Origin of the sequence: Pelagerythrobacter marinus (assembly GCF_009827515.1) — a bacterium.
GTDB lineage: Bacteria > Pseudomonadota > Alphaproteobacteria > Sphingomonadales > Sphingomonadaceae > Pelagerythrobacter > Pelagerythrobacter marinus.
Genome location: NZ_WTYO01000001.1, coordinates 392,305 through 502,522, shown reverse-complemented (window position 1 = coordinate 502,522; position 110,218 = coordinate 392,305). Strand labels below are relative to the sequence as shown.

Here is a 110,218-nt window from a genome sequence, read left to right as displayed (position 1 = left end):
CCCGCTTCGAGGAAGATCTTGACCGCCTCCTGGCCGAAGCGGACATCGTCTCCCTGCACTGCCCGGCAACCCCGCAGACGCAGGGGCTGGTCGATGCCCGCCGCATCGCGCTGATGAAACCGGGCGCGGCCCTGATCAATACGGCGCGCGCCTCGCTGGTCGATTACGAGGCCATGATCGACGCCCTGGAAAGCGGCCACCTCGGCGGGGCCGGCCTCGACGTCTTCCCGCACGAACCGAAAGTCGATGCCCGGCTGGTCGCCCTGCCCAACGTTATCGCCCAGCCGCATATCGGCAGCGCGACGGTGGAGGGGCGGGAGGCTTCGGGCGAGAAAGTCATCGCCAATATCCGCTTCTGGGCCGACGGGCACCGACCGCCCGACCAGGTACTCGAAGCATTGGTATGACGCCGGGAGGGTATCGATGCGCGCAGGCGTGACCGCCAAGGCCCTGGCCCTCCTCGTCGTCGCCCTCGCGGCCGCGCCGGCAAGCGCGCAGGAACTGGTGCAGCTCGCCGCCAACGACGGGGGCGACACGGCCTGGATCCTGGCCGCGGCAGCGATCGCCCTGCTCGCCGCATTGCCCGGCCTTGCACTCTATTACGCCGGCCGTACGCCGCCCCATGCCGCCGCCTCGATCGCGCTCCAGGTCGGCGCGATCGCGGCCATGGTATCGCTCGCCTGGGTCACGATCGGCTACACGCTCGCCTTCGGCCCGGTGACGCTGGGCTGGCTGGGCAACCACGCGCACTGGATGCTGGCCAACCTGGGCAACGTGCGGCCGGGCACGCTGCTGCCGGAAAGCGCCTTCGTCCTGTTCCAGATGCTTTTCCCGGTCATCGCGGCCTGCCTGATGGCGGGCAGCTGGGCCGGACGCGCACGGCTGGGATGGGTGATCGCCTTTGCCGGCCTCTGGTCGCTGCTGGTCCAGGCGCCGGTGACGCACTGGCTCTGGGGTGGCGGCTGGATCGCCAGTACGCTGGGAACGCTCGATTTCGCCGGCGGCCTGACGATGCACGTGACCGCGGGCGTCTCCGCGCTGGTCGTGGCGCTCCTGCTCGGCCGGCGCGCCGGCCTGCAGGCGGGGGACGCGTTCGACGCGCGCCCCGAACTCGTCGCCGCCGGGGCCGGCACGATGTGGATCGCGTGGCTCGTCCTCAACGGAGGGAGCGCGCTGGCCGCAACCGACGATGCGTCGAGCGCGATGCTCAACGCGCACCTCGCCGCCTGCGCCGGCGCGCTCGCCTGGCTGGGGCAGGAACGGCTGGCGACCGGCCGCACGACCGTTTCGGGATGGGCGAAGGGCGTGCTTGCCGGCCTGGCGGCCGCTACGCCGGCTTCGGGTTTCGTATCGCCGGGCGCAGCGATCGTCCTGGGCGCCCTTGCCGCCGTCGCGGGCCGCGGTGTCGCGATCCTCGTGCGCGACCGGCTGGCGATCGACGATACGCTGGGCGTCTTCGCCGTCCACGGCGCAGGGGCCGCGATCGGCTCGGTACTGCTGGGCCTGTTTCTTTCCGAATCGCTGGGGGGCGTCGGTTATGCCGAGGGCATGACCATGGGCTCGCAACTGCTCGCCCAGGTCCTGGGAACCGCGGTTGTCGCGGGCTGGAGCGCGGTGGCGACCGCGATCGCGGCGCTCATGGTCAGCCTGGTCGTGCCCATGCGGGTGAGCGAGGAGGAAGAGCGGGCGGGGCTCGATGCGTCGCGCCATCGCGACCCCGCCGCCTGATCGCTCGCCCGCCGATCAATCCCCGGTCAGGATGCGATCGACTAGCTGCTTCACCGTCGGGGTGAAGTTGTTCGAATAGAACGGGTCCTGCTTGAAGCGGTAGGCCGCGTGCCCGGCGAAGGCGAGATTCTGCTGCACGTCGCCGCCGTGCGCGATGTCCTGCAGCGTCTTCTGGATGCAGAAACTGCGCGGATCGGCCAGGCGCCCGGTGGTATAGTCGTCGTGGTCCTTCCACGACGAGAACCCGCAGTGCGACAGGCAGCCCATGCAGTCGGCCTGGTCCTTGCGGATCTCGGCACGGCTTTCGGGCGTCACGAAGACGACCGTGTCGTCGGGGGTCTTCAACGCCTCGGTATAGCCTTCCGCCGCCCAGCCGCGGGCCCGGTCGCGATCCTTGGGCGTCACCCAGAAGTTCTTGCCCTTCACCCCGACATCGAGCTGGACCGTGTGTTCGCCGGCCTCGACCTTCGAATAGGGGACCTGCCGTTCGCTGCGGTGGATGAGATCCCACAGGAACGGGTTCTTGACCGCGGAGGAATAGAAACCGGTGGGCGAGAACTTGTGCAGCAGCACGTCGCCCGGCTCCAGCGTGCGCAGCATGTCCTTCCACTGCTGCGGGATCGGGCTTTCTTCCGTCAGCAGCGGACGGGTGCCGAACTGGAAGGCGATCTTGCCCAGTTCGGGGTTGTCGATCCAGTTCTCCCACTCGCGCAGGAACCAGACACCGCCGGCCATGACGATCGGCACGTCTTCCGACACGCCTTCCTTGCGCATCGTCTCGCGCAGCGCCTTGACGCGGGGATAGGGATCTTCGGGCCGGGTCGGGTCTTCGGCGTTGGAAAGGCCGTTGTGCCCGCCGGCGAGCCAGGGGTCTTCGTAGACCACGGCGGCCATCAGCTCGCTCACCTTGTGATAGCTGCGCTTCCACAGCGCGCGAAAGGCCCGGGCGGAACTGATGATCGGCAGGTAACTGACGTTGAAACGCGCCGCGATCTCGGCCAGCTTGTAGGGCATGCCCGCCCCGCAGGTGACGCCGGTGACGAGGCCGCGGGTCCGCTCCAGCACGCCTTCCAGCACCTGTTGCGCGCCGCCCATTTCCCACAGGACGTTGATGTTGATCGCGCCCTTGCCGCCGGCGACGTCGTAGGCGCGGCGCACCTGTTCCGTCGCGCCGTCGATGGCGTAGCGGATCAGCTGCTCGTGGCGCTCCTTGCGCGTAAGCTGGTCATAGACCTGCGGCACGATCTTGCCTTCGGCATCGTAGCTGTCGGCGTTGACCGCGCTGACGGTGCCGATGCCGCCGGCCGCAGCCCAGGCCCCCGAACTCATGTGATTGGTCGCCGAAACGCCCTTGCCGCCTTCGATCAGCGGCCAGACCTCGCGTCCGCCGTAAACTATCGGGCTGAGCCCCTTGAATGCCATTGAACCTGTTATCCTCGTAGCGGCCTACCGGGCCGCGTTTCCATTACCCTGCCCCGCCGATCCGCGGCACGGCTTGATCTCTTCCGGTTCGGGCCTCTTAGCGGCCCGCTTGAACTGTGCATAGTACCCGGCCAGCTCCGGCGCGTCGTGAAACGTGTCGAGCTCGAACCCTACGGCCTTGAATTCGCAGGCAAGCAGCAGGGGCTCTATCCCGTGCTGGTCGGCCGGACGGTTGACGTCGACCACGATCACCCGCCCGCCTTCGCGCAGCGCCGGCCACAACCGCCACAGGAAGGCGTAGGGTTCGCGCACCTCGTGATACATGTGCACCATGAAGACGCGATCGAAGCTCGCCGGCGGCAGCTTGGGATCGTCCCCCGCCCCCAGCTTGATCGACACATTGTCGAGCCGCTGCCGCTCGACCCGCAGCGCCAGCCGGTCGAGCGCCTCGCGGTCGATATCCTGGGCGAGGACGCGCCCGTCCTCCCCAACGCGGCCCGCCAGGCGCACCGTGTAATAGCCTTCGCCCGCGCCGATGTCGGCCACGCTCATCCCCGGCGATATCTCCGCCAGGTCCATGACCTTGCGCGCTTCGCCGACGCTGTCGCGCGCCGTCTCGGTGGAAAACTGGTTGCCGCCCAGTTCGGACACCGGCCGGTCGGGCGTGGGGAACGGCTGCGCCGTTTCCGGCCGGTCGGAATCGACGGGCTCGCAGCCTGCCAGGGCCAGCAGCGTGGCGCCGCACAGAAGAGGCAGGAGCTTCCGCATGATCCCGGGACCTAGCGCGCCGCGGCGCGGGTGGCAAAAACCTTCGGCATGGCGGACTGTCAGTCGACGTCCTCGACCTCGACCGCCTCGCCGGTGACCCGCTGGGCCAGCGCGGCCGAGATGAACGGGTCGAGCGCCCCGTCGAGCACGTCGTCGGGCGAGGTGGAGGTCACGCCCGTGCGCAGGTCCTTGACCATCTGGTAGGGCTGGAGGACGTAGCTGCGGATCTGGTGGCCCCAGCCGATGTCGCTCTTGCTCGCGTGTTCGGCGCTGGCGGCCTCCTCGCGCTTGCGCAGCTCCTCCTCGTAAAGGCGGGCGCGCAGCATGTTCATCGCCGTGTCGCGGTTCTTGTGCTGGCTGCGGTCGTTCTGGCTCGCGACCACGATGCCGCTCGGCACGTGGGTGATCCGCACGGCCGAGTCGGTCGTATTGACGTGCTGCCCGCCGGCGCCGCTGGCGCGGTAGGTGTCGATCTTGAGGTCGGCGGGATTGATCTCGATCGCGATATTGTCGTCGATCACCGGATAGACCCAGACCGAGCTGAAGCTGGTGTGCCGCCGCGCCGCGCTGTCGTAGGGGCTGATGCGGACCAGCCGGTGGACCCCGCTCTCGGTCTTCGCATAGCCATAGGCGTTCTCGCCCTTCAGCAGCAGGGTCGCGCTCTTGATCCCGGCCTGCTCGCCCGCCTGGTATTCGACGGTCTCGACCTTGAACCCGCGCCGCTCGGCCCAGCGGGCATACATGCGCAGCAGCATTTCCGCCCAGTCCTGGCTCTCGGTGCCGCCGGCCCCGGCGTGGATTTCCAGATAGGTGTCGTTGGCATCGGCCTCGCCCGCCAGCAGGGCCTGGACCTTGTCGGCATCTGCCCTTTCGGCCAGCTTCTCGAGGCTCGCCAGGCCGTCGGCAACGACGTCGTCGTCGCCTTCCGCCTCGCCCATCTCGACGAATTCGATCGCATCGCTCTTCTCGCTCTCGATCTCGCGCACGGTGCGCACGGCGTCCTCGAGGCGCTTCTGTTCGCGCGTGATCGCCTGCGCTTCCTTCGGGTCGTCCCACAAGGTCGGGTCCTGCACGCGCGCGCTCAGTTCGTCGAGCCGGCGCAGGGCGCGGTCCCAGTCGAGCGACTGGCGGACGAGCGCGAGCGCGGCATCGATACGGTCGATATGGGCCTGCCCCTCGGCACGCATGAATTTCTTCTCCGATCAGGAATTTGGCCGCCCGCTTAGCCGAGCGCGCCCGATTGGGAAAGGGTGCCGCCTCAATCGCCGGCGGCCAGCCTGCGCACCGCGGAGAGGGTCAGGCGAACGTGATCGCGGTAATCGGCATCCGAGTGGACGAAGGCGATACGGCCGCTGCGATCGATGACGTAGCTGACGCGCTGCGTCAGCCCGGTGTCGCGGCCCTCGCGCTGCAGCGCAACGTCGTATGCGCGCACGATCTGCGGGGTGGCGACGCCGACGGCAAAGCGATCGCGGCATTCCTCGGTCGAAAACCGCTTCAGCGTTTCCAGGTCGTCGGCCGACATGCCGATCACCGTCGCGCCGGCGGCGGAGAAAGCTTCGGACGCCTCGGCAAACTGGCGCGCTTCGAGCGTGCACCCCCTGGTGAAGGCCTTGGGGTAGAAATAGAGGACGACCGGCCCCCGGGCGAGCGCGGCGCGCAGGCTGAACGCCATCGCCTCGCCGCCGAGCGCGGCCCGCGTCGTGAATGCCGGCGCCTTCGCACCGACCGGAAGCTCGGCCGCCGCCGGCGCCGCGCAGAAAACCGCCAGGATTGCGGCGATCAGCACCTTGCGCATGTCGTCTCTCCCTGCCGGCCGGGCGCGGATCGGCGCGGCCTCAATAGATGCCGCCCTGGTCCTCGACGAAATCGGACGGCTCGTTGTGATCGCCCGCCCCGGGGCCGGCGGATTGCCCGGCCGACTGCCCGCGCCGGATCAGTTCCAGGATCTCGCGCCGCTTGGCCTCGATCGCGTCGGCCCGGGTGCGCCGCGGCGGCTCGGTATCGGGCTTGAACGCCTCCCAGATGATCGCCGCGCGCGGATCGTCGCTCGGCCAGCCGTCGAGCACGCGCTTGCCGGAACGGCGATCGATCCGCACCATGCGTATCCCCGCGGGCGCGACGAAGGGATCGTCGGACCACCGCGCCCGCGTTTTGCGGACGAAATCCTTGAACATCGGGGCCGCCGTGTTGCCGCCCTGGACCCACCCGCCCATGTTGCGCGGCTGGTCGAAGCCGAGATAGACGCCCGCCACGACCTCGGGCGAGCCGCCCACGAACCAGGCATTGGTGGGGCCCGTCGTCGTGCCCGTCTTCCCGAACAGCGGCAGGCCGAGATCGCGCAGCCGCACCGCGGTGCCGCGGGTGACGACGCCCTGCAGCATGTGAACGACCTGGTAGGCGGTGCGCGGGTCCATCACCTGCTTGCCGCTCAGCCCCGCGCGCGGCATCGGCTTCCCGTCCCATTCGGGCATGTTGCACCGGTCGCAGGGCCGGCGATCCGCCCGCCAGATGACCTTGCCGCGCCGGTCCTGCACGTAATCGATCACCGTCGGCGCGTTCTGGCGCCCGTGGTTGGCCAGCGCCGCATAGGCGTTGACCATCTTGAGGACAGTCGTGTCCCCCGCCCCCAGCGCGAAGGCGGGATAAGGTTCGTAACTGCCGATGCCGACCCGCTCGAAGGTCCTGATGACCTGCGGCATGCCCGCGTCCATCGCGATATGCACCGTCATCAGGTTGCGGCTCTGCTCCAGCCCCCAGCGCATCGTGTGGACGCCGCCCCCGCCGCCGCCAAAGTTGCGGAAGCACTTTTCACCCAGGCGTGCGCCCTGGTAATAGCAGAACGTCTGGTCCGGCACCTGCGAGGCCGGCGTCATCCCGTGGTCGAGGCCAGTCGCATAGACGAAGGGCTTGATCGTCGAGCCCGGCTGGCGTTCGGCCTGGGTGGCGCGGTTGAAATCGCCCAGCCGGCTGTCGAACCCGCCCTGCATTGCCAGAACACGCCCGGTCAGGGGGTCCATCGCCACGAAGCCGCCGGAAACTTCCGGCACCGAGCGCAGGCGATAACCGGCCCCGGCCTTCTCCACCGCCACGACGTCGCCGACCTTCAGCGCGTCGGGAAAGCCGGACAGCGGGTGGCTCTCGCCATTGGTCAGGCCGATCGTGGCCGACGATCCGCTGCGCGCCGTGACGACGCCGATCCGCCAGCCGCGGTAATTGATGCCGAGGTTGGAGGAGCGCAGCTGCGCGATCAGCTCGCCGTTGTCCGGATCGATCGTGGCCACCGGTCCGGGCCAGCCCCGGTTGCCGTGATAGCGGATCATGCCGCCGCGCAGCGCGTCGCGCGCCGCCGCCTGCATTTCCGGATCGAGCGAGGTGCGCACCCACAGGCCGCCGGCATAGACGCTGTTCGGCCCGTCTTCGGCGTTCTCGCCGAAATCCTCGATCAGCTGGCGGCGCACTTCCTCGAAGAAATAGCCGGCATCGGCGGAACTGTACTGCGCCCGGCTGGGCTGCAGGCCCAGCGGCTGCGCCTGCGCCTCGGCCGCCTGCGCCTCGGTAATGAAGTCGTTGGCCGCCATCTGGTCGAGCACGAAGTTGCGCCGCGCCAGCGCCAGGTCGTGATGCTGGCTGCGCCCGTAACGCTCGGGCGCCTTGGGCAGGATCGCCAGGAACGCCATCTCGTGCAGCGCCAGCTCGCCCACGTCCTTGTCGAAATAGGCCCGCGACGCTGCCTGGACGCCGAAGCTGCGCCGCCCCAGCGGGATCTCGTTCAGGTAGAGCTCGAGGATCTGCTCCTTGGTCAGCGCGCCCTCGATCCGCCGGGCCAGGATCATTTCCTTGAGCTTGCGAGTGATCGAATACTCGTTCGACAGCAGGATGTTCTTCGCCACCTGCTGGGTGATGGTGGAACCGCCCACCGCGCGTTCGCCGGATCCCAGCTTGCTGACATAGTCGATCACGGCCCCGGTCAGGCCGCCGATGTCGATGCCGCCGTGGCTGAAGAAGGTCTTGTCCTCGGCCGCAAGGTAGGCCTCGATCAGGGTCTCGGGGAAATCGGCATATTGCAACTGCACCCGCCGTTCGCGTGCGTAGGAATGGACGATCTCCCCGTCGGCCGCGCGCACCATCGTCGGCAGCGGCGGTTCGTATTCAAGCAGCATCTCCGCATCGGGCAGCCCGCGCGCCAGCAGGGCCCAGACAGCCAGCCACAGCACCAGCAGCGCGCCCAGCGCGACCGCTCCCCAGCGGAACCAGCGCCTTTCGCGCCAGCTCGTCGCGAGCCAGTTCAGCGCGCCCGAGGCGTCGCGACGAATGCGGTAGCGAAAGTATTCGGTTGTAGAGGGTTCGGCCATGGTCGAGGCGTCTCTAGCACGCAGCTTCGGCGGAATGCCATATGGTTTAGGTGCCGGCCTGGCGGGCGAAGTAGATCCGGATCGCACGCGCCATGACGCCGGCAAAACGCTCGCGCGCCTCGGGGCTGGCGAGGCGCCGCGCGTCTTCCGGATTGGTGATGAAGCCGGCTTCGTAAAGCACGGCCGGCACGTCGGGCGCGCGCAGCACGGCCAGCGCCGCCGACCGGCGCGGGCGCGGGTGGAAGACCAGTTCCCCTTCCCCCTCGCGCACGATCAGCCCGGCGAACTCGGCCGATGCCTCCTGCACCCGGCGCTGCGACAGTTCGACCAGGATCGCGCTGACATCGGCATCCTGCCCTTCGATCCGCACGCCGTTGACCCGGTCGGCCTCGTTCTCCCGTTCGGCGAAGCGCGCCGCGGCCTCGCTCGAGGCCCGGGCCGAAAGGGTATAGATGCTCGCCCCGCTCGCGCGGCTCGCTTCGCCGGCCGAATCCGCGTGGATCGACACGAACAGGTCGGCGTCGAGCCGGCGGGCGATCTCGGGCCGTTCGTCGAGCACGAGGAAACGATCGTCCTCGCGCGTCAGGGCGACCCTGACCCCGCCGTCCGCCACCAGCCTGTCGCGCAGGGCCATGGCGAGCGCCAGGGCGATGTCCTTTTCCCGGTACCCCTCGACGCTGGCGCCCGGGTCCTTCCCCCCGTGGCCGGGGTCGATCACCACCAGCGGCCGCGACCGGTCCGGCGGGCCGTGGATCGTGGGCAGGCCGACCGGGTCGCCCGCCTCGGGCAGGGCCACGCGCACCACGTAGTCGCGCCCCAGGTGCGGCACCGGGATCGACAGGCCGAGCAGGTACAGCGCCGCCAGGAAAACCGGCGGCGCCAGGAAGATCAGCCATATCTGAAGCCGCATGGACATTGCGCCCGGTTGTTAGGGTGTTGCGGGCAGGATGCGCAACATGGTTGCCGAACGAATGGCGGGATGCTAGCTCTGCAAGGCCGAAATTCCGGCCCGCCACAGCCCGACGCCGCTATCCGGCGCGGGAACCAAACGGGCCCCAGGCTCGCCGGCAGCTTCCTGCTCCGGCGCTCGCAACAGGTTGATGCAGTTCATGAGAAGCCTCTCCCCGAGCATGACCACCCCGCCACAGGCGGGCGTCGTCGCGCTGGCGGGCCGGGCGGCGCGACACAGGCGCATTCGCATGATTGCAGACACATCATTCCGGCACCGCGAAAAGGTTCGCGGCGTCCGGTTCGACATTGCCGCCCATCGCCAGGCGATCGGCGGATCCCACTTATTTGCGCAGACGATCCCGGCCGGCGACAGCCCGCCCGGACGCGCACGGAGATTTTTACATGGCAACGCGCATGCTTATCGATGCGCGCCACCCGGAAGAAACGCGGGTGGCGGTGCTCAAGGGCAACCGGATCGAGGAATTTGATTTCGAATCCGCCGAACATCGGCAAATCAAGGGCAATATCTACCTCGCCAAGGTAACCCGGGTCGAACCCAGCCTCCAGGCGGCCTTCGTCGATTTCGGCGGCAACCGGCACGGGTTCCTCGCCTTCAGCGAGATCCACCCCGACTACTACCAGATCCCGAAGGAAGACCGCGAACAGCTCCTGGCCGAAGAGGCCGAGGCTGCCGAGGAAGAAGCGCGCCTGCGCGCCGAGGAAGAGGAACGCGGCGACGTTCCGGGCGACGAGTACGACGCCGACGACGAGACCGGCGAATCGCTGGTCGAGGAATTCGCCGAGGACGGGGTCGAGGAAATCGACACGTCCGAGAAGGACAAGGTCGCCACGATCGAGGAAGGCCAGGTCGCGAACGGCGACGACGATGGCGACGACGACAGCGACGACGAGGAAGAAGGCAACGGTTCGCGCCGCGGCCGCCGGGGTCGCGGCCGCCGCCAGGGCAAGGGCCGCGCGCGGGCCAAGGAAGTGGACGAGGTCCGCGCCCGGCGCCAGGCGCTGCGCCGCCGCTACAAGATCCAGGACGTGATCCAGCGCCGGCAGGTCCTGCTGGTCCAGGTGGTCAAGGAAGAACGCGGCAACAAGGGTGCCGCGCTGACGACCTACCTCAGCCTCGCCGGCCGCTACACCGTGCTGATGCCCAACAGCAGCCACGGCGGCGGCATCTCGCGCAAGATTTCCAGCGCCAGCGATCGCAAGCGGCTGAAGCAGATCGTCGGCGATCTCAAGCTGCCGCGCACGATGGGCCTGATCGTCCGCACGGCCGGCCTCCAGCGCACCAAGACCGAGATCAAGCGCGACTTCGACTATCTCGCGCGCCTGTGGGACGAGATCCGCGAGAAGACGCTTTCCTCCAGCGCCCCCACGCTGATCCATTCGGACAGCGACCTGATCAAGCGGGCGATTCGCGACATCTACAACCGCGAGATCGAGGAAGTCGTGGTCGAGGGCGAAGCCGGCTACCGCTCGGCGAAGGAGTTCATGAAGCTCCTGATGCCCAGCCACGCCCGGCGGGTGAAGGCCTATTCCGACCCGGTCCCCCTGTTCCAGCGCTATGGCGCGGAGGACCAGCTGCGCGCGATGTACGACCCGGTCGTGCAGTTGAAGAGCGGCGGCTATCTGGTCATCAACCCGACCGAGGCGCTCGTCTCGATCGACATCAACTCCGGCCGTTCGACCAAGGAACACGGGATCGAGCAGACGGCCCTGTCCACCAACCTCGAAGCGGCCAAGGAAATCGCGCGCCAGCTGCGCCTGCGCGACATGGCCGGCCTGGTGGTGATCGACTTCATCGACATGGAGTACAACTCCAACAACCGGAAGGTCGAACGCGCGCTGAAAGACGCGCTGAAGAGCGACCGGGCGCGGATCCAGGTCGGCCGCATTTCCGGCTTCGGCCTGATGGAGATGAGCCGGCAGCGCCTGCGCACGGGCGTGCTGGAAGCGACCACCCGCGAATGCCCGCACTGCGACGGCACCGGCCTTGTCCGCACGGCATCGAGCGCGGGCCTTTCGGCCCTGCGCCTGATCGAGGACGAAGCGGCCAAGGGCAAGGGCACGGTCATCACGCTGGCCGCCAGCACCGAGGCGGCGGTCTACCTGCTCAATTCCAAGCGCGACGACCTGGTCGAGATCGAGCGCCGTTACGGCGTCACCGTCGAAGTCGTGCCCGAGGGTGAGGAAGAAGGCGCGAAGATGAGCGTCTCCAGCTCCGGGCCCAAGCCGGCGCAGGCACCGAAGTTCGAACCGATCGTCGACGACGAGGACGAGCCCGAGGCCGACGAACAGGCCGAGGACCGCGACGACGAGGACGACGACAACGGCAACCGCAAGCGCAAGCGCCGCCGCCGGGGTGGCCGCGGCCGCAACAAGGGCCGCAACGGCGACGAGGGCGGCGACGACAGGGACGACGACGAAACCGCCGGCGACGAATCCACCGGTAACGAGGACGGCGACAGCGACGGCGGCCCCGCCTCGGAAGAGGACGAGGGCAAGCCGCGCAAGCGCCGCCGCCGGGGCGGACGCCGGCGGCGCGGCGGCCGCGATCGCGAGGACGGCGATAACGCCGGCGAAAGCGAGATCGAGACGCCCGAAGCGGTCGCCGAACGCGTGAGCGAGGACATGGCCGTCGCCCCGGGCGCCGAAGCGACCGCGGACGCGCCGGACCAGCCGGCCGGGGCCGAGGAAGAACCCAAGCCGAAGAAGCGCACGCGCCGCAAGAAGGCCGAAGACGGGGAGGAGGCTGCTCCGCCGGCCAAGCGCAAGCCGCGTGCCAAGGCGAAGGCCAAGGACGCGGCGGCGGAAGAGCCGGCCGGCGACTCCCCCGCGGAAACCCCGGCGGCCGAAGCCGAGACCGAGGAGGCTCCGAAGCCCAAGCGGCGCACCCGGCGCAAGAAGGCCGAGGAGGCGCAGGCACCCGCAGCCGAAAGCGCTGGCCCCGCCAAGGCCGAAGCCGAAGCGGAGGCCGAGGCACCGGCTGAAAAGCCCAAGCGCACGCGCCGGCGCAAGAAGGCCGACGATGAACCGGCCCCGCAAGCCCCGCCTGCGGAAAGCCGCGAGGAGCCGGCCTCCGCGCCCCAGACCGCCGATGCCGCCGCACCGGCAGACGAGAGCGAGGCCGAGACCGCGCCCGCCGCGCAGGAGGAAGGCAAGACGTCCTCTCCGCGCCGCGGCTGGTGGCAGCGCACTTTCGGGCAGTAAGCCGCAACAGGCGCCGACGAAGGGGCGGAATGGCCCGCGTGTTGCGTGCACGCGGATCGTTCCGCCCCTTCTCGCTGTTCGCACCGCTGCCGCGATCCCTGCCCAGCGAGCCGGTGCAAGAGGGCTCTGGCGGCGCGCCGCGTTCGCGCCTAGATGGCGGGCCTGTCCCAACCGACGAGACCCCCCGATGCCCGATTCTCCCCAGCCCCTGCGCATTCCCGACGACGCCAAGGAGCGCGTCCGCCTGCTGTTCATGGCCAAGCACGTCCTGTGGGGGGGCGGGATGCATCCCGAAGACGGCAACCACGCGATCTATCACCACGAAGTGCGCACGACGCTGGAAAGCCTCGGCCTCAACCTCCGGTTCGCGGATACGTACAAGGCGCTGTTCGAGCGGCCGGAGGTCGATTTCGTCTTCCCGCTCCTCAACCGTGGCGGCTTCGTCAACAGCGAGATGCTGATCCCGCTGCTGTGCAACATGCACCGCATCCCCTATCTCGGCGCGATGCCGTTCCTGCGCGGGATGGGCGACGACAAGTCGGTGTCGAAGCTGGCGGCCGCCCACGCCGGCGTGCCCACTGCCCCGTGGTTCTGTTATCGCCGGGGCGGCCCCGTGCTGGAAAAGGACCTGCCGCCCGCGCCCGGGGGCCGGTGGGTGATCAAGCCCAATGCCTCCTCCGCCAGCTGGGGCATCTCGGATGCCTCCGACTGGAACGGGGTGGCCAATGCCATCGCCGACATCCACGGCCAGGGCCACGACGCGATCGTGGAGCCCTACCTCGACGGTTACGACATCCAGTGCGCGTTCATCACCATCCGCGACGAGCCGGTCGCCCTGCCCATGCTGTGGTACGAGCGCGAGGACACGCAGAAGCTGTGGACCTATTACGAGAAGCGCGATCTGGTCCAGAACACCGAGAAGGCGGCGCTGAAGCGTTTCGACCATGCCGAGTTCGCCCCGCGGATCGAGGCCATGGCCCGCAAGGTCGCGCAGGAATTCGTGCCCTTCGACTATGGCCGGATCGAGTTCCGGCTGGATCTCGCCACCGGCGACGTGAATTTCATCGAGATCAATCTCAACTGCAACCTGTGGTCGGAAAAGGTCATGGCCAAGGCGGCGGCCCAGGCCGGCTTCAGCCACGGCGACCTGATCGAGACGCTCCTGGCCGAATCCTGGCGGCGCAACGCGCTGATCGCGGGCTAGCCCGCGCCGCCTGTCAGGCGACGGCTTCGCACTGGCGCAGGGCCTCCGTCACGAGCTCGAAATGCGCGGCAAAGGCCGCTTCGCAGGCAGACTGCGACAGGGGCGCGAGAGCGGCGATCTGCGGCATCGACAGGCCGAGGCGCAAGGTCCCGCCCCAGCCCCCGCAGGGCAGGCGCACGCTCCTGACCGGCTGGCCCAGCCGGATGCCCCCACGCGCGAGCCGCGCGTGCAGCGATACGGCGCCATCGAAGCTCCGCGCCGCCGGCAGGGCCGAGACGTCGAGGGTCGCCAGCGTGGCGAGGAGATCGGCGTGCGGCGCGGCGCGCTGGCCGGTGTCGGTGTCGGTGTCGGGGTCGGGGTCGGCGGAGCGTTCGACTTCGCGCAAGTGCAGCGGCGCGACCAGGCCCTGCCGCAGGGCACGCTGGAAGGCATCGATCACGCGCGAGACCGCATCCGCCGGCAGGGCGCGGAACCGCTCCAGTTCGAACAGCGCCCCCTCCAGCCGCGTGGCCAGCCCCGGGTTGCCCCGATCGGGCAGCGCCTCGCGCCCGTTCCAGCCTTGTGGCCATTCGGCCCGGCGGAACAGGGCATCGAACCCGGCGGGCAGCGGCGGCGCGCGGCGCACGAGGGCGGCGGGCACGAGCGCCCAGCCGCTGAACGCGACGCCGCCGGCAAACTTGGAACCGGTCATCAGCACGATCGCCCCGCGGTCCAGATAGGCCGCGACATCGCCGGGCGACAGGCGGACCTGGCACGCATCGACCACGGGCGTCATCGCCTGTCCCCAGCGAGCCAGCAGGCGGTCCAGGTCGTCGAGCGCGGGCAGGATCAGGCCGGTCTTCGATCCGTGGACGACATGGACCAGCGCGTGGCGTCCGCCGGCGCGAGCGCGCGCGATCTCCCCCTCGATGCTGGCGGCGATCTGGCCGCTGGTGCGCGCCAGCCCCCGCCCGCAGCGCACCGGGATGTCGGTCAGCGACACGGCCTCCAGCCCGGGCACGCTTTCGCCGGGTACGACGGTGCGGCCGGGCGCGGTGCGATCGTTGAAATAACGCCCGGCCGCCGAATGAACGCACCCCCGCCCCACCTCGTCCGCGCCGAGCAGGACATTGTGGACGCCCCCGGGCGAGCGATCGATCGTCGCGGCCAGCGCCACATATTCGAGGTCGGTCCCCGACGGCGCGAAGACGACATCGACATCGCCGCCCAGCCCGAACGCGCCGCGCAGGCGCCCGCGCATGCCCTCCAGCAAGGCGCCATAGTCCCCGTCCGCCGGCCGACCCTGGCCGAGCAGGTGGCGGAAGGCATCGCGCGAGATGTCGTTGGCCGTGGAGGAAGCATAGGCGACGATGTCGCGCGGGTACGGACCCGACATGTAGCGGTTGAGGCCGGTTTGCGGATCGAGTGCCAGCCGCTCGTCGCCGCCGCTGCAAAGCCGGGCGACCAGTTCATGGGCGCGTGGATCGTCCGCGAACTCGCGCGACATCTGGCTGGTGGCTGTTCGCATCGACGACCCGGATGGCTTTTTCGCTTGCGTGCAGACCTAACAGACCTAGGGACGCATTCCAGCGAATTTGCTGCACCGCGACAAACGCCGCAGCGCAACAAGGGCAATCGTTCGTGACCGCACTGCGTCCCATGACCATCGATGCCGCGGCCCGGGAGCGGCTCCGCATCCTCTTCATCGCCAAGAACGCCCTGTGGGACGGCGAACTGCACCCCGAAGACGGCAATCACGCGCTCTATCACCGCGAGATGCGCCAGGTGCTCGAAGGCCTGGGCCTGAACCTCGTCATCGCCGACCGGTTCGAGGTTCTGTTCGAAAACCCCGAGATCGATTTCGTCTTCCCCCTGCTCAACCGGGCCGGTTTCTTCAATTCGGAAATGCTCTGTCCGCTGCTGTGCGAGCGCAAGGGCATACCCTACCTCGGGGCCAGCCCGATCCTGCGCGGGCTGGCGGACGACAAGCACCTGGCCAAGCGGGCGGCGCGCGCGGCCGACGTGCCGACCGCGCCCTGGGCGATCTTTCGCCGCGGCGCCCCGGTGGACCTGTCCGCCGTGCCGCCGGCCACCCGCTACGTGGTGAAGCCCAATGCCTCGTCGGCCAGCTGGGGCGTCAACGATGCGACCGACCTCGCCAGCGTGGAGCGCGCCGTCGCCGATGTCCACGCGCTGGGTCACGACGCGATCGTCGAACCGTTCCTGCAAGGCAGCGACGTCGAAGTGCCGGTTATCACCGTCAGGGGGGAGCCGACGATCCTGCCGATGATGATCTTCCGCCAGGCCGATCCCTCGCACCTGCGCACCTACCGGGAGAAGCGCGATCTCGTGGACCGGAGCCAGAAATACTCGCTCGACCCGTTCGAGAACGCGGACATGGCCGCGCGGATCGCCGACCTGACGCGCAAGGCGTGGAACGAGTATCGGCCGTTCGACTATGGCCGGTTCGAATTCCGCGTGAACGAGGACACCGGCGAGATCACGTTCCTCGAGCTCAACCTCAACTGCAACCTCTGGTCGCAGAAGGTCTTCGGCCGCGCGGCGGCGCTGGCAGGCTGGAGCCAGCCCGAACTGATCGAGACCATCCTCGCCGAAAGCCTCGCGCGGCACGGGCTCATGGCCCGGTGAAGTTTGCGCCGCGCCCTTGCCAGCGCAATGCGAAGCGCTAGAGAGACTGCCGAAGCAACAGGATCGAACTATGGCGACCTTCACCCTCCCGAAGAACTCGAAGATCTCGCGCAAGGGCAATGTCCACCGGGCCGAAGGCGCCGCGCGGGTGCAGAAGTTCCGGATCTACCGGTACGATCCCGATAGCGGCGAAAACCCGCGCTACGACACGTTCGAGATCGACCTCGACGATTGCGGGCCGATGGTCCTCGACGCGCTGATCAAGATCAAGAACGAAGTCGATCCCACGCTCACCTTCCGCCGTTCCTGCCGCGAGGGGATCTGCGGTTCGTGCTCGATGAACATGAACGGCAAGAACGGCCTCGCCTGCACCACCGCGATGGAGGACCTGAAGGGCGAAATCCGGATCACCCCCCTGCCCCACATGGACGTGGTGAAGGACCTGGTGCCCGATTTCTCGCACTTCTACGCCCAGTACGCGTCGATCCGCCCGTGGCTGCAGACCGTTTCGACCACGCCCAGCGGCAAGGAACGCCTGCAGAGCCCCGAACAGCGCGAGAAGCTGGACGGCCTCTACGAATGCATCCTGTGCGCCTGCTGCTCGACCGCCTGCCCCAGCTACTGGTGGAATTCGGACAAGTTCCTCGGCCCGGCGATCCTGCTCCAGGCCTATCGCTGGCTGGCCGACAGCCGCGACGAGATGACCGGTGAGCGGCTCGACGCGCTGGAGGACCCGTTCCGGCTCTACCGCTGCCACACGATCATGAACTGCGCCAACGTGTGCCCCAAGGGGCTGAACCCCGCCAAGGCGATCGCCGAGACCAAGAAGATGCTGGTCGAGCGCCAGATCTGAGCGTGAACAGCGAATCTTCGGCGTTCGAATACCGCGAGCACCCCGACCATCCGGGCTGGCACACCTGGCGCCTGCGCGACGAAACGCGCTTCAATCCGGTCGTCATGGGCGAGCTGCTGGTACGGACCGAAGGGGACAGGTGCCGCCTGCGGATGTTCCCCGAACGGCGGCACACCAACCTGCAGGACATGATCCACGGCGCGGTGACGCTGGCGCTGATCGATATCTCGCTGTTCGCGGCGATGCGCACGCTGACCGATGGCGATGCCGGGCCGGCGGTGACGCTGGAGCTGTCGACCCAGTTTATCGGTGCGGGGAAAGTCGACGAGCCGCTCGACGCGGTGGTCGAGGTTCTGCGCGAGACCGGGCGCCTGCTGTTCCTGCGCGGTGAGGTCGTCCAGAGCGATCACCTGGTGGCCGGTTTCACCGCCCTGGTGCGCAAGGCCAGCCGCAAGTGAGCGCAATGCTCGCGCGGTACGAGGCGCTGGTCGCCGCGGGCGAACTGCGCCCCGATCCGCAGCAGCGCGAGGCAGCCGAACGGCTGCAATCGCTCCAGGAAGCGCTCGAGCGGCACCGCGAGCCGGGCCTGCTCGACCGCCTGTTCACACGCGCGCCGGCGCGACCGCGCGGCATCTACATGTGGGGCGGCGTGGGCCGCGGCAAGTCGATGCTGATGGACCTGTTCGTCGAGACGCTCGACATCGAGCATAAGCGCCGCGTCCATTTCCACGCCTTCATGCTGGAGGTCGACGCGCTGATCCGCGAGGAACGGGCGAAGGAAACCGGCGATCCCGTCGCTCCGGCAGCGGCCCGGATCGCGCAAGGGGTCCGCTGCCTGGCGTTCGACGAGATGGTGGTCAACAACACCGCCGATGCCGCGATCATGAGCCGGCTGTTCACCGCCCTGATCCGCGACGAGGGGGTCACCGTCGTCACCACCAGCAACCGCCCCCCGCGCGATCTCTACAAGGACGGCCTCAACCGTTCGCTGTTCCTGCCCTTCATCGACCTGGTGGAGGACGAGCTCGACGTCCTCGCGCTCAACGGCCCGGTCGATTACCGGCTCGACCGGCTGGGGGAGATCGACACCTGGCACACGCCACTGGGGCCCGAAGCGACCGCCCAGGTGCGCGAGGCCTTCTTCCGCCTGACCGACTACAAGCCCGAAGACGCCGCCCACGTGCCGAGCGCCGAGCTCGATCTCGGCGGCGGGCGCGCGCTCCACGTTCCCAAGAGCCTGAAGGGCGTGGCCGTGTTCAGTTTCAAGCGGCTGTGCGGCGAGAATCGCGGGGCGGCGGACTACCTGGCGATCGCGCGCGCCTATCACACGGTGATCGTCGTCGGCATTCCCGTCATGGGGCCCGACCGCCGCAACGAGGCCATCCGCTTCACCAAGCTGGTCGATGCGCTCTACGAACTGAGGGTCAAGCTGTTCGCCACCGCCGACGCGGAGCCGGATGGCCTCTACCCCGCGGGCGACGGCAGTTTCGAATTCGCCCGCACCGTCAGCCGACTGGAGGAAATGCGCAGCGCCGATTACATGGCCCTGGGACACGGCGCGCAAGGGTAAGCCGCCCCGGGTGCGCGGGCGCTTTCAGGCGGCCCTGGCGAGGCGCGCCTGCGCCGCGACCAGGCGGCCCATGACCTTCAGGTCCTGTTCGCGCAGCTGCAGGGCGGAATCGGCCCAAAGCTCGGTAATACGATTCAGTTCCGCCAGTTCGAGATCCCAGGCGACCTTCATCGCCCGGCGCGCGTTGACCAGCCCGGCATGGCGCCGCTCCGACTTCTTGATGAAGTCGCGGCAGGCGGACAGCCCTTCCCCGTTCTCGGCCAGCTTGTGGACCAGCCCCATGTCGTACATCTGTTCCGCGGTATACGTCTCGTTCGAAACGATCAGCCGGTCGGCCATCGCCCCGCCGAGCTTGCGGCTCAACAGCGCGTGGGCACCCATTCCGGGAAACAGGCCGAACATGATCTCGGGCAGGCCGAACGTCGCCCCCCGCTCGGCAACGATGTAATCGAACGACAGCAACGCCTCGAACCCGCCGCCGAGAGCCGCGCCCTGGACCAGCCCGACGGTCAGCATCGGGAGATCGAGCGAGGCCATGTTGCGGTGCAGGATCTTGCAGCACCGGTGCCCGTAACGGACCAGCGCCTCGCGGTCGCGCTCGCGGATCAGCCGCTGGAACAGGTCGAGGTCGCCGCCGAAGCAGAAGACGCCCGGCGCCCGGCTGCCGAGCACGAGGAAGCGCAGCGGCACTTTCTCCGGCCCGAACCCCTGCTCGATATAGACCTGCCAGTTCTCGAAATCGCTCAGCATCCGGGGCGTGAAGCTGGGACGCCCCGCCGGGTTCATGTAAGTCCACAGCGTCTGCGTGTCGTCTTCGTAGAAAACGTCGAGCTCGTGCAGGTTGAACAGCCCTTCCGGGATCGCCGCGTGCCGCCTGCTCTCGGTAACCAGCGGTTCCTCGCCCTCCCCCAGGGGGATGGCCGGGGTTTCCGAAGCCTCCCCGGCTTGCGTGCTGTCCAGCCGTGAACTCAACCGATCCATGTGGATCCCCCCGCTCGTCAGGCGGCATCGCTCTCTCTACCGATGGCCCGAAGGGTAATCGAAGGCCGACTCGTCTGGCAAACGATTAATTAACCATCCTTCGCGCCAGTCCCGATCTGGGCCAGTCCCTGCCCCGCGGGTGACATCCCCGATGGGAGCGACAGCTGGCGGCTGGCGGCTGGCGGCGGTCAGCCCGAAATGCCGAGCCGGTCGAGCGACCGGTCGAGCATCAGCAATTGCCATAGCAGGCGCGAATTGTCGGCCCGGCCGGCGATATGGGCCTCGGCAATGCGCGAAAGCTGCGCGGCATCGAACCATCCGGTGCGGGCGAGGCGCGCGCCGGTGGCGATCGCCCGCGCCTCCCCCGCCAGGGGCCCGCGCAGCCACTGGGCGATCGGGGTAACGAAGCCCTGTTTGGGCCGGAACAGCACGTCGTCCGGCAGGTATCGGCGCATCGTATGCTTGAGCAGCCACTTGCCCTGTCGCCCCCTTATCCGCTGGCGGAGGGGCAACTGGGCGGCAAATTCGATCAGCCGGTGATCGAGCAGCGGCTCGCGCGCCTCCAGGCTCACGTCCATGCTGGTGCGATCGACCTTGGTCAGGATGTCGCCGGGCAACCAGAACTTGAGATCGGCATATTGCGCCCGGTCGAGGCCACTGCGCGCCGGGGCCGCGCGCATCGTGCGCACGAAGGCGTCTTCGGCGCGATAGCCGTCGAGCCTCCCGGCGAAGCTGTCGGCATAGAGGCGCGCGCGCATCTCCGCCGGCACGACGCCCACGGCACGCGCATATCCCTCTGCCCCGTCGCGGGCGAGCGAGAGCAGGGTCGCCTTGGCCCTGAGCGGGCGCGGCGCCCAGTCGGCCTTGGGCCAGGCGGCACCGAGCGCGCCGAACATCGGGCCGCGCAACGCGCCGGGCAGGACCGCGCGCGCCTGCTCCTCGCGGGCGTGAAAGACCTGCCGCCGATAGCCGGCAAACGCCTCGTCCGCCCCGTCGCCCGAGAGGGCGACCGTCACGTGCTCGCGCGCGAGCTGGCACACGCGCCAGGTCGGCAGGGCGGACGCATCGGCAAAGGGTTCGTCGAACATCGACGCGATCCGGTCCGCCGCCGCGAAATCGTCGGGATCGACCGAGCGGGCGTGGTGATCGGTCCCGAACAGCCGGGCGACCTTTTCCGCGTGTCGCGTCTCGTCCAGTTCGGCCACGTCGAACCCGATCGAACAGGTGCTGACCGGGTCGCGGCTCGATTCCGCCATCAGCGCGACGACCGAGGACGAATCGACCCCGCCGGAAAGAAACGCGCCCAGCGGCACGTCGGCCACCATGCGCGATCCCACCGCCTCGCGCATGTGGTGCAGCAGTTCGGCCGAAAGGTCGGCCGTGCTGCCGCTGCGCCGATGGCTGAAATCGACATCCCACCACTGCACCGGCGGCGGGGGCGGCGCCTCGTGGCGCAGGACCTGGTAGTGCCCGGCCGCGAGCTTGCCGACGCCCTTCAGGATCGAACGGTGATCGGGGACGTAGCCCCAGGCAAGATAATCGTCGATCGCCAGCGGATCGACCTCGCGCCGCAGGAGCGGATGGGCCAGCAGGCCCTTGAGCTCGGAAGCGAAAGCCACGCTGCCATCGCTGAGCTGCGCGGTGAAAAGCGGTTTCACCCCCAGGCGGTCGCGCGCCAGCACGAGTTCCCGGCGCCGGGCGTCGTAGAGCGCGAACGCGAACATGCCGTGCAGGCGCGCAAGGCACTCGACGCCCCAGCGCGACCAGGCGGCCAGGATCACCTCGGTATCGCCATCGGTGCGGAACTGGGCACCCCCGGCCTCCAGCTCGCGGCGAAGCTCCCGGAAATTGTAGATCTCGCCATTGAACACGATCGCCGCACGGCCATCGGCCGAATGCATCGGCTGGGGCGAGCCGGCGATGTCGATGATCGACAGCCGGCGGTGGCCCAGCCCGACCCCGGGGCCGGTCCAGACGCCCGACCCGTCTGGTCCGCGATGGGCGAGCGCGTCCGTCATGCGCGCGACGCGCTCGGGATCGACCGGCTTGGGGGTGCCGCAATGGAAAATCCCGGCGATGCCGCACATGGCCCGGCCCTTATCGCAGGCCGGCCGCGCGGTCCATCCACGCGTCGCGTCCGCCCATCGCCGCGACGAAGCGGTCGATCGCCGCCGCGCTTTCATCGGCGGGCCTCCCTTCCACGGACAGGATCAGGGTTGCCGTCGGCTGCCGCCGCAGCAGGAGCCGGCTGGCCATCGCCTCCAGCTTGAGCCGGGCGGCGCTGCCGGTCGTGAGATCGCCCGAGCGCCAGGTCGTTTCCGCCACGCGCCGCAGGTTGCCATGGGCGAGGAGGACCGCGCCCGCGGCCTGCGGCATGCTGCGCCCCGGTTCGACCCAGCGCCAGGGCGTGTCGGGAACCAGCGCCCCCTCGCCATAAGCCGAAGCGTCGCGGGCATCGTCCTGCGCGGCATAGAGCGCGTAGAACAGATCGACTTCCTCCCCCGCCTCGCTGCGATAGCGCGCGATCCGCCGGTGCGCCGCGCCGGTCGCGCGCGGCATCCAGGGCACCTGCGGGGCATAGTCGACCCGCTCCCATCCCGGCACCTCGGGCAAGGCGAGGCGTGCAGGCACCTCGGCCTCGACGCGCGCGGCAAGCCCGGCCCAGAGCGCGAAACCGCCGGCAAGCGCGAGGACGGCGGCCAGCGCCGCGCCGGCCGGCATTGTCGCGCGGCCCAGCCGGTCGAGCAGGCGCGAACGCTGCAGCCTTTCGACATCGACGCCCGGGTCCTCCGGATCGCGGTCGAACCAGCGCCAGGTAACGCCCAGCAGGACGGCGACGACCAGCGCGAAGAATATCCAGCCGTAGAAGATGTGATCGAAGCCCTCGGCAAATTCGATCCCCTGGAACTGGGCGATGTAGATCGTGCCCCAGGCGCGCACGCCGTTGGCGAGGATCGGCAGGGACAGCGCGAAAGCCAGGAAGGCGATACGCCGCCCCCAGCCCCGGAAACAGGTCTGCGCGATCAGAACCCCGAGCGCCAGCATGGCGACGAGGAACTGCACGCCCGAACAGGCTTCCGCCACCTCGAACAGGCCGACGGGCGTATCGATGAAGACGCCTTCTATATGCGCGGGAACGCCGCTGACGCGCGTCAGCCAGATCACGATGTCCGCCGTGATCATCTGCAGGGCCGGCACCAGCTCGTCGCCGAAAGGCACGAGGAAGAGCATGTAGGCCAGCGGAAACAGCAGCGCCGCCGCCACCCGCGGGCCCAGCAAGGCCGGAACCGCGGCCTGCAGGGCGAGGACGGCGCCCAGCTGGCTGGCGCTGTTGACGCCCGCCAGGCGGCCCAGCAGCCACAGGAACAGTGCGCCCGCCAGCGCGGCAAGGCCCGGCCACCAGGCGCGGGGCACCAGAGCGCCGACCTGCCGGCGGCGGACCCAGGCCAGCCAGCCCACGATCAGCGGCACGAACAGGACGTGGTTATACGTGGAAACGTTCCACCACTTGCCCGCCATCGTCGCCCAGTCGGCGGCGGCGACGACCGCCAGCGCCAGCCAGGCGAGCGCGATCCGCGCCAGCGGCTTGCGCCAGCCGGCAGGGATCGCCTCGACGAGAGCGTCCCTGCGCCAGGAGAGCGCGGCATCAGGCGGCATCGCGCTGCCTTCCGGCCGGTTCGCCGGCACCCAGGATCGCCGGCAGCGGGGAGAGCATCGCCGCCCATCCCTGCTCCGCCTGGACGAAAGCGCGCGCCGCCTCGCCCATCGCCCGCGCCGCGCAGGCGTCGCCAAGCAGGGCCAGCGCCCGGTGCGCGAGCGCCGCGTCGTCGCCTGCGACGGCAAAATGCGCGCCGTCCTCCGCCTCGATCCCGGTCGCCGCCTCGGGCGTCAGCACTACGGGGCGGGCCATGGCCATGGCTTCGAGTACCTTGTTCTGGATCCCGCGCGCGATCGCCAGGGGGACGAGCACCAGGTCCGCCGCGGCAAGGAAGGGGCGCACGTCGGGTACCTCGCCCCAGACGCGCACGCCGGCATTCCGGTCGAGCGCGCGGACCTCCGCCGTGGGGGCACGCCCGACGACGTGGAAGGTCGCGCCGGGATGGTGCCGCCGGATCGCCGGCAGGATATGCTGCGCCGCGCGTTCGACCGCGGCGACATTGGGGGCGTAATCCATCTGCCCGGTGAAGACGACGTGCGGTCCGGCCGCGTTCGCCAGCGCCGGATGCGGCCCGGTGCCTGCCGGATCGAAGGCCGCGGTATCGATTCCGTTGCGCAGCGCGCGGACATCGGCGGCCGCGCGATCGCCCAGCCGACTGCGGAAGAGGGCCGCTTCCGCCTCGCTGACGAGCAGCGTGGTGGCCGACCGGCGGGCGAGGCGCGCCTCCTCGCGCGACAGCAGCCGCGCCTCGCGCCGGTCGATCCAGGCGCGCGGCCCGCGCCCCTGCCGGCCGTATGCTTCGAACTTGGCCGAATCGACGTCGCACAAGTCGGTGACCACCCGCCCGCGGAAGTCGTCCGGGACGTATTGGCCCATCTGGCCGGAGAACACGAAGATCGTCGATACGGGCCGTTCCGCGATCGTGCGGGCGACCCAGCGGCGCAACCGGCGATCGTCGAAGGCCGCGAGGCTGACCGGGATGCCGCGCACCAGCGCCTCCGCCCCCGCCAGCGCCAGGCTGCGCCTGCGCCGCACGAGGCAATGGCTGGCGGCCAGCGCGGCCAGCGCGCCGCCCTGTGCCATGTCCTGCTCCGTCTCGCCGAGGCAGCCGACATGCACCGGGGCGATACGCGCAAGCGCGGCAAGAAGGTGGTGCGAACGGATCTTGTCCCCGCGATCGGGGGGGAACGGGACCCGGTGCGCGAGGAAGAGGATCTCTCCCTGCATCAGCCGAGTCCGCGCGCGATCGGCGGGCCGAGGCGGTTGGCGACCGACAGCGGAAGCCGTTTCCACAGCGCGATCTTGGCCGAATAGCTGTCGTTCGTCGGGTCGATGTCGCGCCGCGCGCTGCCGGGGGCCGACCAGTGGGCATATGTCAGCGGCTCGGGCGTGAAACCCCAGTTCTTCTTGTAGGCTGCCGGCCCGCTGCCCGTCTTCGACCGGCCGAAATCGAACCGCGTACAGCCGCGCCGCCGGGCGTGGAGCATCAGTTCGTAATACATCCGCTCGTTCGCGCGCAGATGCCGCGCAGCGAAAGTTCCGCCGCCCCAGTAGGGCATGACCGTGCCGCCGTGGTAGAACGAAAGCACGCTGGCGACCGGGCTTTCGCCGTCGAACACGGTCAGGATGTCCCCCTCCAGCACGTCGAGCGCGGCATCGAACAGGCTGCGCGGGAAAACCGGCGTGCCCAGGTTATGGACGCTTTGGCAGTAGACCGCGTAGTGCGCGGCGCGATCGCTCTCCCCCCGCCCCACCCGAACGGCGAGATCGCCGGCCAGGCTCTTGCGCACTTCGGCGCGCTGCTTGCGCGGAATGGCGAGCAACTGCGCCTCGTCATCGGCGACAAGCTCTGCCACGAAGCCGAGGTGGCGGTCGGAGCGGCTTTCCCACCCGGCGGGCACCGGTCCGCCCCGCAGCTCCACCGTCGGGCAAGAGCGGCGGCTCGCGAGTTCGCATGCAGCGGCCGCGAGACGTTGCGCCGTCTCGCCGTCTGCCGACAGGATTCCCCCGCCGACGCCGAAGCCGCTGGAAACCAGCGCCCGGCCGAAGATCGGCGAATGCACTTCGGTCAGCGGCAGCCATCCGGCGATCTGCCCCCGGCGGCGGGCGACAATGCCCAGCGCGCGCTGCCCGGTGCCGCGCTCCACCGCGCAGAGCCAGGCCGGCCGGTGGAAGGGCGTTGCGCCCCGCTCGGCCGCGAACCCCTCGATCCGCGCCGCCTGCGCCGGATCGTGCGGATCGGCCAGGGCCAGGCCGTCGCCGGTCATGACGAAGGGGGCGTTCATGCCGCCAGCGGGACCGCGGCCTGCGCCTCGCGGCTGGCGATCTCGTCCATCCGCCCCCAGGCGAACTCGTGCACCAGCTCGCGCAGCTTCGGGGCCATGCGGGCCAGGTTGGTGTAATGGCGCAGGCGCGACTTGATCGGGGCCCCGGCCACGCGCGGCTGTTCAGGATCGATCTCCCACGGGTGGAAGTAGAACACTGCCGGTCGTCCCTCGCGCCGGTTCACCTGGCGAATGGCCCAGCGCGAAAAGCCATAGGGCAGCACGCGGAAGAACCCGCCGCCGCCTGCCGCAACCCGCCGGCCGCCCAGGATCGCGGTGGTCACCGGGATCTCGACCATGTCGGCCCCGGCCACGGGGCGGAAGGCGAAGCGAGGCGCCTCGCGCCAGCCGTAGTGGTCGTGCGCCACCGGCGCCACGCTGGAGGAATAGCGATATCCCTGTTCGGCCAGCTCGGCATGGGCCCATGGCGTGCGGGCATCGATCGAGAAGCTCGGCGCGCGGTAGCCGGTCACCGCCTGTCCCGATGCATCCTCCAGGATCTTGCGCGCGCGCACGATATCCTCGGCGAACTGCCCCCGGTCGAAAGTGAACACGCGCGCGTGGTCGAACCCGTGGCTGGCCAGTTCGTGGCCGCCCTCGACGATCCGCCGCATCAGGCCGCCGTTGCGCTGCGCGACCCAGCCGAGCGTGAAGAACGTCGCCTTGACCCCAGCTTCCGCGAACAGGTCGAGGATGCGCGCGACATTGTCCTCCACCCGCAGGGCGAGCCCGTCCCAGTCGCCGCGATCGATCACGTTCTCGAACGCGCCGACCTGGAACCAGTCCTCGACATCGACGGAAAGGCCGTTGACGATGGGTTGTCCGGCCATGGGGCGCCTCCTCAGGCCGCGACGCGGGGCGGCTGTCCGGTCTCGATCCACTCGATCAGCATCGCGAGCACTTCGCGCACCGATCGTTCCTGCTCGTCCAGCCGGCGGCCGAAGCCTTCGATCCGCTCGACCAGTTCGGCATCGCGTTCGTCGCGGCCGCTGTCGACCGATTGCGACAGCTCGATCACCGCCTGTTGCAGCTCCGCGATCTGCGCGTCGCGTTCGGCCAGCATGGCGACCAGGTCCACCGGCGGCGTCGCCGGCTCGGCCGCGGGCTCGTCCCCCGCCTCGGGCCGCGCGGCATGCTTGACCGGGCCTGCTGCCGGGGCCGGCCCCAGCTTGGGCATCGGGCTCGGCGCGGCCTCGGGGAAGGCGTTGTCGCTCTGCATTTCGTTCAGCACGGCGCGCAGCATGGCGCTGTCGATCCGCGTACGCTGCTCGACCGCACCCAGCAGCAGGAGGCGCGTGGCCACCTGGTTGACCTTGCGCGGAATGCCGCCCGCCGCCTGGTGCAGCTCGGCAAAGACGCGCTGGTCGAACTCGGGGTTGCCGTCCCAGCCGACGCACTGGAGGCGATGCTTGAGATAGGGCTCGATCTCGTCCGCGCCCATCGGTTCGAGGTGGTGGGTCGCGATCACGCGTTGGCGCAGTTGCTCCAGATCCGGGTGTTCGGCCAGGACCTGGCGGAATTCCGGCTGGCCCAGCAGCAGGGTCTGGAGCAGGGGGTGCGAGCCGAGCTGGAAGTTCGACAGCATCCGCAGCTCTTCGAGCGCTTCGACGCTGAGGTTCTGCGATTCGTCGACCACCAGCATGCAGCGGCGGCCGCTGCGCGCCTCCTCGTGGAGGAAGGCCTCGATCGCGCCGAGCGCGCTGGCCTTGTCATGCCCCTCGATGTCGAGGCCGAAGCTCTGCGCGACGACGTGGACCAGTTCCTCCCCGTCGAGATTGCTGGTCACGACCTGGCCGACCGTCATCTGGCTGGGGTCGATCTTCTGCATCAGGTGCGCGACGAGGGTGGACTTGCCCGCCCCCACCTCGCCGGTGATGACGATGAAGCCTTCGCCCTGCGCCATGCCATATCCCAGGTAGGAGAGCGCCTTGCGATGGGTCGTGCTCTCGAAATAGAAATTGGGATCGGGCGTGAGCTGGAAGGGGCGCCCCGTCAGGCCGTAGAAATCTTCGAACATCGGTATTTTACCCCTCAGAAATCGTAACGCAGGCCGAGCAGCGCGGAGGCGGACGTGTAGTTTTCGATCGTCGCCTCGCTGTCCAGGTGGTCGATCGCCACGGCCGCGCGGGCCGACAGGCGATCGGTGATGGAGCGGCGATAGGCGGCCGAAGCGCCCAGCGCAAAGACGTCGCCCTCGGCGGAAAAGCCGCTCTTGATCCAGTTGGCATAGACGTTGCCGGCGAAGCTGGCGTTGCGGCCGAGCTGGGCGTCGAGATAGTAATTCACCCAGTATGCCTCGTCGACGACGCCGTCGGCATCGGCCAGGACCGTGCCCGGCGCGGCAATGAACTTGCGCCGCTGGTACCCGGCGCCGACCCCGGTGCCGATCCGGCCCATCTGCACGCCATAGCTGGCGGCGACCCCGCGCGAACGGAACACCGACGAGCGGACCGAGCCGAGAATGCCGCCGAGGCAATTGGCGCCTTCGTCGCTGCCGACGCAGCCGGTGAAATCGCCGCTCAGCGCGTTGCGCGCGGCGCTGAACTCGGTCGGCAGGTTGGCCAGGGCATTGTTCAGCAGCCCGCCGAAGCCCGAAACCGTGTCGTAGACGGCGACGTTCACGTTGCTGCGCGCATCGGGCGCCCAGGCGAACGTGCCGTAGTAAGTGGTCGAATCGTAACGCCGGCCGACGTGCGCCTCCAGCGCGGTGCGCGTGCTGGGGCGCCACATCACGCCGACATCCCAGATCAGGCCGGACACGTCGTAGGCGATCTGCCGCGGCGCGCTCTTGTCGGTAACCAGGCGCCCGTCGTCGCCGATCACCGGGTTGCCGTCGGCATCGCGCACCGCATCGCGGCTGGAAACCTCGACATCCTCGTAACCGACCCCGCCGACGAGGGCGAGGTTGCGGCCCACCGGCACCTGCACGTCGCCGCGCACGAAGCGGTCGCGAACGCGCTGGTCGAGGTTCGACACGTCTTCCTGCACCCAGCCGCCGCCGACGCCGAGGCCGACCGGCAGGGGCTCGCCGGGCTTGGTGCCGAGATGGAAACCGGCGCTCTGCACCAGGCTGTCGTCGAACACGTCGACCGGGTCCTGCCCGGGTTCGAGCGCGATCGCGTCGGGCGCTTCCACCCGGGTGTAACCGATGCGATAGTTCGCGTTCACTTCGACGTCGCCGGCGCGGGTGTGCAGGTTCGGCCCGGCATAGGCCGAATAGATCCGGCTCTCGCTGTCGTCGCCCACGCGCGGGTTGATCGTCGTGCCGCCGTTGCCGTCCACCCGGGTGCGCGCCGCCATCGCCCCGCCCTCGACCGTCAGCGCCCGCGGAACCACGGTGGCATAGCCGCGCGCGACCCCGCTGACCGTGTCGGAATCGAGCGCATCGTCGCCGTAGCCGAAATTGCGTTCGTAGCGCAGCGAGATGGAGCCGCCGTTGTTGCGCCCCGTCACGCTGGCATCGATCCCCGCGGCGACCTGGCTGTAGGTCACGACGTCGTCGCCGGGCGAGATCTCGGCCACGAGGACCTGCGACGCCTCGATATAGGGCGCGATCGTGGCGCGGCGATCGCCGCGCCCCTCGGCAGCGTCCTCGCTGGCCGTCTGCTGGGCCATTGCCGGCGTCGCGCAGGCGATCGCCGCCAAAGCGCTGGCCGAAAGGAAATGGCTGCGTTTCATCGGGTTACTCCCCGTACCCATAGTAGGTTCCGAACTTCCGGCCGCTCGGGCTGAAATGCGCGTCGTTGAGCATGAGCTTGACGTCGGGGCAGGCGGAAAGCAGCTCGACCGCGTCTTCCAGCGCGCTCTGCGCGGTCGAATCGGCGCGCGCGACAAGGACCGCCTGGCCGACGTGCTTGGCCAGCTCCGCCGCGGGCGATGCGGCCAGGGCGGGCGGGGAATCGAAGATCAGGATGCGATGCGGCGCGCCCATGCTCAGCCGGTCGAGCACTTCGGCCGTCCGGCGGCTGGCAAGGTATTCGCTGTCCGAATTGGTCTGGTTCCCGGCCGGCAGGACCCAGAGGCCGGGAATATCGGTCCCGATCACCAGGTCTTCCGGCGCGATCCCGTCGTTCGCCAGGCAATCCATGAAGCCCGGCCCCTTGGGCAGGCCGAACGTCGACAGGATCGACGGCTTGGCAAAGTCGGCATCGATCAGCAGCACCTCGCTGTCGCGCTCGGCCGCCAGGGCAATCGCGAGATTGCTCGCGCAGAAGGTCTTGCCTTCGCCCGGATGCGGCGAGCAGATCAGCACGCGGCGCGACCGGGCCGTGCCGGCCTGGCTGGCGCTTTCCAGCAGGCGCCGCTTGACGATGCGGAATTCCTCCACCAGCGCGTTCACCGCGCCATCCGGCACGATCAGCCCCTGATCGCGCAGCAGCTCGCGATCGACCGCGAACCGCTTGCCCTGCAGGGCGACGGCGCCGACCTGGCGCTCGATCGTCAGCTGCGACGGGGGCAGCGTCGCCGGCACGCCGGCCTGACGGGCCTCGCCCCCGGATTCGACTGGCCCGGGATCGGCCGGCGCGGGTACGGCCGACGCCTGCGGCGCTGACCCGGCCTCGTCGGCCGGGGGTGCGGGCGCCTCGGTCTTTTCCTCCGCGCGCCGGCGGACCTTCGCCCGCTTCATCTTGTCTTCGGCCAGGCGATGGGGAACCGGCGCGGGCATGAACGGATCGAAGCCGAACGCACCGCTGGCGCGTTCGAGCAGCGAGCTTTCCTTCGCCTCGTCGTCGGGAGAGGGGATCTTCTTGTGTTCGGTCATTGTCCTCTCCTCATCCCACCATGCCGCGCTGGACGAACTCGACCACCAGCAGGAGGACGCAGACGCCCGCCAGCGAAGCGCAACCGGCAGCGAACATCCGCATCCGCTTGCGCGCGAGCGCGCGCCCGGCGTCGGTCAGCGTGTGCGAGATCGTGCCGATCACCGGCAGGCCCAGCGACCGCTCGAGCTTCGCCCCGGTGGCGAACGTGGAACGGATCTGGCTGAACGCGAAGGCCGCCCCCACGCCGGCACCGACGCCGACGATTAGCACGCCGATCAGCAGGATCGGCCGGTTGGGCGCGGCCGGCGCGCGCGGCGTGGACGGCGGATCGATCACCTCGAAGCTGAATGAACTGCGCTCGCTTTCCACCTGTCCGCGCAGGCGCATTTCCTCGCGGTCCTGGAGAAGCTCGTCGTACTTGCGCTTGAGAACCTCGTAATCGCGGCTGATCCGGTTGGCCTCGGCCGCGACCGCGGGCTCGTCGGCCTGGCTCGCCATCATCGCGCTGAGGTCTGCCTGGAGCGCGGCCTTGCGCGCCATCAGCGCCTGGACGTTCGCATCGCGCTCCGCCCGGATCGCGACGAGCGAGCTGTAGGCAGGGTTGACCGTGCCGCCGGCACCGGGCCCCTCGTTCGCCGCCTGGCGTTCGAGCAGGTCGATCTGCCGCTGCAGCGCGGCCACGTCGGGATGGTTGGCGGTCAGGCCGCGCGCCTGCAGGGCGGCGAGCTGCGAGCGGGCCTGGATCAGCGCGCCGCGCGCACCGCCGCCTTCGCCGGCGGTCACGATGGTCCGCGGGGTGCCCGCAATCTGGCCGTTGACGGCTGCCAGCGCGCTCTGCGCCGCGGCGAGATCGGCATCGACGCCGCGCATTTCCGCCCGCAACTGCTGGAGCCGGGTCGAAAGCGTCGCGGTGCCGCCGATCAGTTCGGGATGCTCGGCCTCGAACGCCAGGCGCCGCTGTTCGGCCGCCTCCAGCTCGCGCTTGCGATCTTCCAGCTGCTGGTCGAGGAAGACGATCGTGTCGGCGACTTCGCCCCGGCTGCCGGCGATGTTCTCCTCGCGGAAGATGTCGATCATCTTCTGCACGACATCCTGCGCCAGGGCGGCGTTCTGCGCGTCCGACAGGCTCGATTCGCCGATCTGGGCGGTGATCTCGAACAGGTTGTCCTCGGTGCTGACGACCTTGACCTTCTCCGCCAGGCCGGCGACCGTGCGTTCCATCTGGGCGGGGGAGGTCACATCGGCGCCGAGGCGGGTGGACCGGACGACCTTTTCCAAGTTGACCGAACTCGCCAGCGTCTTGCGCACGCGTTCGATCTCGTCCTGGCCGGCGTTGGCGATGCCGATCTGTTCGGACAGCACGTCGTCGAGCTGCACGAAGACCCGCGCTTTCGATTCGTAGGTGTTCGGAATCATCGCGACCGCCAGCCAGCCCAGCAGGCACACGCCCCAGGCCACGCCGAGGACGAGCCAGCGCCGGTGCCATGCCGAATGGAGCGCGGCCTGCAGCTCTTCGAAAACCTCGTTCATCTGCGCGGGGCCTTCCTCAGAACATGCTTTCGGGGATGATGATCACGTCGCCCGGCCGCAGCATGACGTTGGCCCGGCTGTCGCCGTCCTTCAGCAGGTCGCCCAGCCGCAGCGCATATTCGCGCTGGCGCCCGGCCTGCTTGTCGAACCGGATCAGCTTGGCGCGGTTGCCCGCGGCGAATTCGCTGAGGCCGCCGACCGCGATCATCGCGTCGAGCACCGTCATGTTCGCGCGGTAGGGGATCGAGGCCGGCTGCTCGGTCGCGCCGATGACGCGGATCTGCTGGCTGAACGTGCCGGCGAAATTGGTCACGATGACCGAGACCAGCGGTTCCTCGATATATTGCGAAAGCTGCAGGCGGATGTCTTCTGCCAGCATCGCCGGCGTCTTGCCCACCGCCGGCATGTCGGCGACCAGCGGGGTGGTGATCCGCCCGTCGGGGCGGACCTGGATCTTCTCGGCCCCCAATTCGGGGTTGCGCCAGACGTGGATCGTCAGTTCGTCCAGCGGCCCGATGACATATTCCTCGCCCGGCCCTTCCTGCATGGCGACGAACGACGCGGGGGGCAGCTCGGTGCCGCCGCCACCGGCGCAGCCGGCCAGCGAGACAGCCGCCAGCGCGCTGCCGGCGAGACGAAGGGATAGTCGGTCGATGGGCATCGATGCACGTCCTTGCCTGTCGGGCGGGTATTGCGATCGACAGGCAAGGAGCGACCTCGCCTGCCGCACCCGCGGTTCACAGGCTCGCTTCCTCGCGAAAAAGGGTGAACATTACGTTAGCCTTTGTCGCCCGGCTTGCGGGCGGTCCCGGAACGGGACGGTCGTTGCGCAAAGGTTAAAACCGGTGCGCTAGACCATGACCTCGCGCGCCGGGCCCTGCCCCAGGAACTGCGCCGGGGAAGCCGTCGCGCCGTAGGCACCGGCGCAGAACACGGCCACGAGGTCGCCCACTTCGGCCCGCGGCAGGTGCGCCGCGTCGGCCAGGCGGTCGAGCGGGGTGCACAGGCACCCGACGACGCTCGCCTCCTCCTCCGGCGCGGCATCGAAGCGGGTGGCGATCGCCAGCGGGTAATTGCGGCGCACGACGGTGCCGAAATTGCCCGACGCGGCAAGCTGGTGGTGCAAGCCGCCATCGGTGACGAGGAAGACCTGCCCGTGGCTCACCTTCCGGTCCACGATCCGCGCCAGGTAGACGCCCGCTTCGCCGACCAGGTATCGCCCCAGCTCGATGCACAGCTCGGTCTGCGCGAGGCCGGGGGGCAGGTCCGCCAGACGCTGTTCGAGCGCGGCGCCGATCGCCTCGATGTCCAGCGGGGTGTCGCCGTGGAAATAGGGAATGCCGAAGCCGCCCCCCATGTTGAGCTTGGGCAGGTCCGCCCCGATGTCCGCGGCGAGCCGGGCGGCCAATTGCAGGACATTGGCCTGGGTCTCTATGATCGCCTCGGCATCGAGCGCCTGGCTGCCGGTGAAGATATGCAGGCCGCACCATTGCGCGCCTTCCGCGATCAGCTCGCGCCCGAGCGCGGCCACGCGGTCCTCGTCTATGCCGAACGGCTTGGCCCCGCCGCCCATCTTCATCCCCGAGCCGCGCAGCTCGAACGAAGGGTTCACGCGGATCGCCAGCTTCGGCGCGACCCCCAGGCGCGCGGCAATGTCGAGCGCGCGGCGGGCCTCCCCCTCGGATTCGAGGTTGATCGTGCAGCCGGCGGCGATCGCCTGTTCGAGTTCGCGATCGCGCTTGCCCGGCCCGGCGAAACTGACCCGGTCGGCCGCGACCCCGGCTTCCTGCAAGCGGGCCAGTTCCCCGCCCGAGGCGACATCGAACCCGTCGACCAGCCCGGCCATGAAGCCCAGCAGCGGCGCGAACGGGTTGGCCTTGATCGCGTAGTGCAGCCGCAGGCGCGGCGGCATGGCGGCGCGCAGTGTCTCCACGCGCCGGGACAGGCGGTCGCGCGAATAGACGAACAGCGGCGTGTCGCCGGCCTCGGCCACGATCTCGCCGGCCTTGCGGCCGCCGATCGCCAGTTCGCCGTCGATCGATTCGAAGACTGCGGGAATGGGGCCGAGCGGTTTCATGCCGCCACCTCCCGCGCGATGGCCGCGCGGTCAAGCTTGCCGTTGGGATTGACCGGCAGCCGCTCGCGCCAGTGGATCGCCTGCGGCTGCATGAAAGTGGGCAGCTGTTTCGCGAGCGCGGCCGGCAGGCGCGCTTCGGCATCCTGCGCGTCGGGCGCGGCGCGCGCGACCAGGTGGACCGCCTGCCCCAGGCGGTCGTCCGGCACGCCGAGGGCCACCGCCTCGGCCACGAGGCCGGTCGCGATCGCCGCGTCTTCCACTTCCTGCGGGCTGATGCGGTTGCCCGCGCTCTTGATCATGGCATCGCGCCGGCCGACGAAATAGAGCAGGCCGTCGGCGTCGCGCCGGACCCTGTCGCCCGACCAGACCGCGGTGCCGCCGTAGCGGGAGGACGCGGGCGCCGCGCGAAACCGCTCCGCGCTGCGTTCCGGGTCCTGCCAGTATCCCTGCGCGACCAGCGGGCCGCAGTGTACAAGCTCGCCCTCCTCGCCCGGCTGCGCGACCTCGCCAGCGTCGTCGATCACGATGATCTCGGCGAAAGGGATCGCGGTGCCCATCGAGGTCGGGTGGCTTTCCACCAGCGCCGGATCGAGATAGGTCGAACGGAAGGCCTCGGTCAGCCCGTACATCGGAAAAAGCATTGCCTGCGGGAAGATACGGCGCAAATCGCCCACCAGGTCGACGGTCAGCGCGCCGCCCGAATTGGTCAGGCGCCGCATCGACGCCACGGCTTCGGGCGGCCAGTCGATCTCTGCAAGCTGCACCCACAGCGGCGGCACGGCGGCCAGCGTCGTGATGCCATGGCGCGCGCAGGCCTTCGCCACGTCGCGCGGGAAGAGATAGTCGAGCGGAACCGCCGAGCCCCCGGCATACCAGGTGCAGAGCAGCTGGTTCTGGCCATAGTCGAAGGCCAGCGGCAGGACGGCCAGCGTCACGTCGTCGCTTGCCATCCCGAGGTAGTGCGCCACGCTGACCGCGCCCAGCCACATGTTCGCGTGGCTCAGCATAACCCCCTTGGGCCGGCCGGTCGAACCGCTGGTATAGAGGATCGCGGCGAGATCGCCGGGGTCGGCGGACGACGGCTGAAGGGCCTGCGTTACGGCGGAGACCGCGGCCAGGGCATCCCCTTCGGTCATGGTCGCGCAGGCGGCGGGCACATCGCCGTCCTCCAGCGTGCCCAGCCGCGCCGCCGTGCCGAGGAGCAGCTCGGCCCCGCTATCTGCAAGAATGTGCGCCACCTGCGCGCGCTTGAGCAGCGGGTTGACCGGAACGTGGACCAGCCCGGCCCGCGCGCAGGCCAGCGGCAGCAGGCAGGTCAGCTCCCCCTTCGCCGCCCAGCTCGCGACCCGCGCGCCCGGAGTCGGCACCTGGGCCTGCAGCCATGCCGCCATGCGGGCGACACGGGTTCTTAAGTCCTGGTAGCTAAGCGTCCCCTCGCGCAGGACGAGCGCCGGCGCATCGGCCGCGCCGCGTTCGGCGAGATGGTCGAGCGGCCTCGGGGTCGGATCGGGTGCGTCGGACATGGGTTCTTTCGAGGAGTACGTCGGGGGTGATCGCCGCCAGCTATCACGACAGGGTTAACGTCTTGCAAGGGACGATCGCGGACGCGACATGCCCGTTCGACCGGCCCGAGTGGTTCGCGCTGCTCGCCGAAAGCGGGCTCGTGCCAACAATCGCCGTGGCGGGCGACGGTGCCGCCCGGGCCGCCCTGCCGCTGACCCGGGCCAATGGCCGGCTGGAGGCGCTGCGCAACTGGTACAGCTTCACCTGGAGGCCGCTGGCCGATGGCGGGGCAGACGATACCGAACGCCTGCTGGCGGCGCTTGCGGCCGACCTGCGGGGCCGGACGCACCGCGTCACCGCCTGGCCCGTGCCGGACGAGGACGGGTCGGCCAGCCTGCTCGAACGCGCTTTCCGCGCGGCCGGGTGGCACGTGCTGCGCGAACAGTGCGACCATAACCACGTGTTCGAGGTGCGCGGCCGCAGTTTCGCCGAGTACTGGGCCGACCGGCCCGGCCGGATGCGGACCACGCTGAAACGCAAGGGCAGGAAGGTCGATGTCTCGATCCGCCAGCGCTTCGACGAGGACGACTGGGCCGCTTACGAGGCGATCTATGCCCGCAGCTGGAAGCCGGAGGAAGGATCGCCCGACCTCCTGCGACGTTTCGCCCGCCAGGAAGGCGCGGCGGGCCGGATCCGCCTGGCCATCGCCCGCCATGGTGATGTGCCCGTCGCGGCGCAGTTCTGGACCGTGGAAGGCGGCACGGCCTATATCCACAAGCTCGCCCATCTCGAGGAACACAAGGCGCTGTCGGCCGGTACGACGCTGACGGCCGCGCTGTTCGAACACGTGATCGACCGGGACAAGGTCGGCTGGGTCGATTTCGGCACCGGCAACGACCGGTACAAAGCGGACTGGATGGAGATCGTCCGCCCGCGGTTTCGCATCGACTGTCTCGACCCGCGCCAGCCGCGCGCCTGGCCGGCGCTCGCCCGGCGCCGGGCCCGCCGCCTTGCGTCGTCTGTCCGCCGGGGCTAAGGCGCCGGCCGAATTGCAGGGGAACCACGCCGGCATGAGCAGTCTCGCGCCTAGCCGCAGTGAAATCGACACCAAGCTGCGCGCCATCCTGTGCGACGTGCTTGGCCTCGACGCCACGCAAGTCGAAAGCTTCGATGCCGACACCGGCCTGTTCGGCCACCTGCCCGAACTCGATTCGATGGCGGTCGCCGGCCTCCTGACCGAGATCGAGGATCGTCTCGGCATCATCATCGAAGACGATGAAGTCGATGGCGAAATGCTGGAGACCTACGGCGGGCTGCTCGCCTTTGCCGAGGCGAAAGTCGTCGAGTCCTGACCAAACCCGTCGTCAAGACCTGGCCCTGCCCCACCGCGGGCGGCGGCACGCATGACGAGATCGCGCTGGCATTTCGCGGTGGCGACACGGCGCGCGTGCTCGTCCTGCCGGCGTTCTTCGACGAGGCGAACAAGCTGCGCCGCCTGACGGTCGAGGTCATGCGCCGCCTGGCCGACGCCGGGATCGCCACCGTTCTGCCCGACCTGCCCGGCTGCAACGAGAGCCGCCAGCCGCTGCAGGCGCAGACGCTCGACCACTGGCGACAGGCGGCCCGGGCCGCGGCGGACCATTTCGAGGCCAGCCATGTCCTGACCGTGCGCGCGGGCGCGCTCGTCGCGCCGCCGGAGATGGCCGGGTGGAACTATGCCCCGGTCGGCGGCCGGCAGGTCCTGCGCTCGATGCTGCGCGCCCGCACGATCGCCGCGCGCGAGGCGGGGATCGAGGAAACGATCGGCACGCTGGAGGAACAGGGGCGCAGCGAAGGGATCGAACTGGCCGGCTGGACGCTGGGCGCCGCGATGTTCCGCGCGCTGGAAGAGGCCGCCCCCGCGGCCGAAACCGCCCAGGCGAAGATCGCGCAAGACGCGCTGGAAGGCGGCGGCCTGTGGCTGCGGGCCGAACCGGGCGAATCGGCCGCACAGGCCGATGGCATCGCCGCCGCGGTCGCGGGCGCGCTGGGGGCGGCATGAACAGGCTCCCGCTCACCTTCGCCTGCGAAGACGCGACGCTGGCCGGCACGATCGACACGGCGCCGGCCTCGGTCGGCCTGCTGATCGTCAGCGGCGGAAACGAGGTGCGCGCCGGTGCCTTCTCCGGGCAGGCGCAGCTCGCCGCGCGCATTGCGCGGGCGGGTTTCCCGGTCTTCCGCTTCGACCGCCGCGGCGTCGGCGACAGCGAGGGGGCAAACCGCGGCTTCCGTTCGAGCGGCAAGGACATTGCCGCCGCGATCGACGCCTTTCGCGCGATGGCGCCGCAGATGAACCGGGTGGTCGCGTTCGGCAACTGCGACGCGGCCAGCGCCCTGATGCTCGCCGGCGGGGCCGGTTGCGATTCGCTGGTCCTGTCGAACCCGTGGACGATCGAGGACACGCAAGACGACCTGCCGCCGGCCGGCGCGGTCCGCTCGCGCTATGCCGAAAAGCTCGCCGACCCGCGCGAACTGGCTCGCCTCGTCACCGGCAAGGTGGATTTCCGCAAGCTCGCCCGCGGGCTCGCGCGCGCGGTCATGCCGCGCCAGGCGCCGAGTTCGCTGGCGCAGGACATGTCGGCCGGACTGGCGCGGTTCGAGGGGCCGGTCCGCATCCTGCTGGCCGAAACCGACCGGACGGCCCAGGCTTTCGCGGAACAGTGGGACGCTGGCGACGCGCGCATCGCCTATTGCAAGGGGGCAAGCCACGCCTTTGTCGAGCCGCACGCCCGCGACTGGCTCCACGAACAGCTGCTGCGCGCGCTCCGGGCCTGATCGCTCCCGGCGGTCTCAGGCCGGCTCGCGCACGAACAGGCTCGCCAGTTCGACATGGGTGGACCAGACGAACTGGCCGACGGGCCTGGCCGCTTCCATGCGATAGCCGGCGGCGACCAGCCGCGCGGCATCGCGCGCCCAGCTCGCCGGATTGCAGCTGACATAGACGATCCGCGGAACGGAGCTGTCCGCCAGGCGCGCGACCTGTTCGCGGGCACCGGCGCGAGGGGGATCGAGCAGGACGGCATCGAACCGGTCGAGTTCGTCGGGCTGGAAGGGGTTGCGAAACAGGTCCCGGTGCATCGCGTGGACCGGCCGCCCGGCCCGCCCCGCGGCCGCCTTGCAGGCCAGGTGCGCATCGCGCGCCGCCTCCACCGCGAGCACCTTGGAAGCAGGCGAAAGCGCGAAGGCGAACGTGCCCAGCCCGGCGAAAAGATCTGCCACGAAGCGCGATCCCGCCAGCCATTCGGCGGCAATGCGGGTCAGCGCCGCCTCGCCATCGGCGGTGGCCTGCAGGAAGGCGCCGCTGGGATAATCGACCGGCACGCCGGAAAGCGTGACGGTCAGCGGCTCCGGCTCCCACACCGGCTCGGGGCCGTAACCCTGGTCGATCGTCAGGCGCGCCAGGCCGTTGTCGCGCGCGAAAGCGAGCATGGCCTCGGTTTGCTCCAGGCCTTCCATAGCGAGGCCGGAGATCGCGCAGTCCACGCCCTGGTCCACCAGGGCCAGTTCCGCTTTCGCCGCCTGCCGCCCCTTTCGCCGCGCCACCAGCTCGCGCACGGCAGGCACCAGGGCGAACAGCTCCGGCCGCAGGATATGGCATTCGCGCATGTCCACGACGCGGTGCGATCCGGCCTCGCGGAAGCCCACGGCCGGCGGCCCGCGGCGCGTCTCGGCATGGAGCGCACAGCGCCTGCGGCTGGCCGGGGGCGAGAGATGGGGGGCAAGCAGGCGGCCCACGGCCACGCCCTGCCCTTGCGCCGCGTAAGTCACCCGCTCGCCGAGGTAGCGCGCGATCGATTCGGCGTCGCAGTGCTGCAACTGGCATCCGCCGCAGGTGCCGAAATGGCGGCAGGGCGGCTCGGCGTGATGGGGTCCGCGGGCGATTGCGCCGTCCGGCCCGACCCGGTCGCCCGGCGCCGCCAGGGGCACGTGGCGTCCATCGGCCGTCACGCCGTCGCCCTTCGCGGCGATGCGCAGAATTTCGTCTGTCTCGTTCACAGGAAGCGCGCGTAGGCGCCTTTTACCGCTTGCGCCAGTTGGTCGGCGGTAAAGGCCTGCCCGGCGATCAGCGCGGCCTCGTGATGCAGCCACACGGCCTGTTCCGCCGCGGCGAATGCGCTCTCGCCGCTGGCCATGCGGCTCGCGGCGATTCCCGCGAGGACGTCGCCCGTCCCGGCCGTGGCCAGCCAGCTCGGACCGGGCGGGAACAGCCGCAGCGTGCCGTCGGGCGCGCAGAGGCAGGTGTCGGGGCCCTTGGCAAGGACCACGGCCTGGCTCGCCCGGGCGAGCGCGCATGCCTTCTCGCGCTTGCTCGTCCCTTCCACCCCGAAGGCCCGGCACAGGCCATCGAGCTCGCCCTCGTGCGGGGTCAGCAGCGTCTCCTGCCCGAAGACATGGCGTTCGAGCAGCGCGAGCGCATCGGCGTCGAGAACCAGCGGCAGGCCCCTTGCGAGCGCGCAGGCCAGGCGCGCTTTCGCCGTCTCGTCGCGCCCCAGCCCCGGCCCGGTGAGCAGCGCGGTGAAGCGCGCATCGGCCAGCGCCTCTTCGAGCGGGCGCTCGTCCACCACGAGCGAGGGCGGGGCCGCCGGATGCGAGTGGGGGGAAAGAAGCTTCACATATCCCGCCCCGCCGTGCTGCGCCGCCACGGCGGCGAGCAAGGCCGCGCCGGGCATGGCCCCGCCCGCCACGGCCAGCAGGCCGCGCCGGTACTTGTGGGCATCGGCGGCAGGCGCGCGCAACCGCGGGCGCGAGGAAAGCCGCGCCGACGCCTGGCCGGCATCGATGCCCGGATCGATCCCGATATCGACCAGCCGCCGCGCGCCCATCATGGCGGCGGCGGGCATCGTCCAGTGCGCGAACTTCCACGCGCCGAGCGCGATGGTCAGATCGAACGCGGGCAGGCCGGCGTTGAGCGGGACGCCGCGGTCGCTGTCGACGCCGCTGGGCACGTCCACCGCGACCAGCAGGTCGTGCCGGCGCGCCATCTGGTCCAGGAGGCAGGTGAGGTCGGGCGAGAACGGACGGGTGAGCCCGCTGCCGAACAGGCAATCCACCAGCACGGTGCCGCGCCGGCCGCTATCCGCGCCGTCCACCCGGCCGGCGAAGGCGGCCCTCGCCCTGCCCGCGGCCCCGGTGGCAGGCGGCAGCGGCGCGACCACCGCGACGTCGAGCCCCCTTTCGTGCAGGGTCCGCGCGATGACATAGCCGTCGCCGCCATTGTTTCCCGGGCCGCACAGCAATGTCACCGGGCGCCCGGCGGCCAGGCGCCAGACCCATTCCGCCGCGCCGCGCCCGGCCACCTGCATCAGGCTGTCCACGTCCCGGCCGGCATCGACCAGCGCCTGTTCCGCCGCCCGCATCCCGGCGACCGTCAGGATCGGCTCAGTCGCCGGCATCCGGCCCGTCCACGGGCTGGACGGCGAAGCGATAGCGATCACCGCCAACCGCGACTTCCAGCTTGCCCTCGCGCAGTTCCTGATCGGCCGGGTCGGCGCCGTCGTAGGGTACCAGTCCGCGACCGTCGGGCAATTGTTCGAAGCGGCGGAAACCGCCATCGGCGTGGCGCACGGTAAGCACCGTCGCCCCGCCGATCTCCGCCCGTTCCACCAGGCAGTCGGGCCCGAACCCGGCCCCCGGGCCGATCGCGCACTCGATCCGCTCCGCGCCTTCTTCGGCCTGGGCCTGGACCGGGGCCTCGGCCGACGAGCAGGCGGCCGCCAGCGCCAGCCCGGCAGCTGCGAGGAAAACCCGTGGCCTCACTTGCGAACCAGTTGCGTCACGTCGCGAACAGCGCCGCGCGCGGCGCTGGTCGTCATCGCGGCATAGGCTTGCAACGCGGTGGAAACGCGGCGCTTTCGCTTCTCGACGGGTTTCCATGCCCCTTCCCCCTTCGCGTCCATCTCCGAACGCCTCGCGGCCAGTTCGGCTTCCGGCACGTCGAGATGGATGGTTCGGCCGGGAATGTCGATCACGATCGTGTCCCCGTCCCGGACGAGGCCGATCGTGCCCCCTTCCGCCGCTTCGGGCGAGGCATGGCCGATCGACAGGCCCGAGGTCCCGCCCGAGAAGCGGCCATCGGTCACCAGGGCGCAGGCCTTCCCCAGCCCCTTCGATTTCAGGTAGCTCGTCGGATAGAGCATTTCCTGCATGCCGGGCCCGCCTTTCGGCCCTTCGTACCGGATCACGACCACGTCGCCTTCGCGCACCTGGTCGGTCAGGATCGCGGTCACGGCAGCATCCTGGCTCTCGTAAACCTTGGCCGGGCCGGAGAACTTCAGGATGCTCTCGTCCACCCCGGCGGTCTTCACGATGCACCCGTCCTCGGCCAGGTTGCCGTAGAGAACGGCCAGCCCGCCATCCTGGCTGAAGGCATGTTCGGCCGAGCGGATGACCCCTTCGCGCCGGTCGAGGTCGAGCTCCTCCCACCGGCGATCCTGGCTGAACGCCGTCTGCGTCGGCACACCTCCCGGCGCGGCGCGGAAGAAATTCTGCACCGCCGGGCTGTTGGTGCGGGCAATGTCCCAGGAATCGAGCGCATCGGCCAGGGTCGGGCTGTGGACCGTGGGCACGGCGGTGTTGAGCAGGCCGGCACGGTCGAGCTCGCCCAGGATCGCCATGATCCCGCCGGCACGGTGGACGTCTTCCATGTGGACATCGGCCTTGGCCGGCGCGACTTTCGACAGGCACGGGACATGGCGGCTGAGCCGGTCGATGTCGGCCATCGTGAAATCGAGCCCCGCCTCGTGCGCGGCGGCCAGCAGGTGCAGGACCGTATTGGTCGATCCGCCCATCGCGATGTCGAGGCTCATCGCGTTCTCGAACGCGGGCCGCCCGGCGATCGTGCGCGGCAGGACGCTGGCGTCGTCTTCCTCGTACCAGCGGCGGCACAGTTCGACGACCAGGCGGCCGGCACGCAGGAACAGCGCCTTGCGGTCGGCGTGGGTGGCCAGGGTCGATCCATTGCCGGGCAGCGACAGGCCGAGCGCCTCGGTCAGGCAGTTCATCGAATTGGCGGTGAACATGCCGCTGCACGAGCCGCAGGTCGGGCAGGCATTCTGCTCGATCGCGGTCACTTCCTCGTCCGAATAGTGTTCGTCCGCCGCCGCAACCATGGCATCGACGAGATCGAGCGCCACTTCCTTGCCCTTGAGAACGACCTTGCCGGCTTCCATCGGGCCGCCGGAAACGAAGACGACCGGGATATTGATCCGCATCGCCGCCATCAGCATCCCGGGCGTGATCTTGTCGCAGTTGGAGATGCAGACCATGGCGTCGGCGCAATGGGCGTTGACCATGTACTCGACGCTGTCTGCGATCAGGTCGCGGCTGGGCAGCGAATAGAGCATCCCGTCGTGGCCCATCGCGATCCCGTCATCGACGGCGATCGTGTTGAATTCCTTCGCGACGCCGCCCGCGGCCTCGATCTCGCGCGCGACCATCTGGCCCAGGTCCTTCAGGTGCACGTGACCGGGCACGAACTGGGTGAAGGAATTGACCACGGCGACGATCGGCTTGCCGAAATCGCCGTCTTTCATGCCCGTCGCGCGCCACAACCCGCGCGCGCCGGCCATGTTGCGGCCATGGGTGGATGTGCGGGAACGATAGACGGGCATGGGAGATGGCTTCCAATTGTTGCGCGTTGAGTGCAGCCGGCAAGACTAAAGCATCGGGCGCACCGGTCGAAGGGGAAATTCTTTTGCCGGCAACAGCGCGGGCGGCCTCCCCCGGGTTGGCGCTAGTCCTGATCGAGGGCCAGCGCGGTGCGATGGGCGACATCGGCGACGATGTCGGCCCAGCGGGCCTGGTCCGCCTCGTGCGGGATCATGTCCTGCCGGATCTCGATCGTCAGGTAGGGCCGGCCACGGGCCTCTGCATGGCGGTCCATCGTCGCGTTGAGCTGCTTGCCGGAATAGGGCTGGTTGTCGCCGACCGTCAGCCCGAGGTCCGCGAACAGGCGGATCGCATGGCGCGCGGCGCGGTCGTCCCGGTTGTAAAGCAGCGCCACTTCCCACGGCCGCGCCGCGCCCCCGCTCTCGAGCGCCGGGGTAAAGCTGTGCAGCGCGATGACGAGGCCCGGCCGCGCGGCATCGAGCCATTCGCCCAGCGCGGCGTGATAGGGGCGGTGGAACCGTGCCAGCCGCCGCTCGACATCGGCACCGATATTGCCGGGGATGAGGTGGCCGTCGCTCGTCTCCGGCACGACCCCGGGCGCGTCTTCCTCGCGGTGCAGGTCGCACACGAGGCGCGAGACGCGGGCGATGTGCGCCGGGATCGCGTGCCGCCGCGCCATGCGCTCGGCGACGCCTTCGACGCCGATATCGACGGCGATATGCTTGTCCAGCAGCTCCGGCGCGATCCCCAGGTCGATGTCGGCCGGGACGTGGCTGGACGCGTGATCGACGACGCAGACGATACCGCCACGAACCGGCTGGCCTACCTGGCGGAACGGGCTATCGTCGGTCATCGCAGCGCACCTTTCATCTGCCACCAGCCGGGATGGGCCGCGGCAATCCGCGCGGCGGCCTCGTCACGCGCCCCGGCCGTGTCGTAGAGGGCGAACGAGGTCGCGCCGGAGCCGGACATGCGGGTGAGGAAGCCGCCGCTATCGGCCAGGGCGTTCCAGGCGAACAGCGCCTCTTCCACGCACAGCCGTTCGAAAACGATCCGCTCCAGGTCGTTGCCGTTGCTTTCCGCGATCTCGCGCGCCGTCCTGCCCGAAAGGGGGCCCGGATCCACGCCGTCCCAGGCGGCAAAGACCGGGCCGGTAGGAACCGGAACGCGCGGGTTGAGGAGGAGGACGGGCGTGCCGGCAAGGTCGTTCTCGACCGGTTCCAGCTCGGTCCCGGTGCCGCGCCCGATGCAGGCCGCGCTGTCCACGCAGGCCGGCACGTCGGCGCCCAGGCGCGCGGCCCGCTGCTCCCAGTCGTCCGGCAGGCCGTATCGCTCGCGCACGATGCGGAACACGGCCCCCGCATCGGCGGAACCGCCGCCCAGCCCGGCGGCGACAGGCAGGTTCTTCTCCAGCGCCAGTGCCAGACCTTCGCTGCGCGGCAACACGGCCAGCGCCTTCGCGGCGATATTGCCGAACGGATCGCCCAGCGCGGGCGCGAACTCGCCGGTTACCGCCAGACTGTCGCGATCCGCCGTGCGCGCGACCAGTTCGTCGCCCGCGTCGACGAAGGCGAACAGCGTTTCCAGCTCGTGATAACCGTCCGCGCGCCGCCGTCTCACGTGGAGCGCGAGGTTGATCTTGGCATAGGCGGTTTCGCGCATCACGAGCTCCGCGGGCACCGCCCGGCCCGCCCGCCGTGCGGCGGCGCGGCCAGCGGCAGGCCGGCCATCACATGTTCGGGTAGTTCGGGCCGCCGCCGCCTTCGGGCGTGACCCATTCGATGTTCTGGTTCGGGTCCTTGATATCGCAGGTCTTGCAATGGACGCAGTTCTGCGAGTTGATCACGAACTTGGGATCGCCTTCCTCGACATCGACCCATTCGTAGACCCCGGCCGGGCAATAGCGTGCGGAGGGGCCGCCATAGACGCCCAGTTCGCTCGCCTCCTGCAAGGCCATGTCCTTCACCTTCAGGTGACAGGGCTGGTCCTCTGCATGGTTGGTATAGGAATAGGACACCGAGGTCAGGCGATCGAACGTGATCTCGCCATCGGGCTTGGGATAGTCGATCGGCCGATGCAGGTCCGCCCGGTGGGTATGCGTGTAGTCGGGCGTGTGCTTCATCGTCACCGGCAGGCCGATGCCCAGCGTGCGCATCCACATGTCGATCCCGGCCACCACGGTACCGATATCGCCGCCGAACTTCGCCACGGCGGGCTGGGCGTTCTTCACTTTCTTCAGCTCGTCGGCGATCCAACTCGACCGCACGGCCGCGTCGTAATCGCCCAGTTCGGTCTTCTCCGCGCCGCCGCCGATCGCGGCCGCGACCGCCTCCGCCGCCAGCATCCCGCTCTTCATCGCGGTATGGCTGCCCTTGATCCGCGGCACGTTGACGAAGCCCGCGGCGCAGCCGATCAGCGCGCCGCCGGGGAACGCCAGCTTCGGCACCGACTGCCAGCCGCCCTCGTTGATCGCGCGCGCGCCGTAGGCGACGCGCTTGCCGCCTTCCAGGTACTCGCGGATCGCCGGATGCTGTTTCCAGCGCTGGAATTCCTGGAACGGCGAGACATAGGGGTTCTCGTAATCGAGCGCGGTGACGAAGCCGAGCGCGACCTGCCCGTTTGCCTGGTGATAGAGAAAGCCCCCGCCCCAGGTATCGCTTTCCGAAAGGGGCCAGCCCTGGGTGTGGATCACCCGGCCCGGCACGTGCTTGTCGGGATCGATGTCCCACAGTTCCTTGATGCCCAGGCCATAGACCTGCGGCTGGCAATCGGCCTCCAGGTCGAAGCGCGCCTTCATCCGTTTGGTCAGGTTGCCGCGCGCACCCTCGGCGAACAGCGTGTACTTCGCATGGATTTCCATGCCCGGCTGATAATCGGGCTTGTGACTGCCATCGGCGGCGACGCCCATGTCCTGCGTCACGACGCCGGCGACCGCGCCGCTATCGTCGAACAGCACGTCGGCGGCGGGGAAGCCCGGGAAGACCATCACGCCCAGCGCTTCCGCCTGTTCGCCGAGCCAGCGGGTCATGTTGCCGAGCGAACCGGTGTAGCAGCCGTCGTTGGAGAGGAAGGGGGGCATCAGCAGGTGGGGGATCGCGGTCTTGCCGCCTTTCGACAGGACCCAGTGCCAGTTGTCGGTCACCGGCACTTCCGCCATCGGGCACCCCTGCTCGCGCCAGTCGGGCAGCAGTTCGTCCAGCGCCTTCGGATCGACCACGGCGCCGGACAGAATGTGCGCGCCGATCTCGGAGCCTTTCTCCAGGACGACGACCTCGAGTGCATCGTCGATCTGCTTGAGGCGGATCGCCGCGGCCAGGCCTGCCGGCCCGCCGCCCACGATCACCACGTCGCACGGCATCGATTCGCGTTCGCTCATCCCAAAATGGTCCTTCGTTGCTTTGCTGCCCCAAGACTTGCATCATGCCTTGATTGCTGTGGCAGGGCAGGTCAAGACCGCAGCCGAGATGGCCGATCGCCCGCCCCGCCCGCTTTCCGCAGAGTTCGCCGCCGCGATCGATTGGTGGCGCGAAGCCGGCGTCGATTGCGATTTCGCCGAAGACGCTACGGATTGGCTGGCTCCGCCGGAAGAACCGGCCGGCCCGGCGCCCCCGGTCGCCGCGAAGCGGGAGGCAGAGCCGCCGCGCGAACTGGCGCCGGCCGTAAAACCGCCGCCGCGCGTCGATGTGGACAAGGCCGCCTGGCCCGGGGACCTTGCCGCGTTTCGCAAGTGGTGGCTGGCCAGCGACACGCTCGACCAGGGGGGGGCCTATCCGCGGGTCGCGCCGCGCGGCGAGGCCGGCGCCCGGCTGATGATCGTGGTCAACCAGCCGGAAGAGGGGGACCGCGACCAGCTCCTTTCCGGGCCCGAAGGGGGTTTGCTGCAAGGCTTCCTGCGCGCGGCGGGGGTGCCGGAGGAGGCGACCTACCTCGCCTCGCTGCTGCCGCGCCACGATGTCGCGCCCGACTGGGACACGATCCGGTCCGCCGGTCTGGGCGAACTGCTGAAGCACCATGTCGGCCTCGTCGCGCCGGAAAGGATACTTGTCCTCGGCCGCAACATTCCGCCGCTGCTCGGGCACGATATGGCGCAAGGGCCTGCAATTTTACCCGATTTCAACCATGAAGGGGCAAGCATCCCCGCGATGACGGCCGGAGGGCTCGCGGACATGCGCCGATCGGCACGGCGGCGCGAGCGGTTCTGGCGATGCTGGCTCGATTGGACTTATGGCGATACCTGACCTGACCAAGTGCCTGAGGCTTGCGACCGCGGTGGCCGCCGGCCTGGCCGCGACGATGATCGCGCCCCCCGCGGCCGCCAGCAGCAGCGCGGCCGATTATTTCCGCTCCCGCGCGATGAACCGCACCGTGCCCGAACTGCTCAGCCGTTCGGACAAGGCCTATTACGCCGACCTGTTCCAGGCGATCGACCGGCAGGACTGGTCGCGGGTCGACGCCATGCTGGCCGAGCGCGACGACGGCCCGCTGCACCACGTCGCCCGGGCGGAGTACTATCTCGCGGCGACCAGCCCCCGGGTGGAGCTGCCGGCGATCCAGGCCTGGCTGGCCCGGGGCAGCCGCCTGCCCCACGCGGAACAGATGGGCCGCCTGGGCCTGACGCGCGGCATGATGTCGGCGCCCTATCTGCCGCGCGAACAGAGCTTCGTCCGGCAGCCCTACGCCTCCAAGCGGACGCGCCCCTCGACGGTGGACGACGGCACGATGCCGGGCGAGATCCGCCGGGCGATCCTCGACCGGATCAGCAACGACGATCCCGACGGGGCCCGCCAGCTGCTCGACGGCGTCGATGCCATGCTGAGCCCCCCGGCGCGCGCCGAATGGCACCAGCGCGTGGCCTTCAGCTATTATATCGAGAACGACGATCCGGCGGCGCTGGCCATGGCGCAGACGGTGCGCGAAGGCTCGGGCGCCTGGGTCGCCGAGGGAGACTGGGTCGCCGGGCTGGCCGCATGGCGCCTGGGCGACTGCGAAACGGCGGCCGACAACTTCGAGCGCGCAGCGCGCGGATCGACCAATCACGAACTGACCGCGGCCGCCTTCTACTGGTCGAGCCGGGCCCTGGTCCGCTGCCGCCAGCCCGAAAAGGCGGCCGAGCAGCTGCGCGGGGCGGCGAGGCTGGACGAAACGCTTTACGGGATGCTCGCCCGCGAACAGCTGGGCCAGGCCCTGCCGCAGAACCACGCCGGGGCCGACTTCGCGATGGAAGACTGGCACGCCTTGCGCGAGGTCGAGAACGTCCGCATCGCGGTCGCTCTGGCGGAAATCGGGCGCGACCGCCTGGCCGACGAGGTCCTGCGACACGAGGCGCGGATCGGCGACCCGGACAACTACGACGAACTCTCGCGCCTCGCGCGCGAACTGGGCATGCCATCCACCCAGCTGTGGATGGCGCACAACGCGCCGCGCGGCGCGCGCGCCGAACCCGCGCTGCGCTATCCCGCGCCTAAGTGGCAACCGGTCAACGGGTGGAAGGTCGATCCGGCGCTGGCCTATGCCCATACCTTGCAGGAATCGGTGTTCCGCGCCGATGCCGTCAGCCCGGCGGGCGCGCGGGGCCTGATGCAGATCATGCCCGCCGCCGCGCAGGACCATCGCGGCAAGTTGGGGGTGGCGGGGGATGCCCACGACCTTTCGCGGCCGGAAGTGAACCTCGCCTTCGGGCAGGAACACTTGCGTATGCTGCGCGATTCCAGCGCCACGGGCGGGCTGCTGCCGAAAGTCATGGCGGCATACAACGCCGGCCTTTCGCCGGTCACGCGCTGGAACAGCGAGATCCGCGACCAGGGCGACCCGCTGCTGTACATGGAAAGCATCCCCTACTGGGAAACGCGCGGCTATGTCGCGATCGTGATGCGCAATTACTGGATGTACGAGCGGCAGGCCGGCGGCGCCTCGGAAAGCCGGATCGCGCTGGCGCAGGGCATGTGGCCGACGTTTCCCGAGCTTTCGGGCGGCGGCGGTGTACGGCTGACCGCGCGCGATTGATGGCGATCGACACGCAGCGCCGCTTCATCCCGATCGCGATCGCGGTCGTCACGGTGTCCGATACGCGCACGGCGGCCGACGATACATCGGGCGATATCCTCTGCGACCGGATCGAAGGCGCGGGCCATCGCCTTGCCGCGCGCACGATCGTTCGCGACGACGCGGCGCTGATCGCGCGCCAGCTGGAAAGCTGGATCGAAGACAGCGGGATCGACGCGATCGTCTGCACCGGCGGGACCGGTCTGACCGGGCGCGACGTGACGCCCGAGGCGCTGGAACAGGTCAGGGCTTCGCACCACGGGCGCGACATCCCCGGCTTCGGAGAGCTGTTCCGCTGGCTCAGCTATGCGTCGATCGGGACGAGCACGGTACAGAGCCGCGCCTGCGCCGTCGTGGCCGGGGGCACTTACATCTTCGCCCTGCCCGGTTCCAACGGCGCGGTGAAGGATGGGTGGGACGGCATCCTCGCCGAGCAGCTCGACAGCCGCAACCGGCCCTGCAACTTCGTCGAGCTCATGCCGCGCCTGCGCGAGAGCTGAAGCGGCGCGGCAAGGTGCGCCGGCGAGCGCCGCCGGATCGTTCCGCAAAATTGAAAACGCCCCGTCGAAAACGCCCCGCTGCCGATGGCAACGGGGCGTCTTCCGCGGCCCGCGCGGGGCCGCGCCACGGCCGCAGGTGGGCGCGGCCGAAGGGGTATGCCGGTGGCGATCAGCGACAGCGGGTGCTGCCCCGGTCGATCTCGCGGCCGAGCAGCGCGCCGCCTGCCGCGCCGAGAATCGCGCCGAGCGTGCGATCCCCCCGCCCGGCGATCTCGTGCCCGATCAGGCCGCCGACCGCGCCGCCGATCAGCAGCCCGGTCGTGCCGTCGTCGCGGCGGCAGTAGTAACGGCCGTCGCGCCCGCGCCAGACGCGCGTATCGCGGCTCACCCGCTCGTAACGGTCGCGGTCGTAACGGTGATCGCGGTCGTAGCGGTCCCGATCGTAGCGACCGCGCTCGTAACGACGGTAATCGCGATAGTCGCGATCGCGATAGCGCTCGCGCCACTGGGCATTGCCATCGCTCTCGTACAGGGCAGCGCGCTCCGCCTGGAAGGCATGGGCCGGTTCGGCTGCCTGCGCGGGCGCGGCCAGGGCCAGGCCGGGCGCCGCAATGGCGAGGGCAGCGATCTTCACGGGGGACTTGATCATCGCTTCATCCTTTCATCGTCTCGCTGAAGGCCCGGAGTGGCCAGCCGCGTGATCTGTTAAGCTTTAAGCCCCGTTTTCTGAACGCCATGCAACGCCCGGTGCAGAAAGATCGATTTGCGATGAATCGAGCGACCATGGCCGTGCGCCGTGCCGTTGCACGGCCGCCGGGCGCGTCCTAAATCGCACCGACGATGGACAGCGCGAGCCCCCCTCCCCGCCAGTCGGGCTTCGTTGCCGGCCTTTCCGCCTATTTCATCTGGGGCTTCCTGCCGCTTTACCTGATCCTCGTGCGCGAGGTGCCGCCGTTCGAATTCGTCGGATGGCGCATCATCTGGACCCTGCCCATCTGCCTCGTGATCGTCGCCGTGCGCCGCCAGGGGCCGGAGATCATGCGCGCGTTGCGCCAGCGGCGCACGCTGGTCACGCTGCTGGCCAGTTCCACGCTCATCGGTGTCAACTGGCTGGTCTACGTCTGGGCGATCCAGAACGGCCAGGTCTACGCCGCCAGTCTGGGATATTACATCAACCCGCTGATCAACGTCCTGCTCGGCACATTCGTGCTGGGCGAACGGCTGACCGGCCGGCAATGGGCGGCAGTGGCCATCGCCGCCGCGGGCGTGGCCCTGCTGCTGGGCGGCGCGATCACCACGCTGTGGATCAGCCTGACCCTGGGGCTCAGCTTCGGGACTTACGGCCTCCTGCGGAAGCGGGTGGACGTCGGGGCCCTGCCGGGCCTGACGATCGAATCCGCGCTCCTGCTCGTGCCCGCGGTCGCGATCGCCTGGTGGTACGCCGCCTCTGCCGCGGGTTCGGCCTTCTTCCAGTCGGTCGAACTCAGCCTGGCGATCGTGCTCGGCGGCGTGGTCACCGCGGTGCCCCTGCTGCTGTTCGCAATCGCGGCGCGGCGGATGGACTATTCCACCCTGGGCTTCCTCCAGTTCCTCGCCCCAACGATCGTCTTCATCCTTGGCCTGACCGTGTTCGACCAGCCGCTTCGCCCGGTCCAGGTCGCCTGTTTCGTGCTGATCTGGACCGCGATCGCGGTCTTCGTCTGGGACATCCTCGTCCGGCGCAAGGCCGACAAGGTCCTGCAGGCCTGAGCCTCAGCCCGCCAGGGTCCAGCGCAGGCGCTCCCCCGCGTGGAAGGGGACGATCGGCGTGCCGCCGGCATCGATTTCGGCCGGCACCTCGACCGGCGTCCGTCGCAAGGTAACGCGCTCCTCGTTCAGCGGCAGGCCATAGAAACGCGGCCCGTGTTCGCTGGCGAAACCCTCGAAGCGATCGAGCGCTCCCTCGTCCTCGAACACCTCGAGATAGCTTTCCAGCGCGAAAGGCGCGTTGAAGATGCCGGCGCAGCCACAGGCGCTTTCCTTCGCGTGGCGCGGGTGCGGCGCGCTGTCGGTGCCGAGGAAATACCGGGGCGAGCCCGATGTCGCCGCCTGTCGCAGCGCCAGGCGATGCTGTTCGCGCTTGGCCACCGGCAGGCAGTAGGCATGGGGCCGGATACCGCCCACGAGCATTGCATTGCGGTTGATGTGCAGGTGCTGCGGGGTGATCGTCGCCGCCACGTTGTCCCCCGCCGAGGCAACGAACTGGACCGCGTCGGCCGTGGTGATGTGTTCGAAGATCACCTTGAGCCCCGGAAGCGCGAGCAGCAGCGGTTCGAGCACCCGGTCGATGAAGACCTTTTCCCGGTCGAACACGTCGATCTCGGCATCGGTGACTTCGCCGTGGATGCACAGCGGCATCCCGATCGACGCCATCCGTTCGAGCGCGCCGCGGATATTGGCCACGTCGGTCACCCCGTGGGCCGAATTGGTCGTGGCATTGGCCGGGTAGAGCTTGGCCGCGGTGAAAACGCCCTGCTCGAATCCCCGGGCCAGTTCTTCCGGGTCGGTGTCGTCGGTGAGATAACAGGTCATCAACGGCGTGAACCGGATGCCGGCGGGCACCGCCGCCATGATCCGTTCGCGGTACGCGGCCGCGCTTTCCACCGTGGTCACCGGGGGCGCCAGGTTGGGCATGACGATGGCGCGCGCGAACTGGCGGGCCGTATGGGCGGTGACGGCCTGCAGGACCGCCCCGTCGCGCAAGTGGACGTGCCAGTCGTCGGGCCGGCGGATGGTCAGGGATTCGGGGGTTTCGCTCATGGGGGTTCCCTTAGGCTCGCCGGGCCCTATCTGTCACCCATGACCGGAACCCGCCTGTTCGAACGCGCCGTCGTGCGCCTGGCCCCGCAGGACGACGCGGAAGACGCCGCCGCCTTCCTCCAGGGCCTTCTCACCAATGACGTCAGCGGCCCCCTGCCCGCCTATGCCGGGCTGTTGAGCGCCCAGGGCAAGGCCCTGTTCGACCTGATCGTCTGGCCCGGCGGCGAGCGCGAGATCCTGCTCGATTGCGAGGCCGACCGGGCGGAGGAACTGGTCCGGCGCCTGTCGCTCTATCGCCTGCGGCGCAGGATCGACATCGCGGTGGACGAGAACATCGTCGTTCACTGGCGCAAGCAGGTCGGCGACGGGGCCGCCGACGATCCGCGCCTCGCCGATCTCGGCCAGAGATGGATCGCGCCGGTGGCCGACGACGACGCGCCGGCGGACGACGAATGGCGCGCCCATCGCCTGTCGCTCGGCGTGGCCGAGGGGCACCGCGAACTGGGCGATATCCTGTGGCTGGAAACCAACGCGATCGAACTGAACGGCGTGAGCTTCGACAAGGGCTGCTACGTCGGGCAGGAGAACACCGCGCGGATGAACTGGCGCCAGAAGGTCAACCGGCGGCTCGTGGTCGTGCCGCTGGAGCGCTCGGAAGAAAAGCGCCGCCGCGCCGCCTATCCCGAACTGGGGCTGGCGGTGGACCACCTGCGGACCGATGCGATCGCCCCCGACCTGGTGCCGGCCTGGCTCTCGGCGAGCCTTAATCGGGCTGACTGACCGCCTCGATCGAGCTCAGCAACATGCGCTCCGCCCGGTCGCGCGCGGCGGTTTCGGGGAGCTTGAGCGAGCGGGTGAGCGCCGACCCGATCAGCGCGTCGCCCATGGCCATCAGCACCAGGGCCAGGGTGTCCTCGTGCACGCGGGCGACGTTCTCGTGCGGGCCGGCCTCTTCCGGCGCGATCTCGTCCACGAGGAGATGGATCGTCTCGACCACCGGGGCCAGCGCATCCTCGTTCCCGGTCAGGATCATCCAGCTCGCCAGGGCACCGGCGCCTTCCTTGTCGAACGCGTCGAAGGCGAGGTCCACGACCTCGCGCGGAGAGCCGAGGCCGGCGCGACTGGCACGAACCGCGTCCTTGATGCTTTCGCACACCGTTTCCGCCAGGTGGCGGGCGAGTTCCTTTTGCAGCCCGGCGGCGGAGCCGAAGTGGTGGAGGAGATTGGCATGGGTGCGCCCGATGCGACCGGCGACGGCTTTCAGCGTCACCGATTGCGGGCCCGTCTCGATCAGGAGCGCCCGGGCAGCCTCCAGCGCCGACCGGCGACTTTCTTCGGGGGTGAGGCGCTTGCGGCTTGCCATGCGATTCCTTGAACAATAAAACGGTGGCCCATGAACGGGGACCAAGCCAGCGGCCTAGAGCGGCCGGGCGGCGACGACAAGTCGCCCCGCACCGGCGGAAGCGCGACGCCCGGCGATCACGCGCTGAACATCCGCGATCTGAAGTTCTGCCGCGAAGGCCGCCCGGCGCGGTGGTGGCACTCCGGCGATCCGGTTGCAACCGCCTGGTACAACTCGGTTTCGGCGAGCCTGCCCCGCGGGGAGAAGTTCTTCATCCAGGTGATGAAGTACTACGACGACAAGGTCCCGCCGCGCATGGCGGCCGAGCTGCGCGCCTTCACCCGGCAGGAATCGAACCACGCGCGCGAACACGTGGCCTTCAACAACCTGGCGCAGAGCCACGGCTACGACATCGAGAGCATCGACAAGGGGATCGAGGAAATGCTCGCCCTGACCGAAGGGCGCCCGGTCGAATTCAACCTCGCGATCACCATCGCGCTGGAGCATTTCGCCGCCTCGATCAGCCACTGCCTGCTGACCGATCCGCGCTATCTCGACGGCGTGGACGAAGAGATCGCCGAAATGTGGCGCTGGCACTCGATCGAGGAGATCGAGCACAAGGGCATTACCTACGACGTCTGGCTGCACGCGACGCGCGACTGGTCCGCCTGGAAGCGGTACCGGGTCCGCGCGCTGATCGCGCTGCTGATCACGCGCCGTTACTACAACAACCGGGTGCGCGATGCGCTCGGCCTGCTGCGGCAGGACGGGATCACCGGCCTGCGCGCCCGCTGGCGGCTGTTCCGGCACCTGTGGATCGCACCGGGGATGATGCGGCGCATGTTCTTCGACTGGGCCAAGATACTTCTTCCCGGCTTCCATCCCTGGAAGCAGGACGACCGGCCGCTGATCCGCAAGTTCGACAGCCCCTATGCCGACGCGGTGATGCCGGCCGAATAGGCCGCTCCCTACGTTTCTTGCCGGCTCCGATGCACCGGTCCGCGCGCGGGCAGGTGTAGCTGCGCGCAGGCTATTGACACACCTGTCAGTATCGTTACTGACATTGTTGTCAGTAATCATTCCGAGTCACCCTTTGCCATGAACGCCCCCGCCTCCATCCCGCTGGACCGTGCCGCCGCTCCCACGCCCGCCGACCTGTCGATCACGATTCGCGACGAACGGTTCAATCGCGAAACCAAGCCCCGCCGCTGGTGGGCCGGCGATCCCTTCGGCACGGCCTGGCACAATGCCCTGTCCGCCACGTTCCCGCGCGGCGAGGCGTTCTTCATCGAGGCGGTGAAGGCCCATCGCGACGGCGCCGGCCCGAAGCTCGAGGCCGAGATCCGCGCCTTCGTGAAGCAGGAAATCAATCACACCCGCGAACACATCGCCTTCAACAAGCTGGCCGAGGATGCAGGCTACGACATCAAGGCGATCGACAGGCGCGTCGGCGAACTGCTCGCGCTGACCAAGGGCCGCCCGGAGATCCTCAATCTCGCTGCGACCATGGCGCTGGAGCATTATACCGCGATGATGGCGCACGAGTTTCTCGCCAACCCGCGCCACTTCGAATCGGCCGATGCCGAAGTGCGCGACATGTGGCGCTGGCACGCGGTCGAGGAGATCGAGCACAAGGGCGTGGCCTTCGACACCTGGAACCACGCCACGCGCGACTGGTCGAAATGGCGGCGTTGGAAAGTCCGCAACCTGATGATGCTGGTCGTGACCGGCCGGTTCTTCAAGAACCGGTGGGAGGATTCGCTGAACCTCCTGGCGCAGGACGGGATCACCGGGTGGAAAGCCCGCTGGGGGCTGCTGCGGTACCTGGCCGTGAGCCCGGGCATCGTGCGGCGGATATTCCCCGCCTGGCTCGCCTATTTCCGGCCCGGCTTCCACCCGTGGGACCACGACGATCGCGCCTTGATCGGCCGCTACGAAGGCGAGTTCGCCGACGCCCTGCTGCCCGCCGAGTAATCGCCCGCAGGCTCCCGCCCGTCAAAGCGGCGCACCCGGGCATGCGCGCGGCTGTTGCGCCTTGCTAGGCCGCGCGCATGCCCGGTTCGCTCTCGCCCTCGAGGTCGAGCGCATATTCGGCCGCCAGCGCGTCCGCCCCGCGCCCGCAGCTGTGACGCGGCCGCACGGCGCCGGTCGGTGCGAAGCCGAGCTTGCGAAGCACCCTGCCGGACGCGGGATTGTCGAGGAAATGGCTCGCCACGACCCGCGAATGGCCGAGCATCCGCGCGATCTCCAGCGCGGCCCGGCCCGCTTCGGTCGCGTAGCCGCGGCCCCAGTGGGGACGGGCGATCCAGTACCCCAGCTCGGCGGCGCCATCGGCCGGGTCGATCCCGACACAGCCGATCAGTGCGGCATCGTCCGCCCGCGCGACAACGAAGCGCGGGTAATGCGGCGTCGCCGGCCGCGACACGAACTCGCGGGCATGTTGCGGGCGATAGGGCCACGGCGCACGGGCGAGGTTGCGCACGACACCCTCGTCAGCAATGCCGCCCAGGATCTCGCACCAGTCCTCGGGCCATGGCGGTCTCAGGAGCAGTCTCTGGCTGCGATGGAACATCTGCGTTCTCTCCTCTTCGCCCCCGCCCCGCCCGGTAGTGCGGGTCGATGACAGTGGCATGGCGGCGGCGAAATATTCGCCGATACGAGAGGGAGATACGACAAGAGGGAGACGGGTCGGCCCCATCTCCCTCTTCGTCTGCCGGCACGTGGCGCCGGCTGGGACCGTCCCGTTTGGACGATCCCCTTATCGGATCGTCCGGTTATTCCGCGGCTTGCGCCAGCATGTCGACCGATACGTATTTGCGGCCGAGCTTGCCCGAGTGGAATCGCACCACGCCTTCGGCGAGCGCAAACAGCGTGTGGTCCTTGCCCATCCCGACGTTGGCGCCCGGATAGAACTTGGTCCCGCGCTGACGCACGATAATGTTGCCCGGGATCACGCCCTGGCTGCCGAACTTCTTCACGCCCAGGCGACGGCCAGCCGAATCGCGACCGTTACGCGACGAACCGCCTGCTTTCTTATGTGCCATCGTTCGTGATCCTTACTTCTTGGCTTCGGACTTGGCCGCAGCCTTCTTGGCCGGCGCCTTCTCGGCGGCGCCTTCCTTCTTCGGAGCGGCCTTCTTCGGAGCGGCCTTCTTCGGAGCGGCCTTTTTTTCGGCCGGCTTCTTCTCGGCGGCTTCGGCCTTCTTGGCCGGCGCAGCCTTCTTCGGCGCGGCTTCGGTAGCGTCCTTCTTCGGCGCGGCCTTGGAATCGCCGACCGCGGTAATGCGCAGCAGCGTCAGCTGCTGACGGTGCCCGGCCTTGCGACGATAGTTGTGGCGGCGGCGCTTCTTGAACACCACCACCTTCTCGCCCTTCGCCTGGGCAATGATCTCGGCCGAAACGGCAACCTTCGACGCGTCGGCGATCTTGTCGCCTTCACCCGCGAGCAGGACATCGCCCAGCGTCACCGTGTCGCCGGCTTCCCCGGCGAGCTTTTCGACCGCGATCTTGTCTCCGGCGGCAACCCGATATTGCTTGCCGCCCGTGCGCACTACTGCGAACATGGTGCTTACTTCCAATCTCGTTGCTTGTGCCCCCGCCTTCGTGGAAGGGGCGCGTCCGATGCGCCGCGCATGGCGGCTCCCGGAAAGATGGGTGCCGTTAAGGGAAGCGGTCGGACAAGTCAACGGCGGAATCGGCACGAAGCGCCTTCGTCTTCCCGGTTATCTCGGCAGCTCATCGCAGGCCGGCCGCACGCCGGCAAGCCGTCGCCGGCAAGTCACCGGTGGAACTGGGCGGCGAGCGTGCTAGAGCACGAAGCATGAGGCCCGCCGCCATTCGCCCCGCCCCGACAGCCCGCGCGCCCCGCCACATCGCGGCGCTTCTGCTGGCCGCGCCGCTGGCCGCCTGCGCCGCCGGCGGCGGCGACTATCCCTCGCTCGCCATTCGCGATGCCGAACGTGTCGGCGGCAGCCTGGAGGCGCCGGAACCGGCCGATCCGCCGCCGGCCCCCGCACCGCCCAGCGCCGAACTGCTCGCCCGCGTGGCGCAGCTGCGCGCGGAAGGCGAGAGCGCGCATTCGGCGTTCCGCGAGGCCTTGCCGACGGCGCGGCGCGCGGTCCGGGCCGCCGGCGGCGCTCCGGTAGAAACCGACCGCTATGCCGCGGCGCAAGTCGCGCTGGCCGACCTCGATTCGCATCGCAGCCGCACGGCCATTGCCCTGGGCGATCTCGACGCCCTCTATGCCCAGGCCACGCTGACGTTCGAAGCACGCGCGCCGATCGCCGCGGCCCGGGACGCGGTGACCGCCCTGGTGGGCGAGCAGGACGCAATCCTGGCCCGGCTTCGCGCGGCGCTCTAGCCCGTCGCCCAGCGGCGCAGGTCGCGTCGATCCTCGGCCCGCGGCTCGATCCAGTGCCAGCCGTCGCCGCGCTTCTCGCGCTTCCAGAACCAGGCGGCGGACTTGAGGTGGTCCATGCAGTAATCGACCGCCTCGATCGCCGCGCGGCGATGCCGGGCCGCGGCCGCGACGCAGACGATCGGCTCGCCCGGCGCCAGCCGCCCGACCCGGTGGAGGAGGACCAGTCCCATCAGCCCGAAACGGGCCAACGCGCTATCCGCCAGCGCCTCCATGCCCGGCAGGGTCAGCGGCGCGTAGTGCTGCAGTTCCAGCGCCTCGACCCCGCCGCCGGCGCGCACGCGGCCCACGAACGTGGCGATCGCCCCCGCCCCGGGGCATCGCGCCGCCAGTTCCTCGCCCGGCGCGCCGGGATCGAACGGCGCGGAGAGCAGGCGCACGTCGCGCATCGCTCAGCCCCCGCTTACCGGCGGGAGGAACGCGACCTCGTCCCCCTCCCCGGCGGACAGATCCCGCTTGTCGGCCAGCAGTGTGCCGTTGATCGCCAGCTTGACGCCGGGCGCGCGGACCGCCTCGACCAGGGCGTCGCCGCCGACGCGGGCGAGATGGCCCTCCAGGGCCGGCCAGTCGCACCGCTCGCTGGTGGCGATCACGTGCTCGCCGGTGCCGGCGAGATCCGCCAGCTTGCCGAGGAAGACCATTTTCATCCGCCCGTCACCGACATGTGCCGCGGCTGCGCCGGGGCGGCGGCGGGGGCATCGATGCGGAAGTGATGACGCGCGGGCTTGATCCGCATGGCCTCGTCCAGCGCGCGATCGAGCGGCTCGTCGTCCTCGCCCGAACGCAGCGCCGCGCGCAGGTCGACGCGCTCCGCCCCGCCGAGGCAGGGATAGAGCTGCCCGGTCGCGGTGACGCGGACGCGGTTGCAGCCGTCGCAGAAATTGGCGCTCAAGGGCGTGATGAAGCCGACCCGTCCCCCGGTTTCGGCAATATCGGCATAGCGGGCCGGTCCGCCGGTCCGGTGGGCGGAGGGCGTCAGGGTCCAGCGTGCTTCAAGCGCGGCCCGGACGGTATCCAGCGGCAGGTAGCGATCGAAGCGATCCTCCTCCACCTCGCCCAGCGGCATGACCTCGATCAGGGTGATCGCATGCCCCTGGCCATGCGCCCAGGCGACGAGATCGGGGATCGCGTGATCGTTCACGCCGCGCAAGGCGACGGTGTTGATCTTGACCGAGAGGCCCGCGGCCCGCGCGGCCTCTATCCCGGCCAGGACGTCGGCCAGCCGGTCGCGCCGCGCGAGCCGGGCGAAGGTTTCCGGCTCCAGCGTGTCGAGCGACACGTTGATCCGGCGAACGCCGGCGGCGGCCAGCCCATCGGCATGGCGCGCCAGTTGCAGCCCGTTGGTCGTGAGCGTCAGCTCCTCCAGCCCCTGCCCCAGTTGCCGGCCCAGGGCACGGACGAGGTCCATGACGTCGCGCCGCACCAGCGGCTCGCCGCCGGTCAGCCGGATGCGGCGCACGCCGCGCGCGATGAAGCCAAGCGCGAGCCGGTGAAGCTCCTCCAGCGTCAAGATGTCCCGGCGCGGGAGGAACTGCATCCGTTCGGGCATGCAATAGGTGCACCGCAAGTCGCAGCGGTCGGTCACCGACAGGCGCAGGTAATCGATCCTGCGGCAGTGACCGTCGACCAGGGGCGCCTGCACGTCCATCGCGCTACCCTGCCCCATCCGGTGCGCGCTGGCCACCGCCGTCGCCTCCGCCGGCTTCTCCGGGGGGCGCCAGCGGCAGGTACTGTCCCGTCACCCCCGGCGCCTCGGCAAGATAGCGCTGCGCGGCGGCGAGGCTGGCGGAGCCGGGGGACGCGACGGCGTTGACCCGGCGCGGCGCGTGCTTTCGCGCCAGCGCGGCCACCGCGGCGCGGCGCCAGCCGCCATGCGCGTGATCGGCCGGGGCGAACGCCAGCAGCAGGTCCTCGCCCGAGGCCAGGATCTCTTCGGCAAAGGGCAGCCAGTGCTGGTGGAACACGGCCGCCGCCGCCAGGGGATCGCCGGGCAGGTCGTCGACCGCGATCACCTTCATCCGCGCCGCTCGCGCGTCAGGGTAATGCCGATCCGCTCGCCCGCTTCGGCGATGGCGAGCTTGACGATCTTGACCGTCACCGTCTCGACCCGGTCGTCCTGGAGGAACAGCGTTTCGCAGATGTGGTCCGCGACCGCTTCGATCAGCTTGAAATGGACGCCGGGAGGCAGAGCCTCGGTGGCGGCGAACTTGAGGTCCATGTAGTTCTTGCTCGCATCGAGCGGGGTGTCGGGGGCGTAGTGCGGCGCGCACTTCAGCCGGGCCTGGATCGTGATTCGCAGCGGCTGCGGCTTGCCCGTCTCTTCCGAGTAGATCCCTGTCAGGACATCGTGTTCGAGATCGGCGACTTCGAGGATCAGCGAATCGGCCATTTCCAGCGCTTAGCCCTTATTCGACCAGCGTGCGAAGATCGCGGTGGGGAGGAGGCGGGGATCTTTGCCTTCTTCGCGCAGCGAAAGGTCGCCGTGTTGGATCTGCCCCGGCAGGTCCTTCAGCGCCGAGGCAAGCAGTCCGCCCAGCGCCAGGCTGCTCATCCGCACGGCATAGACGGTCAGGAACAGGAACCGGCTGCGATCGTCGAGCAGGCGGCGGCAGTCGGCGACGAGCCCCGGCAGGCCTTCCTCCAGCCGCCAGACTTCGCCGCCCGGCCCGCGCCCGAACTTGGGCGGATCGAGGATGATCCCGTCGTAGCGCCGCCCGCGCCGCACCTCGCGCGCGGCGAACTTCGCCGCGTCGTCCACCAGCCAGCGCACCGGCCGGTCCTCCAGCCCCGAAAGCGCCGCGTTGGCCCGCGCCTGGGCGACCGATTTCTTCGACGCATCGACATGGGCAACCCGCCCGAACCGGCTGAGCGCCAGCGTGCCGACCCCGGTATAGCCGAACAGGTTGAGCAGCTCGGCATCGTCCCGCCCATCGAGCTGGTCGCCCATCCAGCGCCAGACCGGCGCCATGTCGGGAAAGAAGCCGAGGTGGCGGAACGGCGTGCACTGCGCGGTGAAACGCACGCCCTCCCACGCCAGCGGCCAGCCTTCGCGCGGCACGTCCTGCGCGAACTGCCAGCGCCCGCCGCCATCCTCGTCCGAGCCGGGCACGAATTCGCCGTGCGCCTGCCAGCCGGCATCGCGCGGGGCCCACATCGCCTGGGGTTCGGGGCGCACGAAGCGCCAGGGGCCGTAACGTTCGAGCTTGCGCCCGTGGCCGCTATCGACGAGGCCGTAGTCGGCCCAGCCTTCCCCCGCCATGACCAGCGGCTGTTCGACCAGCTGCGCCATCAGCGCGGCGTCGCGTGGGCGGCGACATGGCCTGCGACCGCATCGTATTCGCCGGGCAGCTCGACCATCCGCTCCTCGCGCTCGAACAGTTCGCCCACCCGCGCGGGCAAGGCCGGGCGGAAACCGGTCGCGCGCTCGACCGCGTCGCGGAACTTGGCCGGGTGCGCGGTGGCAAGGGTGACGATCGGCACATCGGCCGGCAGGTCCTGCTGCCGCTGCGCGGCGTGGAGGCCGATCGCGGTGTGCGGATCGATCGTCTGGCCGCCGCGGTCCCAGGCCCAGCGGATCGCCTGAGCCATGTCGTCGGCATCGGCCCGCGCGCTGGCGAACAGCGCCGCCGCACCCTGGCGCTGGGCATTGGTGAGCCGCATCGACCGGGTCGCCTCGAACCCCTTCATCTGTTCGGCCAGCGCCGCCCCGTCGCGCCCGCCGGCATCGAACAGCAGGCGTTCGAAGTTCGAACTGACCTGGATATCCATCGAAGGCGCCGCGGTGGGCGTCACCTCGCCCGCCGAATAGTCGCCGTCGGCCAGCGCGCGGTGGAGGATGTCGTTCACGTTGGTCGCCACCACCAGCCGTTCGATCGGCAAGCCCATGCGCGCGGCGACGTAGCCGGCGAAGACATCGCCGAAATTGCCCGTCGGGACGGAGAAGGCGACCTTGCGCCCCGGGGCGCCGAACTGCAGCGCGGCGGCGAAGTAATAGACCACTTGCGCCATCAGGCGCGCCCAGTTGATCGAATTGACCGCCCCCAGCGCGAACCGGCCGGACAGCGCCGGGTCGGCGAACATGCGCTTCACCATCGCCTGGGCATCGTCGAAGCTGCCTTCGATCGCGATATTGTGGACGTTGGGCGCCAGCACCGTCGTCATCTGCCGGCGCTGGACGTCGCTGACGCGCCCTTTCGGATGGAGCATGAAGATCTCCACCCCCTCGCGCCCCGCGACCGCGTCGATCGCGGCCGACCCGGTATCGCCGCTGGTCGCGCCGACGATCGTCAGGCGCCCGCCCTTGCGGCCGAGGAATTCCTCGAACAGCAGGCCCAGCAATTGCAGCGCGACGTCCTTGAACGCCAGCGTCGGCCCGTGGAACAGTTCGAGCAGCCAGTGGCGCTGGTCGAGCTGGACCAGCGGCGTCACCGCATCGTGCGCGAAGCGGCCATAGGCTTCCTCGCACAGCGCCAGCAGCCGGTCGGCGGACAGGCTGCCGCCGACGAAAGGCTGCATGATCCGCGCCGCCAGCACCGGGTAAGGCAGCCCGGCAAGCGCCGCGATCTCCGCGCGCGAGAGCCGCGGCCATTCGCGCGGGAGGTAGAGCCCGCCGTCGCCGGCGAGGCCGGCCAGGGTGACCCCTTCGAAATCGAGCGCCGGGGCGCTGCCGCGGGTAGAGACATATTCCATCAGGGCGAAGCGACTAGCCGCGCCCCGCACGCCCCGCAAGCAACAGAGCCTAGGCCGCGCCGTGGGTTTGCTTCTTTCCGCCCGCCGCCGAGGTATCGGCGCGCGCTTCCCCGGCCCCGTCCAGCCCGCGCTTCAGGCGGCCGAGCCCGGCGGCGGCGGCGGCCGCGTGGGGCCCGATCCAGCGTTCGTGGATCGCCTGGATCGGCATGGCGTCGAGGTGATTGAACCGCTCGCGCCCCTTGCGCACCGCGACCACCAGCCCGGCCCGTTCGAGCACGCGCAGGTGCATCATCACCGTGGTCCGGTCGATCGCGGGAAAGGCGGCGCACAGTTGCTTGGTGGTCAGCGGCCGCAGCTTCAGCGCGTCGCAGATCTCGCGCCGCACGCGGTTGGCCAGGGCCTTGAAAACACGGTCGAGCTCGTCTTCGTTTGACATGTTAGGTTTTTATAACATAATTGGCCGCGACTCAAGAGGAGCGTCGATCATGCAGGTGAATTTCAGGATCTCGGGCCGGATCGCGAAGCCGGTGGACGAAGTGTTCGAAGCGGTCGCCGATCCCGGCCAGCTGTCGCGTTTCTTCACCACCGGCGGGGCGCAGGGCCGGCTGGAAACCGGGGCCACCGTGATGTGGGAATTCGCCGATGTTCCCGGCGCCTTCCCGGTCGAGGTGATCGAGGTTGTGCCGAACGAGAAGATCGTCCTGGAATGGGCCGCGCAGGAAGCCGAGAGCGGCGAGATCGGCGCCAGGCTGCACGATGCCGATTACCGGACCACGGTGACCATGCTGTTCAAGCCGACCGGCGACGGGCGCACGCTGGTCGAGATCGCCGAGGAAGGCTGGCGCGACACGCCCGGCGGATGGCGCAGTTCGTACAACAATTGCGAAGGGTGGACCGGGATGCTGGCCGCGATGAAGGCCTGGCTGGAACACGGGATCAACTTGCGCGAAGGTTTCTACAAGTAGCTTTACGAGGGAGATTGCCGATGCCCAGGTCCGTCCTGCCTTTCCTGATGTTCCAGGGCGACGCCGAGGCGGCGCTGGAATTCTACCGCGCCACGATCCCCGGCGCCGAAGTGGATCGGGTGGAGCGCTACGGCGAAGGCGAACAGGTGCCCGCCGGCCGGTTCAAGAGCGCGCGCCTGACGCTGGCCGGGCAGGAGATCATGGTGCTCGACAGCCCGCCGGTCCACGATTTCACGTTCACCCCGTCGTTCTCGTTCCACGTCGAATGCGCGGACGAGGACGAAGTCCGCACCCTCGCCGAAGCCCTGGCGCAGGACGGGGCGACGATGATGCCGGTCGGAAACTACGGCTTCAGCCGGCTCTTCGCCTGGGTCAGCGACCGCTTCGGCGTTTCGTGGCAGCTCAACTGCGCGTGACGCCCCGGGCCCCGTCCTCCGGCCCGCGCCACCTGCGGCGCAGCGCGAGCCAGTAGATCGCCAGCGCGGTGAGCGCGAAGAAGAACCACTGTCCGGCATAGGCGAGGTGATTGTTGGGCACGTTCGCCGGATCGGGCGGGGCCAGCGGGGCCAGCCCGGCCATCGGGCGCCCGGCAACGAGCCGCGGCCCGGATGCGATCACCCCTTCGACCGTGCCGCCCTGCCATTGGGGGGCCTGCGGCCGTTCGGACCAGCCGATCGCAATGTCCGCCTCTTCCCCCTCGCCGATTGCGCAGTGGGCGATGTGCGCCCAGCCCTTGCGCCCGTCGGCCGCCGTGCCCGCGCGGCTGGAAATCGACAGCACCCGTTTGCAATCGAGCTGCGCATTGCGGAACAGGTTGCGTTCGGCCTCCCCCTCGGTGCGCGGCCAGGGCACGGCGGCGGACATCGTGCGCGCGCCCTCGTAGCGTGCGAGCAGCGCCTCTTTCTGCCGCATCCGGTCGAGCTGCCAGAACCCGAGCGCGACCATCGTCGCGACCGCCGCCAGCACCAGGATCGTCGGCAGGACCGGGATCTTGCGGGTCATGGCGCGCGCCCGCCCGCCTCGCGCGCGGCATTGCGATACTCTGCCCCGATCAGCCAGGCTTTCGCGACGCGCAGGCCGAAGACCACCGCCAGCGCGGTGATCGGCACCCACAGCAGGACATGGACCCAGAACGGCGGCTGCACCGCCAGTTCCAGCCAGATCGCCAGCCCGGTGATCAGCGCGCCGATCGCCAGCGTCAGGAAGGCCGCCGGCCCGTCGCCCACGTTGAACCGCTCGTAATCGAGGCCGCAGGCGCGGCACCGCCGGTCGAACCGGATGCCGCGCGCGAACAGCGTCTTGCCCGCGCAACGCGGGCACAGACCGAAAAGGGCAGCCGCGGCGGTGCCGGGCTGCCCCTTTTTCGTGCCTGGATCGCGCCCGTCCATCAATGGACCGGTGCGCCCCAGCTGCCCCAGATATAGACGGTGACGAACAGGAACAGCCACACGACGTCGACGAAGTGCCAGTACCACGCGGCCGCTTCGAAACCGAAGTGCTGGCGCGGGGTGAAGTGCCCCTTGTAGGTGCGCACGAGGCAGACGATCAGGAAGATCGTGCCGACCAGGACGTGGAACCCGTGGAAGCCGGTCGCCATGTAGAAGGCCGAGCTGTAGGTGTTGCCGCCGAAGGCGAACGGGGCGTGCATGTATTCGTAGGCCTGGATGCAGCTGAACAGCACGCCCAGCAGGATCGTCAGCCACAGGCCCTTCTTCAGCCCTTCGCGGTCGCCGTGGATCAGCGAGTGGTGCGCCCAGGTGACCGTGGTGCCCGAACACAGCAGGATCAGCGTGTTGAGCAGCGGCAGGTCGAACGGGTTCATCACCGCCTCGATCGCGACCGGCGGGAACTGGCCGCCGACGACTTCGGAAATCTCGCTCGGGAACAGGGCGAAATCGAACCAGCTCCAGAACCAGCCGACGAAGAACATCACTTCCGACGCGATGAACAGGATCATGCCGTAGCGCATGTGAAGCTGCACCACCGGCGTGTGATCGCCGGCCTGCGCCTCTTTCACGATATTGCCGAACCAGCTGAAGAACGTGGCGATCAGGCCGGCAATGCCGAGGCCGACGACGACCTGCCAGTTCGCCATTTCGTGCATGTAGAGCACCATCCCGCTGGTGAAGACCAGCGCCGACAGCGAGCCGATCAGCGGCCAGATGTCGGGGGGAAGAATGTGGTAATCGTGGTTCTTGGTTCCGGCCATTGATCGCAGGTCCTGTCTAAACGGTTGCGCGGCCCTTAATCGGCGGCGCGGCTTTGGTCCAGTCCTAGGGTGTGTCCGCCGAGGCGGGTTCGGATTTGCGGTGGAAGGTATAGCTCAGCGTGATCTGTTCCACGCCTTGCGCGTTGGGATCGTCCATGATCGCCGGATCGACGAAGAACAGCACCGGCATGCGCACTTCCTCCCCCGGCTGCAGCGTCTGCTCGGTGAAGCAGAAGCACTGGATCTTGTTGAAATACTTGCCCGTCTGCTCGGGCTCGACGTTGAAGGTGGCGGTGCCGGTGATCGGTTCGGCGCTGTCGTTGCGCGCGACGAAGAAGGCCATGTCGCGCTCCCCGATCTGGACCGTCTCGGTCACTTTCTCGGGCGCGAAGGTCCAGGGCATCGAGTGCGATGTGGTCGCGTCGAACCGGACCGAGATCGTGCGCGCGCCGGCGCTCTGCGCCATGCGCGCGGCGAGGTCCGCCTCCGCCTCGGTCGCGCGCTGGGTCGTGCCGCCGAAACCGGTGACCTGGCAGAAAAGCTGGTAGAGCGGGACCGCGGCATAGCCGAGGCCGACCATACCCGCGGCGGCGAGGAAGCTCAGCATCCCCACCCGCATGTTCCTGCGCTGGAGAGTGGCGCTCGTCATCGGTCAGTCCCCCATCTTGACGAAGGTGAGGACGTAGAACAGCACGACGAAGAAACCGAGCACCACGGCGAGCGCCAGGTTGCGGCCCTTGCGCCGCCGCTTGAACTCTTCCTGCTCTTCGGGTGTCATGCGATCCATCCTTGGTTTTGCGCCACGCGGTCGGCCACCAGCGCGGCGAACAGCACGAACAGGTACAGCACGCTGTATCCGAACAGGCGCTTTTCCGGCCGCATCGGGTCGCCCTCGCCCGATTCGCGCAGGGCCACCGGCAGCGAGAACAGCACGAACAACGCGGTCAGCGCCGCCGCCGCGCCGCCATAGATCACGCCCGTGCCGCCGATCAACCACGGCGCCATCGCCAGCGGCACCAGCAGCAGCGAATAGGCGAGGATCTGGCGCCGGGTCGAACGCTCGCCCCTGACCACCGGCATCATCGGGATGCCGACCTTGGCGTAATCGGACTGCACGAACAGCGCCAGCGCCCAGAAATGCGGGGGCGTCCACATGAAGATGATCGCGAACAGCAGGATCGGCATGGCCGTGACCTCGCCGGTCACCGCGACCCAGCCGATCATCGGCGGAAAGGCCCCCGCCCCGCCGCCGATCACGATGTTCTGCGGCGTGCGCGGTTTCAGCCAGACGGTATAGACGAGCGCGTAGTAGACGATCGAAAGCGCGAGGATCGCGGCCGAGAGCCAGTTCACCGCCAGCCCCATCAGCAGGACCGAGCCGACCGACAGCGCGACGCCGAAATCGCGCGCGTCGGTGCGGCGCAGGCGCCCGGCGGGGATCGGGCGGCGCGCGGTGCGCTTCATCCCGGCGTCGAGATCCGCCTCCCACCACTGGTTCAGCGTCGCCGCCCCGCCCGCGCCGAGCGCGATGCACAGGACCGCGACGAAGCCGATCACGGGGTGGACCGCGCCCGGCGCCGCCAGCAGGCCGCAGAGCCCGGTGAAGATCACCAGGCTCATCACGCGCGGCTTGGTCAGCGCGAAGAAATCGCGCCAGTCGGCCGCCGGCATTCGGGTCGTGGTCGCGGTCATCTCTTTCTCCCGCCCCCGGCGGAGCGGAGGGCGAACGCGGTGCAGCGCATCGTCGCCGGCCCCGCCTTGCACCCTGCCGGTCGCGTGCCCCTCCCACCCGGTGGGAGGGGCCGCCGCGTCAGGCAGTGGCCGGGCGGTGATCGTGGTAGTCGTGATGCTCCTCGATCACCGGCAGCGTTTCGAACTGGTGATAGGGCGGCGGGCTGGACAGCGTCCATTCCAGCGTCGTCGCGCCTTCACCCCAGTAGTTCGCCGGTGCCCGGCGCCCGGCGATGAAGGCGTAGGCGATGTTCGCGAAGAACACGAGCATCGAGGCCGCCATGATCGCGTAGCCGGCCGACGAGATGTGGTTCCAGTAGGCATAGGCCTCGGTGAAGTCCGGATAGCGGCGCGGCATGCCGTTCAGCCCGAGGAAGTGCTGCGGGAAGAAGATCACGTTCACGCCGATGAAGAAGATCCAGAAGTGGATGTGCGCCAGCAGCTCGCTGTGCATCCGGCCGCTCATCTTCGGGAACCAGTAGTAGAACCCGGCGAAGAGCGAGAAGACCGCGCCCATCGACAGCACGTAGTGGAAGTGCGCGACCACGAAATAGGTGTCGTGCACCACGTCGTCGATGCCGCCGTTGGCGAGATAGACGCCGGTCACGCCGCCCACGGTGAACAGGAAGATGAAGCCCAGCGCCCAGACCATCGGGCTCTTGAACTCCAGGCTGCCGCCCCACATCGTGGCGATCCAGCTGAAGATCTTCACCCCGGTCGGGACCGCGATCACCATCGTCGCGGCGGTGAAGTACATCTTCGTGTTCACGTCGAGGCCCACGGTATACATGTGGTGCGCCCAGACGACGAAGCCGACCACGCCGATCGCGACCATGGCATAGGCCATGCCGAGATAGCCGAACACCGGCTTGCGGCTGAAGGTGGCGATGATCTGGCTGACCATGCCGAAACCCGGCAGGATCATGATGTAGACTTCCGGGTGCCCGAAGAACCAGAACAGGTGCTGGTACAGCAGCGGATCGCCGCCGCCGCTGGGGTCGAAGAAGGTCGTGCCGAAATTGCGGTCGGTCAGCAGCATCGTGATCGCCGCGGCCAGCACCGGCAGCGCCAGCAGCAGCAGGAAGGCGGTGACCAGCACCGACCACACGAACAGCGGCATCTTGTGCAGGGTCATGCCCGGCGCGCGCATGTTGAAGATCGTGGTGATGAAGTTGGTCGCGCCCAGGATCGAGCCGGCACCCGCGAGGTGGAGCGAGAAGATCGCGAAGTCCACCGCCGGGCCGTCGTGCCCGTAAGTCGCCAGCGGGGCATAGACCGTCCAGCCGGTGCCCGCGCCGTAGCCCGCGGCCGTGCCCGGCACGAAGGCGGAGAAGAGCAGCGAACAGAAACCGGCGACCGTCAGCCAGAACGAGATGTTGTTCATCCGCGGGAAGGCCATGTCCGGCGCGCCGATCATCAGCGGCACGAACCAGTTGCCGAAACCGCCGATCATCGCCGGCATGACCATGAAGAAGACCATGATCAGGCCGTGCGCGGTGATCAGCACGTTCCACATGTGCAGGTTGGCGTCGAAGTTCGCCTCCCCGCCCATCAGGTCGACCCAGTAACCCAGGACCTGGATGCCCGGTTCGGCCAGCTCGGCACGCATGATGCCCGAGATCGCGCCGCCCAGGATGCCCGCGACGATCGCGAAGATCAGGTAGAGCGTGCCGATGTCCTTGTGGTTGGTCGACATGAACCAACGGGCAAAGAAGCCGGGCTTGTGATCGGCATCGTGATGCGCGTCTTCGGTGTGGGCCTGGAAGCCTTCAGCGGTAGTAGCCATGGTCGCGTTTCTCTTCGACGTGGATCAGTTGGTCGCGGCGGCCGGATCGGCAGCCTCGGCGTCGGCGGCTTCACCCGCCTCTAAAGTCGCTGCCGCATCGCCGGCCGCGGCGGCCGCATCGGGCTCGTCGCCGCCGACCGTGCCGCCCGGCTGGGTGCGGACCCAGGCTTCCCACTGGTCGCGCGGGAGCGCCTCGATCGCGATCGGCATGTAACCGTGCCGCGCACCGCACAGCTCGGAGCACTGGCCGTAATAGATGCCCGGCTCCTCGATCGTCAGCAGGCGCTCGTTCAGGCGGCCCGGAACGGCGTCGATCTTGAACCACAGCGAAGGCACGGCGAAGGCGTGGATGACGTCGGCGGCCGTGGTCTGGATGCGCAGCGGCGTATCGACCGGCACGACCATGCGGTTATCGACCTCGAGCTGGGCCGGGAAGCCCTTCGCCCGCGCCTCGTCCTCGGGCATCATGTTGGAAATCACCTCGAACCCGCCGTTGTCGGGATAGGCGTAGCCCCAGTACCACTGGTAACCGATGACCTTGATCGTCACCGCGTCTTCCGGCGGCGATTCGTACTGCTTGGTCAGCAGCGAGATCGACGGGATCGCGATGGCGACCAGGATCAGGACCGGGACGAGCGTCCACACGACCTCGATCGTGGTGTTGTGCGTCGTCTTCGAAGGGCTGGGGTTGGCACCGCGGCGATAGCGCACGATGACCCAGATCAGCAGCGCGAGGACGATTAAGCTGATCACGCCCATGACCCACAGCAGGCCGACGTGGAGGCCGGTGGCCGTCTTGCCGATCGGCGAATACTGTTCCTGCACGTCGAGCGCGCCGGGCGTCGGCTGCCCCTTGATCCACTCGGGGCCGAGCGGCTCGTAGCCGCCGGCGGCATCCGCCGCGTCCGTTTCGCCGGCCGCGTCGGCCGTGACGTCCGCCGCCGCGCCAGCGTCCACCGTTTCGGCCGCCACCGGCGCTTCGGTCGCGGCCTGTGCATGGGCCGCCTGGGGCGCGAGGGCCAGCAGGATAGCTGCCCAGAGGATGGTTGCGAACCGCGCTGCCCGCGTGGGCCAATCACCGAATTTCATCTGTCCGACGCTTTCCGTTCTTGTCGTTGCCGTTCTTATCGCTGAAGACCACATGCGCAGCCGCGAAAACCCCGTCGGGGGACAGGTCTGCGCGGGCCTATACGCGCGCTTGCCCCCCGTCTCAAGCGCTTCTAGGAGAAAAATCCCCAACCGGCCAGAACGGCCGGAATCTGCCACGGACGGGACAGCAAGCCGAGATGACCGAAGACGAAGTGCTCCACGAATTCCGCGCGAGCGAGGCCCTGCTCGAAGGGCATTTCAAGCTCTCCTCCGGCCGGCACAGCGCCTATTACCTCCAGTGCGCGCGCGTCCTGGCCGACCCGATGCGCGCGAGCCGCCTCGCCGCCGCGCTGGCGGCGAAGATGCCGCGCGACTTGCGCGCCGCGGTGGACAAGGTCGTCTCCCCCGCGATGGGCGGGATCATCATCGGGCACGAGATGGGCCGCGCGCTGGGCAAGGAGGCGATCTTCCTCGAACGGCCCGAAGGAACCTTCGAACTGCGCCGCGGCTTCCGCCTCGAGCCGGGGGAGAAAGTGCTGGTGGTGGAAGACGTCGTGACCACCGGCCTTTCCTCGCGCGAGGCGATGAAGGCCGTCGCGGCGGCCGGCGCCGACGTCATCGCCCTCGTCTCGCTGGTCGATCGCCGCGCGGGCGACGTCGCCTTCGACGTGCCCTATCACGCGCTGCTGGACATTACCTTCCCCACTTATGCCGAAGACGAGATCCCGCCCGAGCTGGCGGCCGTGCCGGTGACCAAGCCGGGCAGCCGCAAGTAGGATGGCCGCGCCGCTGCGCCTGGGGGTCAATATCGACCACGTCGCCACGATCCGCAACGCGCGCGGGGGCGACCATCCCGATCCCGTGCGCGCGGCGGAAATCGTCGCCCGGGTGGGCGGCGACGGCATCACTGCCCACTTGCGCGAGGATCGCCGCCATATCCGCGACGAGGACCTGGCCCGGATCCAGGCCGCGACCGAGTTGCCGCTGAACCTGGAAATGGCCGCGACCGAGGAAATGCTGGAAATCGCGCTGCGCCACCGCCCGCACGCGGCCTGCATCGTCCCCGAGAAACGCGAGGAGCGCACGACCGAGGGCGGGCTCGACGCCGCGGGCCTGCACAACCAGCTTGCCCCGGTGGTCGCGCGGCTGGCCGACGCCGGCATCCGCGTGAGCCTGTTCATCGAGGCGAACGAACGCCAGCTCGACGCCGCGCTGCGCCTCGGCGCGCCGGTGGTGGAATTCCACACCGGCGAATATGCCCACGCCACCGGCGAGGACCGCGCGCGCGAGCTGAGGCGGATCGCCGACATGGCGGCGCTGGCGGCGAAGAACGGGATCGAGCCCCATGCCGGCCACGGGCTGACATACGACAATGTCCAGCCGATCGCCGCGATCCCCCAGCTGGCGGAGCTGAACATCGGCCATTACCTGGTGGGCGAAGCGGTCTTCGTCGGGCTGGAACAGGCCGTGCGCACGATGCGCGAGCTGATGGACGCGGCGCGATGATGGCGGGTGCGATGCGCCCTCCCTTTCCCCTTCAGGGGAGAGGGTCGGGGAGAGGGGGATGTTCTGTTGTCATGCACCAAGGCACCAGAGCCTTCTTGCCAGTCTTGTTCGCCCCTCTCCCTCCGCGGCTTCGCCGCTCCCCCCTCTCCCCTGAAGGGAAGAGGGCAAGATGATCATCGGCATGGGATCGGACCTGACGAACATGGATCGGATCGCCGCCTCGCTGGAGCGGTGGGGCGAGAAGTTCGAGCGGCGCTGTTTCACCGATGTCGAACGGGCCAAGGCGGCCCGGCGCCCCTATGCCCGCACCGGCACGTTCGCGAAGCGGTGGGCGGCGAAGGAAGCTTTCGCCAAGGCGGTCGGCACCGGGTTCAGCCGCGGCGTGTTCCACAAGGACATCGGCGTCGTGAACGCCCCCTCGGGCGCGCCGACCCTGGCGCTGACCGGCGGCGCTGCCGCGCGGCTTGCGGAAATGACGCCACCCGGCCATGAGGCGTTCATTCATCTTACCCTAACCGACGACCACCCATGGGCCCAGGCCTTCGTCATCATCGAGGCTCGCCCGCTATGAACAGCGCATCATCCACCGTGACCGAGACGAGCGAGAAACCGAAGAAGGACGGGATCGACTGGCTTTCGGAAATCCGGGGGCTGGCGCTGATGCTGCTGGCGGTGCTGGGCTTTCACAGCTTCATCGCCAAGCCGTTCTACATCCCCAGCGAATCGATGCTGCCCAACCTGCTGGTGGGCGACCGGCTGGTGGTCAGCAAGTATCCCTACGGCTGGAGCTGGGCCTCGATCTCGTTCCACCTGATGCCGCGCGGCGACTGGCGGATCTGGCCCGGGACGCCCGAATACGGCGACATCGTGATCCCCGTGCACCCGGTCCGCGACGAGGATTACATCAAGCGCGTGGTCGGCCTGCCGGGCGACACGTTCGAGGTGCGCGGCGGGCAGATCGTGCTCGACGGCACCCCGGTTCCGCAGGAAGTGGAGCCGCCGCTGCGAATCCCGCTCGACGCCAACATGCAGTGCGATTTCGGGACCGATCCGCGCACCGGGCTGCCGCTCGACTACACCGCCGTGCTGGCCGACGGGACGCGAGTGTGCGAACCGCCGACCCTGCGCGAGACGATGCCCAACGGCGCGACCTACCTGGTGATCGACCACAAGCGCCAGGAACTCGACGATTTCGGGCCGATCGTGATCCCCGACGGGCACGTCATGGTGATGGGCGACAACCGCGACCATTCCTCCGACAGCCGGGCCTACGACCCGAGCGGCCTGATGGGTCCGGTGCCGCTGGAAAACATCGGCGGCCGGGCGGAATTCATCACCTTCTCGCTCGACGGCACGACCGGCTTCAACCCGCTTTCCTGGTTCACGTCCTTGCGCGGCGACCGCGCCTGGAGCACACTGCGTCCCGCAATCGCCGACAGGGGCCCCGAGAGTGAGCGAAACTGACGAAGCGCACGGCGCGCCGCCGGAACGAATGGGCAGGAGCCCGGCTCACATCAGAAACCCCGAATTGCGGTTCGAGGCGATGCGCGCGCTCGTCTGGGCCGCGGTGGCGGGGCTGTTCGTCCTCGCCGTCTATATCTCGCAATCGCTGCTGGTGATCTTCGGCGCGATGGTCTTCGCGACCATGATCGACGGCGGCACGCGGCTGCTCGGCCGCTATCTCGCGATCGCGCGGGGCTGGCGCGTGGCGATCGTGATCGTGGCGATGATCGCCTTCTTCGTGTGGCTCGGCTATTTCGCCGGCTCGCAGATCTCGCAGCAGGCGGCGGAATTCCCGGCCATTGTCGGCGAACAGATCGGCCGCCTGCTCGGCCTGCTGCGCGAACAGGGGTTCGCGATCCAGCAGGACGACGTGCAGGATGTCGCCGCCAGCCTCGTCAGCGGGGTCGGCACGGTGACCCGCGCGATCGGCGGCATCTTCGGCGGCTTCGCGACGATCCTGCTGATCCTGATCATCGGCATCTACATCGCGATCGACCCCAACCTCTACGAACGCGGGGTCGCCTGGATGGTCCCGGCACACCAGCGCAAGGTCTTCCACGAAACGCTGGAGACGATGTCCTTCACCCTGCGCCGCCTGCTCGCCGGGCGCCTGGTGGGCATGTTCGCGGAAGGGATCTTCACCTGGGCCCTGCTCGCCTATGGCGGGCAGATCATCGGGATCGGGCCGGTGCCGATGGCCGCGCTGCTGGGGCTGCTGACCGGCCTGCTGGCCTTCATCCCCAACATCGGCGCGCTGATTTCCGGGGCGCTGATGGTGCTGGTCGGCTTTTCCGGCGGCACCGACATGGGGCTCTACACGATCTTCGTCTACCTGCTGGTGCAGAACTTCGACGGCTACGTGCTGATTCCGATGATCGCCAAGAAGACCGTCGATCTCGCGCCCGCGCTGGTCCTGGGCGCGCAGCTGATCTTCGGCGTCATGTTCGGCATTCTCGGCCTTGCGCTGGCGGACCCGCTGCTGGCCATGATCAAGGTCGGGCTCGAACGCCGCGCGGCGCGCCTGGACAACGAAACATCTGCCGAGGCGGAGGACTGATGGCCCGCAAGTTCCTCTATTTCATCGCCATACTGATCGTTCTGGCGATCGCGGCGATGTTCGCGCTGCGGTTCTTCTGGGACGACCTGGCCGAGGTCGCCTATGTCCCCAGCACCGCGTTCGTCGAACAGGCCCCGCTGGAAACCAACGCCTACCAGGACCCGGCCATGTGGCTCTCGCGCCCGGGCATCGGGCTGGACGACGCCGCCCGCTGGCAGCCGGCCAAGCAGGGCGAAGGCCGGCAGCTGCCCGCCGGGGGGGACGAGGCGCCGGGCGATTTCGCGGTCTTCTTCGTCCACCCGACCAGCTATCTCGACCGGTCGCGCTGGAACGCGCCGCTCGACGACGCGGAATCGCAGCGGATCGCCCGCATCTACGTGCGCGGCATGGCCAGCCCGTTCAACCGCGCGAGCGAGATCTGGGCCCCGCGCTATCGCCAGGCGACCTTCGGCGCTTTCCTGACCGATTCGGAAGAGGCGCGCCAGGCGCTCGACGCCGCCTATGCCGACGTGAAGCAGGCGTTCGCGTTCTTCCTCGCCAGCGTCGACGCGGACACGCCGATCGTTCTCGCCGGGCACAGCCAGGGCACGCTCCACCTGCTGCGCCTGCTGCGCGAGGAACTGGCCGACAGCCCGGTGAAGGGGCGCGTCGCCGCAATCTACGCGGTCGGCTGGCCGATCTCGGTCGAACACGACCTGCCCGCGCTCGGTTTCCCCGCCTGCGCCACGCCCGCGCAGGCCGGGTGCCTGATGAGCTGGTCTTCCTTCGCCGAGCCGGCCGACCCGAGCCGCGTGATCGAGGCCTATAGCCAGTCCCCCGGGTTCGACGGCACCCCGCGCGGCGACAGCGAGATCCTGTGCACCAACCCGCTGACCGGCGGGATCGGCGGCGACGCGCCGGCGGAAGCGAACCTGGGCACGCTGATCCCGGAAGCCGACTATTCCAGCGGGATGCTGGTGCCCGGCGCGGTCCCGGCGCGCTGCGGCGAACGGGGCCTGCTGCTGATCGGCGATCCGCCCGAAGTGGGCAGCGCGGTCCTGCCGGGCAACAACTACCACGTCTACGACATCCCGCTGTTCTGGGAAAACGTGAAGCAGGACGTCAGCCGGCGCGTCGCGGCATGGTCGAGCCGGCCCTGATCACCGAAAGCAGCCACGCCTTCGCGGCCGCCCTGCCGGCGGGCGGGCCGCTGATGGCGCTGGACCTGGGCACCAAGACGATCGGCACGGCCACCTGCGACGCCGGGTGGCAGTTCGCGACCGCGGGCAAGACGTTGCCGCGCGGCAAGTTCGGGCGCGACCTCCAGGCCCTGGCCGTGCTCGCCCGCGAGCGCGCGATCCGGGGCGTCGTGATCGGCCTGCCGCGCAACATGGACGGGACCGAAGGGCCGCGCGCCCAGTCGAGCCGCGCCTATGCCCGCAACCTGGCCGAAGGGCTGCGCCTGCCCGTGCTGCTGTGGGACGAACGCTGGTCCACCGCGAGCGCGGAGCGCGACATGATCGGCCAGGACATGAGCCGCCGCAAGCGCGCCGAACGCATCGACAGCCACGCCGCCGCGATCATCCTGCAAGGGGCGATCGACGCGCTGACGGGCGGCGCGTTCTAGCCTGCCGCAACGGCCGCGCGCCGGCGCGCCGCCTCCGCCCGCACCAGCCGGCTGCCCGCGCCTTCCGCCTCGCGCCAGACGCGCTCGGCCCCCTCGGCCGATCCGGCCGATGCGGCGCGCGCCGCGAAACTGGCCAGCCGCAGGCGATCGCTCGGGTGGCCGTGCCCGATCCACCGGGCCAGCTCGACCGCCTCCCCGCTGCCCAGCCCGACCGCGAGGTGCAGGAAGGCCTCGCTCGCGCCCGGGTTCAGCACGCGGCCGATCCGGTCCTCCTCCAGGTCGAAGGCGTACTGGTCGAACCAGGCCGCGGCGGGATCGGCGGCAACCACGTTGAGCGAGACCGACAGGCTCGCCGGCGGCAACTGGCGGTGGACGTCGCGGTGCGCGCGGTAGTGGAGCAGCCGGCCGGGCGACAGCGCGCTGCGTTCGACGAACCGCAGCCCGGCCCGTTCCCCGCGCCAGCCGGCGAGCGCGGCATGATCGTATTCGTAGTAGTCGCTGCGATAGCCGGGGCCGAAATAGCCGACCGTGAGAAAATCGAAATTGTGATCGTGCGGCAGGTCGTAGACGAAGCTGTGCCGGCCGCTGGTGCGGCAGGCATGGTCGCCGGCCGCGGGCCAGATGTTGGCGCGCAGGAAATGCCCCGCCTGCGTGCCGGACAGCATGATCGCCTGGGGGCCGTAGCCGGCCGCCCCCGCGTCCTCGTCGCCGCGCGTCGAAAGCCGTTCCACCAGCAGGTCGCCGAGGAAATCGCGGTTGCAGCCGAGCCGCGCGAGCCACCCGGCCGCGTGGTGCAGGCTGGCTTCGTCGCGCGGGTCGAAACCGCGCGCGCACAGCGCGTCGCGCGCTTCCTCCAGCGAACAGGGCGCGCCGGCCGGGGCGGTCAGCGCGCGGGGCACCGATCCCCTCCCCCCTCGCCCTCCGCCGCGGCCAGGGCCGGGTGGCGGGCAAGCAGGTCGTCGCGCAGCGCCGCCGCCGGGCCGGCCAGCGGGTCGGCCGGGTCGCGGGCGGTCCGGGCGAGCGCGGCGAACCCGGCGCCGCTGTCGAGCGCCAGGCATTCGCGCAGCGCCTGCCAGCGCGCGCTGTCGCTGCCGCTGCGCGCGGCATCGAGCATCAGCGGCAGCGCGTCCGCGCGCCCCATCCTGCCCAGCAGGGCCAGCGCCAGCTCGCGCCGGCTCTCGCGCGCCGTGCCTGCCGCCCGGTGGAGCAGGGCCCCGTCGGACAGGCGATATTCGCGGCTTTCGCCGGGCACGCGCGCCACCCGCGTTAGCCGCAGCAGGACCACGCTGCGCTGCACCCGGCGCACGATCTTGGTCGCCCGCGCGCCCGCGAAATCCATCCGCGTCCCGGGCGCGAGCGCGACGTCGGCAAGCGCCAGCCCGGCCCCGCCCCGCGTGGGCGCGGCGAGCGTCACCCGCTGCGCCCGGCCGCGTCCGGCAAGGCATATCTCGTGCCGCTGCGAATCGGTGAAGCACACGCTGCGCGGGGCGAGCCGGGTCGCGGCGGGATCGTAACCGATCAGCGACAGCGTGGCCCGGCCGGCGCGCGCCAGCTGGAGCAGGGCCACCCCCTCGCCTGCCTGGTGCCGGAACGGAAGCTGCGCCAGCGGGTGGCGACGCAGCACACCCGCCACCCGCGCGAGCAGCGGATCGACGAATGCATTCGCCGCCTCGCGCGCCTCGACCAGGGCGGCGAGCGCCGGATAGCGCGCGAGTGCCCCGCCTTCGCCATAGGCTGCCAGCTCGGCGCAGGCCGCCGCGACTGCCGGCTCGCGCCGCCACGCGGCAAGGGCCCGCTCGATCGCCGCCTGCGCCGGCTGCCCGGCCGCCGGATCGCCGCGCAGGGCCGCGATCGCCGGATCGATCCGCATGTCCGCGCCGGTCAGACGAGAACGTCGGGCAGGTTCCGGGTCGTTTCGTAGAGGTAGATCATGATGATGACCGCGCGGTCGTCCGTCGCCGCGTTCGCCGCGTCGGACAGGCTGCCGAACATGCCGGCCGCGGTGTCGAGCACCGGGAGCGATTCCAGGTCGATTTTCGGAAAGTCCATTGTCTCGCGAGTCCCCCTCGTTCCTGTTTTCGCGGCGTCCTTTCGTCGCGTCGGGCCGTTTTCATGCTGCCGTCGGCGCGCCCCGTCCGGCCCGCCTGCCCCGCCTAGCGAAGGCCGGCGATTCGAAGCGTGAGGAGATTGCAATGTTCGGGCAGCGCCCTAGAGCGTGGGGCATGGCCGACGACCTGCCACCGTTCGATCCCGCCACCGCGGCCCCGTTCATGCTCGGGCGCGGCCATCCCGGCTGGCTGGGCCTGCGCTATGTCGCCCACGGCGCGGACTGGGTCGAGCTGGCCCTGCCCTGGCGCGAGGACCTGCTGGGGGAAACCGGCAGTGGCGTGCTCGCCACCGGGCCGATCGTCAGCCTGATGGACATGGCCTCGGGCATGGCGATCTGGACCGCTACGGGGGAATTCCGCGCGATCGCCACGCTCGACCTGCGTGTCGACTACATGCGCCCCGCGCGCGAGGGCGCGGCGGTCAACGGGCGCGCCGAATGCTACCGCGTGACCCGCTCCGCCGCGTTCGTGCGCGGCGTCGCGCACGATGGCGACGCGGGCGACCCGGTGGCGCACGTGGCCGGCGTGTTCATGTCCATTCCGTGGAGGAAACGGTGAGCCGCGACCCCGACATCACCGCGCTGGAGCGCGACCTGCCCGCCTATGCCCGGTCGCTGGGCATCGTGATCGCGGCGATGGAAGACGGCAGCCCGGTGCTGGCAATCCCGTTCGGCGAGATCGTGGAGGGGCGGCCGACCGTGTTCCACGGCGGGGCGACCAGCGGCCTGCTGGAAAACGCCGGCTATGCCGCCTTGCGCGCCGAGCTGGCCCGCGCGGGGCGCGAACACCGGCTGAAACCGATCAACGTCACCGTCCAGTTCCTCAGCGCCGCGAAGAGCAAGCCGACCTATGCCCGCGGCCGCGTGCTGCGGCTGGGGCGGCGCAACGCGAATATCGAGGTCGAGGCCTGGCAGGACGATCGCACGCGCCCGGTGGCGACGGCGGTGATGAACGTGCTGATGGGCGGCACCGGGCCGGACGCCGCCGGCTAGCGCGCCCGCGCCGTCAGGCAGCGACGGTGCCGGCGCGCCGCGGCGGTTCGTGGAACAGGCTCAGCTTTTCGCTCACCAGCCGGTTCCGGCCACCGTTCTTCGCCTCGTAGAGCAGGCGGTCGGTCGCCGAATAGAGATCGGAAAAGGCGATCCCCGTCAGCCCGCGGGGCAGCTCCATCAGGCCCATGCTGGCGGTGACGATGCCGTGCAGGCCCGGCACGTCGGCCGCGATCCGCCGCGGGATCGCCTGACGCCGCGATTCCGCCCGCTCGCGGGCATGGGCGCCGCGCAGCAGCAGGACGAATTCCTCGCCCCCCATTCGCACCGCGAGGCAATCGTCGTCGGGGGCGAGCGCGCGCGCCGTGGCGCAGAGCGCGGCATCGCCCAGCGCGTGGCCGTGGCGGTCGTTCACCCGCTTGAAGTGATCGAGGTCGAGCACCGCCATCGCGCAGAAGCCGTCGGCCACCAGCTCGCTGAAGCGCGATTCGATCGCGCGCCTGTTCATCAGCCCGGTCAGGTCGTCGCGCTGGGCCAGGCGGCTGTAGTTCTGCGCCCGTTTCTGCGCGCTGTCGCGCTCGTCGCGCATCTGCACGGTCGTGCGCTCGTAAGCGATCGAGAGCGCGAAGACCCCGCTGGCGGACGTGTGAATCACCGCGACCACGAGGTGCGAGGGCAAGGTCCCGTCGAGCGGAAGGTAGGTCGTGAAGCTGTCGAGGAAGGCGAGCCCCTCGATCACGCGCGACACGAACGAGGCGGCCATGATCGCATAGGCGGCGGCAAGGCCGTAGCTGGAGAGCGAGCCCGGCTCGCGCGCGCGCCAGAACTGCCCGGCGATGACCCCGGCCTGGGTGGCGAGGATCAGGTTGATCGCGGCGAAGACCGTCCCCGCGCCGAGCGACAGCGGGGGCGCGAACAGCAGCGCCGCGAAGGAGGCCGGCGCCCAGACCGCGATCCAGGTCGTCGGGCTGGCGCTGAACAGGCGCGCGGCGCGCCAGCGCAGGCCGAAGCCCAGGACCAGCAGGGCATTGGGCAGGACCGCCCAGTCGGGCGCGATCCGCGGGACGAAGATATAGAGCACCAGCGCGGACGCGAGCACGAGGTTGGCGGCGATCCACGCCGGCCAGCATGCCTCCCCCCGGCGCCGCGCCCAGGCGGCGAGGAAGCCGAACGCCATGACCAGCATGACGATCGCGTTGACCCAGAATAGCGTGTTTACGTCCAACCGACCTTCACGCGCCCCCGCGGCGCACGCCCCCCGTCCCCTGCATGGTTCGGCCAGCTAGCGCGATAATCCTAAGAAATGCCCAACCGCGCGCTTGCGGGCCATCAGCAGACTTCGGCGGTGTTGCGGGGGATCGGCCCGGGGGGCACGCGCGCCGGGTGGCGGTGGAACGGGTCCCCGGCCAGGCGGTGGCGATCGCCATAGGCCCGCCGCAGCACCGCCGCCAGCCGCGGATCGTAGGCCTCCAGGTCGCCGTGGTTCAGGATGCGGCGCCCGTCGAACACCGCCAGGCGGTTGGAATCGAACCAGAACTGCGTCCCTTCGGCCCAGTATTCCTGCACCGTCGTGCTGGCATATTCGTCCTTCCACAACCCCTCGCGCAGGGCCGCGGCATAGGCGCTCTCCACCTCGCGGTAGAGCGCGGGGTCGGCGATACGCACGGCATCGAGCACGTTGTGGGCGAATTCGTGGACCAGGATCGTCTCGCCGTAGTACCGGCTGGTCTGCCGGCCGAGGATATCCTCTTCCGCGGCGACCGCGTGCCGCCCGCCGATCCCGCGCACCCGCGCGTTCCAGTAGGCGCGGTCGCTCAACCGCCCGATGCGCGCCTCGTAATGCTTGCGCTCGCACCGGGTCAGGCGCGGGTCGTCGCGCGAGGGGCGGGTCCAGTGGGCGTTTTCCGGCAGGTCGGTGATCGCCTCCTCCCGGGCCAGGATCGCGAGGCGATAGCCTTCCCGCGCCAGCACGGCGTGCAAGTCGGGGCGATGGGCGAGCATGTCCTCGACGATCCGCGCGGCCCGTTCCAGCGTCGCGGGCGCGACCTTGCGCGAAGCGACGATCGCGATCCCGCCCGCATCGACGTAGCGGGCATAGAACGGATCGAGCCCGAGGTGCGCGGGCGGCCCCGCCTCCCCGCCCGCACATGCGGCGAGCAGCGACGCCGCCAGCGCGCAGGCACCCGCCCGGGCGAGGAAAGGCCGCGTCATCCCGGCCGGCCCCTAGTCCAGCCCGAACAGGCGCCGCGCGTTGCCGTACCGGATCTTCGCGGCGTCCTCCTCCGCCAGGTCGAGCGCACCGAGCGCCGCCAGCGTGCGGCCGAGCGAGAACTGCGGAAAATCGGACCCGAGCAGGAGACGGTCGATCCCGACATTGCGCATGGTCCAGACGAATTCCTCCTCCAGCGGGGAATCGGCTGCCAGCAGGACCGTGGCCGAGATGTCGAAATAGATGTTGTCGGCGAACAGCCCGTCCGCCGTCCGCGCGAGGGCGAGGATGTTCCAGGCCCGGAAGTCGAGCCCGCCCATGTGCGCGAAGACGAAGCGCGTGCCCGGATGGGCGAGCGCGAGGTTGAACAGGTGCACCGTGTCGTTCGGCACGATCCCGGCGTTGTCGACCAGGACCACCAGCCCGCGCGCGCCCGCGCGTTCGACGAGCGCCCCGACGCGCGGATCGGCAAGGTCGAAACCTTGGGTATGGGGGTGGATTTTCAGGATCTTGAAGCCGAGGGCTGCCACGCGGTCGAGCTCGGCCAGCGCGGCCTCGCCGTCATGGGGGTGGACGGTCGCGATCGGCACCATGCGCGGATTGGCCGCGGCGAGGCGCGCCAGCGCGTCGTGCGCCGTGCGCGCGCCCTCGATATCGCCGGCGCGCGCCTGGTTCGGCCCGCCGAACCACATCGCCCCGAAGCCGGCGGCCTCGACCCCGTCCCGCGCGTTCTGCGCGCGGTATTCGGCCAGCGAGGATGCCCCGTCGTGCAGGTGGACGTGGACGTCGAACACGTCCTCGCGCGCGAGGGCCGGCGCGGCGCCGAGCGAGAGCGCGATCGCGGCGGGGAGAAGCCATTTCGACATCGTCGCCCCGCCGCCGTGGGCCATCCTAGTAGACCCGCTTCTTCGGCTTGATGTAAGCGACATCGTCGGTCAGCGTGTATTCGTGCACCGGGCGATAGTCGATCCTGACCTCGCCGCTGCCCGACCCGCGGGCCCCGCCGCCCCAGCCGTCGAACCAGGCGACCGTGTGCTTCATCCACTCGGCGTCGTTGCGATCGGGGAAATCCTCGTGCGCGTGGGCGCCGCGGCTTTCCTTGCGATTTTCGGCCGAGGCGATGGTGACATTGGCCTGGGCCATCAGGTTGTCGAGCTCGAGCGTTTCGACGAGGTCGCTGTTCCAGATCAGCGAACGGTCGGAAACGTGGATATCCTCCATCCGCCGGTTCACCTGCTTAAGCAGCTCGACCCCTTCGGACAGCAGCTTGCTGTCGCGGAAGACGGCCGCGTGCTTCTGCATGTTCTTCTGCATTTCCGACCGGATCTGCGCGGTCGGCGAGCCGCCGCCGGCGTGGCGGAAATGGTCGAGCCGGGTGAGCGCGAGGTCCGCGCTGTCGGCCGGCAGCTCGTCGTGGCTGGTGCCCGGCTTGATCAGTTCTTTCAGCCGGTGCCCGGTCGCGCGGCCGAAGACCACGAGGTCGATCAGCGAGTTCGAGCCGAGGCGGTTCGCCCCGTGGACCGAGACGCAGGCCGCCTCGCCCACCGCGAACAGGCCCGGGACCACGGTTTCCGGATCGCCGTCCGGCCCGATGGTCACGACTTCGCCGTGATAGTTACACGGAATGCCGCCCATGTTGTAATGCACGGTCGGCGTGACCGGCAGCGGCTGGCGCGTCAGGTCGACCCCGGCGAAGATCTTGCCGCTTTCGGTAATGCCGGGCAGCCGCTCCGCCAGGACCTTGGGATCGATGTGGTCGAGGTGGAGGAAGATATGGTCCTTCTCCGGCCCGACGCCGCGCCCTTCGCGCATTTCCAGCGCCATCGAGCGCGACACGACGTCGCGGCTGGCAAGGTCCTTCGCACTCGGGGCGTAGCGTTCCATGAAACGCTCGCCTTCCGAGTTCGTCAGGTAGCCGCCCTCGCCCCGCGCGCCTTCGGTAATGAGTACGCCCGCACCGTAGATGCCGGTGGGGTGGAACTGGACGAATTCCATGTCCTGCAGCGGCAGCCCCGCGCGCAGGACCATGCCGCCGCCGTCGCCGGTGCAGGTATGCGCGCTGGTCGCGGTGTAATAGCACCGGCCATAGCCGCCGGTCGCCAGCACGACCGCCTTGGCGCGGAAGCGGTGGATCGTCCCGTCGTCGAGGCACATCGCGATCACGCCGCGGCACTGCGGCACGCCGCTGGAATCGTTTTCCATGATCAGGTCGAGCGCGAAATACTCGATGAAGAAGTCCGCGTCGTACTTCAGGCTCTGCTGGTAGAGCGCGTGTAGCATCGCGTGGCCGGTGCGGTCGGCGGCCGCGCAGGTGCGCTGGACCGGCGGGCCTTCGCCCATGTTCTGCATGTGGCCGCCGAACGGGCGCTGGTAGATCGTGCCGTTCTCGTTCCGGCTGAAGGGAACGCCGGCATGTTCGAGCTCGTAAACCGCCTGCGGCGCCTCGCGCACCATGTACTCGATCGCGTCCTGGTCGCCGAGCCAGTCGGACCCCTTGACGGTATCGTACATGTGCCACGACCAGTGATCGGGCGTGTTGTTGCCCAGGCTGGCGGCGATCCCGCCTTGCGCGGCGACGGTGTGGCTGCGGGTGGGGAAGACCTTGGTGATGCAGGCCGTCTTCAGGCCCGCTTCGGCCGCGCCCATCGTGGCGCGCAGGCCCGATCCACCCGCGCCCACGACGACCACGTCGTAAGTATGGTCGACGATCGCGTAGGCCGGGCCGGTCTTGCCGTTGCTGGCGGTCTGGGGGGCGGGATTGGCCATCAGGCGGTCCCTCCCAGCGCGAGGCGGGCGACGCAGAACAGGCCGAAGCCGGCCCCGGCCACGGCCGCGAGGTTGAGCGCGGCGATCGCCGCGAACTTGTTGCCCGGGGTGTGGACGTAATCCTCGATCATCACCTGCAGGCCCAGCCGCGCGTGCCAGAACGTGCTGACGATCAGCAGCGCCATCGCGGTTGCCGGCACCGGCGCGGCGAGATAGCTGCTGACCGTGGCGTGGGTCAGGTCGGGGAGCAGCAGGATCGAGCCCGCCAGCCACAGCACCAGCACGAGGTTGCCGATCGCGGTGAAGCGCTGCAGCAGCCAGTGATGCACCCCCTCGTGCGCGGAGCCGAGCCCGCGCACGCGCCCGATCGAGGTTCCGTTACCCATCGTTCAATTCCTCAGAGAAGCAGAAGTGCGGCCCAGAACGCCGCCGTCAGCACGATGCCGATGATCGGCGAGGCAGTGGACCAGGCCTTGTTGGTGTCGATTTCGTATCCCGCGCCGATGTCGAGCACGAAGTGGCGCAGGCCCGAGGTCATGTGGTTGAAGAAGGCCCACGACAGGCCGACCAGCACGACGTAGCCGAACCACGAGGTGGCAACGGCGGTGAAAGTCGCATAGGCCGCCGGCCCGCTCGCCAGCGCCCCCAGCCACCACAGCAGGACGCCGAGGCCGACCAGGGCCATCCCGTCGCCGGTGACGCGATGGAGGATCGAGGTCAGCATGTGCGGGCCCCACTTCCAGATGCTCAGGTGGGGGGAAAGCGGTCTGTCGGCCATGGCGTTTGTCCGGTTGTCCTTGGAATTGCGTCCTCCCTTAGCGCAATGACGATGCGAGACAAGGCGGGCGGCTATCTCTTTTGTTCGTCCCGCCCAATATTCGGGCATGGCGCAAAGCGCCGGCGCGCGGCGCGGGGATGACGGATCGATGGCGATAATCTACGGGACACGGATGCCCAATATCCTCGTCACCGGCTCCAGCCGCGGCATCGGCGCCGCAATCCGCGAACTCCTCGAAACGCGCAACGTCCGTGTGATCGGCCACGGCAGTGCCAATCATGACGAACAGACCATTGGTGCCGATCTCTCTCAGCCCTCCGCGCCGCAGATGCTGTGGGAAGAGGCGCTGTCGCGCGCGGGCGGCGAAATCGACGTGCTGATCAACAACGCCGGGTTGTTCGCCGCCAACCCGATCGACGGATCGGATATCGAGTGGCTCGACGCGTGGGAAGACACCTTGCGGATCAACCTGACCGCGGCCGCGCAGCTGGCGCGTTTCGCGGTCCGCCACTGGCTGGAACGCGGCGTGCCGGGGCGGATCGTCCACGTCGCCAGCCGCGCCGGCCATCGCGGCGATTCGCCGGCGCACTGGCACTATGCCGCAGCCAAGGGCGGGATGCTGGCGCTGCATAAGACGATCGCGCGCGCCTATGCCGGCCGCGGCATCCTCAGCTTCGGCATCGCGCCCGGTTTCACCGACACCTCGATGGCGGGCGACTACCTGGAAAGCCGGGGCGGGCCCGGCCTCCTTGCCGATATCCCGCTGGGCCGCGTAGCGGAGCCGGAGGAGATCGCCCGGATCGCGGTCTTCTGCGCGCTCGACGCCCCCGAAAGCATGACCGGCGCGACGCTCGACGCCAACGGGGCCAGCCATGTCCGATAGCTGGAAGCTGACGGCTTTCGCCGGCAAGGCGGCGGTCCGGGATGCGCTGGCCGCGCAGGAAGAGGCCGCCGACTGGGACCACGAGATCGTGATTGCCGGCTTCGAAGTGGCCGACGACCGGCCCGACGACTGGCGGCTCGACGCCTATTTCCCGCGCGAACCCGACGCGGCGGACCGGGCGGCGATCGCGGCGCTTTTCAACGGCAAGGCCCCGCGCATGACGGTGGAAAAGCTGCCCGAAACCGACTGGGTGACCGAAAGCCAGCGCGGGCTGGACCCGATCCGCGCGGGGCGGTTCCATGTCCACACCCCCGACCATGCGCCCAGCCGCGCGCCGGGCGTGGTCAACTTCGCGATCCCCGCCAGCCAGGCCTTCGGCACCGGCCAGCACGAAACGACGGCCGGCTGCCTTGCCATGCTCGATGCGATGAAACGGCGCGGGACGGCCGTGCGCAACTGCGCCGACATCGGCACCGGCACCGGCCTGCTCGCCTTCGCCGCGCTCGCCCTCTGGCCCCGCGCGCTCGCCACCGCGAGCGACATCGACCCGGCCTGCGTCGGCGTGGTCGAGCATAATGCCGCGGCCAATGGCATCGCGCTCGGCGGCGGTGCGGGCGCGCTGGCGATGACGGTGGCCGACGGGATGGACGGCGCCCTGCTGCGCGCGCGGGCGCCCTACGACCTGCTGATCGCCAATATCCTGGCCGGGCCGCTGGTCGCGCTCGCACCCGATTTCGCGCGCGCCATGGTGCCCGGGGGCAACCTGCTGCTGGCCGGCCTGCTGCAGGGACAGGAAGATGCCGTGCGCCGCGCCTGTCGCCGGGCCGGCTTCCGCCTGGCCGCGCGCATGGTCAACGGCGACTGGTCGATCCTGTGGCTGCGCAAGCGCCCGCAATCCTGAAGCGGGCCGCGCGCCGGGCGGGCCGCGCGCTCGCCTGGCTCGCCCTGGCCGCCGGGCTGTTCATGGCGGCGGCCTGGATCGGCTCGTCGATCCCGCGCAACGGCGACTGGCGCGAACCGGGCCGCGGGATCGCGATCATGGTCGAAACCAACGGCGTCCACACGGCGATCGTCATGCCGCTGGTCAACGCGCAGAAGGACTGGCGGGCCGAGTTTCCCGCGGCCGACCTGCCCCCCGGCGCGGCGGACCGGCCCTATACCCACGTCTCGGTCAGCTGGGGGGAGCGGGAAGTGTTCCTCCACACCCCGACCTGGGCCGACCTGTCGCCGGGAACTGCACTCGGCGCGGTAGTTGGCGGCGACGGCCTGCTCCACGTCGCGCACTATGTCCGCCCCGCGCCGGACGGGAATGCCCGCGTCCTGCACCTGCGCCCCGCGGAATACGCCCGCCTGGTGCGCCGGATCGAAAGCCAGGTCCTGCCGCCCGCCCGCCGCGCGGTCCATCGCGGCTACACCGACCGCGACGTGTTCTACGATGCGCCGGGCACCTATCACCTCGGCAATACCTGCAACCAGTGGACCAGCGACACCCTCGCCGCCGCCGGGGTCCGCACCGGCTGGTGGACGCCCTTCGCCGGCGGGGTGATGAAGTGGGTGGACTGAGCCGCCCTACCCCGCCTCCGCGACGATCTGCGCCCACTGGGCCTCGTCGATCACCTCGACCCCCAGTTCGGCCGCCTTCTTCAGCTTACTGCCCGCGCCGGGGCCTGCGACCAGCAGGTCGGTCTTCGCGCTGACCGTGCCGGCGGCCTTGGCGCCGAGCCGCTCGGCCTGGGCCTTGGCTTCGTCGCGGCTCATCGTCTCCAGCTTGCCGGTGAAGACCACCGTCTTGCCCGAGACGGAGCTTTCCTTCGTCTCGACCTCGTAGCGCGGGGGATCGAGTTCGCGCAGCAGGTCGTCGAACACCGCGCGGTTGTGCTTCTCGTGGAAGAAATCGGCCAGCGCGAAGCCGACGGCGGTTCCGATCCCGTCGGCGCGGACTTCGAGGATGTCCTTGATCGCCTCGACCATGCGCGCGTTGAACTTGCCTTCGGACTCGTCCTCGCCGCGCGGGTTTTCCTCGCGGTAGGCGTGGATCTGCGCCGCCTTGTCCGGCAGGCGGGCGATCTCGCCCAGCCCCTTCATCAGGTCGCGCGCGGTGACCGCGCCGACGTGGCGGATGCCGAGGCCGAACAGCAGCCGCGCCGCGTCGGGCGCGCGCTTGGCCTCGATGCTCGCCAGCAGGTTCTCGACCGACTTGTCCTTCCACCCTTCCAGCGCCAGGATCGCCTCGCGCCGGTCCTTCAGGCGGAAGATATCGGCCGGACTTTCGAGCCAGCCGAGCGCGAAGAACTGGTCGATCGTCTTCTCGCCCAGCCCCTCGATATCGAGCGCGCCGCGGCTGACGAAGTGCTTGAGCCGCTCGGTCCGCTGCGCCGGGCAGACGAGGCCGCCGGTGCAGCGGACATCGACTTCGCCCTCTTCCGCCACGGCCTCGCTGCCGCATTCGGGGCAGTGGCCGGGGAAGCGATAGGGATCGCGCTCCGCATCACGGGTCAGGTTTTCGACCACCTGGGGGATCACGTCGCCGGCACGCTGGACCTTGATCCGGTCGCCCGGTCGCACGCCGAGGCGCGCGATTTCATCGCGGTTGTGCAGCGTGACATTGGTCACCGTCACCCCGCCGACCAGGACCGGCGCGAGGCGGCCCACCGGCGTCAGCTTGCCGGTGCGCCCGACCTGGATGTCGATCGCCTCCAGCGTGGTTTCGGCTTGTTCGGCCGGGAACTTGTGTGCGAGCGCCCAGCGCGGCGCCTTGGCGACGAAGCCGAGCCGTTCCTGCCAGTCGAGCCGGTCCACCTTGTAGACGACGCCGTCGATCTCGTAGCCGAGCGCGCCGCGCCCCTCACCGATCGCGCGGTAATGGGCAAGCATCGCCTCCAGCGTCTCGCACCGGACGAGGTCGGGGCTGATCGGCAGGCCCCATTCGCCGATCCGCTGCATCACGGCGAACTGCGTCTCGCCCGGCACCGCGCTGGCCGCGCCCCAGCCATGGGCCCAGAACCGCAGCGGGCGGCTGGCGGTGACGCTGGCGTCCTTCTGCCGCAGCGAGCCCGCCGCCGCGTTGCGCGGGTTGGCGAACTGGCGCACTTTGGCGGGATCGAAAGCCTCCCCCTTCGCCTCGGCCGCGCTGCGCGCTTCCTCCATCAGGCGGGCGTTGAGCGCCACGAAGGCCTCGCGCTCCATGTAGACTTCGCCGCGCACCTCGAACACCTCGGGCACGTCGCCGGCCAGTTCGGCCGGAATGTCGGGGATATGGGCGACGTTTGCGGTCACGTCCTCGCCCACCTGCCCGTCGCCGCGCGTCGCCGCGCGCACGAGGACGCCGTTCTCGTAGCGCAGCGAGCACGAAAGCCCGTCGATCTTGTCCTCGGCGGTGAAGGCAACCGGCTCGTCCTCGCCCAGTGCCAGGAAGCGCCGCACGCGGGCGACGAAATCGGCCACTTCCTCGTCGGCGAAGGCATTGTCGAGGCTCATCATCCGAACCTCGTGCGTGACCTTGGACAGCGGCGAGGCGGCAACCGCGTGGCCGACCGCGCGCGACGGCGAATCGGAGCGGACGAGATGGGGAAACTGCGCCTCCAGCTCCGCATTGCGGCGCACGAGCGCGTCGTATTCCTGGTCGGTGATCTCGGGCGCGTCCTCGGCGTGGTAGAGCCGGTCGTGCCGCGCGATCTGCTTCGCCAGCCGCATCAGCTCGTTGGCGGCCTCGGCTTCGGAAAGGCTGTCGTTCCGCGTCATGCCGGGGCGTCGATCACCGGCGTGAACTCCGCCCGGGTACCGAACCCGGCGATCAGTGGGCGCCCCCGGTCGATCGCGGCGGCGACCTGCGGCAGGTCCAGCGAAGCGGCGTGCGCCTGCCTGTCGGCCCAGAGCTCGACCACCCACAGCGCATCGGGGTTGGCCGTGTCCTCACCCACGAGATAGACGAAATTGCCCGGCATGCGGGCCCTGCTCTCGGTCAGGATCGCAGCGAGCGCGGCACGCTGGCCGGGCTGCGCGATGATCTGCCCGATCAGGCCGTAGTGCGGATGTTCCTCTTCCATGATCTTCCCCAGGGCCGCCACTTGCCGGGGCGGCAGTATCGCAGCCGCGAAAGCCACCAATGCCGCCAGGTTCTGCCGCCGATCCATCATTTCGCGCGCCCGGCCGCTTGACCCAGCAGCACCTCCAGCATCGCCGGCTCGTTGGCGCGATAGGCCTCGGCGCCCGGGGTCAGGATATCGAAATGGCTGGCCTGCGGATTCTCGCGGATCTGCAGCCGCGTGCCGCCGGCGCGGATCGCGGCCTGGACCGCGGGCGGCGCGGCGGGCAGCACGGCCTGGACGAACAATAGATCCTCCAGCGCGAGCGGCCCCGCGCCAAGCGCGCCATAGCGATCCGGGTGCGCCGCCGGGTCCCCGCCGATGAACGGATCGACCGCGGAAAATTCGCACAAGGCGTCGAAGGCCGCCCGCTCCGCCCCGACATCGGCCGGGCCGTCGAGCACGATCGCCGCGCGCACCGCCAGCGGCTCGCGCGGGCCGAGCGGGCCGCCTGTCCCCTGCCGCGCGGCCAGCCACTGCGCCGGCAGCGCGCCGGCCGAGTGGCCGACGAGCGTGATCCGCGCGGGATCGACCGGGTGATCGGCGACCACGCGGTCCACCAGTTCGCCCGCCGCGGCCCAGTCGGCAAACGAACCGGGCCAGCCGCCGCCGTCGCCCACTTCGCGGTAATCGACGTTGAGCGTGGCAATGCCGAGGTCCTGCCACCGGGTCGCGAGCGGCGCCATGTAGGCCTGGTTGGCGATCCCCGCCTTCCAGCAGCCGCCGTGGAAGATCACCGCCAGCGGAAACGGCCCCTCCCCTTCCGGCAGGCGCAGCTCGGCAAAGCCGCGCGGGTGGTCGGCATAGCGCAACACGGCGTCGGGCCGCGAAGGCGCAAGATGCGCGTCGGCGCCGAACCGGTCGCCGCTCGCCACGGGAACGGACGCGCCGGGCGCGCCGCCGGGGGCCGGCTGGCACCCTGCCGCCATCAGCAATGCACCTGCGAGAACGGCATACTTCACACCCCCTCCAGCAGGCGGTCGGCCTGGGCGCGGGCTTCGGGGGTGACTTCGGCGCCGGACAGCATCCGGGCGATCTCCTCCTGCCGCTCTTCTTCGTCGAGCAGGCGGACGGAGGTTTTCGTGACCGTGCCCTCGCTCGACTTGGCGATCAGGTAATGCGTGCGCCCGCGCGCGGCGACTTGCGGGCTGTGGGTGACGGCCAGCAACTGCCCGTCGCCCGCCAGCCGGGCCAGCCGTTCGCCGATCGCGCTGGCGACCGCGCCGCCGACGCCGCGATCGATCTCGTCGAAGATCACCGTCGCCGCCCCGCCCTGTTCGGCCAGTGCGACCTTGAGCGCGAGGATGAAGCGCGACAGTTCGCCCCCGCTGGCAATCTTGGCCAGCGGCGCGAAGTCGGCACCGGGATTGGTCGCGATCAGGAATTCCACGCTGTCGCTGCCGTGCGGCCCCCAGCGTTCTTCCGCCAGCGGCTCGACCGCGGTGCGAAAGCGCGCGGCATCCAGCTTCAGCGGCGCGAGTTCGCCCGCCACCGCCGCGTCCAGCCGGGCCGCGGCCTCCACGCGCCTGTCGTGCAGGGCCCGGGCCCGCTCGACATAGAGCCGGCCGGCCTCCTTCGCGGCTTCCTCCAGCGCGTCCAGTTCCGCCTCGCCCCCTTCGATCTTGTCCAGCGCGGCGCGGAACTCGCGCATCTTCGCGGGCAGTTCGTCGACTTCGCAACGGTGCTTGCGCGCCAGCGCGCGCAGGTCGAACAGGCGCGTTTCGGCCGCCTCCAGCGCGGCCGGATCGTGGACCAGCGCCTCGGCCGCTTCCTCCAGCTTCGCCTCGGCCTCCCCCGCCTCGATCACCGCGCGGTCGAGCGCGGCCAGCGCCTCGCCGAGCAGCGGGTGTTCAGGCGCGATCCGGTCGAGCCGGCGCGCCGCCACCCGCAGCGCCGCGAGCGGCGATTCGGAGCCGTCCCACAAGTGGCGCAGTTCCTCCAGGTCGCCCGACAGGCGTTCGCCCTTCTGCATCGCCGCGCGGGCTTCGGCGAGACGCGCCTCTTCCCCCGCCTGCGGCTCCAGCGCGGTCAGTTCGGCGAGATGGGCGAGCAGCAGGTCCTGGTCCTCGCGGGCCCGGGCGATCGCGTCGCGCGCGGCCTGGAGGCGGTCCTCCGCCGCGCGCCAGGCGTCCCAGGCGGCGGCCAGCGCGGCCGTGTCCGCCCCGGCGTAGCGATCGAGCAGGGCGCGGTGGCCGCGCGGGTTCACCAGCCCGCGATCGTCGTGCTGGCCGTGCAGTTCGACCAGCGCGGGCGCGATCCGGCGCAACAGGGCGACGCTGGCCGGCTGGTCGTTGACGAAGGCCTTGCTGCCCCCGTCCGCCCGCACCTGGCGGCGGATCATCAGCGGTTCGCCCGGTTCGGGCACGATGTCCGCCTCGTCCAGCGCCTCGGCCACGGGCGCGGGGAGCCGGGCAAATTCGAAACTGGCGGTCACGCTCGCGCGGTCGGCGCCGGCGCGCACCAGCATGGTTTCCGCCCGGTTGCCCAGGACCAGGCCGAGCGCGTCGAGCAGGATCGACTTGCCCGCCCCCGTCTCGCCCGTCAGCACGCCGAGGCCGCGCCCGAAATCGAGATCGAGCGCCTCGATCAGCACGACGTTGCGGATGGAAAGGCGGGTCAGCATGTCTGACCCGATTCCCTAGCCGGAATGGGGGGGCGCGTCACCAATCCGGGTGCCGCTTGCGAACAGTTGCGCGATCAGGAGGCGCGAACGTTCGCCGCGTGGTCCTGCACCAGCTCGAACGCCTTTTCGTACCACTCGCTGCCCGGGTAGTTCGTGCCCAGGACCGCGGCGTACTTCACCGCCTCTTCCGGAATGCCCAGCGCCAGGCTGGTCTCGGTCAGGCGATAGAGCGCCTCGGGTGTGTGGCTGGTCGTCTGGTAGTTCTCGACCACGTTCTGGAACCGGATCTGCGCCGCCAGCCACTTGCCGCTGCGTTCGTAGAAACGGCCGATCTCCATCTCCTTGCCCGCGAGGTGATCGTTGACCAGGTCGAGCTTGAGCCGCGCGTCGGAAGCATAGGCGGTCTGCGGGAACCGGCGAACGACCTCGTTCAGCGCGGTGCGCGCCTGTTCGGTGATCGCCTGGTCGCGGTGGACGTCGCTGATCTGCTCGTAATAGCTGAGCGCGATCAGGTAATAGGCGTAAGGCGCGTCCTTGTTGCCCGGGTGGATCGAGAGGAAGCGCTGCGCGCTCTGGATCGCCTTGTTGTAATCGCGCGCGACGTAATAGCTGAAGCTGCTCATCAGCTGGGCGCGGCGGGCCCAGGGCGAATAGGGGTGCTGGCGTTCCACCTCGTCGAACAGGGCGGCGGCGAACTTGGCATTGCCGGCATCGAGCCGCCGCTTCGCCTCGGCATAGAGCGTCTCGACATCGCGCGCGACATAGGCCGTGTCCTGCGGGCCGGACGTGCGCCCCGCGCAGCCGGCGGTGAGAAGGGCGGCCGCCGAGGCGGTAACGGCGAGTGCGAGCTTGAGCGGCGAGCGCGGGCGAGTGATCATGGACCGGGCCTATAACCTCGCCCTCGCTGAACGCCAAGTGAAGTTGGCGCAGGCCGCCGGCATCGCGCCCGCCCCGGTCGCGCGAGGCCGCCGCCCCAGGCGCTCATGCGGTCAGGCGGTCAGGCGGTCAGGCCGGGGTCATGCCCTCGGGCGCGTCCCACAGCAGGTGGCGGTTTTCCAGCATGACGAGGTTGTTGGCGCGGATGACCTCACCCTTCGTGCGATAGCCGAGCAGCTGCTCTTCCGGGGTATCGGGATTGAAGGTCATCACCCGGATCTCCTCCGAGGTGAAGTCGCTCAGCCCGCGGGCCCGTTCGACCCCCTCGCTGTCGTAGAGATGCAGCACGTCGCCGCGGGTGAAATCGCCGTCCATCGCCAGGATGTCCTCGCGCCGGATCGAGCGCTTTTCCGTCACCAGCTCGTCGGCCAGTTCCTTCGATATCTCGATGCTGCCGGCCATCTGCAGGCGGTTGGCGATCCAGCTGTCCTTGCCCGACAGCGGGTTCGGGTGCGGCAGGCACTTGGTGCAGCGCCGTTCGCCGCTGAGCACGGCGGACAGCGGACGCTCGTGCTCGCCATTGGCGATATAGGTCGTGCAGCCCGCTTCCTGCGCCATGTTGGCGGCCTTGAGCTTGGTCGTCATGCCGCCGGTGCCGAGCGTGCTCTTGCCGGTCGTCGCCTCCATGTATTCGCCGACGTCGCCGACTTCCTCCACCAGCTTTGCCTCGGGGTCGTCGGGATTGCGATCATAGAGCCCTTCCACGCACGTGAGGATCACGAAGTCCTTGGCCCCGACCATCTGCGCCACCTTGGCGGCCAGGCGGTCGTTGTCGCCGACGCGGATTTCCTCGGTCGTGATCGAATCGTTCTCGTTCACGATCGGGACCACCCCGGCTTCGAGCAGGCGGTGGACGGTATTGCGGGTGTTGAGGAACCGCCGGTGATCCTCGAAATCGCCCAGCGTCAGCAGGACCTGCGCGATCTCGAAACCGTATTCATGGCCGACCTGCTTGTAAGCGTTGAGCAGCAGCGGCATCCCGCAGGCGGCGGCGGCCTGCTTGTCGCTGACCCCGGCGGTTTCCGGCGTTTCGCCGACCGTCTTCAGGCCCAGCGCGACCGCGCCGGAGGAACAGAGGATGACGTTGTATCCCTCGCTGCGCAGCTGCGCCACGTCTTCCAGCAGCCGCTGGATGAAGCTGAAGCGGGGGGTGAGCAGGTCGGAATTGGCGAGGAGAGCGGAACCAATCTTGACGACGATGCTTCGATTCTCGGCCACGACAAAAATCCATTTCTTGCAATTTGCGCGTCGCTATCTAGGTAGGATTTGTGCAACGCACAACCGCCTGAAGGCCAAAAAAGTTTATACTTGGCCATTCGCCGGGCAACGCACCTTATAGATAGAATCTATATCGAAAAGACGAGTTGAATTTTACTTAACTTATCGAGGGGTTAATTTTGAGTCAGAGAAGCATCCTCATGATCGGCTGCGGCAAGATGGGCGGGGCCTTGCTCGAACACTGGATGTCCGGTGGCGATGACTTTACAATAGTTGACCCTGCTCTCGAACAAGTTCCCGCCCCCGCCCGGCTGGTGGCCGATGCCGGCGAGCTCGGCGATGCCAGCTTCGATGTCATCGTGGTCGCGATCAAGCCGCAGATGATCGACGACATCCTGCCCGGCCATGCCGGCCGCCTGACGCCGGGCGGCTATGTCCTTTCGATCGCCGCCGGCTGTGCCGCGGCGCGGATCTCGCGCGCGATGAACGGCGCGCCGGTCGTGCGCGTCATGCCCAACCTGCCCGCCGCCGTCGGCCAGGGGGTCAGCGGCATCTGTCCCGACCCCGCCGTGACCGAAGAGCAACGCGCCCATGCCGAGGCGATGATGGCCCGCACCGGCACCGCCATCACGGTGGACGCGGAAGACAAGCTCGACCGTGTCACCGCGGTCGCCGGATCGGGCCCGGGCTACGTGTTCGAGATCGCGCGCACTTACGTCGCCGCCGCGCAGGAACTGGGCTTTTCCGCGCAGGAGGCGCGGGCCATGGTGCTCGGCACGATGGCCGGCACGGTCGCAATGGCCCAGGCCGACGAGGCCGGCGACCTCGAGGCGCTGCGCAATTCGGTGACCAGCAAGGGCGGAACCACGGCCGCGGGGCTGGACGCCCTGAACGGCGACGATACGCTTACCCGCCTGATGCGCTCCACCCTGCAGGCGGCCTACGACCGGGCGGTGGAGCTGCGCTGAAGCCGCGGTTCCCGCCCCTAACGAGACGAGGATTACCATGAACGACCAGACACTCGACCCGCAGATCCACATCCAGGAACTCGGCCGGCGCGCGCGCGAGGCCGCCCGCGGCCTCCTGTCCGCCAGCACCGAGGCGAAGAACACCGCCCTGCGCGAAGCGGCCAGGGCCCTGCGCGCCGGCACGGCCGCGCTGCTGGAGGCGAACGCGGCCGATGTCGCCAGCGTCGAGGGCAAGAAGCCCGAAAGCTTCGTCGATCGCCTGCGCCTGACCGAGGACCGGATCGAGGGCATGGCCACCGCGCTGGAGGAAATCGCCGAGCTGCCCGACCCGGTCGGGCGCAAGCTGGCCGAGTTCGACCGGCCGAACGGGCTGAAGATCGAACGCGTCGCCGTGCCGATCGGGGTTATCGGCATGATCTACGAATCGCGTCCCAACGTCGGCGCCGACGCCAGCGCGCTGTGCCTGAAGTCGGGCAACGCGGTGATCCTGCGCGGGGGATCGGAAAGCCGCCATTCGACGCGCGAGATCGTGGCCGCGATGCGCGCCGGGCTGAAGGCCGCCGGCCTGCCCGAAGACGCGGTGCAGACAGTGCAGACGACCGATCGCGACGCCGTGGCGGCCCTGCTCAAGGCCGACCAGTTCGTCGACCTCGTGATCCCGCGCGGCGGGCGCGGCCTGGTCGAGCTGGTGCGCGACCAGGCGAGCGTGCCGACGCTGCTGCACCTCGACGGCAATTGCCACAGCTACGTCCACGAGGCAGCCGACATCGACGAGGCGGTGAAGGTGATCCGCAATGCCAAGCTGCGCCGCACCGGCATTTGCGGGGCGACCGAAAGCATCGTGATCGATCGCAAGATCGCCGACCGGGTCGTGCCCAGGCTCGCCGAAGCGATGGCGGCGGACTGCGAGCTGCGCGGCGACGAGGCGGCCGTCGCGCTCGACGACCGGATCAAGCCCGCGAGCGAGGAGGACTGGGATACCGAGTACCTCGACCCGATCGCCAGCGTGAAGATCGTCGATGGCCTCGACGAAGGGATCGCCTGGGTCGATACCCATTCCAGCCACCATACCGACGCGATCCTGACCGAGGACGCGGAGGCCGCGCGCCGGTTCATGACCGCGATCGACAGCGCGGTCGTGATGCACAATGCCTCGACCCAGTTTTCCGACGGGGGCGAGTTCGGCATGGGGGCGGAGATCGGGATCGCCACCGGCAAGATGCATGCCCGCGGCCCGGTGGGGCTGGAGCAGCTGACCAGCTTCAAGTACCTCGTCCACGGCGACGGCCAGACGCGCCCCTGATCGCCGGGCCTGGTCGCCGGGCCCGATCGCCGGACCCGACCATCGGGCCTGCCCACGGACCCGGTCGCCCACCCCTCCCCCGCGCCGCCCGTGTTCGCGTCCGGCGGCATGGCGGGCGGGGCGCGGGTGCCGGTGCAATTGCCTTCGGCGGGCAATCGGGGTATGGGCGGCTTCCTGCCCCGGTTCCGGCGGAGCGCAAGGCTTCGCCCGCCGGGGCACCGTTGTTTTTGCGCGCTAGGAATTCCCCATGCCCCGTCGCCGCCAGATCTACGAAGGCAAGGCCAAGATCCTCTACGAAGGGCCCGAACCGGGCACGCTGATCCAGTATTTCAAGGATGACGCGACCGCCTTCAACGCCCAGAAGAAGGGCACGATCAACGGCAAGGGCGTGATCAACAATCGCATCAGCGAATATGTCTTCCTGCGCCTGGGCCATATCGGCATCCCGACCCATTTCATCCGCCGCCTCAACATGCGCGAACAGCTGGTGCGGCAGGTGGAGATCGTCCCGATCGAGGTCGTCGTGCGCAACGTCGCGGCCGGCAGCATTTCCAAGCGCCTCGGGATCGAGGAAGGCGAGCCGCTGCCCCACACGCTGATCGAATACTATTACAAGGACGACGGCCTCGGCGATCCGCTGATCGCGGAAGAGCACATCGCCTGCTTCAACTGGGCATCGAACGAGGAAATGCAGGATATCGCCAGCATGGCGATCCGCATCAACGATTTCCTCTGCGGCATGTTCGCCGCGATCAATATCCGGCTGGTCGATTTCAAGCTGGAATTCGGCCGCATCTGGGACGGCGATTACAGCCGCCTGATCCTGGCGGACGAGATCAGCCCCGACGGCTGCCGCCTGTGGGACATGACCACGGGCGAGAAGCTGGACAAGGACCGGTTCCGCCGCGACCTGGGGGGCGAGGAAGACGCCTACCAGGAAGTCGCGCGGCGGCTGGGCCTGCTGCAGAACGAGGACAACGGCCCGGGCGAGGTCTTCGACCTCAACGCCCACCGCGGCAAGTTGCGCAGCCCGATCAAGCCGAAGAAGTAAGGCCTCGCTCAGACCACGTAGCGCAGGGCCATCCCGCTGGCGGCGATCGTGTCGTCGCATTCCGGGACGTGGTCGCCGTCCACCTGCACCGGGCTGACGCAGCGGTCGAACACGACCTTGCGCACGGTGCGGATCTCCGCCAGCCCGAGCCGGTCGAGCGGCAGGCGCAGCATCGCCGCGCCGGTCAACGCCGCGGTGCCGATCCGGGTCGAGCGATGGAGCGTGACGAGTTCCACCGAATCCGCCGCCAGCCCGGCCCGCGGGCTCAGCCGGAAAGGCCCGGCATAGAACGCCCCGTGCGAGGCGATCACCGCCTCCGCCGAGCAGGCGAACGGCGTCCCGTCGGCCAGTTCCCCGCTGATATCGACCGGTTCGCGCGGCCAGCGCGCCAGCTGCCGCATCGCCGCCGCGACATAGGCATAGCGCCCGATCCGGCGCTTGAGCGGCGCGGAGACTTGCGCCACGGCATGGCTGTCGGGCCCGATGCTGAGGCAGGCGACGATCGGCGTCCGGCCCAGCGTGTAGAGCGGCGCGCGGAGCCAACTCTCGGGGCCGCGATCCCAGGCCGCGGCGACCTGGGCCGCCAGGGCATCGGCACGCCGGGCATAGCCCAGTTCGCGCGCGACCAGGTTGATCGTCCCCGCCGGCGCGATGCACAGCGGTACCTCGCCGGCCGCGGGGCCCAGCGCCTGCACGGTATCGCGCAGCGTGCCGTCGCCGCCGTGGACGCAGACGAGGTCGGCAGCGCCCGAAAGGCGGGCCCCGTCGCGCGCGCTGGGCATGGCCGACACTTCCATCCCGCGCGCGGCGAAGGCGGCGGCCAGGGCATCGAGCCGCGCCTGCCGGAAGCTGCCCGCCGCGGGGTTGTAAACCAGGTCGATCTTCATCGTCCGCCGCCTAGCAGCGCCAGGTTGTGAAATACTCAAGAAATCGGCGACTTGCCTGTGCGCGGCCGGTGCGAGGGGCGACTTGCCCCGGGCGCGCGGAAACGCCATAGGCTGCGCGCGAGTCCCGATCTCGCAGCGAAAGGCGCCCCGCCCATGAAAGTCCGCATCCATGTCAGCCTCAAGCCGGGCGTGCTCGATCCGCAGGGTCGCGCGGTCCACCATGCCCTCGAAGGGCTCGGCTTTTCGGGGGTCGAGGACGTGCGCGTCGGCCGCCTGATCGAGCTGGAGGTGGCCGACGATACGACCGATGGGCAGCTGGAGGACATGTGCCGCAAGCTCCTGGCCAACACGGTGATCGAGAACTTCCGGATCGAAACGATGGAGACCGCGTGATGGCATTCCGCGGCGCGGTCATCACCTTCCCCGGTTCCAACTGCGACCGGGACATGGCCGTCGCGCTCGAGAAAGTGTCGGGCGTGCCGGCGCTGCGCGTGTGGCACGGCGATGCCGAACTGCCCGACGCGGTCGATTTCGTCGCCGTGCCGGGCGGCTTTTCCTACGGCGATTACCTGCGCTGCGGCGCGATCGCCAGCCGCAGCCCGATCATGCGCGCGGTGATCGCCGCCGCCGAACGCGGCGTGCCCGTGCTGGGCGTGTGCAACGGCTTCCAGGTCCTGACCGAGAGCGGCCTGCTGCCCGGCGCGCTGATGCGTAACGCGCAGCTGAACTTCATCTGCCGCACCGCGCCGCTGCGGGTGGAGAACAACCGGTCGCTGTTCACCGCCGGTTACGACCAGGGGCAGGAAATCGCCCTGCCCGTCGCCCACCACGACGGGAACTACTTCGCCGACGAGGACACGCTCGACCGGCTCGAGGGCGAAGGGCGCGTCGCCTTCCGCTATCTCGACACCTGCAACGGATCGCGCCGCGACATCGCCGGCATTCTCAACGCGCGCGGCAACGTGCTGGGCCTGATGCCCCATCCCGAACGCGCGATCGAGGTCGATCACGGCGGTACCGACGGGCGCGTGCTGTTCGAAAGCGCGGTGAAGGGCCTCGTCGCCGCCTGACCGGTCAGGCGATCAGCGGCTCCCGCTGGCGGAACAGGGCATGGACCTCTTCCGCCGGCATCGGCCGGCCGAAGTGGAATCCCTGGATCTTGTCGCATCCCAGCGAACGGACGAGTTCGGCCTGCTCGGGGCTTTCGACCCCTTCGGCAGTGGTCGTCATTTCCAGGCTGCGCGCCATCGCGATGACCGCGCGCACGATCGCCAGGCTTTCCTGGTTCCCCTCGGCCGCGCCGTCGACGAAGGTGCGATCGACCTTGATCGTGGAGAACTGCAGCTTGCGCAGGTAGCCGAGCGAGGAATAGCCGGTGCCGAAATCGTCGAGCGCGACGGTGCAGCCCAGCGCCATCACCTGTTCCAGCGAATTGCGCGCCACGTCGGGGTCGCGCAGGAAGATGCTCTCGGTCACCTCGATCTCCAGCCGGTGGGCGTCGAGCCCGCTGGCCGACAGCGCGTTGACGACCGTGGCCGGGAAATCGCGTTCGAGCAGCTGTTCGGGCGAGACGTTCACCGCCACGCGCACGTCGCGCGGCCAGCGCGCTGCCTCGCGGCAGGCCTGTTCCAGCACCCAGGCGCCGATCGGCACGATCAGCCGGGTGTCTTCCGCCAGGGGGATGAACTTGCCCGGGCTGATCGACCCGTGCTCCGCGCTGTTCCAGCGCATCAGCGCCTCGAAGCTGACCAGCGTTTCGTCCTGCGCGTTCACCACCGGCTGGAAATTCAGCGACAGCTCGCCGTCGGCCAGCGCACGCCGCAGGGCGACTTCCAGGACGCGCCGTTCCTCCGCCGTGGCGTGGAGGCGCGGTTCGTAGCGGTAGTGGCCGCTGCCCCCCTCTTCCTTGGCGCGATAGAGCGCCAGGTCCGCGTTGCGCATCAGGTCTTCCACCGTCTTGCCGTCGCGCGGGCCGAAGGCGGAGCCGACGCTGGCCCCGATGTAGAGCGTGTGGCGGTCGATCTCGTAAGGCTGCGAAAGGCGCTCGATCACCTGCCGCGCGACCGTCTCGACCCGCTGCGAGTCGCTGGCGTCGCGGATCACGATGGCGAACTCGTCGCCGCCCAGCCGGCCGCACAGGGCGTTCTCGTCCATCAGTTCCTTCAGCCGGCGCGAGACTTGCGCCAGCAGGCGGTCGCCGACCAGGTGGCCGAGCGAATCGTTGACCGCCTTGAACCGGTCGAGATCGACCATCAGGAAAGCGCATCGGGTCCGCCACTGGCGCGCGTATTGCAACGCATCGCCCAGCGCCTCGGTCAGCATCAGGCGGTTGGGCAGGCCGGTCAGCGTGTCGTAGCGCGCGAGGTAGGCGATCTTCTCCGACGATTCGCGCTGCTCGGTCACGTCGGAGCCGACCCCGCGGAAACCGGTGAAGACGTCGCCGTCGAATAGCGGCGTGCCCGAAAGCTCCCACCAGCGTGTCTGCTTGCCGATCGCGACCTTGACCAGGAGATTGGAGAAGCTCTCGCGCCGCTTCATCCGGTCGGCCAGGTCGTGCAGGCTCTGCGGGAAGTTGGCGTCGTTCCACGCTTCGCCGGCCAGGACCTGGAGGAAGGACTGGCCTTCCAGCTCCTCCGGCTTCCTGCCCAGCGCGAACGAGAAGCGCGGCGATGCACCGCGGATGCGGCGCGCGGCGTCGATCTGCCACAGCCAGTCGGCCTCGTTCTCCTCGAACTCGCGCAGGAGGAGCGAGACGACCTCGCTCTTTTCCTGGCTGTTGTTCTGTGCGATCCGCGCGACGAGATAGATCCGCGCGATCGCGATCGTGCCGTAGCCGACGACGAGCAGGAAGAAGACGACCAGGCTCATCAACTGATACGCCCGCTCGATCACCAGGATCGTCAGCATCCCGGCCCCGGTCAGCGCGCCGAAGACGATCGTGCTGAGCGGTGCGCCCGAAACGATCAGCGCGGCACCGGCGATCAGCGTGCCGATCGCCGCGATCATGATGTAGCGGTCGGTCGATTCGAGGTACCCGGTGAACAGGACCACGGCCATGGCCCAGGCCACGCCCAGCATTCCCGCGCGCAAGGCGTGCCTGTGCATTTCGCCCGGCGCGACCCGGCGCGTGTCGGCATCGATCAGCGCGCCGTCGCGCACGACGACATAGGCGAGCACGACGCCCAGCAGCGCCACCCAGGCGGCGAGCAGCGGGGTCGGAACCCGGCCATAGGCGGTCCAGGCGACCATCGCGGCGACGAAGACGTGGCCGAAGGCGCGGGCGCGCCAGACGCTGGCCACGCGGGCCAGCTGCATCCCGCGCAGGCGATTCCAGTCGGCGCCCGTGCCGCCCCGGAACCCCAGGACGGACAGGACGGACAGTGTCGACGGGTCGACGCGCTCTTCCAGTTTGCTTCCGCTCACCCCTCCCCGCCTAGGGCGGAAAGGTTAGGACCGGGTAAAACGCCGATACAATTCAACGCCCTGCCAGCGCCGTCCCGTCCGGGTCACTCGACGGTGACGGACTTTGCGAGGTTGCGCGGCTGGTCGACGTCGGTGCCCTTCACGCAGGCCGTGTGATAGGCCAGCAGCTGCACCGGAACGGCATAGACCAGCGGCGCGATCAGCGGGTGGACCCGCGGCATCTCGATCGTCGCGATGCAGCCCTCGCCCGCTTCGCGCAGCCCCTCGGCATCGGAAATCAGCACGACCTGCCCCCCGCGCGCGCGCACTTCCTGCATGTTCGAAACGGTCTTCTCGAACAGCGGGCCCGACGGCGCGAGCACGATCACCGGCACGGCCTCGTCGATCAGCGCGATCGGGCCGTGCTTCATTTCGCCCGAGGCATAGCCTTCGGCGTGGATATAGCTGATTTCCTTCAGCTTCAGCGCCCCTTCCAGCGCGAGCGGGTAGTCGGGCCCGCGCCCGAGGTAGAGCACGTCGCGCGCCGGCGCGATCAGGTGCGCCATCGCCGCGATATCCTCGTCATGGTCGAGCGCGGCGTTGAGCGCGGCCGGGGCTTCGAGCAGGTGGCGCACGACCTCCTCCTCCTCCGCCCGGTCCATCCGCCCCTTCTTCACCGCCAGGTGCGCCGCCAGCGCGGCGAGGACGGCCAGCTGGCAGGTGAAGGCCTTGGTGCTGGCAACGCCGATTTCGGGCCCGGCATGGGTCGGCAGGAGCAGGTCCGCCTCGCGCGCCATCGAACTGGTCGGCACGTTCACGACCACGCCGATCGTCTGCCCTTCGGCCTTGCAGTGGCGCAGCGCGGCCAGCGTGTCGGCCGTTTCCCCGCTCTGCGAGATGAACAGCGCCAGCCCGCCATCCTCCAGCACCGGCTGGCGATAGCGGAACTCGCTCGCGACATCGATGTCCACCGGCACCCGGGCGAAGGTCTCGAACCAGTACTTGGCGACCATGGCGGCATAGAAAGAGGTGCCGCAGGCCACGATCGTGATGCGCTTCACCGTCGAGAGGTCGAAATCGATCTGCGGCAGGGCGACCGAGTTGTTCGCCTGGTGGACGTAGCTGCGCAGCGTCTGGGCGACGACGGTCGGCTGTTCGAAGATCTCCTTCTGCATGAAGTGGCGATAGTTGCCCTTCTCCGCCGCCGCGGCGGTCGCCCCCGAATGGGTGATCTCGCGCTCCACCGGCACGTTCTGCGCGTCGTAGACTTGCGCCCCGTCGCGCCGCACGACGACCCAGTCGCCTTCCTCGAGATAGGCGATCTTCTGCGTCAGCGGGGCCAGCGCCAGCGCGTCGGAGCCGAGATAGGTTTCCCCCTCGCCATAGCCGACCACGAGGGGCGAGCCGAGCCGCGCGCCGATCAGCATGTCGGGGTGATCGCGGAAGGCGATCGCCAGCGCGAAGGCGCCGCGCAGCTTGGGCAGGACGGCCTTCACCGCGTCTTCAGGCGTGGCCCCGCCCTCGATCTCCTCCGACACGAGGTGGGCGACCACTTCGCTGTCGGTCTCGCTCTCCAGCGTGCGGCCGCGCGCGATCAGCTCGTCGCGCAAGGGGCGGAAGTTCTCGATGATGCCGTTGTGCACCAGCGCGACCTGCCCGGTCGCGTGGGGGTGGGCATTGCTGGCGGTGGGCGCGCCGTGGGTCGCCCAGCGGGTATGGGCTATGCCGATCGTGCCCGAGGCCGGGTCGCGCTCCAGCTCGGCCACGAGGTTGGCCAGCTTGCCTTCGGCCCGCCGGCGCACGAGCGAACCGTCGCGCACCGTGCACACGCCCGCGCTGTCGTAGCCGCGATATTCCATCCGCTTCAGGCCGTCGACCAGCCGGTCAGCCACTTCTTCCTTGCCGACGATGCCGATAATTCCACACATGAACTGGTTACCCCGGGTTGTGGTTGGCGGGCGGAGCGCCCGATGCGGTTTGCCGCCTGCTCGCGGGAAAAGGCGCGCGCGTCAATCCGCTTGGCGGGCCGGTGGCTGCACGCCCGGCGGGGTGCGCCACCAGAGCAACAGGCCCGCGCCGATGATCACGGCGGCCCCGGCAATCGTCGCGGCATCGGGCACGTCGCCGAAGACGAGCCAGCCCAGGGCCGAGGCGACGATCATCTGGACATAGGTCATCGGCGCGACCGTCGAGGCGCCGGCGCGCGTCGTGCCCAGGTAGATGAGCCAGTGGGCGATGCTGGCCGTTACCGCCACCAGCGCGCAGCGCGCGATCACGCTCCAGTGCGGCGGCCCGATCCGCAGCGCCTCGATCCCCGCGGCGTGTCCGCCGAGCGCGGCCAGCGCCAGGATCGGTGCCGCGACCGAAACGATGAAGACCTGCATCGACAGGGTGCTGCCCTGCCCGGAGGACGCGCGATTGGCGATCACCATCAGGCTGAAGAATGCGGCGGCACCCAGCGGCAGGAAGGCCACGGCCCCGACTTCGGCGAGGTTGGGCCGCAGGACTAGCAGCACGCCGCCGAGCGCGATCAGCGAGGCGACCCAGACCACCGGCCGGACCCGCTCCCCAAGCAGCGGCCCGGCGAGCAACGCGGTGAAGATCGGGGCGACGAAAGTCAGCGCCATCGTCTCGGCCAGCGGGAGGACGAAGACGGCGGAGAAGAAGCACAAGGTCACCCCCGCCAGGCATGCGCCCCGCGCGACCTGGAGCCACGGGTGCGATGGCCGGAAGGCGCGCGGCCCCTGGCCGAGCAGGAGGATCAGCGAGAGGCCGGCGGCCCCGAACGCCAGCCGCAGGGCCGCCACCGCCACCGGCGACCACATGCCTGCCATCGTCTTGACCACCGCGTCGCCGAGCGAGAGCATGGTGAAGCCGGCAAGCGCGCAAACGATGCCCGTGCGTTCGGCCTGTCGCATCTGGCGGCAATCCCCCCCCTTGGCTGGCCCGCGCCGCGGCCAAGGGGTCGTCGCGGCAGCGGCAGGCCTGCATCGTCGCCGGTGTCGATGGTTTACCGCAAGTTAAAACTTGCCCCCTAGGCCCCGGGGCGAGTTCACGCGACCGGGAAGGCGTTCTTCATGTCCATCGCCGCGGCGGCAGATCGCGCCGCCCCTGCCGAGACCAGCCCGCAGGCCAGCGCGCGCTGGCCGCTGTGCGGCGCGCTGGCGACAGTCGCGCTGGCGGCGCCGCTGTTCGCGCTCGGCGGCTGGCTGGCGCTGGACAGCCACCCGGCGATCCTGTTCTACGCCGTCCCGATCGTGGCTGCCGAACTGGCGGTGATCGCGCTGGCAATCGCCGACGGCTTCGACATGCGCGCCGCCCTCGCCCGGCTGGCGCCCGCCACCCGCGCGGGCGCGGCGGGCTGGCTCGTCGCGATCGCGCTGACCAATCTCGCCATCGCGGCGCGGCCCGGTGCCCCGCTGCCCCTGATGCTGACAAGCGTGGTCCATGCCCTGTTCGGCCTCGCGCTGTGGGCCATGCTCGGCTCTGCCTGGGCGCACCGGCGCAAGTCCTTCCTGCTCGCCGCCTGCGCGGGCGCCGCGCTCTACGGCGCGGTCTTCACCGCGATCGTCGCGGCCGAGTTCGGCAACCCCGGCTTCAACTGGGTCGGGGTCGGCATCGGCATTACCAATATCCGCCAGCTCGGCTTCTACGGCGTGCCGCTGGCCGCGATCGCCCTCGCCCTGTCGTGCGGCGCGCGCGGCCGCGGCGCGGCGCTGGCGACGGTGGGCGGGGCCTTCGGCTTCTGGCTCACGATCGTCAGCGGCAGCCGCGTCGCCCTGGCGGCGGGCCTGCTGGCCATGGCTGTCATCGCCGTCCTCCTGCCGAAAGGGCAACGCCGCGGGCTGGCCGTGCGCGTGCTGGCCGCGCTCGCCGTCGCGGTGCCGGCCTCGTACCTGCTCGTCCCGCACGAGGCATGGGGGCTCGACCGCATCCTCAGCCGCGGGCTCTCGGGCGACGGGATCGACCATTACACGTCGGGCCGCATGGCTATCTGGCGCGAGACCTGGGCCGCGATCGTCGAACGGCCCCTGCTCGGCCATGGCGAGGGCCAGTTCCGCACGCAAGTCGAAGCGGGGATGGGCGCGATCAACCACCCGCACAACGCCCTTCTCCAGTTCCTCTACCAATGGGGAGTGGCCGGCACGGGCGCGCTCGCGCTGATGCTGTGGGGGACGGGCCTGGGCCTGCTGCGCCTGGCGCGGCGGGCCGGCGACGGCGAACGGGCCGCGGCCGCCGCGCTGACCGGGCTGGTCGCGATCGCGATGCTCGAAGGGGCGCTCTATCACGCCTACCCGGTCATGATCGTGGTGACGTGCCTGGCCCTGCTCAACGCGGGGCGACCCGAGGGGCACCGCACGGGGGGCGGCGCCTTAGCAAAATAATTAACTTTCCCAATTATTCACCACGTTGAGAGGGGCCATCGTCACCATGCGCCGGCGGCTCTTTCGGATGATTTGAAACCAAGGGGTCACGCAATGAGCGCATTCGGCAGGAAGAACGGTCCAGGCGGAATGGCGCCCGGCAGCCGCCCGTCGTTCGGCGTGGCCCGGCCCATGAAAGGCGGCGAGGCGGCACGTCCCGCCCCGCCTCCCGGCGGCGACCAGTTCCCGCCCCTGCCGGGCGAGGAAGCCCCTGCCCCCAGCGAACCGGCAGCCCCGAACAAGGCCGACGCGATGACGCGCCTGGCGGACCGCGCCAACGCGATCCACGAACAGGCCGAGATCGGCGGCTTCGAGGCGAGCGTCCACAAGATCAAGGAACAGGTCCTGCCGCGGCTGCTCGAACGGGTCGATCCCGAAGCGGCGGCGACCCTGACCAAGGACGAGCTTTCCGAAGAGTTCCGCCCGATCATCATGGAAGTGTTGGCCGAGCTCAAGGTCACGCTGAACCGCCGCGAACAGTTCGCGCTGGAAAAGGTGCTGATCGACGAGCTGCTCGGCTTCGGCCCGCTGGAGGAGCTGCTGAACGATCCCGATGTCTCCGACATCATGGTCAACGGCCCGGACCAGACCTACATCGAGAAGAAGGGCAAGCTGGTCGTCGCGCCGATCAAGTTCCGCGACGAACAGCACCTGTTCCAGATCGCGCAGCGGATCGTGAACCAGGTCGGCCGCCGCGTCGACCAGACCACGCCGCTGGCCGACGCCCGTCTGAAGGACGGCAGCCGCGTCAACGTGATCGTCCCGCCGCTGAGCCTGCGCGGCACCGCGATCTCGATCCGCAAGTTCTCCGAGAAGCCGATCACCCTCGACATGCTCAAGGAATTCGGCTCGATGTCCGACAAGATGTGCACCGCGCTGAAGATCGCGGGCGCGTGCCGGATGAACGTCGTCATTTCCGGCGGTACCGGGTCGGGCAAGACGACGATGCTGAACGCGCTGTCGAAGATGATCGACCCGGGCGAACGCGTGCTGACGATCGAGGACGCGGCCGAGCTTCGCCTGCAGCAGCCGCACTGGCTGCCGCTGGAAACGCGCCCGCCGAACCTGGAAGGCCAGGGCGCGATCACGATCGGCGACCTGGTCAAGAACGCGCTGCGTATGCGCCCCGACCGGATCATCCTGGGCGAGATCCGCGGCGCGGAATGTTTCGACCTGCTCGCGGCGATGAACACCGGCCACGACGGTTCGATGTGCACGCTTCACGCCAACAGCCCGCGCGAATGCCTGGGCCGCATGGAAAACATGATCATGATGGGCGACATCAAGATCCCGAAGGAGGCCATCAGCCGCCAGATCGCGGAAAGCGTGGACCTGATCGTCCAGGTCAAGCGCCTGCGCGACGGCTCGCGCCGGACGACCAACATCACCGAGGTGATCGGGATGGAAGGCGACGTGATCGTCACCCAGGAACTGTTCAAGTTCGAATACATGGACGAAACCGAGGACGGCAAGATCCTGGGCGAGTTCCGCAGTTCGGGCCTGCGCCCCTATACGCTGGAAAAGGCGCGCCAGTTCGGTTTCGACCAGGCCTATCTCGAGGCCTGCCTCTGACCCCCTGCCGGCCCCGCGCCCGCCGGCAAGGCGGCGCGGCGGGGCTTGCCTCCGATCAGAACCGGAACGCGGCGCCGAGGCGGAAGTTGCGCCCGGGCTCGCGCACGCCCGAAACGATGCCGTAGTCGGGGATCGCGCTGTAATCGGCCACGCTGGCGTGGGCGATATAGGCCTCGTCGAACAGGTTGTAGACCGCGGCCAGCAGCTCGAAACGGTCGCTGCCCAGCGGCTGCCAGCGGGCGAAAAGGTCCAGCGTGGTATAGCCGGGCTTGTCGATGAACTCGGTCGCGGGCACGTACCCCAGCTCGACGTCGCGGAACAGGACCTCGAGATCCTCGACCCGCTCGAACCGGGTCAGGCTCGCTTCGAAACCCAGCGCGGGCGAAGGATCGAACGTCGCGCTGACGTTCCACTGGTCGCCCAGCGTATTGCCGAGCGCCAGGTGTTCGTAGCCGTTGACCGGGCGATCGTTCAGCTCGGGATCGTAGTGGTTGTAGAACCCGCTGATCCCGAACGCGCCGCGGCGATAGCCGGCCCGCAGCTCGAACCCTTCCGAACGGAACGTGCCGACGTTCTCGAAATAGACGCCGTCCTGCGGGAACGGCCCGCGATAGAGCTGATCGAAGACGACGTCCTCGATCTCCATCGCGTAATAGGCGGCAGAGGCATGGAAGCCGCCGCGATCGTAGGCGAGGCCGACCTCGAGATTGCCGACCGTCTCCGGCTGCAGGCCGGGCTGGAGGATCGCGCGACCCGGGCGATGTTCGAGGGTGAAGGCATCGCCGATCTCCTTGCCGCGGAAGGCCTCGGCATAGCCGGCATTGGCGGTCAGCCCGGGCAGGATCTCCAGATCGGCGCCGATATTGAACGAGACGCCGCTGCTGCTCGTACCCACGCCGTAAGTCTCGATGTCGAGCGTGTAGTAGTCGTAACGGGCCCCGAAGCTCAGGAGCAGCGGATCGGCCACCTGCCAGCGGTCCTGGACATAGACGCCGACCAGTTCGCCGCTTTCGCCGAAGCGGCCAATGTCCGGGTCCCAGGCCCAGGGCTGCCAGGTCGCCGGCTCGGCGAGGTAGGCGCTCGCGACCGAATCGTTGCGATATGCGACCCCGCCGACGATGTCGTGCGCGCCCACCGAGGCGCCGATCCGCAGGTCGCCGCCCCAGTTCTCGATCTCCGCACCGTAGAGGCCCCAGCGGTCGAACCGGTCGAGCTCGAATTCGGCCCGGGTCCAGTAACCCACCAGTTCCAGCCCCACCGGGCCGCCATCGTCGAAGCGGTAATTGCCGATCACCGTTCGCCGGCTCGCCTCGGCCGGGAACAGGTCGTCGCCTTCCATCACCGGCCAGTTGGGCCGCGCGCCGAACTCGCCCTCTTCCTCCCGCTGTTCATAGCTGAGCGAGAAGCCATGGCCGCCGCCGACATCGCCGCCCAGCTTGACGAAGGCGACGTTCTGCTCCGCCCCGCTGCCCGGAACCCGCTCGCCATGGCCGTCGCGATAGGGATCACGGTCCTGGTGGACGTAGGCGGCGACGATCCCGACGTCGCCGGCCAGCCGCCCGAAGGCCGTACCCGAAAGCTTGTAGCCATC

110 protein-coding genes (2 of these 110 running past the window's edge) are annotated in these 110,218 nt (G+C 69.6%); 41 read left to right on the top strand and 69 right to left on the bottom strand.

Features of this window, described 5'->3' with window-relative positions:
• Nucleotides 1-407, top strand: the 3' end of a protein-coding gene (locus tag GRI72_RS02320) for a 2-hydroxyacid dehydrogenase (protein WP_160732299.1). 610 nt of this gene lie to the left of the window's left edge; the window shows 407 of its 1,017 coding nt (coding positions 611-1,017); its start codon lies off the left edge, out of view; its stop codon occupies nt 405-407.
• Between the two features lie 28 nt (nt 408-435).
• On the top strand, nt 436-1,728 hold the full coding sequence (locus GRI72_RS02315) for an ammonium transporter (protein WP_337191115.1): 1,293 nt from the start codon (nt 436-438) through the stop codon (nt 1,726-1,728).
• A gap of 15 nt (nt 1,729-1,743) precedes the next feature.
• Here GRI72_RS02315 and GRI72_RS02310 read toward each other — a convergent pair whose 3' ends face one another.
• The 6 genes from GRI72_RS02310 to GRI72_RS02285 all read right to left on the bottom strand — a co-directional run bounded on the left by GRI72_RS02310 (nt 1,744) and on the right by GRI72_RS02285 (nt 9,189).
• Nucleotides 1,744-3,150, bottom strand: a complete 1,407-nt coding sequence (locus tag GRI72_RS02310) for an NAD(P)H-dependent flavin oxidoreductase (protein ID WP_160732297.1) — start codon at nt 3,148-3,150, stop codon at nt 1,744-1,746.
• A 24-nt stretch (nt 3,151-3,174) separates the two neighbouring features.
• The gene (locus tag GRI72_RS02305) at nt 3,175-3,918 is read right to left on the bottom strand and encodes a class I SAM-dependent methyltransferase (protein WP_160732296.1); all 744 of its coding nucleotides are present in this window, start codon (nt 3,916-3,918) and stop codon (nt 3,175-3,177) included.
• 59 nt (nt 3,919-3,977) lie between these two features.
• The gene (gene prfB / locus GRI72_RS02300) at nt 3,978-5,105 is read right to left on the bottom strand and encodes a peptide chain release factor 2 (RefSeq protein WP_160732295.1); all 1,128 of its coding nucleotides are present in this window, start codon (nt 5,103-5,105) and stop codon (nt 3,978-3,980) included.
• A 71-nt stretch (nt 5,106-5,176) separates the two neighbouring features.
• The gene (locus tag GRI72_RS02295) at nt 5,177-5,716 is read right to left on the bottom strand and encodes a peroxiredoxin (RefSeq protein ID WP_160732294.1); all 540 of its coding nucleotides are present in this window, start codon (nt 5,714-5,716) and stop codon (nt 5,177-5,179) included.
• A gap of 40 nt (nt 5,717-5,756) precedes the next feature.
• On the bottom strand, nt 5,757-8,273 hold the full coding sequence (locus GRI72_RS02290; protein WP_160732293.1) for a penicillin-binding protein 1A: 2,517 nt from the start codon (nt 8,271-8,273) through the stop codon (nt 5,757-5,759).
• A gap of 46 nt (nt 8,274-8,319) precedes the next feature.
• A complete protein-coding gene (locus GRI72_RS02285; protein ID WP_160732292.1) occupies nt 8,320-9,189 on the bottom strand; it encodes an N-acetylmuramoyl-L-alanine amidase family protein in 870 nt (289 codons plus the stop codon).
• A 437-nt stretch (nt 9,190-9,626) separates the two neighbouring features.
• On the opposite strand from GRI72_RS02285, the gene GRI72_RS02280 reads away from it, so the two are divergent.
• Entirely contained in the window at nt 9,627-12,446 is a 2,820-nt protein-coding gene (locus tag GRI72_RS02280; RefSeq protein ID WP_160732291.1) for an Rne/Rng family ribonuclease, read from the top strand.
• 187 nt (nt 12,447-12,633) lie between these two features.
• Complete coding sequence (locus GRI72_RS02275; protein WP_160732290.1) at nt 12,634-13,650, top strand: D-alanine--D-alanine ligase family protein; 1,017 nt, start codon at nt 12,634-12,636, stop codon at nt 13,648-13,650.
• 13 nt (nt 13,651-13,663) lie between these two features.
• Here the strand turns inward: GRI72_RS02275 and GRI72_RS02270 are convergent, their stop codons facing one another.
• The gene (locus GRI72_RS02270) at nt 13,664-15,157 is read right to left on the bottom strand and encodes a hypothetical protein (RefSeq protein WP_160732289.1); all 1,494 of its coding nucleotides are present in this window, start codon (nt 15,155-15,157) and stop codon (nt 13,664-13,666) included.
• A 113-nt stretch (nt 15,158-15,270) separates the two neighbouring features.
• Here GRI72_RS02270 and GRI72_RS02265 point away from each other — a divergent pair, with 113 nt between their 5' ends.
• The 4 genes from GRI72_RS02265 to zapE all read left to right on the top strand — a co-directional run bounded on the left by GRI72_RS02265 (nt 15,271) and on the right by zapE (nt 18,701).
• Entirely contained in the window at nt 15,271-16,278 is a 1,008-nt protein-coding gene (locus GRI72_RS02265; protein ID WP_337191114.1) for a D-alanine--D-alanine ligase family protein, read from the top strand.
• 70 nt (nt 16,279-16,348) lie between these two features.
• Nucleotides 16,349-17,131 carry a succinate dehydrogenase iron-sulfur subunit gene (locus GRI72_RS02260; protein ID WP_160732288.1) on the top strand — a complete coding sequence of 261 codons (783 nt, stop codon included), beginning with the start codon at nt 16,349-16,351 and terminating at the stop codon, nt 17,129-17,131.
• A gap of 2 nt (nt 17,132-17,133) precedes the next feature.
• The gene (locus GRI72_RS02255; RefSeq protein WP_337191113.1) at nt 17,134-17,589 is read left to right on the top strand and encodes a PaaI family thioesterase; all 456 of its coding nucleotides are present in this window, start codon (nt 17,134-17,136) and stop codon (nt 17,587-17,589) included.
• On the top strand, nt 17,586-18,701 hold the full coding sequence (gene zapE / locus GRI72_RS02250) for a cell division protein ZapE (RefSeq protein ID WP_160732287.1): 1,116 nt from the start codon (nt 17,586-17,588) through the stop codon (nt 18,699-18,701). The genes GRI72_RS02255 and zapE overlap by 4 nt, the downstream gene beginning before the upstream one ends.
• 24 nt (nt 18,702-18,725) lie before the next feature.
• Here the strand turns inward: zapE and GRI72_RS02245 are convergent, their stop codons facing one another.
• The 13 genes from GRI72_RS02245 to GRI72_RS02185 form a co-directional block, all read right to left on the bottom strand.
• Nucleotides 18,726-19,673 (bottom strand): crotonase/enoyl-CoA hydratase family protein, encoded by a 948-nt coding sequence (locus GRI72_RS02245; RefSeq protein ID WP_237486687.1) that lies wholly within the window; start codon nt 19,671-19,673, stop codon nt 18,726-18,728.
• A gap of 197 nt (nt 19,674-19,870) precedes the next feature.
• Nucleotides 19,871-21,769, bottom strand: coding sequence for an XrtA/PEP-CTERM system amidotransferase (locus tag GRI72_RS02240; protein WP_160732285.1), 1,899 nt, complete (start codon nt 21,767-21,769; stop codon nt 19,871-19,873).
• A gap of 10 nt (nt 21,770-21,779) precedes the next feature.
• A complete protein-coding gene (gene xrtA, locus GRI72_RS02235; protein WP_160732284.1) occupies nt 21,780-23,339 on the bottom strand; it encodes an exosortase A in 1,560 nt (519 codons plus the stop codon).
• On the bottom strand, nt 23,329-24,567 hold the full coding sequence (locus tag GRI72_RS02230) for a TIGR03087 family PEP-CTERM/XrtA system glycosyltransferase (protein WP_160732283.1): 1,239 nt from the start codon (nt 24,565-24,567) through the stop codon (nt 23,329-23,331). The genes xrtA and GRI72_RS02230 overlap by 11 nt, the downstream gene beginning before the upstream one ends.
• The gene (locus GRI72_RS02225; protein WP_160732282.1) at nt 24,567-25,625 is read right to left on the bottom strand and encodes a FemAB family XrtA/PEP-CTERM system-associated protein; all 1,059 of its coding nucleotides are present in this window, start codon (nt 25,623-25,625) and stop codon (nt 24,567-24,569) included. The genes GRI72_RS02230 and GRI72_RS02225 overlap by 1 nt, the downstream gene beginning before the upstream one ends.
• The gene (locus GRI72_RS02220; protein ID WP_160732281.1) at nt 25,622-26,494 is read right to left on the bottom strand and encodes an XrtA system polysaccharide deacetylase; all 873 of its coding nucleotides are present in this window, start codon (nt 26,492-26,494) and stop codon (nt 25,622-25,624) included. Before GRI72_RS02220 ends, GRI72_RS02225 begins: the two co-directional genes overlap by 4 nt.
• Nucleotides 26,495-26,505: 11 nt before the next feature.
• Nucleotides 26,506-27,681: an XrtA/PEP-CTERM system-associated ATPase gene (locus tag GRI72_RS02215; RefSeq protein WP_160732280.1), complete on the bottom strand. Its 1,176-nt coding sequence runs from the start codon at nt 27,679-27,681 to the stop codon at nt 26,506-26,508.
• Nucleotides 27,682-27,695: 14 nt separating this feature from the next.
• The gene (locus tag GRI72_RS02210; RefSeq protein WP_160732279.1) at nt 27,696-29,342 is read right to left on the bottom strand and encodes a porin family protein; all 1,647 of its coding nucleotides are present in this window, start codon (nt 29,340-29,342) and stop codon (nt 27,696-27,698) included.
• A 4-nt stretch (nt 29,343-29,346) separates the two neighbouring features.
• Nucleotides 29,347-30,426: a P-loop NTPase family protein gene (locus tag GRI72_RS02205; protein ID WP_160732278.1), complete on the bottom strand. Its 1,080-nt coding sequence runs from the start codon at nt 30,424-30,426 to the stop codon at nt 29,347-29,349.
• Between the two features lie 10 nt (nt 30,427-30,436).
• Nucleotides 30,437-31,957 (bottom strand): XrtA system polysaccharide chain length determinant, encoded by a 1,521-nt coding sequence (locus GRI72_RS02200; protein WP_160732277.1) that lies wholly within the window; start codon nt 31,955-31,957, stop codon nt 30,437-30,439.
• Between the two features lie 16 nt (nt 31,958-31,973).
• Nucleotides 31,974-32,618, bottom strand: a complete 645-nt coding sequence (locus GRI72_RS02195) for an XrtA/PEP-CTERM system exopolysaccharide export protein (protein ID WP_160732276.1) — start codon at nt 32,616-32,618, stop codon at nt 31,974-31,976.
• 189 nt (nt 32,619-32,807) lie between these two features.
• Complete coding sequence (locus GRI72_RS02190) at nt 32,808-34,034, bottom strand: pyridoxal-dependent decarboxylase, exosortase A system-associated (protein ID WP_160732275.1); 1,227 nt, start codon at nt 34,032-34,034, stop codon at nt 32,808-32,810.
• The gene (locus GRI72_RS02185; RefSeq protein ID WP_160732274.1) at nt 34,031-35,557 is read right to left on the bottom strand and encodes an acyl-CoA ligase (AMP-forming), exosortase A system-associated; all 1,527 of its coding nucleotides are present in this window, start codon (nt 35,555-35,557) and stop codon (nt 34,031-34,033) included. The genes GRI72_RS02190 and GRI72_RS02185 overlap by 4 nt, the downstream gene beginning before the upstream one ends.
• A gap of 26 nt (nt 35,558-35,583) precedes the next feature.
• Between GRI72_RS02185 and GRI72_RS02180 the strand changes: the two genes are divergently transcribed.
• The 4 genes from GRI72_RS02180 (at nt 35,584) to GRI72_RS02165 (ending at nt 38,351) form a co-directional block, all read left to right on the top strand.
• Nucleotides 35,584-36,573: a GNAT family N-acetyltransferase gene (locus tag GRI72_RS02180; protein ID WP_160732273.1), complete on the top strand. Its 990-nt coding sequence runs from the start codon at nt 35,584-35,586 to the stop codon at nt 36,571-36,573.
• Between the two features lie 34 nt (nt 36,574-36,607).
• Entirely contained in the window at nt 36,608-36,889 is a 282-nt protein-coding gene (locus GRI72_RS02175) for an acyl carrier protein (protein WP_160732272.1), read from the top strand.
• A 95-nt stretch (nt 36,890-36,984) separates the two neighbouring features.
• Nucleotides 36,985-37,578, top strand: a complete 594-nt coding sequence (locus GRI72_RS02170) for an alpha/beta hydrolase family protein (RefSeq protein ID WP_337191112.1) — start codon at nt 36,985-36,987, stop codon at nt 37,576-37,578.
• Nucleotides 37,575-38,351, top strand: coding sequence for a hydrolase 1, exosortase A system-associated (locus GRI72_RS02165; protein ID WP_160732271.1), 777 nt, complete (start codon nt 37,575-37,577; stop codon nt 38,349-38,351). Before GRI72_RS02170 ends, GRI72_RS02165 begins: the two co-directional genes overlap by 4 nt.
• 15 nt (nt 38,352-38,366) lie before the next feature.
• Here the strand turns inward: GRI72_RS02165 and GRI72_RS02160 are convergent, their stop codons facing one another.
• The 7 genes from GRI72_RS02160 to GRI72_RS02130 form a co-directional block, all read right to left on the bottom strand.
• Complete coding sequence (locus tag GRI72_RS02160) at nt 38,367-39,572, bottom strand: class I SAM-dependent RNA methyltransferase (protein ID WP_160732270.1); 1,206 nt, start codon at nt 39,570-39,572, stop codon at nt 38,367-38,369.
• The gene (locus tag GRI72_RS02155; RefSeq protein ID WP_160732269.1) at nt 39,569-40,969 is read right to left on the bottom strand and encodes an NAD(P)H-hydrate epimerase; all 1,401 of its coding nucleotides are present in this window, start codon (nt 40,967-40,969) and stop codon (nt 39,569-39,571) included. The genes GRI72_RS02160 and GRI72_RS02155 overlap by 4 nt, the downstream gene beginning before the upstream one ends.
• Nucleotides 40,956-41,333 (bottom strand): hypothetical protein, encoded by a 378-nt coding sequence (locus GRI72_RS02150; RefSeq protein WP_160732268.1) that lies wholly within the window; start codon nt 41,331-41,333, stop codon nt 40,956-40,958. Before GRI72_RS02150 ends, GRI72_RS02155 begins: the two co-directional genes overlap by 14 nt.
• On the bottom strand, nt 41,330-43,186 hold the full coding sequence (ilvD, locus tag GRI72_RS02145; protein ID WP_160732267.1) for a dihydroxy-acid dehydratase: 1,857 nt from the start codon (nt 43,184-43,186) through the stop codon (nt 41,330-41,332). Before ilvD ends, GRI72_RS02150 begins: the two co-directional genes overlap by 4 nt.
• Before the next feature lie 122 nt (nt 43,187-43,308).
• On the bottom strand, nt 43,309-44,037 hold the full coding sequence (locus tag GRI72_RS02140) for an N-formylglutamate amidohydrolase (protein ID WP_160732266.1): 729 nt from the start codon (nt 44,035-44,037) through the stop codon (nt 43,309-43,311).
• Complete coding sequence (locus tag GRI72_RS02135) at nt 44,034-44,846, bottom strand: 4-(cytidine 5'-diphospho)-2-C-methyl-D-erythritol kinase (protein ID WP_160732265.1); 813 nt, start codon at nt 44,844-44,846, stop codon at nt 44,034-44,036. Before GRI72_RS02135 ends, GRI72_RS02140 begins: the two co-directional genes overlap by 4 nt.
• Before the next feature lie 67 nt (nt 44,847-44,913).
• On the bottom strand, nt 44,914-46,560 hold the full coding sequence (locus GRI72_RS02130) for an electron transfer flavoprotein-ubiquinone oxidoreductase (RefSeq protein ID WP_160732264.1): 1,647 nt from the start codon (nt 46,558-46,560) through the stop codon (nt 44,914-44,916).
• 88 nt (nt 46,561-46,648) lie between these two features.
• Between GRI72_RS02130 and GRI72_RS02125 the strand changes: the two genes are divergently transcribed.
• Genes GRI72_RS02125 through moaB form a run of 3 tightly spaced genes read left to right on the top strand, consistent with a single transcriptional unit; the run spans nt 46,649 to nt 49,726 of the window.
• On the top strand, nt 46,649-47,422 hold the full coding sequence (locus GRI72_RS02125; protein WP_160732263.1) for a uracil-DNA glycosylase family protein: 774 nt from the start codon (nt 46,649-46,651) through the stop codon (nt 47,420-47,422).
• The gene (locus tag GRI72_RS02120) at nt 47,409-49,187 is read left to right on the top strand and encodes a lytic transglycosylase domain-containing protein (protein WP_160732262.1); all 1,779 of its coding nucleotides are present in this window, start codon (nt 47,409-47,411) and stop codon (nt 49,185-49,187) included. The genes GRI72_RS02125 and GRI72_RS02120 overlap by 14 nt, the downstream gene beginning before the upstream one ends.
• Nucleotides 49,187-49,726, top strand: a complete 540-nt coding sequence (gene moaB / locus GRI72_RS02115) for a molybdenum cofactor biosynthesis protein B (RefSeq protein ID WP_160732261.1) — start codon at nt 49,187-49,189, stop codon at nt 49,724-49,726. Before GRI72_RS02120 ends, moaB begins: the two co-directional genes overlap by 1 nt.
• A 169-nt stretch (nt 49,727-49,895) precedes the next feature.
• Here the strand turns inward: moaB and GRI72_RS02110 are convergent, their stop codons facing one another.
• Nucleotides 49,896-50,375 (bottom strand): glycine zipper 2TM domain-containing protein, encoded by a 480-nt coding sequence (locus GRI72_RS02110; protein ID WP_160732260.1) that lies wholly within the window; start codon nt 50,373-50,375, stop codon nt 49,896-49,898.
• Between the two features lie 191 nt (nt 50,376-50,566).
• Between GRI72_RS02110 and rarD the strand changes: the two genes are divergently transcribed.
• A complete protein-coding gene (gene rarD / locus GRI72_RS02105) occupies nt 50,567-51,475 on the top strand; it encodes an EamA family transporter RarD (protein WP_160732259.1) in 909 nt (302 codons plus the stop codon).
• A 3-nt stretch (nt 51,476-51,478) separates the two neighbouring features.
• Here rarD and pyrC read toward each other — a convergent pair whose 3' ends face one another.
• The gene (pyrC, locus tag GRI72_RS02100) at nt 51,479-52,525 is read right to left on the bottom strand and encodes a dihydroorotase (protein ID WP_160732258.1); all 1,047 of its coding nucleotides are present in this window, start codon (nt 52,523-52,525) and stop codon (nt 51,479-51,481) included.
• Nucleotides 52,526-52,564: 39 nt separating this feature from the next.
• Here pyrC and ygfZ point away from each other — a divergent pair, with 39 nt between their 5' ends.
• Nucleotides 52,565-53,305: a CAF17-like 4Fe-4S cluster assembly/insertion protein YgfZ gene (ygfZ, locus tag GRI72_RS02095; protein ID WP_160732257.1), complete on the top strand. Its 741-nt coding sequence runs from the start codon at nt 52,565-52,567 to the stop codon at nt 53,303-53,305.
• Here the strand turns inward: ygfZ and GRI72_RS02090 are convergent.
• On the bottom strand, nt 53,289-53,888 hold the full coding sequence (locus tag GRI72_RS02090; RefSeq protein ID WP_160732256.1) for a TetR/AcrR family transcriptional regulator: 600 nt from the start codon (nt 53,886-53,888) through the stop codon (nt 53,289-53,291). The genes ygfZ and GRI72_RS02090 overlap by 17 nt on opposite strands.
• A 30-nt stretch (nt 53,889-53,918) precedes the next feature.
• Between GRI72_RS02090 and GRI72_RS02085 the strand changes: the two genes are divergently transcribed.
• Complete coding sequence (locus tag GRI72_RS02085; RefSeq protein WP_160732255.1) at nt 53,919-54,827, top strand: metal-dependent hydrolase; 909 nt, start codon at nt 53,919-53,921, stop codon at nt 54,825-54,827.
• A 138-nt stretch (nt 54,828-54,965) separates the two neighbouring features.
• On the top strand, nt 54,966-55,841 hold the full coding sequence (locus GRI72_RS02080; RefSeq protein WP_160732254.1) for a metal-dependent hydrolase: 876 nt from the start codon (nt 54,966-54,968) through the stop codon (nt 55,839-55,841).
• 64 nt (nt 55,842-55,905) lie between these two features.
• Here GRI72_RS02080 and GRI72_RS02075 read toward each other — a convergent pair whose 3' ends face one another.
• The 3 genes from GRI72_RS02075 to rplU all read right to left on the bottom strand — a co-directional run bounded on the left by GRI72_RS02075 (nt 55,906) and on the right by rplU (nt 57,430).
• A complete protein-coding gene (locus GRI72_RS02075; protein ID WP_160732253.1) occupies nt 55,906-56,439 on the bottom strand; it encodes a GNAT family N-acetyltransferase in 534 nt (177 codons plus the stop codon).
• 202 nt (nt 56,440-56,641) lie between these two features.
• The gene (gene rpmA, locus GRI72_RS02070; RefSeq protein WP_160732252.1) at nt 56,642-56,911 is read right to left on the bottom strand and encodes a 50S ribosomal protein L27; all 270 of its coding nucleotides are present in this window, start codon (nt 56,909-56,911) and stop codon (nt 56,642-56,644) included.
• A gap of 12 nt (nt 56,912-56,923) precedes the next feature.
• The gene (gene rplU, locus GRI72_RS02065; RefSeq protein ID WP_160732617.1) at nt 56,924-57,430 is read right to left on the bottom strand and encodes a 50S ribosomal protein L21; all 507 of its coding nucleotides are present in this window, start codon (nt 57,428-57,430) and stop codon (nt 56,924-56,926) included.
• Between the two features lie 257 nt (nt 57,431-57,687).
• On the opposite strand from rplU, the gene GRI72_RS02060 reads away from it, so the two are divergent.
• Nucleotides 57,688-58,227: a hypothetical protein gene (locus GRI72_RS02060; protein WP_160732251.1), complete on the top strand. Its 540-nt coding sequence runs from the start codon at nt 57,688-57,690 to the stop codon at nt 58,225-58,227.
• On the opposite strand, the gene GRI72_RS02055 is transcribed toward GRI72_RS02060, so the two are convergent.
• The 8 genes from GRI72_RS02055 to GRI72_RS02020 are packed head-to-tail and all read right to left on the bottom strand — an operon-like array spanning nt 58,224 to nt 63,409.
• A complete protein-coding gene (locus tag GRI72_RS02055) occupies nt 58,224-58,673 on the bottom strand; it encodes a molybdenum cofactor biosynthesis protein MoaE (RefSeq protein ID WP_160732250.1) in 450 nt (149 codons plus the stop codon). The genes GRI72_RS02060 and GRI72_RS02055 overlap by 4 nt on opposite strands.
• 3 nt (nt 58,674-58,676) lie before the next feature.
• Nucleotides 58,677-58,931 carry a MoaD/ThiS family protein gene (locus tag GRI72_RS02050; protein WP_237486685.1) on the bottom strand — a complete coding sequence of 85 codons (255 nt, stop codon included), beginning with the start codon at nt 58,929-58,931 and terminating at the stop codon, nt 58,677-58,679.
• Nucleotides 58,928-59,932, bottom strand: coding sequence for a GTP 3',8-cyclase MoaA (moaA, locus tag GRI72_RS02045; protein WP_160732615.1), 1,005 nt, complete (start codon nt 59,930-59,932; stop codon nt 58,928-58,930). Before moaA ends, GRI72_RS02050 begins: the two co-directional genes overlap by 4 nt.
• 4 nt (nt 59,933-59,936) lie before the next feature.
• Nucleotides 59,937-60,302 (bottom strand): Rossmann fold domain-containing protein, encoded by a 366-nt coding sequence (locus GRI72_RS02040; RefSeq protein WP_202388880.1) that lies wholly within the window; start codon nt 60,300-60,302, stop codon nt 59,937-59,939.
• Nucleotides 60,299-60,673: a dihydroneopterin aldolase gene (locus GRI72_RS02035; RefSeq protein ID WP_160732249.1), complete on the bottom strand. Its 375-nt coding sequence runs from the start codon at nt 60,671-60,673 to the stop codon at nt 60,299-60,301. Before GRI72_RS02035 ends, GRI72_RS02040 begins: the two co-directional genes overlap by 4 nt.
• Nucleotides 60,674-60,682: 9 nt before the next feature.
• Nucleotides 60,683-61,573 carry a class I SAM-dependent methyltransferase gene (locus tag GRI72_RS02030; RefSeq protein WP_160732248.1) on the bottom strand — a complete coding sequence of 297 codons (891 nt, stop codon included), beginning with the start codon at nt 61,571-61,573 and terminating at the stop codon, nt 60,683-60,685.
• Nucleotides 61,573-62,973 (bottom strand): threonine synthase, encoded by a 1,401-nt coding sequence (gene thrC / locus GRI72_RS02025; RefSeq protein WP_160732247.1) that lies wholly within the window; start codon nt 62,971-62,973, stop codon nt 61,573-61,575. Before thrC ends, GRI72_RS02030 begins: the two co-directional genes overlap by 1 nt.
• A 49-nt stretch (nt 62,974-63,022) precedes the next feature.
• Complete coding sequence (locus GRI72_RS02020; protein WP_160732246.1) at nt 63,023-63,409, bottom strand: ArsR/SmtB family transcription factor; 387 nt, start codon at nt 63,407-63,409, stop codon at nt 63,023-63,025.
• 49 nt (nt 63,410-63,458) lie between these two features.
• On the opposite strand from GRI72_RS02020, the gene GRI72_RS02015 reads away from it, so the two are divergent.
• Both GRI72_RS02015 and GRI72_RS02010 read left to right on the top strand, forming a co-directional pair.
• Nucleotides 63,459-63,938 (top strand): SRPBCC family protein, encoded by a 480-nt coding sequence (locus tag GRI72_RS02015; RefSeq protein WP_160732245.1) that lies wholly within the window; start codon nt 63,459-63,461, stop codon nt 63,936-63,938.
• A gap of 20 nt (nt 63,939-63,958) precedes the next feature.
• The gene (locus tag GRI72_RS02010; protein ID WP_160732244.1) at nt 63,959-64,354 is read left to right on the top strand and encodes a VOC family protein; all 396 of its coding nucleotides are present in this window, start codon (nt 63,959-63,961) and stop codon (nt 64,352-64,354) included.
• Here GRI72_RS02010 and GRI72_RS02005 read toward each other — a convergent pair.
• The 8 genes from GRI72_RS02005 to coxB form a co-directional block, all read right to left on the bottom strand.
• Nucleotides 64,341-64,940: an SURF1 family cytochrome oxidase biogenesis protein gene (locus tag GRI72_RS02005; protein WP_160732243.1), complete on the bottom strand. Its 600-nt coding sequence runs from the start codon at nt 64,938-64,940 to the stop codon at nt 64,341-64,343. The two genes, GRI72_RS02010 and GRI72_RS02005, sit on opposite strands and share 14 nt — an antisense overlap.
• Nucleotides 64,937-65,326: a DUF983 domain-containing protein gene (locus GRI72_RS02000; RefSeq protein ID WP_160732242.1), complete on the bottom strand. Its 390-nt coding sequence runs from the start codon at nt 65,324-65,326 to the stop codon at nt 64,937-64,939. Before GRI72_RS02000 ends, GRI72_RS02005 begins: the two co-directional genes overlap by 4 nt.
• Nucleotides 65,326-66,147: a cytochrome c oxidase subunit 3 gene (locus GRI72_RS01995; protein ID WP_160732241.1), complete on the bottom strand. Its 822-nt coding sequence runs from the start codon at nt 66,145-66,147 to the stop codon at nt 65,326-65,328. The genes GRI72_RS02000 and GRI72_RS01995 overlap by 1 nt, the downstream gene beginning before the upstream one ends.
• Before the next feature lie 64 nt (nt 66,148-66,211).
• Nucleotides 66,212-66,796, bottom strand: a complete 585-nt coding sequence (locus GRI72_RS01990) for a cytochrome c oxidase assembly protein (RefSeq protein ID WP_160732240.1) — start codon at nt 66,794-66,796, stop codon at nt 66,212-66,214.
• 3 nt (nt 66,797-66,799) lie between these two features.
• Complete coding sequence (locus GRI72_RS14815; RefSeq protein WP_272916359.1) at nt 66,800-66,925, bottom strand: hypothetical protein; 126 nt, start codon at nt 66,923-66,925, stop codon at nt 66,800-66,802.
• The gene (locus GRI72_RS01985; RefSeq protein ID WP_160732239.1) at nt 66,922-67,839 is read right to left on the bottom strand and encodes a heme o synthase; all 918 of its coding nucleotides are present in this window, start codon (nt 67,837-67,839) and stop codon (nt 66,922-66,924) included. Before GRI72_RS01985 ends, GRI72_RS14815 begins: the two co-directional genes overlap by 4 nt.
• Nucleotides 67,840-67,957: 118 nt before the next feature.
• Entirely contained in the window at nt 67,958-69,664 is a 1,707-nt protein-coding gene (gene ctaD, locus GRI72_RS01980) for a cytochrome c oxidase subunit I (protein WP_160732238.1), read from the bottom strand.
• 24 nt (nt 69,665-69,688) lie between these two features.
• The gene (gene coxB / locus GRI72_RS01975) at nt 69,689-70,753 is read right to left on the bottom strand and encodes a cytochrome c oxidase subunit II (protein ID WP_160732237.1); all 1,065 of its coding nucleotides are present in this window, start codon (nt 70,751-70,753) and stop codon (nt 69,689-69,691) included.
• A 197-nt stretch (nt 70,754-70,950) separates the two neighbouring features.
• Between coxB and pyrE the strand changes: the two genes are divergently transcribed.
• The 7 genes from pyrE to ruvX all read left to right on the top strand — a co-directional run bounded on the left by pyrE (nt 70,951) and on the right by ruvX (nt 76,425).
• Entirely contained in the window at nt 70,951-71,529 is a 579-nt protein-coding gene (gene pyrE, locus GRI72_RS01970; RefSeq protein WP_160732236.1) for an orotate phosphoribosyltransferase, read from the top strand.
• Between the two features lies 1 nt (nt 71,530).
• Nucleotides 71,531-72,259: a pyridoxine 5'-phosphate synthase gene (locus GRI72_RS01965; RefSeq protein ID WP_160732235.1), complete on the top strand. Its 729-nt coding sequence runs from the start codon at nt 71,531-71,533 to the stop codon at nt 72,257-72,259.
• A gap of 169 nt (nt 72,260-72,428) precedes the next feature.
• Nucleotides 72,429-72,830, top strand: a complete 402-nt coding sequence (gene acpS / locus GRI72_RS01960) for a holo-ACP synthase (protein WP_160732234.1) — start codon at nt 72,429-72,431, stop codon at nt 72,828-72,830.
• Nucleotides 72,827-73,723, top strand: a complete 897-nt coding sequence (gene lepB / locus GRI72_RS01955) for a signal peptidase I (RefSeq protein WP_160732233.1) — start codon at nt 72,827-72,829, stop codon at nt 73,721-73,723. The genes acpS and lepB overlap by 4 nt, the downstream gene beginning before the upstream one ends.
• Nucleotides 73,710-74,819, top strand: coding sequence for an AI-2E family transporter (locus GRI72_RS01950; RefSeq protein ID WP_337191111.1), 1,110 nt, complete (start codon nt 73,710-73,712; stop codon nt 74,817-74,819). The genes lepB and GRI72_RS01950 overlap by 14 nt, the downstream gene beginning before the upstream one ends.
• Complete coding sequence (locus GRI72_RS01945; protein WP_160732232.1) at nt 74,819-75,958, top strand: DUF3089 domain-containing protein; 1,140 nt, start codon at nt 74,819-74,821, stop codon at nt 75,956-75,958. The genes GRI72_RS01950 and GRI72_RS01945 overlap by 1 nt, the downstream gene beginning before the upstream one ends.
• A complete protein-coding gene (ruvX, locus tag GRI72_RS01940; RefSeq protein WP_160732231.1) occupies nt 75,940-76,425 on the top strand; it encodes a Holliday junction resolvase RuvX in 486 nt (161 codons plus the stop codon). The genes GRI72_RS01945 and ruvX overlap by 19 nt, the downstream gene beginning before the upstream one ends.
• Here the strand turns inward: ruvX and GRI72_RS01935 are convergent.
• Genes GRI72_RS01935 through GRI72_RS14525 form a run of 3 tightly spaced genes read right to left on the bottom strand, consistent with a single transcriptional unit; the run spans nt 76,422 to nt 78,474 of the window.
• The gene (locus tag GRI72_RS01935; protein ID WP_160732230.1) at nt 76,422-77,324 is read right to left on the bottom strand and encodes a transposase; all 903 of its coding nucleotides are present in this window, start codon (nt 77,322-77,324) and stop codon (nt 76,422-76,424) included. The genes ruvX and GRI72_RS01935 overlap by 4 nt on opposite strands.
• Entirely contained in the window at nt 77,309-78,295 is a 987-nt protein-coding gene (locus tag GRI72_RS01930; protein WP_160732229.1) for a hypothetical protein, read from the bottom strand. Before GRI72_RS01930 ends, GRI72_RS01935 begins: the two co-directional genes overlap by 16 nt.
• 11 nt (nt 78,296-78,306) lie before the next feature.
• Nucleotides 78,307-78,474 carry a hypothetical protein gene (locus tag GRI72_RS14525; RefSeq protein WP_202388879.1) on the bottom strand — a complete coding sequence of 56 codons (168 nt, stop codon included), beginning with the start codon at nt 78,472-78,474 and terminating at the stop codon, nt 78,307-78,309.
• 173 nt (nt 78,475-78,647) lie between these two features.
• Here GRI72_RS14525 and GRI72_RS01925 point away from each other — a divergent pair, with 173 nt between their 5' ends.
• Nucleotides 78,648-79,091 carry a PaaI family thioesterase gene (locus GRI72_RS01925; protein ID WP_160732228.1) on the top strand — a complete coding sequence of 148 codons (444 nt, stop codon included), beginning with the start codon at nt 78,648-78,650 and terminating at the stop codon, nt 79,089-79,091.
• On the top strand, nt 79,088-79,525 hold the full coding sequence (locus GRI72_RS01920) for a PaaI family thioesterase (protein ID WP_337191110.1): 438 nt from the start codon (nt 79,088-79,090) through the stop codon (nt 79,523-79,525). The genes GRI72_RS01925 and GRI72_RS01920 overlap by 4 nt, the downstream gene beginning before the upstream one ends.
• A gap of 13 nt (nt 79,526-79,538) precedes the next feature.
• Here the strand turns inward: GRI72_RS01920 and GRI72_RS01915 are convergent, their stop codons facing one another.
• The 6 genes from GRI72_RS01915 to sdhC form a co-directional block, all read right to left on the bottom strand.
• Nucleotides 79,539-80,747, bottom strand: a complete 1,209-nt coding sequence (locus GRI72_RS01915; protein WP_160732227.1) for a GGDEF domain-containing protein — start codon at nt 80,745-80,747, stop codon at nt 79,539-79,541.
• 104 nt (nt 80,748-80,851) lie between these two features.
• The gene (locus GRI72_RS01910; protein ID WP_237486683.1) at nt 80,852-81,733 is read right to left on the bottom strand and encodes a glycoside hydrolase; all 882 of its coding nucleotides are present in this window, start codon (nt 81,731-81,733) and stop codon (nt 80,852-80,854) included.
• Between the two features lie 12 nt (nt 81,734-81,745).
• Nucleotides 81,746-82,597, bottom strand: coding sequence for an amidohydrolase family protein (locus GRI72_RS01905; protein ID WP_160732226.1), 852 nt, complete (start codon nt 82,595-82,597; stop codon nt 81,746-81,748).
• A gap of 25 nt (nt 82,598-82,622) precedes the next feature.
• Entirely contained in the window at nt 82,623-84,497 is a 1,875-nt protein-coding gene (gene sdhA, locus GRI72_RS01900) for a succinate dehydrogenase flavoprotein subunit (protein ID WP_160732225.1), read from the bottom strand.
• The gene (gene sdhD / locus GRI72_RS01895) at nt 84,497-84,883 is read right to left on the bottom strand and encodes a succinate dehydrogenase, hydrophobic membrane anchor protein (RefSeq protein WP_160732224.1); all 387 of its coding nucleotides are present in this window, start codon (nt 84,881-84,883) and stop codon (nt 84,497-84,499) included. The genes sdhA and sdhD overlap by 1 nt, the downstream gene beginning before the upstream one ends.
• 11 nt (nt 84,884-84,894) lie before the next feature.
• On the bottom strand, nt 84,895-85,275 hold the full coding sequence (gene sdhC / locus GRI72_RS01890; protein WP_160732223.1) for a succinate dehydrogenase, cytochrome b556 subunit: 381 nt from the start codon (nt 85,273-85,275) through the stop codon (nt 84,895-84,897).
• A 172-nt stretch (nt 85,276-85,447) separates the two neighbouring features.
• Here sdhC and GRI72_RS01885 point away from each other — a divergent pair, with 172 nt between their 5' ends.
• From GRI72_RS01885 to GRI72_RS01875, 3 genes are read left to right on the top strand one after another with little or no spacing between them, the layout of a single operon-like run.
• The gene (locus GRI72_RS01885) at nt 85,448-86,158 is read left to right on the top strand and encodes an SDR family NAD(P)-dependent oxidoreductase (RefSeq protein WP_160732611.1); all 711 of its coding nucleotides are present in this window, start codon (nt 85,448-85,450) and stop codon (nt 86,156-86,158) included.
• On the top strand, nt 86,148-87,059 hold the full coding sequence (locus tag GRI72_RS01880; RefSeq protein WP_160732222.1) for a 50S ribosomal protein L11 methyltransferase: 912 nt from the start codon (nt 86,148-86,150) through the stop codon (nt 87,057-87,059). Before GRI72_RS01885 ends, GRI72_RS01880 begins: the two co-directional genes overlap by 11 nt.
• On the top strand, nt 87,032-87,721 hold the full coding sequence (locus tag GRI72_RS01875) for a DUF2459 domain-containing protein (protein ID WP_337191109.1): 690 nt from the start codon (nt 87,032-87,034) through the stop codon (nt 87,719-87,721). Before GRI72_RS01880 ends, GRI72_RS01875 begins: the two co-directional genes overlap by 28 nt.
• Before the next feature lie 6 nt (nt 87,722-87,727).
• On the opposite strand, the gene ligA is transcribed toward GRI72_RS01875, so the two are convergent.
• The 6 genes from ligA to proB all read right to left on the bottom strand — a co-directional run bounded on the left by ligA (nt 87,728) and on the right by proB (nt 95,020).
• Nucleotides 87,728-89,899, bottom strand: coding sequence for an NAD-dependent DNA ligase LigA (ligA, locus tag GRI72_RS01870; RefSeq protein WP_160732221.1), 2,172 nt, complete (start codon nt 89,897-89,899; stop codon nt 87,728-87,730).
• Nucleotides 89,896-90,225, bottom strand: a complete 330-nt coding sequence (locus GRI72_RS01865; RefSeq protein ID WP_337191108.1) for a putative quinol monooxygenase — start codon at nt 90,223-90,225, stop codon at nt 89,896-89,898. Before GRI72_RS01865 ends, ligA begins: the two co-directional genes overlap by 4 nt.
• Nucleotides 90,226-90,290: 65 nt before the next feature.
• Nucleotides 90,291-91,205 (bottom strand): alpha/beta hydrolase fold domain-containing protein, encoded by a 915-nt coding sequence (locus GRI72_RS01860; protein WP_160732220.1) that lies wholly within the window; start codon nt 91,203-91,205, stop codon nt 90,291-90,293.
• A complete protein-coding gene (recN, locus tag GRI72_RS01855; protein ID WP_160732219.1) occupies nt 91,202-92,866 on the bottom strand; it encodes a DNA repair protein RecN in 1,665 nt (554 codons plus the stop codon). Before recN ends, GRI72_RS01860 begins: the two co-directional genes overlap by 4 nt.
• A gap of 74 nt (nt 92,867-92,940) precedes the next feature.
• Entirely contained in the window at nt 92,941-93,744 is an 804-nt protein-coding gene (locus tag GRI72_RS01850) for an outer membrane protein assembly factor BamD (protein ID WP_160732218.1), read from the bottom strand.
• A gap of 127 nt (nt 93,745-93,871) precedes the next feature.
• The gene (gene proB, locus GRI72_RS01845) at nt 93,872-95,020 is read right to left on the bottom strand and encodes a glutamate 5-kinase (protein WP_160732217.1); all 1,149 of its coding nucleotides are present in this window, start codon (nt 95,018-95,020) and stop codon (nt 93,872-93,874) included.
• Nucleotides 95,021-95,199: 179 nt separating this feature from the next.
• Here proB and GRI72_RS01840 point away from each other — a divergent pair, with 179 nt between their 5' ends.
• The 3 genes from GRI72_RS01840 (at nt 95,200) to purC (ending at nt 98,342) form a co-directional block, all read left to right on the top strand.
• Complete coding sequence (locus tag GRI72_RS01840) at nt 95,200-95,988, top strand: pyrroline-5-carboxylate reductase family protein (RefSeq protein ID WP_237486681.1); 789 nt, start codon at nt 95,200-95,202, stop codon at nt 95,986-95,988.
• Nucleotides 95,989-96,025: 37 nt separating this feature from the next.
• Complete coding sequence (locus GRI72_RS01835) at nt 96,026-97,291, top strand: glutamate-5-semialdehyde dehydrogenase (RefSeq protein WP_160732216.1); 1,266 nt, start codon at nt 96,026-96,028, stop codon at nt 97,289-97,291.
• A 247-nt stretch (nt 97,292-97,538) separates the two neighbouring features.
• Complete coding sequence (gene purC / locus GRI72_RS01830) at nt 97,539-98,342, top strand: phosphoribosylaminoimidazolesuccinocarboxamide synthase (RefSeq protein ID WP_160732215.1); 804 nt, start codon at nt 97,539-97,541, stop codon at nt 98,340-98,342.
• A gap of 8 nt (nt 98,343-98,350) precedes the next feature.
• On the opposite strand, the gene GRI72_RS01825 is transcribed toward purC, so the two are convergent.
• Nucleotides 98,351-99,229 (bottom strand): diacylglycerol/lipid kinase family protein, encoded by an 879-nt coding sequence (locus GRI72_RS01825; protein WP_160732214.1) that lies wholly within the window; start codon nt 99,227-99,229, stop codon nt 98,351-98,353.
• A 153-nt stretch (nt 99,230-99,382) separates the two neighbouring features.
• On the opposite strand from GRI72_RS01825, the gene purS reads away from it, so the two are divergent.
• Nucleotides 99,383-99,622, top strand: a complete 240-nt coding sequence (gene purS, locus GRI72_RS01820; protein ID WP_160732213.1) for a phosphoribosylformylglycinamidine synthase subunit PurS — start codon at nt 99,383-99,385, stop codon at nt 99,620-99,622.
• Nucleotides 99,622-100,299, top strand: a complete 678-nt coding sequence (purQ, locus tag GRI72_RS01815) for a phosphoribosylformylglycinamidine synthase subunit PurQ (protein WP_160732212.1) — start codon at nt 99,622-99,624, stop codon at nt 100,297-100,299. The genes purS and purQ overlap by 1 nt, the downstream gene beginning before the upstream one ends.
• Before the next feature lie 4 nt (nt 100,300-100,303).
• Here the strand turns inward: purQ and GRI72_RS01810 are convergent, their stop codons facing one another.
• From GRI72_RS01810 to GRI72_RS01800, 3 genes are all read right to left on the bottom strand, one after another.
• The gene (locus GRI72_RS01810; protein ID WP_337191107.1) at nt 100,304-102,652 is read right to left on the bottom strand and encodes a putative bifunctional diguanylate cyclase/phosphodiesterase; all 2,349 of its coding nucleotides are present in this window, start codon (nt 102,650-102,652) and stop codon (nt 100,304-100,306) included.
• A gap of 83 nt (nt 102,653-102,735) precedes the next feature.
• Nucleotides 102,736-104,559, bottom strand: a complete 1,824-nt coding sequence (glmS, locus tag GRI72_RS01805; protein ID WP_160732211.1) for a glutamine--fructose-6-phosphate transaminase (isomerizing) — start codon at nt 104,557-104,559, stop codon at nt 102,736-102,738.
• Nucleotides 104,560-104,640: 81 nt separating this feature from the next.
• Nucleotides 104,641-105,549 carry a DMT family transporter gene (locus GRI72_RS01800; protein ID WP_160732210.1) on the bottom strand — a complete coding sequence of 303 codons (909 nt, stop codon included), beginning with the start codon at nt 105,547-105,549 and terminating at the stop codon, nt 104,641-104,643.
• A gap of 159 nt (nt 105,550-105,708) precedes the next feature.
• Here GRI72_RS01800 and GRI72_RS01795 point away from each other — a divergent pair, with 159 nt between their 5' ends.
• Both GRI72_RS01795 and GRI72_RS01790 read left to right on the top strand, forming a co-directional pair.
• Nucleotides 105,709-107,016 (top strand): O-antigen ligase family protein, encoded by a 1,308-nt coding sequence (locus GRI72_RS01795; protein WP_160732209.1) that lies wholly within the window; start codon nt 105,709-105,711, stop codon nt 107,014-107,016.
• A 93-nt stretch (nt 107,017-107,109) separates the two neighbouring features.
• Nucleotides 107,110-108,627: a TadA family conjugal transfer-associated ATPase gene (locus GRI72_RS01790; protein ID WP_202388878.1), complete on the top strand. Its 1,518-nt coding sequence runs from the start codon at nt 107,110-107,112 to the stop codon at nt 108,625-108,627.
• Nucleotides 108,628-108,682: 55 nt separating this feature from the next.
• Here the strand turns inward: GRI72_RS01790 and GRI72_RS01785 are convergent, their stop codons facing one another.
• Nucleotides 108,683-110,218, bottom strand: the 3' portion of a protein-coding gene (locus GRI72_RS01785) for a TonB-dependent receptor (protein WP_160732208.1). Its footprint extends 573 nt past the window's final position; the window shows 1,536 of its 2,109 coding nt (coding positions 574-2,109); the start codon falls outside the window, past its right edge; it ends in the stop codon at nt 108,683-108,685.

What these genes read in the sequence shown, in the direction of transcription:
- GRI72_RS02310 (WP_160732297.1), bottom strand. Translation starts at nt 3,150, where the DNA reads ATGGCATTCAAGGGGCTCAGCCCGATAGTTTACGGCGGACGCGAGGTC.
- GRI72_RS02305 (WP_160732296.1), bottom strand. Translation starts at nt 3,918, where the DNA reads ATGCGGAAGCTCCTGCCTCTTCTGTGCGGCGCCACGCTGCTGGCCCTG.
- prfB (WP_160732295.1), bottom strand. Translation starts at nt 5,105, where the DNA reads ATGCGTGCCGAGGGGCAGGCCCATATCGACCGTATCGATGCCGCGCTC.
- GRI72_RS02295 (WP_160732294.1), bottom strand. Translation starts at nt 5,716, where the DNA reads ATGCGCAAGGTGCTGATCGCCGCAATCCTGGCGGTTTTCTGCGCGGCG.
- GRI72_RS02290 (WP_160732293.1), bottom strand. Translation starts at nt 8,273, where the DNA reads ATGGCCGAACCCTCTACAACCGAATACTTTCGCTACCGCATTCGTCGC.
- GRI72_RS02285 (WP_160732292.1), bottom strand. Translation starts at nt 9,189, where the DNA reads ATGTCCATGCGGCTTCAGATATGGCTGATCTTCCTGGCGCCGCCGGTT.
- GRI72_RS02280 (WP_160732291.1), top strand. Translation starts at nt 9,627, where the DNA reads ATGGCAACGCGCATGCTTATCGATGCGCGCCACCCGGAAGAAACGCGG.
- GRI72_RS02275 (WP_160732290.1), top strand. Translation starts at nt 12,634, where the DNA reads ATGCCCGATTCTCCCCAGCCCCTGCGCATTCCCGACGACGCCAAGGAG.
- GRI72_RS02270 (WP_160732289.1), bottom strand. Translation starts at nt 15,157, where the DNA reads ATGCGAACAGCCACCAGCCAGATGTCGCGCGAGTTCGCGGACGATCCA.
- GRI72_RS02260 (WP_160732288.1), top strand. Translation starts at nt 16,349, where the DNA reads ATGGCGACCTTCACCCTCCCGAAGAACTCGAAGATCTCGCGCAAGGGC.
- GRI72_RS02240 (WP_160732285.1), bottom strand. Translation starts at nt 21,769, where the DNA reads ATGTGCGGCATCGCCGGGATTTTCCATTGCGGCACCCCCAAGCCGGTC.
- xrtA (WP_160732284.1), bottom strand. Translation starts at nt 23,339, where the DNA reads ATGCCGCCTGATGCCGCGCTCTCCTGGCGCAGGGACGCTCTCGTCGAG.
- GRI72_RS02230 (WP_160732283.1), bottom strand. Translation starts at nt 24,567, where the DNA reads ATGCAGGGAGAGATCCTCTTCCTCGCGCACCGGGTCCCGTTCCCCCCC.
- GRI72_RS02225 (WP_160732282.1), bottom strand. Translation starts at nt 25,625, where the DNA reads ATGAACGCCCCCTTCGTCATGACCGGCGACGGCCTGGCCCTGGCCGAT.
- GRI72_RS02220 (WP_160732281.1), bottom strand. Translation starts at nt 26,494, where the DNA reads ATGGCCGGACAACCCATCGTCAACGGCCTTTCCGTCGATGTCGAGGAC.
- GRI72_RS02215 (WP_160732280.1), bottom strand. Translation starts at nt 27,681, where the DNA reads ATGTTCGAAGATTTCTACGGCCTGACGGGGCGCCCCTTCCAGCTCACG.
- GRI72_RS02210 (WP_160732279.1), bottom strand. Translation starts at nt 29,342, where the DNA reads ATGAAACGCAGCCATTTCCTTTCGGCCAGCGCTTTGGCGGCGATCGCC.
- GRI72_RS02205 (WP_160732278.1), bottom strand. Translation starts at nt 30,426, where the DNA reads ATGACCGAACACAAGAAGATCCCCTCTCCCGACGACGAGGCGAAGGAA.
- GRI72_RS02200 (WP_160732277.1), bottom strand. Translation starts at nt 31,957, where the DNA reads ATGAACGAGGTTTTCGAAGAGCTGCAGGCCGCGCTCCATTCGGCATGG.
- GRI72_RS02195 (WP_160732276.1), bottom strand. Translation starts at nt 32,618, where the DNA reads ATGCCCATCGACCGACTATCCCTTCGTCTCGCCGGCAGCGCGCTGGCG.
- GRI72_RS02190 (WP_160732275.1), bottom strand. Translation starts at nt 34,034, where the DNA reads ATGAAACCGCTCGGCCCCATTCCCGCAGTCTTCGAATCGATCGACGGC.
- GRI72_RS02185 (WP_160732274.1), bottom strand. Translation starts at nt 35,557, where the DNA reads ATGTCCGACGCACCCGATCCGACCCCGAGGCCGCTCGACCATCTCGCC.
- GRI72_RS02175 (WP_160732272.1), top strand. Translation starts at nt 36,608, where the DNA reads ATGAGCAGTCTCGCGCCTAGCCGCAGTGAAATCGACACCAAGCTGCGC.
- GRI72_RS02165 (WP_160732271.1), top strand. Translation starts at nt 37,575, where the DNA reads ATGAACAGGCTCCCGCTCACCTTCGCCTGCGAAGACGCGACGCTGGCC.
- GRI72_RS02155 (WP_160732269.1), bottom strand. Translation starts at nt 40,969, where the DNA reads ATGCCGGCGACTGAGCCGATCCTGACGGTCGCCGGGATGCGGGCGGCG.
- ilvD (WP_160732267.1), bottom strand. Translation starts at nt 43,186, where the DNA reads ATGCCCGTCTATCGTTCCCGCACATCCACCCATGGCCGCAACATGGCC.
- GRI72_RS02140 (WP_160732266.1), bottom strand. Translation starts at nt 44,037, where the DNA reads ATGACCGACGATAGCCCGTTCCGCCAGGTAGGCCAGCCGGTTCGTGGC.
- GRI72_RS02135 (WP_160732265.1), bottom strand. Translation starts at nt 44,846, where the DNA reads ATGCGCGAAACCGCCTATGCCAAGATCAACCTCGCGCTCCACGTGAGA.
- GRI72_RS02130 (WP_160732264.1), bottom strand. Translation starts at nt 46,560, where the DNA reads ATGAGCGAACGCGAATCGATGCCGTGCGACGTGGTGATCGTGGGCGGC.
- GRI72_RS02125 (WP_160732263.1), top strand. Translation starts at nt 46,649, where the DNA reads ATGGCCGATCGCCCGCCCCGCCCGCTTTCCGCAGAGTTCGCCGCCGCG.
- GRI72_RS02120 (WP_160732262.1), top strand. Translation starts at nt 47,409, where the DNA reads ATGGCGATACCTGACCTGACCAAGTGCCTGAGGCTTGCGACCGCGGTG.
- moaB (WP_160732261.1), top strand. Translation starts at nt 49,187, where the DNA reads ATGGCGATCGACACGCAGCGCCGCTTCATCCCGATCGCGATCGCGGTC.
- GRI72_RS02110 (WP_160732260.1), bottom strand. Translation starts at nt 50,375, where the DNA reads ATGATCAAGTCCCCCGTGAAGATCGCTGCCCTCGCCATTGCGGCGCCC.
- rarD (WP_160732259.1), top strand. Translation starts at nt 50,567, where the DNA reads ATGGACAGCGCGAGCCCCCCTCCCCGCCAGTCGGGCTTCGTTGCCGGC.
- pyrC (WP_160732258.1), bottom strand. Translation starts at nt 52,525, where the DNA reads ATGAGCGAAACCCCCGAATCCCTGACCATCCGCCGGCCCGACGACTGG.
- ygfZ (WP_160732257.1), top strand. Translation starts at nt 52,565, where the DNA reads ATGACCGGAACCCGCCTGTTCGAACGCGCCGTCGTGCGCCTGGCCCCG.
- GRI72_RS02090 (WP_160732256.1), bottom strand. Translation starts at nt 53,888, where the DNA reads ATGGCAAGCCGCAAGCGCCTCACCCCCGAAGAAAGTCGCCGGTCGGCG.
- GRI72_RS02085 (WP_160732255.1), top strand. Translation starts at nt 53,919, where the DNA reads ATGAACGGGGACCAAGCCAGCGGCCTAGAGCGGCCGGGCGGCGACGAC.
- GRI72_RS02080 (WP_160732254.1), top strand. Translation starts at nt 54,966, where the DNA reads ATGAACGCCCCCGCCTCCATCCCGCTGGACCGTGCCGCCGCTCCCACG.
- GRI72_RS02075 (WP_160732253.1), bottom strand. Translation starts at nt 56,439, where the DNA reads ATGTTCCATCGCAGCCAGAGACTGCTCCTGAGACCGCCATGGCCCGAG.
- rpmA (WP_160732252.1), bottom strand. Translation starts at nt 56,911, where the DNA reads ATGGCACATAAGAAAGCAGGCGGTTCGTCGCGTAACGGTCGCGATTCG.
- rplU (WP_160732617.1), bottom strand. Translation starts at nt 57,430, where the DNA reads ATGTTCGCAGTAGTGCGCACGGGCGGCAAGCAATATCGGGTTGCCGCC.
- GRI72_RS02060 (WP_160732251.1), top strand. Translation starts at nt 57,688, where the DNA reads ATGAGGCCCGCCGCCATTCGCCCCGCCCCGACAGCCCGCGCGCCCCGC.
- GRI72_RS02055 (WP_160732250.1), bottom strand. Translation starts at nt 58,673, where the DNA reads ATGCGCGACGTGCGCCTGCTCTCCGCGCCGTTCGATCCCGGCGCGCCG.
- GRI72_RS02050 (WP_237486685.1), bottom strand. Translation starts at nt 58,931, where the DNA reads ATGAAAATGGTCTTCCTCGGCAAGCTGGCGGATCTCGCCGGCACCGGC.
- moaA (WP_160732615.1), bottom strand. Translation starts at nt 59,932, where the DNA reads ATGGACGTGCAGGCGCCCCTGGTCGACGGTCACTGCCGCAGGATCGAT.
- GRI72_RS02040 (WP_202388880.1), bottom strand. Translation starts at nt 60,302, where the DNA reads ATGAAGGTGATCGCGGTCGACGACCTGCCCGGCGATCCCCTGGCGGCG.
- GRI72_RS02035 (WP_160732249.1), bottom strand. Translation starts at nt 60,673, where the DNA reads ATGGCCGATTCGCTGATCCTCGAAGTCGCCGATCTCGAACACGATGTC.
- GRI72_RS02030 (WP_160732248.1), bottom strand. Translation starts at nt 61,573, where the DNA reads ATGGCGCAGCTGGTCGAACAGCCGCTGGTCATGGCGGGGGAAGGCTGG.
- thrC (WP_160732247.1), bottom strand. Translation starts at nt 62,973, where the DNA reads ATGGAATATGTCTCTACCCGCGGCAGCGCCCCGGCGCTCGATTTCGAA.
- GRI72_RS02020 (WP_160732246.1), bottom strand. Translation starts at nt 63,409, where the DNA reads ATGTCAAACGAAGACGAGCTCGACCGTGTTTTCAAGGCCCTGGCCAAC.
- GRI72_RS02015 (WP_160732245.1), top strand. Translation starts at nt 63,459, where the DNA reads ATGCAGGTGAATTTCAGGATCTCGGGCCGGATCGCGAAGCCGGTGGAC.
- GRI72_RS02010 (WP_160732244.1), top strand. Translation starts at nt 63,959, where the DNA reads ATGCCCAGGTCCGTCCTGCCTTTCCTGATGTTCCAGGGCGACGCCGAG.
- GRI72_RS02005 (WP_160732243.1), bottom strand. Translation starts at nt 64,940, where the DNA reads ATGACCCGCAAGATCCCGGTCCTGCCGACGATCCTGGTGCTGGCGGCG.
- GRI72_RS02000 (WP_160732242.1), bottom strand. Translation starts at nt 65,326, where the DNA reads ATGGACGGGCGCGATCCAGGCACGAAAAAGGGGCAGCCCGGCACCGCC.
- GRI72_RS01995 (WP_160732241.1), bottom strand. Translation starts at nt 66,147, where the DNA reads ATGGCCGGAACCAAGAACCACGATTACCACATTCTTCCCCCCGACATC.
- GRI72_RS01990 (WP_160732240.1), bottom strand. Translation starts at nt 66,796, where the DNA reads ATGACGAGCGCCACTCTCCAGCGCAGGAACATGCGGGTGGGGATGCTG.
- GRI72_RS14815 (WP_272916359.1), bottom strand. Translation starts at nt 66,925, where the DNA reads ATGACACCCGAAGAGCAGGAAGAGTTCAAGCGGCGGCGCAAGGGCCGC.
- GRI72_RS01985 (WP_160732239.1), bottom strand. Translation starts at nt 67,839, where the DNA reads ATGACCGCGACCACGACCCGAATGCCGGCGGCCGACTGGCGCGATTTC.
- ctaD (WP_160732238.1), bottom strand. Translation starts at nt 69,664, where the DNA reads ATGGCTACTACCGCTGAAGGCTTCCAGGCCCACACCGAAGACGCGCAT.
- coxB (WP_160732237.1), bottom strand. Translation starts at nt 70,753, where the DNA reads ATGAAATTCGGTGATTGGCCCACGCGGGCAGCGCGGTTCGCAACCATC.
- pyrE (WP_160732236.1), top strand. Translation starts at nt 70,951, where the DNA reads ATGACCGAAGACGAAGTGCTCCACGAATTCCGCGCGAGCGAGGCCCTG.
- GRI72_RS01965 (WP_160732235.1), top strand. Translation starts at nt 71,531, where the DNA reads ATGGCCGCGCCGCTGCGCCTGGGGGTCAATATCGACCACGTCGCCACG.
- acpS (WP_160732234.1), top strand. Translation starts at nt 72,429, where the DNA reads ATGATCATCGGCATGGGATCGGACCTGACGAACATGGATCGGATCGCC.
- lepB (WP_160732233.1), top strand. Translation starts at nt 72,827, where the DNA reads ATGAACAGCGCATCATCCACCGTGACCGAGACGAGCGAGAAACCGAAG.
- GRI72_RS01945 (WP_160732232.1), top strand. Translation starts at nt 74,819, where the DNA reads ATGGCCCGCAAGTTCCTCTATTTCATCGCCATACTGATCGTTCTGGCG.
- ruvX (WP_160732231.1), top strand. Translation starts at nt 75,940, where the DNA reads ATGGTCGAGCCGGCCCTGATCACCGAAAGCAGCCACGCCTTCGCGGCC.
- GRI72_RS01930 (WP_160732229.1), bottom strand. Translation starts at nt 78,295, where the DNA reads ATGCGGATCGATCCGGCGATCGCGGCCCTGCGCGGCGATCCGGCGGCC.
- GRI72_RS14525 (WP_202388879.1), bottom strand. Translation starts at nt 78,474, where the DNA reads ATGGACTTTCCGAAAATCGACCTGGAATCGCTCCCGGTGCTCGACACC.
- GRI72_RS01925 (WP_160732228.1), top strand. Translation starts at nt 78,648, where the DNA reads ATGGCCGACGACCTGCCACCGTTCGATCCCGCCACCGCGGCCCCGTTC.
- GRI72_RS01910 (WP_237486683.1), bottom strand. Translation starts at nt 81,733, where the DNA reads ATGACGCGGCCTTTCCTCGCCCGGGCGGGTGCCTGCGCGCTGGCGGCG.
- GRI72_RS01905 (WP_160732226.1), bottom strand. Translation starts at nt 82,597, where the DNA reads ATGTCGAAATGGCTTCTCCCCGCCGCGATCGCGCTCTCGCTCGGCGCC.
- sdhA (WP_160732225.1), bottom strand. Translation starts at nt 84,497, where the DNA reads ATGGCCAATCCCGCCCCCCAGACCGCCAGCAACGGCAAGACCGGCCCG.
- sdhD (WP_160732224.1), bottom strand. Translation starts at nt 84,883, where the DNA reads ATGGGTAACGGAACCTCGATCGGGCGCGTGCGCGGGCTCGGCTCCGCG.
- sdhC (WP_160732223.1), bottom strand. Translation starts at nt 85,275, where the DNA reads ATGGCCGACAGACCGCTTTCCCCCCACCTGAGCATCTGGAAGTGGGGC.
- GRI72_RS01885 (WP_160732611.1), top strand. Translation starts at nt 85,448, where the DNA reads ATGCCCAATATCCTCGTCACCGGCTCCAGCCGCGGCATCGGCGCCGCA.
- GRI72_RS01880 (WP_160732222.1), top strand. Translation starts at nt 86,148, where the DNA reads ATGTCCGATAGCTGGAAGCTGACGGCTTTCGCCGGCAAGGCGGCGGTC.
- ligA (WP_160732221.1), bottom strand. Translation starts at nt 89,899, where the DNA reads ATGACGCGGAACGACAGCCTTTCCGAAGCCGAGGCCGCCAACGAGCTG.
- recN (WP_160732219.1), bottom strand. Translation starts at nt 92,866, where the DNA reads ATGCTGACCCGCCTTTCCATCCGCAACGTCGTGCTGATCGAGGCGCTC.
- GRI72_RS01850 (WP_160732218.1), bottom strand. Translation starts at nt 93,744, where the DNA reads ATGATCACTCGCCCGCGCTCGCCGCTCAAGCTCGCACTCGCCGTTACC.
- GRI72_RS01835 (WP_160732216.1), top strand. Translation starts at nt 96,026, where the DNA reads ATGAACGACCAGACACTCGACCCGCAGATCCACATCCAGGAACTCGGC.
- purC (WP_160732215.1), top strand. Translation starts at nt 97,539, where the DNA reads ATGCCCCGTCGCCGCCAGATCTACGAAGGCAAGGCCAAGATCCTCTAC.
- GRI72_RS01825 (WP_160732214.1), bottom strand. Translation starts at nt 99,229, where the DNA reads ATGAAGATCGACCTGGTTTACAACCCCGCGGCGGGCAGCTTCCGGCAG.
- purS (WP_160732213.1), top strand. Translation starts at nt 99,383, where the DNA reads ATGAAAGTCCGCATCCATGTCAGCCTCAAGCCGGGCGTGCTCGATCCG.
- purQ (WP_160732212.1), top strand. Translation starts at nt 99,622, where the DNA reads ATGGCATTCCGCGGCGCGGTCATCACCTTCCCCGGTTCCAACTGCGAC.
- glmS (WP_160732211.1), bottom strand. Translation starts at nt 104,559, where the DNA reads ATGTGTGGAATTATCGGCATCGTCGGCAAGGAAGAAGTGGCTGACCGG.
- GRI72_RS01800 (WP_160732210.1), bottom strand. Translation starts at nt 105,549, where the DNA reads ATGCGACAGGCCGAACGCACGGGCATCGTTTGCGCGCTTGCCGGCTTC.
- GRI72_RS01795 (WP_160732209.1), top strand. Translation starts at nt 105,709, where the DNA reads ATGTCCATCGCCGCGGCGGCAGATCGCGCCGCCCCTGCCGAGACCAGC.
- GRI72_RS01790 (WP_202388878.1), top strand. Translation starts at nt 107,110, where the DNA reads ATGAGCGCATTCGGCAGGAAGAACGGTCCAGGCGGAATGGCGCCCGGC.